The sequence below is a fragment of the Enterobacter sp. P82 genome, assembly GCF_037053385.1.
In the GTDB taxonomy this organism is placed as follows: domain Bacteria; phylum Pseudomonadota; class Gammaproteobacteria; order Enterobacterales; family Enterobacteriaceae; genus Enterobacter.
Window position 1 is genome coordinate 1 of the sequence record NZ_JBALHX010000003.1, and the last position, 115,343, is coordinate 115,343.

The 115,343-nt window shown below is 54.1% G+C and carries 107 protein-coding genes, 5 tRNA genes, 1 other RNA gene, 2 pseudogenes and 1 other annotated feature (1 of these 116 running past the window's edge); of the genes and pseudogenes, 60 read left to right on the forward strand and 55 right to left on the reverse strand.

The features are described 5' to 3' along the window. Positions 1–475 precede the first annotated feature (475 nt). The 3 genes from clpB to rluD all read right to left on the reverse strand — a co-directional run bounded on the left by clpB (position 476) and on the right by rluD (position 4,887). On the reverse strand, positions 476–3,049 hold the full coding sequence (clpB, locus tag WB237_RS15470) for an ATP-dependent chaperone ClpB (RefSeq protein WP_336214378.1): 2,574 nt from the start codon (positions 3,047–3,049) through the stop codon (positions 476–478). Between the two features lie 129 nt (positions 3,050–3,178). Further along, positions 3,179–3,910, reverse strand: coding sequence for a purine nucleoside phosphorylase YfiH (gene yfiH, locus WB237_RS15475; RefSeq protein ID WP_336214382.1), 732 nt, complete (start codon positions 3,908–3,910; stop codon positions 3,179–3,181). Further along, positions 3,907–4,887: a 23S rRNA pseudouridine(1911/1915/1917) synthase RluD gene (gene rluD / locus WB237_RS15480; protein ID WP_028016723.1), complete on the reverse strand. Its 981-nt coding sequence runs from the start codon at positions 4,885–4,887 to the stop codon at positions 3,907–3,909. Before rluD ends, yfiH begins: the two co-directional genes overlap by 4 nt. Before the next feature lie 131 nt (positions 4,888–5,018). On the opposite strand from rluD, the gene bamD reads away from it, so the two are divergent. The 4 genes from bamD (at position 5,019) to pheA (ending at position 7,786) form a co-directional block, all read left to right on the forward strand. Further along, on the forward strand, positions 5,019–5,756 hold the full coding sequence (gene bamD / locus WB237_RS15485) for an outer membrane protein assembly factor BamD (RefSeq protein WP_013098339.1): 738 nt from the start codon (positions 5,019–5,021) through the stop codon (positions 5,754–5,756). A 268-nt stretch (positions 5,757–6,024) separates the two neighbouring features. After that, positions 6,025–6,366 (forward strand): ribosome-associated translation inhibitor RaiA, encoded by a 342-nt coding sequence (gene raiA / locus WB237_RS15490; protein WP_008502470.1) that lies wholly within the window; start codon positions 6,025–6,027, stop codon positions 6,364–6,366. A 103-nt stretch (positions 6,367–6,469) separates the two neighbouring features. After that, positions 6,470–6,595: a sequence feature (Phe leader region), on the forward strand. Beyond that, entirely contained in the window at positions 6,471–6,518 is a 48-nt protein-coding gene (pheL, locus tag WB237_RS15495; RefSeq protein WP_100249759.1) for a pheA operon leader peptide PheL, read from the forward strand. Its footprint overlaps the feature before it by 48 nt. 30 nt (positions 6,596–6,625) lie before the next feature. Then, positions 6,626–7,786 (forward strand): bifunctional chorismate mutase/prephenate dehydratase, encoded by a 1,161-nt coding sequence (pheA, locus tag WB237_RS15500; protein ID WP_129995162.1) that lies wholly within the window; start codon positions 6,626–6,628, stop codon positions 7,784–7,786. On the opposite strand, the gene WB237_RS15505 is transcribed toward pheA, so the two are convergent. Genes WB237_RS15505 through aroF form a run of 3 tightly spaced genes read right to left on the reverse strand, consistent with a single transcriptional unit; the run spans position 7,783 to position 10,918 of the window. Beyond that, complete coding sequence (locus WB237_RS15505; protein WP_336214387.1) at positions 7,783–8,655, reverse strand: SMP-30/gluconolactonase/LRE family protein; 873 nt, start codon at positions 8,653–8,655, stop codon at positions 7,783–7,785. The genes pheA and WB237_RS15505 overlap by 4 nt on opposite strands. Positions 8,656–8,715: 60 nt before the next feature. Further along, entirely contained in the window at positions 8,716–9,837 is a 1,122-nt protein-coding gene (gene tyrA / locus WB237_RS15510) for a bifunctional chorismate mutase/prephenate dehydrogenase (protein WP_336214390.1), read from the reverse strand. Between the two features lie 10 nt (positions 9,838–9,847). After that, positions 9,848–10,918 (reverse strand): 3-deoxy-7-phosphoheptulonate synthase AroF, encoded by a 1,071-nt coding sequence (gene aroF, locus WB237_RS15515; protein ID WP_028016727.1) that lies wholly within the window; start codon positions 10,916–10,918, stop codon positions 9,848–9,850. 214 nt (positions 10,919–11,132) lie between these two features. Here aroF and WB237_RS15520 point away from each other — a divergent pair, with 214 nt between their 5' ends. From WB237_RS15520 to WB237_RS15535, 4 genes are all read left to right on the forward strand, one after another. After that, positions 11,133–11,507 carry a DUF2799 domain-containing protein gene (locus tag WB237_RS15520; RefSeq protein WP_028016728.1) on the forward strand — a complete coding sequence of 125 codons (375 nt, stop codon included), beginning with the start codon at positions 11,133–11,135 and terminating at the stop codon, positions 11,505–11,507. 153 nt (positions 11,508–11,660) lie between these two features. Then, positions 11,661–12,200, forward strand: a complete 540-nt coding sequence (locus tag WB237_RS15525) for a YfiR family protein (protein WP_336214393.1) — start codon at positions 11,661–11,663, stop codon at positions 12,198–12,200. Further along, positions 12,193–13,413 carry a diguanylate cyclase DgcN gene (gene dgcN / locus WB237_RS15530; protein ID WP_114978722.1) on the forward strand — a complete coding sequence of 407 codons (1,221 nt, stop codon included), beginning with the start codon at positions 12,193–12,195 and terminating at the stop codon, positions 13,411–13,413. Before WB237_RS15525 ends, dgcN begins: the two co-directional genes overlap by 8 nt. Before the next feature lie 12 nt (positions 13,414–13,425). Further along, positions 13,426–13,911, forward strand: coding sequence for an OmpA family protein (locus WB237_RS15535; RefSeq protein ID WP_336214396.1), 486 nt, complete (start codon positions 13,426–13,428; stop codon positions 13,909–13,911). A gap of 2 nt (positions 13,912–13,913) precedes the next feature. Here WB237_RS15535 and WB237_RS15540 read toward each other — a convergent pair whose 3' ends face one another. The 7 genes from WB237_RS15540 to ffh all read right to left on the reverse strand — a co-directional run bounded on the left by WB237_RS15540 (position 13,914) and on the right by ffh (position 19,331). Beyond that, positions 13,914–15,284 carry a PepSY-associated TM helix domain-containing protein gene (locus tag WB237_RS15540; protein ID WP_336214398.1) on the reverse strand — a complete coding sequence of 457 codons (1,371 nt, stop codon included), beginning with the start codon at positions 15,282–15,284 and terminating at the stop codon, positions 13,914–13,916. Positions 15,285–15,322: 38 nt separating this feature from the next. Beyond that, entirely contained in the window at positions 15,323–15,727 is a 405-nt protein-coding gene (locus WB237_RS15545) for a DUF2946 domain-containing protein (protein ID WP_336214400.1), read from the reverse strand. A 132-nt stretch (positions 15,728–15,859) separates the two neighbouring features. Beyond that, complete coding sequence (gene rplS / locus WB237_RS15550) at positions 15,860–16,207, reverse strand: 50S ribosomal protein L19 (protein ID WP_002914145.1); 348 nt, start codon at positions 16,205–16,207, stop codon at positions 15,860–15,862. Between the two features lie 43 nt (positions 16,208–16,250). Continuing rightward, entirely contained in the window at positions 16,251–17,018 is a 768-nt protein-coding gene (trmD, locus tag WB237_RS15555) for a tRNA (guanosine(37)-N1)-methyltransferase TrmD (protein ID WP_028016734.1), read from the reverse strand. 31 nt (positions 17,019–17,049) lie between these two features. Continuing rightward, positions 17,050–17,589, reverse strand: coding sequence for a ribosome maturation factor RimM (gene rimM / locus WB237_RS15560; protein ID WP_049007936.1), 540 nt, complete (start codon positions 17,587–17,589; stop codon positions 17,050–17,052). Positions 17,590–17,604: 15 nt separating this feature from the next. Then, complete coding sequence (gene rpsP / locus WB237_RS15565) at positions 17,605–17,853, reverse strand: 30S ribosomal protein S16 (protein WP_003863133.1); 249 nt, start codon at positions 17,851–17,853, stop codon at positions 17,605–17,607. Positions 17,854–17,969: 116 nt separating this feature from the next. After that, entirely contained in the window at positions 17,970–19,331 is a 1,362-nt protein-coding gene (ffh, locus tag WB237_RS15570; RefSeq protein WP_008502496.1) for a signal recognition particle protein, read from the reverse strand. 166 nt (positions 19,332–19,497) lie between these two features. Here ffh and WB237_RS15575 point away from each other — a divergent pair, with 166 nt between their 5' ends. Both WB237_RS15575 and WB237_RS15580 read left to right on the forward strand, forming a co-directional pair. Next, positions 19,498–20,289, forward strand: coding sequence for a cytochrome C assembly family protein (locus WB237_RS15575; RefSeq protein ID WP_032666789.1), 792 nt, complete (start codon positions 19,498–19,500; stop codon positions 20,287–20,289). Positions 20,290–20,307: 18 nt separating this feature from the next. Further along, a complete protein-coding gene (locus tag WB237_RS15580) occupies positions 20,308–21,594 on the forward strand; it encodes an HlyC/CorC family transporter (protein ID WP_336214807.1) in 1,287 nt (428 codons plus the stop codon). Positions 21,595–21,647: 53 nt separating this feature from the next. On the opposite strand, the gene grpE is transcribed toward WB237_RS15580, so the two are convergent. Then, the gene (grpE, locus tag WB237_RS15585) at positions 21,648–22,241 is read right to left on the reverse strand and encodes a nucleotide exchange factor GrpE (RefSeq protein ID WP_147279798.1); all 594 of its coding nucleotides are present in this window, start codon (positions 22,239–22,241) and stop codon (positions 21,648–21,650) included. Positions 22,242–22,363: 122 nt separating this feature from the next. Between grpE and nadK the strand changes: the two genes are divergently transcribed. From nadK to bamE, 3 genes are all read left to right on the forward strand, one after another. Beyond that, positions 22,364–23,242 (forward strand): NAD(+) kinase, encoded by an 879-nt coding sequence (gene nadK, locus WB237_RS15590; protein ID WP_013098356.1) that lies wholly within the window; start codon positions 22,364–22,366, stop codon positions 23,240–23,242. A gap of 85 nt (positions 23,243–23,327) precedes the next feature. After that, complete coding sequence (recN, locus tag WB237_RS15595) at positions 23,328–24,989, forward strand: DNA repair protein RecN (protein WP_114978716.1); 1,662 nt, start codon at positions 23,328–23,330, stop codon at positions 24,987–24,989. A gap of 138 nt (positions 24,990–25,127) precedes the next feature. Further along, the gene (bamE, locus tag WB237_RS15600) at positions 25,128–25,466 is read left to right on the forward strand and encodes an outer membrane protein assembly factor BamE (protein ID WP_014884883.1); all 339 of its coding nucleotides are present in this window, start codon (positions 25,128–25,130) and stop codon (positions 25,464–25,466) included. Positions 25,467–25,575: 109 nt separating this feature from the next. On the opposite strand, the gene WB237_RS15605 is transcribed toward bamE, so the two are convergent. After that, positions 25,576–25,863 (reverse strand): RnfH family protein, encoded by a 288-nt coding sequence (locus WB237_RS15605; protein ID WP_108090949.1) that lies wholly within the window; start codon positions 25,861–25,863, stop codon positions 25,576–25,578. Further along, on the reverse strand, positions 25,853–26,290 hold the full coding sequence (locus WB237_RS15610) for a type II toxin-antitoxin system RatA family toxin (RefSeq protein ID WP_195757727.1): 438 nt from the start codon (positions 26,288–26,290) through the stop codon (positions 25,853–25,855). Before WB237_RS15610 ends, WB237_RS15605 begins: the two co-directional genes overlap by 11 nt. A gap of 156 nt (positions 26,291–26,446) precedes the next feature. Here WB237_RS15610 and smpB point away from each other — a divergent pair, with 156 nt between their 5' ends. From smpB to WB237_RS15640, 6 genes and pseudogenes are all read left to right on the forward strand, one after another. Next, a complete protein-coding gene (gene smpB / locus WB237_RS15615) occupies positions 26,447–26,929 on the forward strand; it encodes an SsrA-binding protein SmpB (RefSeq protein ID WP_008502505.1) in 483 nt (160 codons plus the stop codon). Between the two features lie 89 nt (positions 26,930–27,018). After that, positions 27,019–27,382, forward strand: a transfer-messenger RNA (tmRNA) gene (gene ssrA / locus WB237_RS15620). A 193-nt stretch (positions 27,383–27,575) separates the two neighbouring features. Beyond that, positions 27,576–28,763 (forward strand): annotated as a pseudogene (locus WB237_RS15625) (integrase domain-containing protein). A 163-nt stretch (positions 28,764–28,926) separates the two neighbouring features. Then, positions 28,927–29,844 (forward strand): HamA C-terminal domain-containing protein, encoded by a 918-nt coding sequence (locus WB237_RS15630; RefSeq protein ID WP_336214407.1) that lies wholly within the window; start codon positions 28,927–28,929, stop codon positions 29,842–29,844. A 1-nt stretch (position 29,845) separates the two neighbouring features. Beyond that, a complete protein-coding gene (locus WB237_RS15635) occupies positions 29,846–31,990 on the forward strand; it encodes a DEAD/DEAH box helicase (protein WP_336214408.1) in 2,145 nt (714 codons plus the stop codon). 122 nt (positions 31,991–32,112) lie between these two features. Continuing rightward, positions 32,113–32,256 (forward strand): acetyl xylan esterase, encoded by a 144-nt coding sequence (locus WB237_RS15640; RefSeq protein WP_336214410.1) that lies wholly within the window; start codon positions 32,113–32,115, stop codon positions 32,254–32,256. 5 nt (positions 32,257–32,261) lie between these two features. Here WB237_RS15640 and WB237_RS15645 read toward each other — a convergent pair. Continuing rightward, positions 32,262–32,825 (reverse strand): annotated as a pseudogene (locus WB237_RS15645) (phage polarity suppression protein). Between the two features lie 543 nt (positions 32,826–33,368). On the opposite strand from WB237_RS15645, the gene WB237_RS15650 reads away from it, so the two are divergent. From WB237_RS15650 to WB237_RS15660, 3 genes are all read left to right on the forward strand, one after another. Further along, a complete protein-coding gene (locus tag WB237_RS15650; protein WP_336214412.1) occupies positions 33,369–33,725 on the forward strand; it encodes a hypothetical protein in 357 nt (118 codons plus the stop codon). 87 nt (positions 33,726–33,812) lie between these two features. Next, positions 33,813–34,163 carry a cupin domain-containing protein gene (locus WB237_RS15655; RefSeq protein ID WP_336214414.1) on the forward strand — a complete coding sequence of 117 codons (351 nt, stop codon included), beginning with the start codon at positions 33,813–33,815 and terminating at the stop codon, positions 34,161–34,163. A gap of 61 nt (positions 34,164–34,224) precedes the next feature. Beyond that, entirely contained in the window at positions 34,225–34,782 is a 558-nt protein-coding gene (locus WB237_RS15660; RefSeq protein ID WP_336214416.1) for a YceI family protein, read from the forward strand. Here WB237_RS15660 and WB237_RS15665 read toward each other — a convergent pair. Genes WB237_RS15665 through WB237_RS15675 form a run of 3 tightly spaced genes read right to left on the reverse strand, consistent with a single transcriptional unit; the run spans position 34,774 to position 36,627 of the window. Then, a complete protein-coding gene (locus WB237_RS15665) occupies positions 34,774–35,565 on the reverse strand; it encodes an anti-sigma factor family protein (protein ID WP_336214417.1) in 792 nt (263 codons plus the stop codon). The two genes, WB237_RS15660 and WB237_RS15665, sit on opposite strands and share 9 nt — an antisense overlap. Next, the gene (locus WB237_RS15670; protein ID WP_129995136.1) at positions 35,562–36,092 is read right to left on the reverse strand and encodes a sigma-70 family RNA polymerase sigma factor; all 531 of its coding nucleotides are present in this window, start codon (positions 36,090–36,092) and stop codon (positions 35,562–35,564) included. The genes WB237_RS15665 and WB237_RS15670 overlap by 4 nt, the downstream gene beginning before the upstream one ends. Positions 36,093–36,099: 7 nt before the next feature. Continuing rightward, complete coding sequence (locus WB237_RS15675; RefSeq protein WP_336214422.1) at positions 36,100–36,627, reverse strand: tetratricopeptide repeat protein; 528 nt, start codon at positions 36,625–36,627, stop codon at positions 36,100–36,102. A 760-nt stretch (positions 36,628–37,387) separates the two neighbouring features. Here WB237_RS15675 and WB237_RS15680 point away from each other — a divergent pair. From WB237_RS15680 to nudI, 7 genes are all read left to right on the forward strand, one after another. Next, positions 37,388–47,506: a BapA/Bap/LapF family large adhesin gene (locus WB237_RS15680; RefSeq protein WP_336214425.1), complete on the forward strand. Its 10,119-nt coding sequence runs from the start codon at positions 37,388–37,390 to the stop codon at positions 47,504–47,506. Positions 47,507–47,586: 80 nt separating this feature from the next. After that, positions 47,587–48,990, forward strand: a complete 1,404-nt coding sequence (locus WB237_RS15685) for a TolC family outer membrane protein (RefSeq protein ID WP_316942865.1) — start codon at positions 47,587–47,589, stop codon at positions 48,988–48,990. Continuing rightward, positions 48,987–51,185, forward strand: coding sequence for a type I secretion system permease/ATPase (locus WB237_RS15690; RefSeq protein ID WP_336214427.1), 2,199 nt, complete (start codon positions 48,987–48,989; stop codon positions 51,183–51,185). The genes WB237_RS15685 and WB237_RS15690 overlap by 4 nt, the downstream gene beginning before the upstream one ends. A 10-nt stretch (positions 51,186–51,195) precedes the next feature. Continuing rightward, a complete protein-coding gene (locus tag WB237_RS15695; protein WP_108091060.1) occupies positions 51,196–52,365 on the forward strand; it encodes an HlyD family efflux transporter periplasmic adaptor subunit in 1,170 nt (389 codons plus the stop codon). 239 nt (positions 52,366–52,604) lie between these two features. Continuing rightward, positions 52,605–52,904 carry a type II toxin-antitoxin system RelE/ParE family toxin gene (locus tag WB237_RS15700; RefSeq protein WP_108090994.1) on the forward strand — a complete coding sequence of 100 codons (300 nt, stop codon included), beginning with the start codon at positions 52,605–52,607 and terminating at the stop codon, positions 52,902–52,904. Between the two features lie 10 nt (positions 52,905–52,914). Continuing rightward, positions 52,915–53,262, forward strand: coding sequence for a HigA family addiction module antitoxin (locus WB237_RS15705; protein ID WP_336214431.1), 348 nt, complete (start codon positions 52,915–52,917; stop codon positions 53,260–53,262). 45 nt (positions 53,263–53,307) lie between these two features. After that, complete coding sequence (gene nudI, locus WB237_RS15710) at positions 53,308–53,733, forward strand: nucleoside triphosphatase NudI (protein ID WP_129995131.1); 426 nt, start codon at positions 53,308–53,310, stop codon at positions 53,731–53,733. Between the two features lie 2 nt (positions 53,734–53,735). Here nudI and WB237_RS15715 read toward each other — a convergent pair whose 3' ends face one another. From WB237_RS15715 to WB237_RS15725, 3 genes are all read right to left on the reverse strand, one after another. Continuing rightward, positions 53,736–54,245 carry a DUF6622 family protein gene (locus tag WB237_RS15715; protein WP_336214434.1) on the reverse strand — a complete coding sequence of 170 codons (510 nt, stop codon included), beginning with the start codon at positions 54,243–54,245 and terminating at the stop codon, positions 53,736–53,738. Between the two features lie 85 nt (positions 54,246–54,330). Further along, a complete protein-coding gene (locus tag WB237_RS15720; protein ID WP_336214437.1) occupies positions 54,331–55,512 on the reverse strand; it encodes an aminotransferase-like domain-containing protein in 1,182 nt (393 codons plus the stop codon). A 20-nt stretch (positions 55,513–55,532) separates the two neighbouring features. Further along, positions 55,533–56,420, reverse strand: coding sequence for a LysR family transcriptional regulator (locus WB237_RS15725; protein WP_028016777.1), 888 nt, complete (start codon positions 56,418–56,420; stop codon positions 55,533–55,535). A 98-nt stretch (positions 56,421–56,518) separates the two neighbouring features. Between WB237_RS15725 and WB237_RS15730 the strand changes: the two genes are divergently transcribed. Next, positions 56,519–57,121, forward strand: a complete 603-nt coding sequence (locus WB237_RS15730; protein WP_049008726.1) for a short chain dehydrogenase — start codon at positions 56,519–56,521, stop codon at positions 57,119–57,121. On the opposite strand, the gene WB237_RS15735 is transcribed toward WB237_RS15730, so the two are convergent. The 7 genes from WB237_RS15735 to WB237_RS15765 form a co-directional block, all read right to left on the reverse strand. Then, the gene (locus tag WB237_RS15735; RefSeq protein ID WP_336214441.1) at positions 57,115–57,849 is read right to left on the reverse strand and encodes a class I SAM-dependent methyltransferase; all 735 of its coding nucleotides are present in this window, start codon (positions 57,847–57,849) and stop codon (positions 57,115–57,117) included. The genes WB237_RS15730 and WB237_RS15735 overlap by 7 nt on opposite strands. Before the next feature lie 126 nt (positions 57,850–57,975). Next, on the reverse strand, positions 57,976–59,355 hold the full coding sequence (locus WB237_RS15740; RefSeq protein WP_336214443.1) for an amidohydrolase family protein: 1,380 nt from the start codon (positions 59,353–59,355) through the stop codon (positions 57,976–57,978). A 1-nt stretch (position 59,356) separates the two neighbouring features. Beyond that, a complete protein-coding gene (locus WB237_RS15745) occupies positions 59,357–60,313 on the reverse strand; it encodes a carbamate kinase family protein (protein WP_336214444.1) in 957 nt (318 codons plus the stop codon). Next, on the reverse strand, positions 60,310–61,860 hold the full coding sequence (locus WB237_RS15750) for a hypothetical protein (RefSeq protein WP_028016782.1): 1,551 nt from the start codon (positions 61,858–61,860) through the stop codon (positions 60,310–60,312). Before WB237_RS15750 ends, WB237_RS15745 begins: the two co-directional genes overlap by 4 nt. 11 nt (positions 61,861–61,871) lie before the next feature. Then, entirely contained in the window at positions 61,872–63,287 is a 1,416-nt protein-coding gene (locus tag WB237_RS15755; RefSeq protein WP_028016783.1) for a DUF1116 domain-containing protein, read from the reverse strand. Further along, positions 63,287–64,828 carry an acyl-CoA synthetase FdrA gene (gene fdrA / locus WB237_RS15760; RefSeq protein ID WP_336214448.1) on the reverse strand — a complete coding sequence of 514 codons (1,542 nt, stop codon included), beginning with the start codon at positions 64,826–64,828 and terminating at the stop codon, positions 63,287–63,289. The genes WB237_RS15755 and fdrA overlap by 1 nt, the downstream gene beginning before the upstream one ends. 106 nt (positions 64,829–64,934) lie before the next feature. Beyond that, positions 64,935–65,540 carry an ankyrin repeat domain-containing protein gene (locus tag WB237_RS15765; protein WP_028016785.1) on the reverse strand — a complete coding sequence of 202 codons (606 nt, stop codon included), beginning with the start codon at positions 65,538–65,540 and terminating at the stop codon, positions 64,935–64,937. 321 nt (positions 65,541–65,861) lie between these two features. Between WB237_RS15765 and WB237_RS15770 the strand changes: the two genes are divergently transcribed. The 4 genes from WB237_RS15770 (at position 65,862) to WB237_RS15785 (ending at position 67,927) form a co-directional block, all read left to right on the forward strand. Next, positions 65,862–66,800 (forward strand): LysR substrate-binding domain-containing protein, encoded by a 939-nt coding sequence (locus WB237_RS15770; protein ID WP_114978685.1) that lies wholly within the window; start codon positions 65,862–65,864, stop codon positions 66,798–66,800. 37 nt (positions 66,801–66,837) lie between these two features. Further along, positions 66,838–67,137, forward strand: a complete 300-nt coding sequence (locus tag WB237_RS15775) for an ArsR/SmtB family transcription factor (protein WP_336214451.1) — start codon at positions 66,838–66,840, stop codon at positions 67,135–67,137. A gap of 9 nt (positions 67,138–67,146) precedes the next feature. After that, positions 67,147–67,668 (forward strand): rhodanese family protein, encoded by a 522-nt coding sequence (locus WB237_RS15780; protein WP_336214453.1) that lies wholly within the window; start codon positions 67,147–67,149, stop codon positions 67,666–67,668. A 79-nt stretch (positions 67,669–67,747) separates the two neighbouring features. After that, on the forward strand, positions 67,748–67,927 hold the full coding sequence (locus tag WB237_RS15785) for a hypothetical protein (RefSeq protein ID WP_028016789.1): 180 nt from the start codon (positions 67,748–67,750) through the stop codon (positions 67,925–67,927). A gap of 38 nt (positions 67,928–67,965) precedes the next feature. Here WB237_RS15785 and stpA read toward each other — a convergent pair whose 3' ends face one another. Then, positions 67,966–68,370: a DNA-binding protein StpA gene (stpA, locus tag WB237_RS15790; RefSeq protein WP_336214455.1), complete on the reverse strand. Its 405-nt coding sequence runs from the start codon at positions 68,368–68,370 to the stop codon at positions 67,966–67,968. Positions 68,371–68,864: 494 nt separating this feature from the next. Here stpA and alaE point away from each other — a divergent pair, with 494 nt between their 5' ends. After that, the gene (gene alaE / locus WB237_RS15795; protein ID WP_336214457.1) at positions 68,865–69,314 is read left to right on the forward strand and encodes an L-alanine exporter AlaE; all 450 of its coding nucleotides are present in this window, start codon (positions 68,865–68,867) and stop codon (positions 69,312–69,314) included. 32 nt (positions 69,315–69,346) lie between these two features. On the opposite strand, the gene WB237_RS15800 is transcribed toward alaE, so the two are convergent. Beyond that, complete coding sequence (locus WB237_RS15800; protein ID WP_006811693.1) at positions 69,347–69,691, reverse strand: DUF2002 family protein; 345 nt, start codon at positions 69,689–69,691, stop codon at positions 69,347–69,349. A gap of 160 nt (positions 69,692–69,851) precedes the next feature. Here WB237_RS15800 and WB237_RS15805 point away from each other — a divergent pair, with 160 nt between their 5' ends. The 13 genes from WB237_RS15805 to leuA all read left to right on the forward strand — a co-directional run bounded on the left by WB237_RS15805 (position 69,852) and on the right by leuA (position 84,480). Beyond that, positions 69,852–70,178: a DUF883 domain-containing protein gene (locus WB237_RS15805; protein WP_028016792.1), complete on the forward strand. Its 327-nt coding sequence runs from the start codon at positions 69,852–69,854 to the stop codon at positions 70,176–70,178. A 191-nt stretch (positions 70,179–70,369) separates the two neighbouring features. Next, the gene (nrdH, locus tag WB237_RS15810) at positions 70,370–70,609 is read left to right on the forward strand and encodes a glutaredoxin-like protein NrdH (protein ID WP_028016793.1); all 240 of its coding nucleotides are present in this window, start codon (positions 70,370–70,372) and stop codon (positions 70,607–70,609) included. After that, positions 70,606–71,016 (forward strand): class Ib ribonucleoside-diphosphate reductase assembly flavoprotein NrdI, encoded by a 411-nt coding sequence (gene nrdI / locus WB237_RS15815; RefSeq protein ID WP_336214461.1) that lies wholly within the window; start codon positions 70,606–70,608, stop codon positions 71,014–71,016. The genes nrdH and nrdI overlap by 4 nt, the downstream gene beginning before the upstream one ends. Then, positions 70,989–73,133 carry a class 1b ribonucleoside-diphosphate reductase subunit alpha gene (gene nrdE, locus WB237_RS15820; protein ID WP_336214463.1) on the forward strand — a complete coding sequence of 715 codons (2,145 nt, stop codon included), beginning with the start codon at positions 70,989–70,991 and terminating at the stop codon, positions 73,131–73,133. The genes nrdI and nrdE overlap by 28 nt, the downstream gene beginning before the upstream one ends. Positions 73,134–73,142: 9 nt before the next feature. Beyond that, the gene (gene nrdF, locus WB237_RS15825; protein ID WP_336214465.1) at positions 73,143–74,102 is read left to right on the forward strand and encodes a class 1b ribonucleoside-diphosphate reductase subunit beta; all 960 of its coding nucleotides are present in this window, start codon (positions 73,143–73,145) and stop codon (positions 74,100–74,102) included. A 329-nt stretch (positions 74,103–74,431) separates the two neighbouring features. Beyond that, on the forward strand, positions 74,432–75,634 hold the full coding sequence (gene proV / locus WB237_RS15830; RefSeq protein ID WP_336214468.1) for a glycine betaine/L-proline ABC transporter ATP-binding protein ProV: 1,203 nt from the start codon (positions 74,432–74,434) through the stop codon (positions 75,632–75,634). Next, the gene (proW, locus tag WB237_RS15835) at positions 75,627–76,691 is read left to right on the forward strand and encodes a glycine betaine/L-proline ABC transporter permease ProW (protein WP_028016798.1); all 1,065 of its coding nucleotides are present in this window, start codon (positions 75,627–75,629) and stop codon (positions 76,689–76,691) included. The genes proV and proW overlap by 8 nt, the downstream gene beginning before the upstream one ends. 9 nt (positions 76,692–76,700) lie before the next feature. Continuing rightward, positions 76,701–77,696: a glycine betaine/L-proline ABC transporter substrate-binding protein ProX gene (gene proX / locus WB237_RS15840; RefSeq protein WP_114978673.1), complete on the forward strand. Its 996-nt coding sequence runs from the start codon at positions 76,701–76,703 to the stop codon at positions 77,694–77,696. 137 nt (positions 77,697–77,833) lie between these two features. Beyond that, on the forward strand, positions 77,834–79,018 hold the full coding sequence (locus WB237_RS15845) for an MFS transporter (protein WP_336214472.1): 1,185 nt from the start codon (positions 77,834–77,836) through the stop codon (positions 79,016–79,018). Positions 79,019–79,332: 314 nt separating this feature from the next. Continuing rightward, a complete protein-coding gene (mprA, locus tag WB237_RS15850; RefSeq protein WP_028016801.1) occupies positions 79,333–79,863 on the forward strand; it encodes a transcriptional repressor MprA in 531 nt (176 codons plus the stop codon). 128 nt (positions 79,864–79,991) lie between these two features. Continuing rightward, complete coding sequence (emrA, locus tag WB237_RS15855) at positions 79,992–81,164, forward strand: multidrug efflux MFS transporter periplasmic adaptor subunit EmrA (RefSeq protein ID WP_129995114.1); 1,173 nt, start codon at positions 79,992–79,994, stop codon at positions 81,162–81,164. A gap of 16 nt (positions 81,165–81,180) precedes the next feature. Next, complete coding sequence (gene emrB / locus WB237_RS15860) at positions 81,181–82,728, forward strand: multidrug efflux MFS transporter permease subunit EmrB (protein WP_336214476.1); 1,548 nt, start codon at positions 81,181–81,183, stop codon at positions 82,726–82,728. A gap of 96 nt (positions 82,729–82,824) precedes the next feature. Continuing rightward, positions 82,825–84,480 (forward strand): 2-isopropylmalate synthase, encoded by a 1,656-nt coding sequence (leuA, locus tag WB237_RS15865; RefSeq protein WP_336214478.1) that lies wholly within the window; start codon positions 82,825–82,827, stop codon positions 84,478–84,480. Here the strand turns inward: leuA and WB237_RS15870 are convergent. The 19 genes from WB237_RS15870 to mltB all read right to left on the reverse strand — a co-directional run bounded on the left by WB237_RS15870 (position 84,467) and on the right by mltB (position 98,974). Then, entirely contained in the window at positions 84,467–85,231 is a 765-nt protein-coding gene (locus tag WB237_RS15870; protein WP_336214480.1) for an AraC family transcriptional regulator, read from the reverse strand. The genes leuA and WB237_RS15870 overlap by 14 nt on opposite strands. 42 nt (positions 85,232–85,273) lie before the next feature. Next, complete coding sequence (gene luxS, locus WB237_RS15875; RefSeq protein WP_336214482.1) at positions 85,274–85,789, reverse strand: S-ribosylhomocysteine lyase; 516 nt, start codon at positions 85,787–85,789, stop codon at positions 85,274–85,276. Between the two features lie 153 nt (positions 85,790–85,942). Then, the gene (gshA, locus tag WB237_RS15880; RefSeq protein WP_336214484.1) at positions 85,943–87,487 is read right to left on the reverse strand and encodes a glutamate--cysteine ligase; all 1,545 of its coding nucleotides are present in this window, start codon (positions 87,485–87,487) and stop codon (positions 85,943–85,945) included. A gap of 83 nt (positions 87,488–87,570) precedes the next feature. Next, complete coding sequence (locus tag WB237_RS15885; protein WP_048975561.1) at positions 87,571–87,999, reverse strand: YqaA family protein; 429 nt, start codon at positions 87,997–87,999, stop codon at positions 87,571–87,573. Continuing rightward, positions 87,996–88,562 (reverse strand): fructose-1-phosphate/6-phosphogluconate phosphatase, encoded by a 567-nt coding sequence (gene yqaB / locus WB237_RS15890; protein WP_336214487.1) that lies wholly within the window; start codon positions 88,560–88,562, stop codon positions 87,996–87,998. The genes WB237_RS15885 and yqaB overlap by 4 nt, the downstream gene beginning before the upstream one ends. Positions 88,563–88,811: 249 nt before the next feature. Further along, positions 88,812–88,888: transfer RNA gene (locus WB237_RS15895), tRNA-Arg, on the reverse strand. A gap of 29 nt (positions 88,889–88,917) precedes the next feature. Further along, positions 88,918–88,994: transfer RNA gene (locus tag WB237_RS15900), tRNA-Arg, on the reverse strand. A 29-nt stretch (positions 88,995–89,023) separates the two neighbouring features. Beyond that, a tRNA-Arg gene (locus WB237_RS15905) sits at positions 89,024–89,100 on the reverse strand. A gap of 64 nt (positions 89,101–89,164) precedes the next feature. Then, positions 89,165–89,241, reverse strand: a tRNA-Arg gene (locus WB237_RS15910). Between the two features lie 4 nt (positions 89,242–89,245). Next, positions 89,246–89,338 (reverse strand) — tRNA-Ser (locus WB237_RS15915). Positions 89,339–89,680: 342 nt separating this feature from the next. Next, the gene (gene csrA, locus WB237_RS15920; RefSeq protein WP_000906486.1) at positions 89,681–89,866 is read right to left on the reverse strand and encodes a carbon storage regulator CsrA; all 186 of its coding nucleotides are present in this window, start codon (positions 89,864–89,866) and stop codon (positions 89,681–89,683) included. A gap of 241 nt (positions 89,867–90,107) precedes the next feature. Beyond that, positions 90,108–92,735 (reverse strand): alanine--tRNA ligase, encoded by a 2,628-nt coding sequence (gene alaS, locus WB237_RS15925; protein WP_336214489.1) that lies wholly within the window; start codon positions 92,733–92,735, stop codon positions 90,108–90,110. 131 nt (positions 92,736–92,866) lie between these two features. After that, positions 92,867–93,367 (reverse strand): recombination regulator RecX, encoded by a 501-nt coding sequence (gene recX / locus WB237_RS15930; RefSeq protein ID WP_028016809.1) that lies wholly within the window; start codon positions 93,365–93,367, stop codon positions 92,867–92,869. Positions 93,368–93,434: 67 nt separating this feature from the next. Continuing rightward, entirely contained in the window at positions 93,435–94,493 is a 1,059-nt protein-coding gene (recA, locus tag WB237_RS15935) for a recombinase RecA (protein ID WP_028016810.1), read from the reverse strand. A gap of 89 nt (positions 94,494–94,582) precedes the next feature. Further along, positions 94,583–95,080 carry a nicotinamide-nucleotide amidase gene (gene pncC, locus WB237_RS15940; RefSeq protein ID WP_336214492.1) on the reverse strand — a complete coding sequence of 166 codons (498 nt, stop codon included), beginning with the start codon at positions 95,078–95,080 and terminating at the stop codon, positions 94,583–94,585. A gap of 131 nt (positions 95,081–95,211) precedes the next feature. Further along, positions 95,212–96,090: a metal ABC transporter substrate-binding protein gene (locus tag WB237_RS15945; RefSeq protein ID WP_336214494.1), complete on the reverse strand. Its 879-nt coding sequence runs from the start codon at positions 96,088–96,090 to the stop codon at positions 95,212–95,214. Between the two features lie 14 nt (positions 96,091–96,104). Further along, entirely contained in the window at positions 96,105–96,965 is an 861-nt protein-coding gene (locus WB237_RS15950; protein ID WP_336214497.1) for a metal ABC transporter permease, read from the reverse strand. Next, positions 96,962–97,615, reverse strand: coding sequence for a metal ABC transporter ATP-binding protein (locus WB237_RS15955; RefSeq protein WP_114978660.1), 654 nt, complete (start codon positions 97,613–97,615; stop codon positions 96,962–96,964). The genes WB237_RS15950 and WB237_RS15955 overlap by 4 nt, the downstream gene beginning before the upstream one ends. Before the next feature lie 258 nt (positions 97,616–97,873). Further along, positions 97,874–98,974 (reverse strand): lytic murein transglycosylase B, encoded by a 1,101-nt coding sequence (gene mltB / locus WB237_RS15960; RefSeq protein ID WP_336214501.1) that lies wholly within the window; start codon positions 98,972–98,974, stop codon positions 97,874–97,876. Between the two features lie 252 nt (positions 98,975–99,226). Between mltB and srlA the strand changes: the two genes are divergently transcribed. From srlA to WB237_RS16010, 10 genes are all read left to right on the forward strand, one after another. Then, positions 99,227–99,790, forward strand: a complete 564-nt coding sequence (srlA, locus tag WB237_RS15965; RefSeq protein WP_028016816.1) for a PTS glucitol/sorbitol transporter subunit IIC — start codon at positions 99,227–99,229, stop codon at positions 99,788–99,790. Further along, positions 99,787–100,746 (forward strand): PTS glucitol/sorbitol transporter subunit IIB, encoded by a 960-nt coding sequence (srlE, locus tag WB237_RS15970; RefSeq protein ID WP_336214503.1) that lies wholly within the window; start codon positions 99,787–99,789, stop codon positions 100,744–100,746. The genes srlA and srlE overlap by 4 nt, the downstream gene beginning before the upstream one ends. 12 nt (positions 100,747–100,758) lie before the next feature. Continuing rightward, positions 100,759–101,121 (forward strand): PTS glucitol/sorbitol transporter subunit IIA, encoded by a 363-nt coding sequence (srlB, locus tag WB237_RS15975; RefSeq protein ID WP_336214504.1) that lies wholly within the window; start codon positions 100,759–100,761, stop codon positions 101,119–101,121. Positions 101,122–101,135: 14 nt separating this feature from the next. Continuing rightward, positions 101,136–101,915: a sorbitol-6-phosphate dehydrogenase gene (gene srlD / locus WB237_RS15980; protein ID WP_023294411.1), complete on the forward strand. Its 780-nt coding sequence runs from the start codon at positions 101,136–101,138 to the stop codon at positions 101,913–101,915. Positions 101,916–101,982: 67 nt separating this feature from the next. Beyond that, entirely contained in the window at positions 101,983–102,342 is a 360-nt protein-coding gene (gene gutM, locus WB237_RS15985) for a transcriptional regulator GutM (RefSeq protein WP_129324911.1), read from the forward strand. 63 nt (positions 102,343–102,405) lie between these two features. Further along, on the forward strand, positions 102,406–103,179 hold the full coding sequence (gene srlR / locus WB237_RS15990) for a glucitol operon DNA-binding transcriptional repressor SrlR (RefSeq protein WP_028016820.1): 774 nt from the start codon (positions 102,406–102,408) through the stop codon (positions 103,177–103,179). Continuing rightward, on the forward strand, positions 103,172–104,137 hold the full coding sequence (gene gutQ, locus WB237_RS15995; RefSeq protein WP_028016821.1) for an arabinose-5-phosphate isomerase GutQ: 966 nt from the start codon (positions 103,172–103,174) through the stop codon (positions 104,135–104,137). Before srlR ends, gutQ begins: the two co-directional genes overlap by 8 nt. 238 nt (positions 104,138–104,375) lie before the next feature. Further along, the gene (locus WB237_RS16000) at positions 104,376–104,534 is read left to right on the forward strand and encodes a hypothetical protein (RefSeq protein ID WP_164881322.1); all 159 of its coding nucleotides are present in this window, start codon (positions 104,376–104,378) and stop codon (positions 104,532–104,534) included. 222 nt (positions 104,535–104,756) lie between these two features. After that, positions 104,757–106,247 carry an N-acetylglucosamine-specific PTS transporter subunit IIBC gene (gene nagE / locus WB237_RS16005; RefSeq protein WP_336214511.1) on the forward strand — a complete coding sequence of 497 codons (1,491 nt, stop codon included), beginning with the start codon at positions 104,757–104,759 and terminating at the stop codon, positions 106,245–106,247. Between the two features lie 131 nt (positions 106,248–106,378). Beyond that, entirely contained in the window at positions 106,379–108,043 is a 1,665-nt protein-coding gene (locus tag WB237_RS16010) for an SgrR family transcriptional regulator (RefSeq protein ID WP_336214513.1), read from the forward strand. On the opposite strand, the gene WB237_RS16015 is transcribed toward WB237_RS16010, so the two are convergent. The 4 genes from WB237_RS16015 to WB237_RS16030 form a co-directional block, all read right to left on the reverse strand. Continuing rightward, positions 108,016–109,038 carry a HoxN/HupN/NixA family nickel/cobalt transporter gene (locus WB237_RS16015; protein ID WP_336214514.1) on the reverse strand — a complete coding sequence of 341 codons (1,023 nt, stop codon included), beginning with the start codon at positions 109,036–109,038 and terminating at the stop codon, positions 108,016–108,018. The genes WB237_RS16010 and WB237_RS16015 overlap by 28 nt on opposite strands. A gap of 1 nt (position 109,039) precedes the next feature. After that, on the reverse strand, positions 109,040–111,256 hold the full coding sequence (hypF, locus tag WB237_RS16020) for a carbamoyltransferase HypF (RefSeq protein ID WP_336214516.1): 2,217 nt from the start codon (positions 111,254–111,256) through the stop codon (positions 109,040–109,042). 6 nt (positions 111,257–111,262) lie between these two features. Continuing rightward, entirely contained in the window at positions 111,263–111,808 is a 546-nt protein-coding gene (gene hydN / locus WB237_RS16025) for an electron transport protein HydN (protein WP_049006101.1), read from the reverse strand. A 134-nt stretch (positions 111,809–111,942) separates the two neighbouring features. Then, a complete protein-coding gene (locus WB237_RS16030) occupies positions 111,943–112,956 on the reverse strand; it encodes a LacI family DNA-binding transcriptional regulator (protein WP_336214520.1) in 1,014 nt (337 codons plus the stop codon). A 214-nt stretch (positions 112,957–113,170) separates the two neighbouring features. Here WB237_RS16030 and ascF point away from each other — a divergent pair, with 214 nt between their 5' ends. Both ascF and WB237_RS16040 read left to right on the forward strand, forming a co-directional pair. Next, positions 113,171–114,622 carry a PTS cellobiose/arbutin/salicin transporter subunit IIBC gene (gene ascF / locus WB237_RS16035; RefSeq protein ID WP_049006104.1) on the forward strand — a complete coding sequence of 484 codons (1,452 nt, stop codon included), beginning with the start codon at positions 113,171–113,173 and terminating at the stop codon, positions 114,620–114,622. 18 nt (positions 114,623–114,640) lie between these two features. Next, positions 114,641–115,343, forward strand: the 5' portion of a protein-coding gene (locus tag WB237_RS16040; RefSeq protein WP_336214523.1) for a 6-phospho-beta-glucosidase. 722 nt of this gene lie beyond the right edge of the window; the window shows 703 of its 1,425 coding nt (coding positions 1–703); the start codon lies at positions 114,641–114,643; its stop codon lies off the right edge, out of view.

The following is a 115,343-nucleotide window of genomic DNA, read 5'->3' on the forward strand; positions in this document are numbered from 1 at the left end:
CTGCCGCCAGCGTTCAATCTGAGCCATGATCAAACTCTTCAATTTAAAAGTTTGATGCTCAATGAATTAAACTTCGTAATGAATTACGTGTTCACTCGTTGAGACTTGGTATTCATTTAGTGTCCGAAGACATTAAGAATCCATGTCACTTTGAGTGCCCACACAGATTGTCTGATAAATTGTTAAAGAGCAGTGCCGCTTCGTTTTCGCTGCGGCGCGGGGGTGTGCATATTACGCTTTCCCGCTACAGAGTCAAGCGTTTATTTTGCTTTTCTCTTCTGACCCGGCGGCGTGTGTGCCGTTGTTCCGTGTCAGTGGAGGCGCATTATAGGGAGTTATTCCGAAGCCGCAAGGATAAAGTGAAAATTATTTTCCAACTGCTCACTTTCCAGGCAAACCTCATTCCAGACCTCAATTTTCGCCTGGTTTTTAAACAAAAACGAGCCGCAAGCGGCTCGTTTTTTCGTTTTGTGACTTACTGCACTGCCACAATGCGATCCTCGTTGGCTTCCAGACGGATAACTTTGCCTGGAATCAACTCTCCGGAAAGAATCTGCTGCGCCAGCGGATTTTCGATCTGCTGTTGGATAGCACGTTTTAATGGACGCGCACCGTACACCGGATCGTAACCATTCTCGCTCAGCAGCTTCAGCGCCTCGTCAGAGATGTGAATTTCATATCCCCGCTCTTCCAGACGTTTGTACAGACGCTGCAACTGGATCTGCGCAATCGACGCAATGTGTTTCTCACCCAGAGGATGGAATACCACCACTTCATCAATACGGTTGATGAACTCAGGACGGAAGTTATGGCTCACGACACCGAGCACCAGATCCTTCATATGGCTATAGTCCAGCTCACCGAAACGTTCCTGAATCAAATCGGAACCCAGGTTCGAGGTCATGATGACAACCGTATTACGGAAGTCGACTGTTCTCCCCTGCCCATCGGTCAGACGACCATCATCCAGCACCTGAAGCAGAATGTTGAAGACATCCGGATGCGCTTTCTCTACCTCGTCCAGCAGAATGACGGAATAAGGACGACGGCGCACCGCTTCTGTCAGATAACCACCTTCTTCATAACCCACGTATCCCGGAGGTGCACCGACCAGACGCGAAACAGAGTGCTTCTCCATAAACTCGGACATGTCGATACGCACCATCGCATCATCGCTGTCGAACATAAAGTTAGCCAGCGCTTTACACAGCTCGGTTTTACCGACACCGGTTGGCCCCAGGAACAGGAACGAGCCAATTGGGCGATTCGGATCGGACAGCCCTGCACGGCTACGACGAATAGCGTTGGAAACCGCTTCAACCGCCTCATTCTGACCAATCACCCGGTTATGTAAATCCTGCTCCATACGCAGCAGTTTTTCACGCTCGCCTTCCAGCATGCGTGCCACAGGGATACCGGTCCAGCGAGCCAGCACTTCGGCAATTTCCGCATCCGTCACTTTATTACGCAACAGACGCATCGTTTTGCCTTCAGACTGCGTAGCAATCTCAAGCTGTTTTTCCAGCTCAGGAATTTTGCCATACTGCAGCTCTGACATCCGCGCCAGATCGCCCACACGGCGGGCCTGCTCAATGGCAATTTTTGCCTGTTCGAGTTCCGCCTTTATGGTCTGAGTGCCGGAAAGAGATGCTTTCTCGGCTTTCCACTCTTCTTCCAGCTCAGAATACTGGCGTTCTTTATCGTCCAGTTCTTCATTGAGCATATCCAGGCGTTTCTTACTGGCTTCATCAGACTCTTTCTTCAGCGCCTGCTGTTCCAGCTTGAGCTGGATGATACGGCGGTCGAGCCTGTCGAGCTCTTCCGGTTTCGAGTCAATCTGCATACGAATGCTCGAAGCCGCTTCATCGATCAGGTCGATTGCTTTATCCGGCAACTGACGATCGGCAATATAACGATGCGAAAGCGTCGCCGCCGCAACAATGGCCGGGTCAGTGATCTGCACATGGTGGTGCAGCTCATAACGCTCTTTCAGACCACGCAAAATCGCGATGGTATCTTCAACGCTTGGCTCAGCAACAAACACTTTCTGGAAACGACGTTCAAGAGCAGCATCTTTTTCAATGTACTGACGATACTCATCAAGCGTAGTGGCACCGACGCAGTGAAGTTCACCACGCGCCAGAGCAGGTTTCAGCATGTTCCCGGCATCCATCGCGCCGTCCGCTTTGCCCGCACCGACCATAGTGTGCAGTTCGTCGATAAACAGGATGACATTGCCTTCCTGTTTCGCCAGATCGTTAAGCACGCCTTTCAGACGCTCTTCGAACTCACCACGGTATTTCGCCCCGGCTACCAACGCGCCCATATCCAGCGCCAGTACGCGGCGGCCTTTCAGGCCTTCCGGCACTTCACCGTTGACGATACGCTGCGCCAGTCCTTCAACAATGGCGGTTTTACCAACACCCGGTTCACCAATCAGCACCGGGTTGTTCTTGGTACGACGCTGCAATACCTGGATAGTACGGCGGATCTCTTCGTCACGGCCGATAACCGGGTCAAGTTTGCCCTGTTCAGCACGCTCGGTCAGATCGACCGTAAATTTTTTCAAAGCCTGACGTTGGTCTTCGGCTCCCTGATCGTTCACGCTTTCACCTCCGCGCATTTTCTCAATCGCCTGAGTCACATTGGCGGTGGTCGCACCAGCAGATTTCAGCAGGTCGGTCAAGGTACCGCGTGATTCAAGCGCCGCCAGAACAAACAACTCTGACGAAATAAAGTTGTCCCCACGTTTTTGCGCCAGCTTGTCGCAAAGGTTCAGCACACGCACCAGATCCTGCGACGGTTGAACGTCGCCGCCGGTCCCTTCGACCTGCGGTAAACGGCTCAGCGCCTGATCAATGGCTGTGCGTAACTGGCCAGCATTAATGCCAGCGGACGTTAATAAAGGACGTACCGATCCCCCTTCCTGATTCAGCAAGGCGCTCATTAAATGAAGAGGTTCGATAAATTGGTTGTCGTGCCCCAGTGCGAGGGACTGGGCATCGGCGAGAGCAAGCTGGAATTTATTAGTAAGACGATCCAGACGCATAACTCCTCCCATAACAGGTCAAATTTGCTACTGGAGATTAAATGAGGTCATCCCTCAATTATTCAAGGTTAATGACCTGAATTATGTGAAAAGAAAACGGCACGTGCCGGATCGTCTTGATTCTTTAGGTTATATCAGCCAAATAAAACTTGCCATACGACCCGTCGTCTTGTCGCGGCGATAAGAGAAAAAATCACCCTTTTCGGTGAAGGTACAGCGATCGCCACCGAAGATCTGCGTCACACCGACATTATTCAGGCGCTGGCGAGCAAGCTGGTAAATATCGGCCAGATATTTATCCCCCGAAGGCAGGAAGGCGTCCACTGCTTGTAGATCTTTATCGATAAATGCTTCACGAACCTCTGGTCCCACCTCAAAAGCGCGAGGGCCAATGGCCGGACCAAGCCAGGCCATGATATTGGCAGGCTCATCTTTAAAGCAGGAGACGGTCTCCTCCAGCACGCCTTCACACAGGCCGCGCCATCCCGCATGTGCTGCTGCGACCTCAGTACCTGCACGGTTACAGAACAGCACAGGCAGACAATCAGCAGTCATTACGGCACAAACCGTTCCCGGAATATTACTATAAGAGGCATCAGCGCGTTTTGAAGCGTAGGGTTCTGCCGTCAGCTTCAGCACCGTTTTTCCATGAACCTGTTCCAGCCAAACCGGTTTTGACGGCAAGTTCCCCGTAGCAAACAGACGCTTGCGGTTTTCTTCAACGTGCTCCAGGTTGTCGCCACAGTGTGCACCGAGGTTCAGTGACTCCCACGCCCCCTGGCTCACACCGCCAATACGGGTTGAACTGCAGGCGGCCACACCTGCAGGCAATGGCCATTCCGGGACAATCAGTTTGGTCATAACCAGTCCACTTGATCCTTATGTTCTTCAAAATCGGCACGCATGGCGTCAATAAGTTCCACCATATCCTGCGGGATAGGTGCATGCCACTCCATCTGAATACCAGTGATAGGATGGTAAAGACGCAGCATGGTCGCGTGTAGCGCCTGACGATCGAATTTACGCAGTACGCTGATGAACTCATCCGATGCGCCTTTTGGCGGACGTGGACGGCCACCGTATACCTGATCCCCCACCAGCGGATGGGTAATGTGGGCCATATGCACGCGGATCTGGTGAGTACGCCCGGTTTCCAGACGCAGACGCAGACGCGTATGGATACGGAAGTGCTCCATGATGCGATAGTGCGTCACCGCCGGTTTACCCATCGGATGCACCGACATATGAGTACGTTTGGTTGGGTGACGGCTGATTGGCTCTTCCACTGTTCCACCAGAGGTCATATGCCCAATGGCTACCGCTTCATACTCTCGAGTGATTTCGCGCAGCTGCAGCGATTCCACCAGACGGGTCTGAGCTGGAACGGTCTTCGCCACCACCATCAAACCGGTGGTGTCTTTATCCAGACGGTGAACGATTCCCGCGCGCGGGACATCTGCGATAGGCGGATAATAATGGAGAAGCGCGTTAAGTACTGTACCGTCAGGATTCCCCGCCCCCGGATGAACAACCAGGTCACGTGGTTTGTTGATCACCAGAATGTCATCATCTTCATAGACGATGTCCAGTGGGATATCCTGCGGCTCGAAGCGGATTTCCTCTTCGATTTCAGCATTGATGGCGACAGCTTCCCCACCTAACACTTTCTCTTTTGGCTTGTCCCAGATCTTGCCGTTTACCAGCACGCGCTGGTCAAGGATCCATTCTTTTATGCGTGAACGCGAATAATCAGGGAACAATTCGGCCAAAGCCTGATCTAAGCGTTGACCGAGCTGATTTTCGGAGACTGTTGCGGTGAGTTCTACTCGTTGTGCCATAAACTGCTTCTTCGTTTAACGTTGGGTTTTACGGCTTTGCCGTTTAATATAGTGTGCTATTGTAGCTGGTCTTAATCGGGAGCAGGAACAGAGTTTCTCCCGGACAAACATTTGAGGAAAGTCAAAACGTCATGACGCGCATGAAATATCTGGTGGCAGCGGCCACGTTGAGCCTGGCTTTGGTGGGCTGCTCCGGTTCAAATGAACAGGTCCCTGACAATCCGCCGAATGAAATCTATGCGACTGCACAACAAAAGTTGCAGGACGGTAACTGGAAACAGGCGATAACGCAACTGGAAGCGTTGGATAATCGCTATCCATTTGGTCCGTATTCGCAGCAGGTACAGTTAGATCTCATCTACGCATACTACAAAAATGCCGATCTGCCGCTGGCTCAGGCAACCATCGATCGTTTCATGCGTCTGAACCCGACTCATCCTAACATCGACTATGTGATGTACATGCGCGGCCTCACCAACATGGCGCTGGACGACAGTGCGCTGCAGGGCTTCTTCGGCGTGGATCGTTCCGACCGCGACCCACAGCATGCACGTGATGCCTTCAATGACTTCTCCAAATTGGTGCGCGGCTACCCGAACAGTCAGTACGTGACTGACGCGACCAAACGTCTGGTGTTCCTGAAAGATCGTCTGGCGAAATATGAATACTCCGTGGCGGAATACTATACCCGCCGTGGCGCATGGGTTGCCGTGGTTAACCGCGTAGAAGGTATGTTGCGTGATTATCCGGATACTCAGGCAACGCGTGATGGTCTGAAGCTGATGGAAAATGCTTACCGTCAGATGCAGATGACCGCTCAGGCTGACAAAGTAGCGAAAATCATCGCAGCAAACAGTAGCAACACCTGATATTGCCTCAATGTAAAACGGCAGCCCGAAGGCTGCCGTTTTTTTATTCATTCTGGATATAAGCTGAAGCGGTTTAGCCTCAACACATCCTATCAACTATGACCGCAATTTTTACCTTCCACAAGGTAAATCTCACCTCTTCCTGCCCTGCCTCACAAAAAAGATTCCCTGACAAAAACCGACAAAATAACGTGATCTAAATCACACATTTTGACATTGGGTCGGGTATGCTGGAATCACCAAGACGGAAAGACAAGAGGTAAAATTTATGACAATGAACATTACCAGTAAACAAATGGAAATTACTCCGGCAATTCGCCAACACGTCGCAGACCGTCTCGCCAAACTGGATAAATGGCAAACTCATTTGATTAACCCACATATCATCCTGTCCAAGGAGCCGCAGGGTTTCATCGCTGACGCAACTATCAATACTCCAAACGGCCATCTGGTCGCCAGCGCAAAACATGAAGATATGTACACCGCAATTAACGATTTGATCAACAAGCTGGAACGGCAGCTCAATAAAGTGCAACACAAAGGTGAAGCCCGTCGCGCCACAACATCGGTGAAAGACGCCAGCTTCGCGGAAGAAGTTGAAGAAGAGTAATCCTTTAAATTGAGTGTACCGCCAACGCGCCTTCGGGCGCGTTTTTTATTGACAGGGTGAAAACAGTGCGGGTACTTTAACGGTATCAAGCACAGGATGATTTCATGAAACTAACGCCGTTTTTCTTCGCATTCTTTTTTACCTTCCCCTGAATGGGAGGCGTTTCGTCGTGTGATAAAGAATGCGAAGACGAACAACAAGGCCTCCCACCCCGGGAGGCCTTTTTTATTGATAACGATAAAACGAGACAGGCAACACTATGACACCGGAAAACCCGTTACTGGATCTACGCGTTAAAATCAGCGCGCTGGATGAGAAATTACTGGCGCTGCTGGCAGAACGCCGCTTACTCGCTGTCGAAGTGGGTAAAGCTAAACTGGATTCCCATCGTCCGGTGCGTGATATCGACCGCGAGCGTGACCTGCTGGAGCGCCTGATTCAGCTCGGCAAAGCGCATCACCTGGATGCGCATTACATCACCCGCCTGTTCCAGCTCATCATCGAAGACTCTGTTCTGACCCAACAAGCACTGTTGCAGCAGCATCTGAACAAAACCAATCCGCACTCTGCGCGTATCGCTTTCCTCGGGCCAAAGGGCTCTTATTCACACCTGGCGGCACGTCAGTATGCAGCCCGCCATTTCGAAGAGTTTATTGAAAGTGGATGCGCGAAGTTTGCCGATATTTTCAATCAGGTTGAAACCGGCCAGGCTGATTACGCCGTGGTCCCGATTGAAAATACCAGCTCCGGTGCCATCAATGATGTCTACGACCTGCTGCAACACACCAGTCTGTCGCTGGTTGGTGAGCTGACCATTCCAATTGACCATTGTGTCCTGGTCTCTGGCTCCACTGACCTGAGCAAAATCGAAACGGTGTACAGCCATCCGCAGCCGTTCCAGCAATGTAGTCAGTTCCTGAACCGCTATCCGAACTGGAAAATTGAGTACACTGAAAGCACCTCTGCGGCGATGGAAAAAGTGGCGCAGGCAAATTCCCCAACCGTTGCTGCACTGGGTAGCGAGGCCGGTGGCGCGCTGTATGGCCTTCAGGTACTGGAACGAAACCTGGCAAACCAGACGCAAAATATCACCCGCTTTGTGGTACTGGCCCGCAAGGCTATTAACGTCTCTGACCAGGTACCGGCGAAAACCACGCTGCTGATGGCCACCGGCCAACAGGCCGGTGCGCTGGTTGAAGCACTGCTGGTACTGCGTAACCACAACCTGATCATGACGAAACTGGAATCACGCCCGATTCATGGAAATCCGTGGGAAGAGATGTTTTATCTTGATATCCAGGCCAACCTGGAATCGTCCTCAATGCAAAAAGCCCTGCGTGAACTGGGCGAAATCACCCGTTCAATGAAAGTGCTGGGCTGTTACCCGAGTGAAAACGTCGTTCCGGTCGACCCGACCTAACGTTCGATAAAGCGGCTTTTCTTCATCCCTGCCACACTGACGGGCAGGGTGAAGATGGCTCCGGAAAGTGGGTACTTCGCCACCTCCTCCACATCCATGTTTTCCCGCGTGGTGGTAATAAACAGCGTTTTCATATCATCACCACCAAAACAGACCATTGTCGGGCATCGTACCGGCATTCGATACACTTCAAGTTGCTCTCCTTGCGGTGAAAAACGCGCGATACGCCAGCCATCAAACAGTGCACTCCAGTAACAACCTTCCACATCCATCGCTGCACCGTCAGGTATCCCTTCGCCGTCGTTGAACCGGCGGAATACCTCCCTTTTACCGGGTTCCCCCTGCTCATCCAGCGGGGTACGGTAGATAACGCCGTTTGGCGTATCAGAAGTAAACATCCACCGTTTGTCAGGGCTAAATGCCAGACCATTGTGGCCGTGAATGTCGCACTGGATAACTTTCGGTGTCAGGTCGTTGTCGATACGCATCAACAGTGCACCGTTGTAATCACCCGGCCCCCAGAACGTCCCCGCATAGAACCGCCCATGATGATCCGTTCCCCCATCATTAAAGCGCGCCAGTTGCGGGTTAGACGGGTTATCACACACTTTACGCTGGAGTAGCCCGTGTTTGTCGGCAAGCCAGATACCATTGCGCATGGCGACGATAAACCCGCCACGCTCACGCAGAGCGAAACAGCCCACCTCTTCATGGAATGAAAGCACGGTGTGTTCCGCCGTCGGCAGATGATATCGGTGGATCTCCCCTTCCAGAATATCTGCCCAGTAGAGCGCACTCTCTTCTGCACTCCACGTTGGGCACTCAGGCAGATGCCCGGTGTAATTCAACAGCAGCTGCGGTTCAGCCATGACAGTTCCCCAAAATGAAAAAAGCCAGCAATGCTGGCTTTCAGTATATACATCATCGCATTACTGGCGACTGTCATTTGCCTGACGCAACAACGTACGACTCTCACTCTGGAAACGCTGCGCGTAATCGCCAAACCAATGCTCGACTTTGCGGAAGCTGTCGATAAATGCCTGCTTGTCTCCGTGCTCCAGCAACGTAATGGCTTCGCCGAAACGCTGATAATAGCGCTTAATCAGTGCCAGGTTGTTCTCAGACGACATAATAATGTCGGCGTAAAGCTGGGGATCCTGCGCAAACAGACGCCCGACCATAGCCAGTTCCAGACGATAGATGGGTGAAGAGAGCGCCAGTAGCTGTTCAAGCTGCACATTCTCTTCCGCCAGATGCAGCCCATAAGCAAAGGTCGCAAAGTGGCGAAGCGCCTGAATAAACGCCATGTTCTGATCGTGCTCAACCGCGCTGATGCGGTGCAACCGTGCGCCCCATACCTGAATCTGTTCCAGGAACCATTGATAGGCTTCCGGCTGACGACCATCACAGTAAACAACTACCTGCTTCGCCAGGCTGCCGCTGTCCGGGCCAAACATCGGGTGCAGACCCAGCACCGGGCCGGTATGCGCAGCCAGCATGGCCTGCAGCGGACCATTTTTAACAGATGCCAGATCCACCAGGATGCAATCATCCGGTAAAGGAGGAAGCTTCCCGATGATCTGCTCCGTCACATGGATCGGTACGCTGACGATCACCATTCCGGCATCTTTCATGAGTTCAGGAGCCTTTGCCCAGTCCTCTTTTTCCAGAATGCGCACCTGGTAGCCAGAAAGCGCCAGCATTTTTTCAAACAGACGTCCCATCTGGCCGGCACCGCCAACAATGACCACCGGACGCAGGGACGGACAAAGGGTTTTGAAGCCCTTGTCATTTTCACTCGAATAAGATTCCCGCATCACACGACGCAAGACATCTTCAATCAAATCCGGAGAGACACCCAGCGCCTGAGCCTCTTTGCGACGAGAGGCCAACATTGAGGCTTCACGCTCCGGCACATAAATCGGCAGGCCGTATTTGCTTTTAACCTCACCGACTTCAGCAACCAACGCCATGCGGCGCGCCAGCAAGTCCAGCAGCGCCTTATCCACTTCATCTATTTGATCGCGTAATGCGGTCAATTCAGCAACCATACCTAACCTCTTAAGCCAGACGCGTCGCCAGCTGGCCGTTTAAATCTTTATGGATCTCACGCAGCAGCGCATCGGTGGTCTCCCAGCTGATGCAGGCATCCGTCACGGATACACCATGCTTCATTGCGCTACGCGGTTGTTCAGATGATTGATTGCCTTCATGAATATTGCTCTCAATCATCAGACCGATAATAGAACGGTTGCCATCTTTGATCTGCGCGACCACCGATTCCGCAACCGCAGGCTGACGACGGTAATCTTTGTTCGAATTACCATGACTGCAATCTACCATCAGTGCAGGACGCAGTCCCGCCTGCTCCATCTCTTTTTCGCACTGCGCCACATCCGCTGGGCTGTAATTCGGTGCTTTACCCCCGCGCAGGATCACATGACCATCCGGGTTACCCTGCGTTTGCAGAAGGCAAACCTGTCCTGCCTGATTAATACCGACAAAACGGTGCGGCATTGCGGCGGCGCGCATGGCGTTAATCGCGGTAGCCAGGCTGCCATCAGTACCATTTTTAAAACCAACCGGCATCGACAGGCCTGACGCCATCTCGCGGTGAGTTTGTGATTCCGTGGTGCGCGCACCAATTGCGGACCAGCTGAACAGATCGCCGAGGTATTGCGGGCTATTCGGATCCAGCGCTTCCGTCGCCAGCGGCAGCCCCATGCTGACCAGTTCCACCAGCAGGCGACGCGCAATCTTCAGCCCGGCTTCCACATCAAACGAGCCATCCATGTGCGGATCGTTAATCAACCCTTTCCAGCCAACGGTAGTACGTGGCTTTTCAAAATAGACGCGCATCACCAGATAGAGGCTATCGCTGACCTCCTCCGCTAATGCTTTAAATCGATGAGCGTACTCAATGGCGGTTTCAGGATCGTGAATGGAGCAAGGACCACATACCACCAGCAGGCGCGGATCGCGGCCAGCGATGATGTCAGAAATGGTCTGGCGAGAATGCTCAATCTGAGCCTCCTGCGCAACGCTCAGCGGGAACTCCGCTTTCAGTTGATCCGGCGTAATTAAAACCTGTTCGTCAGTGATATGTACGTTGTTCAGCGCGTCTTTTTGCATGATGGCGATCCTGTAAAACTCGTTTGCGATAGTTGTTGTCCTCAAAGAGGTGAAACCACCATACCATAAAAAGTAAACATTTCAATCCAAAATACGTACACTTTAATTTACACAAGCCAATTTATTGCAAAAATCATGGTATAAAAACGTAAACTTTAAATTACACAGCAACTTTCTTTAGCCAGGCTATGCTGAAGAAAAAAGGAGAATGGCTATGCGTTCAATTGCTCTCGCGCTGTTGTCGCTGTTTTTATCGGGCTGCCAGATCAATCCTTACACCTTCCAGCCCGACTGGACCAGTCCATCCTGGTTTGATGCAGGTAAAGAAGACGCCATGAACGGCCTGCCAGTTAAAGATAACCAGACCCTGGCCGATAGTTTTAACGACCCACACGTTGATCGTAGTGAATATCTTCGTGGCTATGCCGATGGTCAGAAGAAAGTCTGTGAAGAGGGGTTTATTCACGCCTGGGGATTAGCAGGCAAATCTTTTCCAGCCAGTTGCGATACTGCCGAAAACGCAGCAAAACTGCATGAGTCATGGCAAAAAGGGATGGATGAAAGTATGCGTTCCAGCAGACTAAATTAAGTCTGTTTTTATCCATCGGAAAATAAACAACAGTAGGATTTAGCTTAGGTCGGCCTCAGGTTATTTCTGACATAATGACGGCTTTGATAAACAATGGTATTCTGCCCGCAACTCTCAAGGACATCTATTTCCGGAGCGATGTGGCGGATTCTGGTGAGAAATTCATTCTTGATCTCTTTTTTCCGACTCACTCTGGCACTAATGCTGTTCCTTATGGTGGGCCCAGCGACGGCAGGCGCGCTTACGGAAACGGATAAATCGGTACGCTCGATTGTCTCAGGTATTGTGAGCTATACGCGATGGCCATCACTATCCGGGCAGCCTAAACTCTGCGTTTATGCCTCTTCTCACTACACTCGTGCACTCAGCGACGAAGAGGGGCAAATCAGCGGGTTACCTTATACCCCTGTCATTGTACGTAACGATCAGGAAGCTCTGGCCGAAACGTGCGATGCTATTTATTTCGGGTCTGAATCGCCTGCAAAACAACTTGAATTAATAAGTCAATATCAGGGCAGAGCATTGCTATTAATCTCAGAGCAAAATCCGGAATGTGCTATTGGCAGTGCCTTTTGCCTGATAATCGATCGCGGTCAGGTACGGTTTGCTGTCAATCTTGATGCGTTGGCTCGAAGTGGCGTGAGAGTCAATCCGGATGTATTAATGCTTGCACGGAATAAGCAGCATGGATAAAGATTTCACATCAACGCCACGCCCAACGTTTAAAAGAACATTGAGGCGAATCAACATGATAAGCGTCATCATAACGATGACGTTAATATGGCTTTTGCTCTGTTTTGCATCCGTCGTGACATTAAAGCAATACGCACAAAAAAATCTCGAATTAACCGGCGCAACGATGAGCCATAGCCTTGAAGCCTCCCTGGTTTTCAACGATTCTCTGGCAGCCAACGAAACACTTGCTACCCTGGGTAAACAGGGGCAGTTTGCCGTGGCAGAAGTCGTCAACGCGCATAAAAAGCGGTTTGCTTACTGGTCATGGAACCCGGAAGATAACAACGACACACTGGGTGCGCTGGTCAGCCGCTGGCTTTTCCCCGAACCGATTTCACAGCCCATCATGCATAATGGTGTGATGATCGGCGAAATTCGCCTTACCGCACGTGACAACCTCATTAGCCATTTCATCTGGATGTCATTTGCCGTTCTCACCGGCTGCATTCTTTTTGCTACCGTCGTCGCGCTCACCATTACACGATCATTGCATCATGGTATGGTAACGGCCCTGCAAAACATTACCGACGTCGTTCATGACGTACGGACGAATCGCAACTTCTCTCGCCGGGTAAGAGATGGTCGTATCGAAGAATTTCACCAGTTTGGTGAAGACTTCAACAGCCTTCTGGATGAGATGGAGGAATGGCAACTGAAGCTGCAGGCGAAAAACGCCCAGTTGCTGCGTACCGCCATGCACGATCCATTGACCGGTCTTGCCAATCGGGCGGCTTTTCGTAACAGCATCGCGGCATTAATGAACGACATCTCCGCGAAAACAAACTCTGCTCTGCTGTTCCTCGATGGCGATAATTTCAAATTTATTAATGACACCTGGGGGCATGCTGCAGGCGATTGCGTGCTAATTGAAGTCGCTAGCAGGATGGTTGAATTTGGCGATAAACGTTATCAATCATACCGCCTCGGCGGTGACGAATTCGCCATGGTGCTATACGGCGTGCATTCTGAACTCGAGGTCCAACACATTTCTGCTGCACTATCGCAGCAGTTTATCCGTCCGTTTGATCTGCATAATGGGCACACTGCATCAATGTCACTCAGCATTGGTTATGCTCTGGCGTGGGAAAATACCTCAGTAGAGGCATTACTGGAGCATGCCGACCGCAATATGTATCTGGTGAAAAACCAGCGTTCGAAAACAATATCCTAAAAGGAATACGATATGTTAAAGCGATACTTCGCGCCGTTGTTACTGGCATCACTCGTCCTGGCTGGCTGTCAGACTCCGCCAAAAGGGAAATTCACTCCAGAGCAAATCGCGGCAATGAAGTCATACGGCTTTAACGAATTAAATGGCGACTGGTCTCTGGGGCTGTCGGACAAAATCCTGTTTGATAAAAATGACGCCACACTGCGCCCGGAAAGTGAAACCCAGATCCAGACAATGGCCTCACGCCTGGCAGCGACCGGCATAAACCATGCCCGCATGGATGGTCACACAGATAACTATGGCGAGGAGGGCTATAACGAGGCGCTTTCATTAAAACGCGCGAACGTCGTAGCAGACGCGTGGGCAAAAGGGGCAAATATCCCGCGCAGTAATCTCACCACGCAGGGATTAGGTAAAAAATATCCGGTTGCGAGCAACAGTACCCCGCAAGGGCGTGCTGAAAACCGTCGGGTGGCAGTCGTTATCAGCACACCATAAGGTTATTTAGCGGATGATTCGGCGAGCGACACGCCAGTTGCCGCTCGCCAGCGTAGCCAGTCAACCAGAACAAACAGAGCCAGACTCACGCCCATTACTGGCAAAGCCAGGCCGAGCAGTACACTGATTATCGCCGTGACGACCTTGCCCCATCCCGTGAGCGCCAGCCAACTCTGACAAAGCGTCTGGACCGGATTTGCCGCCGATTGCGCCGGACGACGCATCCACCACATCCGGTATCCCCAGATGATTAGCACACACAACGCCAGGCCAAACGCCACAAGCAGTAACTGATTAACCAGCCCGAATAAGATCCCCATATGGAAATCTACCCCCCAGCGGGTGAGCTTCGCCATCAATGGGAAATCCTCGAAGCGGGTTCTGTCCAGAATCTGCATCGTATTGGGATCAACTGCTACGGCGTCGACCTGCGTCGGCCAGCTACGATCGATTTCCGTCACAGTCCAGGCTTGATTCTCTGTTTTCGCCGGGCGGATCTCCAGCTTGTTGGCCTCAATTCCTGCATTACGTGCAGCGCTTAGCACACCATCAAAATGGGTGAGATCCATCGCCATCTCATGCATCATCATTCCGCTGTGATGACCACGGTGTTCGGCGTGTTCATCCACGATCTCCTGCTGACCGGAAAGTGTTGTGTTCACCTGCGGGGTTAGCCAGTTCATCTCAGCACGCAGCTTATCAACGTTTCCCCCCGCCCATTGAGACCAGGTCAGGCCTGTCACTGAGAACAGCAGCATTCCACCCAGCAACGTCCAGCCTAACGTCACATGCACGCGACGCCGATTCTGGAAACGATTGTTAATTCGGCGTTTTGGTCGGGTATAAAACCACAGGGCAATCCCTCCCAGCGCGGCAACCCACATCCACGAGGCCGCCAGCTCGCTATAGAGTCGACCGACATCACCCAGCATCAGCGAGGTATGCAGATAATCAATGGTCTGGCGGAGCGGTAAAATTCCGCTGGTGCCATACACCGTAATATCGCCACGCACCGCAAGGCTGACTGGATCAATAAAAATAGCGCGGGTCTCCGATGGGCCAAGCGCAGGGTCAGCAAACATCACACGGGTGGTTTCACCCGCAACCAGGCTAGGACGAACGGCATGTAAACGCAGATCGGTGCCAATGGTTTTTTCAGCCACGGCAATTTGTTCCGCCAGAGGTTTCGCCTCCCCCACTGAATCCGTGTAGAGCGCGTGCCGATACAGGGCATTTTCCAGTTGCGGCGTTGCTACATACAGCGTACCGGTCAGTGCAGCGAAGAAGATAAATGGGCCGACAAACAGCCCGATATAGAAATGCAGGCGACGCAGCAGGTTTCCCCATGCCGCGCGCGGAGTGCAGGTAGTCATACTTTTCCTTTTTAAGGCAAAAAGTTATCGATATTTTTTTAAAGGGAAAAAGCAGACTGATGCGGTGGCGCGCGGGTATCAGGATAGAGCCAGGGGAAAAAATGCCAATGACAAACCACCTGGCGCGTTGGTTTAACACGAAGCCTTTGCAGCACCACACTGAGCAGGACGATCAGAGCCAGCATCACGCCCGGAACATGGGCTAATAGTACGCAGTAGCCACACGCTTCCGCATGGTCGACAGGCATGGTGTGCTGCATATCACCATGATGTTCATCCATCGACATCATACTCATGTCATGATGCATGCCCGGCATGGCACTCATGGGATCTTTTTGCAGCGAGACGGAGATAAGCGGCGCCACCACGATCAGCAGGATCGCGAACAGTGCGGTCAATGCCGCAGCGCGTGTCCAGTTGTGCTGATGCAGTACGTTATCCACTTACCCTCCACGGAAGAGGCAAGCATTGTAAATGATTTATGACAAAAGGGTTAACGCGAGAGATGCGATGAGATAAAAAAAGGGCCAGCCTTTCGGCCAGCCCTTTTTAACAGGATGTCGCTTAAGCGAATCTTAGTTCAGACGCTCTTTAATACGAGCAGACTTACCAGTACGCTCACGCAGGTAGTACAGTTTAGCTTTACGTACAGCACCACGACGTTTAACAGCAATGCTGTCAACTACCGGAGAGTGAGTCTGGAAGACACGCTCAACGCCTTCGCCGTTGGAAATTTTACGAACAGTGAATGCAGAGTGCAGACCGCGGTTACGAATAGCGATAACCACGCCCTCGAATGCCTGCAGACGTTTTTTGGAACCTTCAACAACCCATACTTTCACTTCCACGGTGTCACCTGGACGGAAGGAAGGTACGTCCTGCTTCATCTGCTCTTGTTCAAGTTGCTTAATAATGTTGCTCATAATTTAATCTCTTATCCTGGGTAAACTGATATTCGGGAGCGTATTACGCATTCCCATCATGTTCATGCTGCTGTTGCGCGTGTTCAGTTTTGAACTCGGCCAGCAACTTTGCTTGCTCTTCAGTCAGAGCCAGGTTTTCCAGAAGTTCAGGTCTTCTAAGCCAGGTTCGGCCCAGCGACTGCTTCAAACGCCAGCGACGTATCCCGGCATGGTTTCCAGACAGTAACACTGCCGGTACTTCCATCCCTTCTAACACTTCAGGACGAGTATAGTGTGGGCAGTCCAGCAACCCATCAGCAAAGGAATCTTCCGTTGCTGAAGCTTCGTGACCCAGAACCCCCGGAATGAACCGGGCGACGGAGTCAATCAGCGTCATTGCTGGTAACTCACCACCGCTGAGAACGTAATCGCCGATAGACCATTCTTCGTCAATCTCGGTTTGAATTACGCGCTCATCTATCCCTTCGTAGCGACCACAGACCAGAATCAGCTTTTGATTCGTCGCCAGTTCGCTCACGCCAGCTTGATCAAGCTTGCGTCCCTGAGGTGACAGATAAATCACCTTTGCGCCTTCACCTGCCGCGGCTTTTGCTGTGTGAATGGCGTCCCGTAAGGGTTGCACCATCATTAGCATCCCCGGTCCGCCGCCGTAAGGACGATCGTCCACGGTACGGTGCCGGTCATGAGTAAAGTCACGAGGACTCCAGCTCTGGATGCTCAGCAGGCCATTCTTTACTGCCCGGCCAGTTACCCCGTAATCGGTAATCGCGCGGAACATTTCAGGAAACAGGCTAATTATGCCAATCCACATAGCGCCGTCTTTTACCGTTTATCCGGAGAATTTAAAAACCAGGATCCCAATCTACTTCAATCGTTTGAGTAGTGAGATCGACTTTCTTGATAACCTGTCCATCGAGGAACGGGACTAACCGCTCCTTGATGCCAAATGCATCTTTCAGGTTTGCCTTGATGACGAGAACGTCATTTGACCCGGTTTCCATCATATCGATGACTTTTCCCAGGCTGTAGCCTTCGGTGGTAACGACCTGGCAACCCATAAGGTCTTTCCAGTAGTAGTCACCCTCTTCCAGCGCCGGCAACTGCGACGAATCCACGACAATTTCACAATTAGTCAGCGCATTCGCGGCATCACGATCATCAACGCCTTTCAGCTTGATGATGATGTCCTGATTGTGGTGACGCCAGCTTTCCAGCTCGACCTCTTCCCACTTACCGCCTTTCTGGATAAACCAGGGCTGGTAATTAAAAATGCTATCAGCGTCTTCAGTGGAGGAAAACACTCTGAGCCAACCACGGATACCGTAGCAAGAACCCATTTTTCCCAATACGATCGGTTCAACAGGTGCTTTATTGCTCATCATGACCACCGTGACAGATTAAGCTGCTTTGTTTGCTGCTTTGATCAGCGTAGCAACGCGATCGGAAACAGTAGCGCCCTGGCCAACCCAGTGAGCGATACGATCCAGATCCAGACGAGTTTCTTCTTCTGCGCCAGCGGCCAGTGGGTTGAAGAAACCAACGCGCTCGATGAAGCGACCGTTGCGTGCATTACGGCTGTCAGTCACAACAACCTGGTAGAACGGACGCTTTTTAGCGCCGTGACGTGCTAAACGAATAGTTACCATAACATCCTCTTGTGTGAATAAAACAACCGGGCCCCATCGAGGAACGGAGCCCGGGTGTCATATTAAAAGCCCGAAAATTTTACTCATTTTCGGGCAAAAAGCAATCTCAAAAGCGATTAACGTCCTGGAAAGCCTGGGGGCATCATCCCTTTCATCCCACGCATCATCTTCGCCATGCCGCCTTTCTTCATTTTCTTCATCATGCGCTGCATGTCGTCGAACTGTTTCAGAAGACGGTTAACATCCTGTACCTGCATGCCACAACCGGCGGCAATACGGCGTTTACGGGAACCTTTGATGATATCCGGGTTAGCACGTTCTTTAAGGGTCATCGAGTTGATGATCGCCTCCATACGCACCAGCACCTTGTCATCCATCTGCGCTTTCACATTGTCAGGGATCTGGCCCATGCCCGGCAGTTTGCCCATCAGGCTGGCCATGCCGCCCATGTTTTTCATCTGACGCAGTTGCTCAAGGAAGTCGGTCAGATCGAAACCGTCGCCTTTTTTCAGCTTGCTCGCCAGCTTTTCAGCCTGCGCGCGGTCAACCTTGCTCTCGATATCTTCGATCAGCGACAGCACGTCGCCCATGCCGAGAATACGGGAGGCAATACGATCCGGATGGAACGGCTCCAGCGCTTCAGTTTTTTCGCCCACGCCGAGGAATTTAATCGGCTTACCGGTGATATGACGAATCGAGAGAGCTGCACCGCCACGGGCGTCACCGTCCACTTTGGTCAGGACTACACCGGTTAACGGCAGCGCTTCATTAAACGCTTTCGCGGTATTTGCCGCATCCTGACCGGTCATGGCGTCGACAACAAACAGGGTTTCTACCGGATTGATAGAGGCATGCACCTGCTTGATTTCGTCCATCATCGCTTCGTCAACGTGCAGACGACCGGCGGTATCCACCAGCAGCACGTCGTAGAATTTCAGCTTCGCTTCTTTCAGCGCGGCATTAACGATGTCGACAGGTTTCTGAGCCACGTCTGACGGGAAGAAATCCACACCAACCTGCTCTGCCAGCGTTTCCAGCTGTTTGATCGCCGCCGGGCGATAGACGTCCGCAGACACCACCAGCACTTTCTTCTTGTGCTTCTCGCGCAGGAATTTACCCAGCTTACCGACGCTGGTCGTTTTACCCGCACCCTGCAGACCCGCCATCAGCACCACGGCCGGTGGCTGAGCCGCCAGGTTAAGCACCTGGTTCTCTTCACCCATCGCCGAAACCAGTTCGTTACGAACGATTTTGACGAACTCCTGACCCGGGGTCAGGCTCTTGTTAACTTCATGACCAACCGCTTTCTCTTTAACGCGGTTGATAAAATCACGCACAACCGGCAACGCCACGTCTGCTTCCAGCAGCGCCATGCGCACTTCGCGCAGCGTTTCCTTGATGTTGTCTTCGGTAAGGCGTCCTCGGCCGCTGATGTTGCGCAGCGTGCGCGACAAACGATCGGTTAAATTATCAAACATTGTCTCTCGCCTGAGTAGAAACGTTGGGCCGCCATGAGCGACACATACACAGAATTTTGCCGGAGTATAACATGAAGGCGCCTTTGTTGTTATGCAACGGTTGGAGCAGGCGTCACGTAACGTTATACTGCTTCTCTTTCTTATTAAGACAACTGTCGATGCCTATATGCCTGTTTTCGCACTGATCGCCCTTGTTGCCTACTCCGTCAGTCTCGCGCTGATCATTCCCGGACTGCTGCAAAAAAACAGCGGCTGGCGGCGCATGGCTATTCTTTCCGCGGTGATCGCACTGATAAGCCACGCTTTTGCGCTGGAATCACGCATCATCCCCGGCGACGGCAGCGTGCAAAACCTGAGCGTCCTCAACGTCGGCTCGCTGGTCAGCCTGATGATCTGCACGGTGATGACCATTGTGGCCTCTAAGAATCGCGGCTGGTTACTGCTGCCGATTGTGTATACCTTTGCGCTGATCAATCTGGCTTTAGCCACCTTTATGCCCAATGAGTTCATTACGCATCTGGAGGCGACGCCAGGTATGCTGGTGCATATCGGCCTGTCGCTTTTTGCCTACGCGACGCTGATTATCGCCGCGCTCTACGCCATGCAGCTCGCCTGGATTGACTACCAGCTCAAAAACAAAAAGCTGGCATTTAACCACGAGATGCCACCGCTGATGGTCATTGAACGTAAAATGTTCCACATCACCCAGGTGGGCGTTGTTCTGCTGACACTCACGCTCTGCACGGGCCTGTTCTACATGAAAAACCTGTTCAGCGTGGAGAATATCGATAAAGCGGTACTCTCTATCGTTGCGTGGTTTGTCTATATTGTCCTGCTATGGGGCCATTACCATGAAGGCTGGCGCGGTCGCCGCGTGGTCTGGTTCAACGTCGCGGGTGCGGGCATTCTCACCCTTGCCTATTTTGGCAGCCGCTTCATACAGCAATTTGCTGGCTAAGAAACAAAGGAGTTCCCCCTGGAACACATCTCTACCACCACGCTGATCGTTACGCTGATCGTCATGGTGGTCATCTCCGCCTATTTCTCTGGCTCGGAAACCGGCATGATGACCTTAAACCGCTACCGGTTACGTCATCGTGCTAAGCAGGGTAACCGTGCCGCCCGTCGCGTCGAGAAACTGCTCCGCAAGCCGGATCGCCTGATAAGCCTGGTGCTCATTGGCAACAACCTTGTCAACATTCTTGCCTCTGCGCTGGGCACCATCGTCGGGATGCGCCTGTACGGCAATGCCGGGGTCGCTATTGCTACAGGTGTGCTGACGTTTGTGGTGCTGGTATTTGCGGAAGTGTTACCCAAAACCATCGCCGCGCTTTACCCGGAAAAAGTGGCTTACCCGAGCAGCTTCTTGCTCGCACCGCTACTGGTCCTGATGATGCCGCTGGTCTGGCTGTTGAATATGGTCACCCGTGTCCTGATGCGGATGGTGGGTATTAAAGCCGACGTCGCCATCAGCAGTGCGCTCAGCAAAGACGAGCTGCGCACCATCGTGAATGAATCCCGCTCGCAGATTTCCCGACGTAATCAGGACATGCTCCTGTCGGTGCTTGATCTGGAGAAGGTGAGCGTGAATGACATCATGGTGCCGCGTAACGAAATCGTAGGTATTGATATCAACGATGACTGGAAAGCCATCGTCCGCCAGCTGACGCACTCCCCGCACGGACGTATTGTGCTCTATCGCGACTCTCTCGATGACACCATCAGCATGCTGCGCGTGCGCGAAGCTTACCGCCTGATGACCGAGAAAAAGGAGTTCACCAAAGAGGTGATGCTGCGTGCCGCCGACGAGATTTACTACGTACCGGAAGGAACACCGCTCAGTACGCAACTGGTGAAATTCCAGCGTAACAAGAAGAAAGTCGGCCTGGTGGTTGATGAGTACGGCGATATTCAGGGGCTGGTGACGGTCGAAGATATTCTGGAAGAGATTGTCGGGGACTTTACCACCTCAATGTCCCCTTCCCTTGCGGAAGAAGTGACCCCACAAAACGACGGCTCGGTGCTGATTGACGGAAGCGCCAACATTCGCGAACTCAACAAAGCCTTTAACTGGCATTTACCGGAAGATGAAGCGCGAACCATGAACGGCATGATCCTCGAAGCGCTTGAAGAGATCCCGGCTGCGGGCACGCGGGTACGAATTGAACAGTACGATATTGATATCCTGGACGTGCAGGACAATATGATTAAGCAGGTGAAGGTCCTGCCTGTTAAACCACTGCGCGAAAGTATCGCGGAATAATATTGTAGTGCCGGGTAAGGCGAAGCCACCACCCGGCACTACAGGGTGGCAAATTATGCTTTCGCTTTCGCCACGGTCACCATTGCAGCACGAATGGTACGGCCGTTCAGGGTATAACCTTTCTGCATCACACCCAGTACTTTACCGGCTTCGACGTCTTCAGATTCCACCATCGCGATCGCCTGGTGCACGTTAGGATCCAGTGGGACGTCGGTATCCGCAATCACTTCTACGCCGAACTTACGCACCACATCGAGCATGGATTTCAGCGTCAGTTCGATACCTTCGATCATCGCTGCGTTGTCCGGATTCGCTTTATCAGCCACTTCCAGCGCGCGATCGAGGCTATCAATCACCGGCAGCAGTTCGTTGACGAATTTCTCCAGCGCAAATTTATGCGCTTTTTCAACGTCCAGTTCGGTACGACGACGCAGGTTTTCCATTTCCGCTTTGATACGCAGCACGCCGTCGCGTTCACGATTCAGTGCTTCTGCTAACTGAGCTTCCAGATTCGCAATTTTCTCATCGCGCGGGTCCACCTGCTCAGCAGATGCGTCTGGCTCTACAGCCTCAACTTCATCATGCTGTTCCGTGATAATTTCTTCAGGGGCTTGCCCCTCAGGCGTTTTCTGTTCTTTACTACTCATGAATTTCTCCGCGTTTTTCTGCATTCATCTCGCTAACTTCGCTTATTATGGGGATCAGTTTCCGGGATTCAAGGGAACAAGACAGATTGTCATCATTCATCAGGCACAAGGACCTCCAGAAAATGAATAATCATTTCAGGTGTATTGGGATCGTCGGGCATCCGCGTCACCCTACTGCATTGACGACACATGAAATGTTGTATCGCTGGCTGTGTAGCAAAGGCTATGAAGTGATGGTTGAGCAACAGATTGCTCAGGAGCTACAGCTGAAGAGCGTCAAAACTGGCACGCTGGCGGAAATTGGCCAACAGGCGGATCTCGCCGTGGTGGTCGGCGGTGACGGCAACATGCTCGGCGCGGCCCGTACGCTGGCGCGTTATGACATCAAGGTCATCGGTATCAACCGTGGCAATCTCGGTTTTTTAACTGACCTCGACCCGGATAATGCCCAGCAACAACTGGCCGACGTACTGGAAGGTCACTATATCAGCGAAAAACGCTTTTTACTGGAAGCGCAGGTATGCCAGCAGGACTGCCAGAAGCGGATCAGCACCGCAATAAACGAAGTGGTTCTGCATCCTGGTAAAGTGGCACACATGATTGAGTTCGAAGTCTATATCGACGAAATCTTCGCGTTCTCTCAGCGCTCTGACGGGCTGATTATCTCCACCCCGACAGGTTCGACCGCTTACTCCCTTTCTGCAGGTGGCCCGATCCTGACCCCTTCGCTTGACGCCATTACGCTGGTCCCCATGTTCCCGCATACGCTTTCCGCACGTCCGCTGGTCATCAACGGTAGCAGTACCATTCGTCTGCGCTTCTCCCACCGCCGAAATGACCTGGAGATCAGCTGCGACAGCCAGATAGCGCTGCCGATCCAGGAAGGGGAAGACGTACTTATTCGACGGTGTGATTACCACCTGAATCTCATTCACCCGAAAGATTACAGCTATTTCAACACATTAAGCTCGAAGCTTGGCTGGTCAAAAAAATTGTTCTGATTTTGCATCCAGCGCTTTACTGTATATAAAACCAGTTTATACTGTATGAAAACACAGTTATGGTTTTTCATACAGGAAAACAATTATGCTGGCACAACTGACCATCAGCAACTTTGCCATTGTTCGTGAGCTTGAGATCGATTTCCACAGCGGCATGACGGCGATCACCGGGGAAACCGGTGCAGGTAAATCCATTGCCATTGATGCCCTCGGCTTGTGCCTTGGCGGCCGTGCCGAGGGAGACATGGTGCGCATGGGCGCAAACCGTGCCGATCTCTGTGCCCGCTTCTCCCTGAAAGATACCCCTGCGGCCCAGCGCTGGCTGGAACAAAACCAACTGGAAGACGGACGTGAGTGTTTACTTCGCCGCGTGATCAGCAGCGACGGTCGTTCCCGTGGCTTTATCAACGGTACAGCGGTTCCGCTCTCCCAGCTCCGCGAACTTGGCCAGTTGCTTATCCAGATCCACGGCCAGCACGCACATCAGCAACTCGTCAAACCAGAACAGCAGAAAGCCCTGCTTGATGGCTATGCGGGTGAGTACGCACTTACTCAGCTTATGGCAGAACACTATCGACAGTGGCATCAAAGCTGCCGTGAGCTTGCCCAGCACCAGCAGCAAAGCCAGGAGCGCGCCGCACGCGCCGAGCTTTTGGAATACCAGTTAAAAGAGTTGAACGAATTCAACCCGCAGGCGGGTGAGTTTGAGCAAATCGACGAAGAGTACAAGCGTCTGGCCAACAGCGGTCACCTGCTCTCAACCAGTCAGAACGCCCTCAACATGCTTGCGGATGGCGAAGACGTGAACCTGCAAAGCCAGCTGTATAACGTTCGTCAACTGGTCACCGAACTGGCTGGTATGGACAGCAAACTTTCTGGCGTACTGGATATGCTGGAAGAGGCCGCGATTCAGATCTCAGAAGCCGGTGATGAATTGCGCCACTACTGTGAACGTCTGGATCTCGACCCGAACCGTCTGTTTGAGCTGGAACAACGCATCTCCCGTCAGATCTCACTGGCCCGTAAGCACCACGTTACGCCGGAAGAACTGCCAAATTACTACCAGTCTCTGCTGGAAGAACAGCAGCAGCTTGACGATCAGGCTGACTCGCAGGAAACCCTCTCTCTGGCGGTGAGCCTGCATCATGAACAGGCGCTGGCAACGGCGAAACAACTGCATGAGATTCGAGTGCATTATGCCCAGGAGTTAAGTCAGCATATCACCGACAGTATGCACACGCTGGCGATGCCGCACGGTGTGTTTACGATCGATGTCCGCTTTGAAGAGAATGTGCTGACGGCAGAAGGGGCGGATCGTATTGAATTCCGCGTCACCACTAACCCCGGTCAGCCGCTGCAGGCCATCTCCAAAGTGGCGTCCGGCGGTGAGTTGTCGCGTATCGCACTGGCGATTCAGGTGATTACCGCTCGTAAAATGGAAACCCCGGCGCTGATTTTCGATGAAGTGGATGTTGGGATCAGCGGTCCAACGGCGGCGGTAGTCGGTAAGCTGCTGCGTCAGTTAGGTGAATCAACACAAGTCATGTGTGTTACCCACCTTCCGCAGGTGGCTGGCTGTGGTCACCATCACTTTATCGTCAGCAAAGAAACCGACGGTGAAATGACGGAAACGCACATGAAACCGTTGGATAAACGCGCGCGTCTGCAGGAACTGGCTCGTCTGCTTGGCGGCAGTGAAGTCACACGAAATACACTCGCAAACGCGAAAGAACTGCTGGCGGCATAAACTTTTTCGGGATCTCAGGGTCATAGAGAACAACAAAAACGCCGCCAGACCGGTTTCAAAGTGGGGCAAGGTCTATTATCATCGGCATATTACATATGAGCCGCGTTCTGCTCGGGCCCGAAAAGGAATCAAATCACTATGCGTTGTAAAATGCTGACCGCTGCCGCAGCGGTTCTTCTGATGTTGACCGCAGGCTGTTCCACTCTGGAGAAAGTGGTTTACCGTCCTGACATCAACCAGGGGAACTACCTTACCCCTAACGATGTGTCCAAAATCCGTGTGGGGATGACACAACAGCAGGTCGCTTATGCACTGGGAACCCCGATGATGTCCGATCCATTCGGCACAAACACCTGGTTCTATGTATTCCGTCAGCAACCGGGCCACGAAGATGTGACCCAGCAAACCCTGACGCTGACCTTCAGCAGCGCCGGTGTGTTGACCAACATCGACAACAAGCCTGCCCTGACCAAATAATCAGGTGTCAGAAATGCAAAAAGGTGCTCAATGAGCACCTTTTTTGTTTCTGAATTCTTGCACAGAAACGTAGCCCCGGTAAGCGTCAGCGCCACCGGGGAAGAAAGCGCTACTTAGCCGCTTTCTCCGCACGCTGACGACGCAACTCTTTCGGGTCGGCAATCAACGGACGATAAATCTCCACCCGGTCACCTTCTTTCAGCACATCACCCAGCTTAACCGGACGGCTGTAAATCCCGACTTTATTCTTCGCCAGGTCAATATCACTGCGAAGCTCAAGGATGCCGGAAGCTCGGATAGCCATCTCAACAGTCGCGCCCTCTTCCAGCGTTACACGTTGCAGATACTGCTTCTCCGGCAGCGCGTACACCACTTCCACAGCAATCTTATGCGACACTGTAAACCTCTTTGGCGCGGGTGGTGAACGCCTGAACCATATTTGAAGCCAGCTCTTTAAAGATGCGACCAAACGCCAGCTCAATCAGTTTATTCGTAAACTCAAAGTCCAGATGGAACTCGATACGACAGGCGTCAGCGCTCAGGGGCGTAAACTTCCAGCCACCCATCAGCGTTTTAAACGGACCATCCACCAGATGCATCAAAATACTCTGATTACTCGTCAGCGTATTACGCGTGGTGAACGTCTTGCTGATCCCCGCTTTGGAGACATCCACCGCTGCAGTCATCTGCGTTGGACCAGACTCCAGAACACGGCTCCCGGTACATCCAGGAATAAACGCTGGATAAGACTGAACATCGTTCACTAACTGATACATTTGTTCCGCGCTGTAAGGCACAAGCGCAGTACGGCTAATCTGAGGCATAGCATTTCCCATGGTCACACAACGGACAAATAATAACATTTATCACCTGTTAAAAAAACGCTAAGCCTCATCTCGTGCTAAGATAGCGCGTTAGACCTCACAGGACGCAATGAGGTGACTTTTTGAAATCAGATTACCGACGGCTTTACGACACTTATGACGAAGAAAAAAGCACATAAACCAGGCTCGGCGACCATTGCGCTCAACAAGCGTGCTCGCCATGAGTATTTCATTGAAGAAGAATTCGAAGCTGGCCTTGCGTTGCAGGGCTGGGAAGTAAAATCGCTGCGCGCCGGGAAAGCCAACATCGGCGATAGTTACGTGATTCTGAAAGATGGTGAAGCCTTCCTGTTCGGGGCGAACTTTACGCCGCTGACCGTCGCCTCTTCGCACTATGTTTGTGACCCAACACGCACACGTAAACTGCTGCTGAACAAGCGCGAGCTGGAATCCCTCTACGGTCGCATCAACCGTGAAGGCTTCACCGTGGTTGCTCTGTCGCTGTACTGGAAAAATGCCTGGTGCAAAGTGAAAGTTGGCGTTGCGAAGGGTAAAAAACAGCACGATAAACGTACGGACCTGAAAGAGCGCGAGTGGCAGCTCGACAAAGCGCGCATCATGAAGAATGCAGGGCGTTGATTCTGAACACTTATTGTACTATTCAATAAGTTAGCGTTCTGGGCTGGTATCCAGGAAGTGAAATCTGGTATACTGAGTTCAACACTATTGGGGCTGATTCTGGATTCGACGGGATTTGCGAAACCCAAGGTGCATGCCGAGGGGCGGTTTGCCTCGTTAAAAGCCGCAAAAAAATAGTCGCAAACGACGAAAACTACGCTTTAGCAGCTTAATAACCTGCTCTGAGCCCTCTCTCCCTAGCTTCCGCTCTTAAGACGGGGATCAAAGAGAGGTCAAACCCAAAAGAGATCGCGTGGAAGCCCTGCCTGGGGTTGAAGCGTTAAAACTAATCAGGCTAGTTCGTTAGTGGCGTGTCTGTCCGCAGCTGGCGTGCGAATGTAAAGACAAACTAAGCATGTAGTACCGAGGATGTAGAAATTTCGGACGCGGGTTCAACTCCCGCCAGCTCCACCAAAATTCTTCGAAGATGATTCCAGAGTCATCCGTAGAAGTCCTGAAAGCCCGCATGGTACAAGCCCTGCGGGCTTTTTTGTGTCTGTCGTTGTCCGAGGCGATCCGCCTGAATCCAGTAAAAATTGGTACACGTTTAGGTACACGCTATACTGCGGTCCATTAAACGTGTACCAATTATGGAAGGGATCCATATATGGCGCGCATCACACGCCCCCTCACTAACAACGAAATCCTTAAAGCTAAACCTAGTGGAAAAGACTTCACCCTTCATGATGGTGACGGCCTGTTCCTGCTCGTAAAAACATCTGGCAAAAAGCTCTGGCGCTTCCGGTACCAACATCCGGTAAGCAATAGTCGAACGAATCTGAGTTTCGGCTCATACCCTGCCCTTACACTGGCAGCAGCTCGTCAGATACGCGATCAGCACTTAACCTCGCTCGCGCAAGGTATGGATCCACAACAGCAACAGGAGCAAGCGTCAGAACAACGCCAGATTGAGTTAGACAGCATTTTTTCAACAGTGGCTGCTAACTGGTTCCAGATAAAAAGCAGAAGTGTCACAGAGGATTATGCAAAGGATATTTGGCGTTCTTTGGATAAAGACGTGCTCCCGGCAATCGGTGCGATACCCGTACAGGAGATAAAGGCCAGAACGATTGTTGAAGCACTTGAGCCAATCAATGCACGAGGGGCACTGGAGACAGTTCGCCGCCTAGTACAGCGTATTAACGAAATAATGATTTATGCGGTTAACACTGGTCTGATTGATGCAAACCCAGCATCAGGTGTTGGAATGGCATTTGAGAAACCCAAAAAGCAGAATATGCCCACGCTACGACCAGAAGAATTACCTAAGCTGATGCGTTCTCTGGTCATGTCAAATCTGTCTGTTACGACTAGTTGTCTTATTGAGTGGCAGCTTCTGACCCTAGTGCGCCCTTCTGAGGCTTCTGGTGCTCGGTGGGTCGAGATCGATCTCGATGCCAAACTCTGAACGATTCCCGCCGAACGAATGAAGGCTAAGCGTGAACACATTGTTCCTTTATCACCGCAGGCGCTAGGAATCTTAGAGATCATGAAACCTATAAGTGAGCATCGCGAATACGTTTTTCCAAGTCGCAACAATCCTAAGCGTCCAATGAATAGCCAAACTGCCAATGCAGCACTTAAGAGAATTGGATATGGTGGAAAGTTGGTGGCTCATGGTTTACGCTCAATTGCCAGTACAGCACTCAATGAGCATGGATTTAATGCTGATGTAATTGAGTCAGCATTAGCGCATTGCGATAAAAATGAAATTAGGAGGGCTTATAACCGCTCTACCTATCTAGAAAAACGTATTGCTTTAATGAATTGGTGGGGAGAACTAGTTCAACGATAAAATTTAAGCCTTCAGAAAAACATGTATAAATACACATGTTTTTATTTACAGTTTTTTTTATCATAAAGAAATACTATCTTTGCTTACATATCGAATAAGTCGCTAGGATGAGGGGGTTGCTCATAAGCCCACGCCTAGTAGTAACGGAATAATGAGGAATATAATGGATTTTGATATTCTTATAGACCAAAGCCTATCGACACTCTTTAATGATAGCATTAATACAATCAATAAAAATAGCAAACTTATTTCTATGATAAATGATTTTGAAGACGGCAAGTGGCGCCATCAAAAATTCCACCGATTTATATGGGATAATATATTAGAAACCGCTCTATCGAATCAGGAAAGGGAAGCATATATAGGTGGTCCTAGCACATCTCTAGCTAAAGCAGCACAGAACCTTAGACTTACAGATAGTGAAAAAGATATTAGCAAAGGAAGCGAGCTCGCTGAGATTTTTTTATATGGCATTATGAAACACCACTTTAAAGCGCTACCTGTTGTACCTAAAATATTTTATAAACAGAACACTCAAGATAATGCCAAGGGTGCAGACAGCGTACATATTGTTATAGAAGATGACAAAAATTTTACGTTATGGTTCGGTGAAGCAAAGTTTTACAAAAGTATTGAAGATGACCGATTCGATTCAATAATCACATCAGTTAACAATTCCATTTCAACAGATAAAATAAAGAAAGAGAACAGTATAATAACAAACACTAAAGATCTAGTTACTTTGGTAAAAAATGATGAACTAAGATCTAAAATAATGTATTCATTGTCATCTAAAAACTCAATTGATAATATTAAGCCAATACTCAATATCCCTATTTTCATTTTGCATGAATGTCCTATAACAGAAAACGCATCGTCTCTTTCCCCTGAATATAAGTCATCAATTATAGAACTCCATAAAGAAAGAGCTCAGTCTTTTTTTAAAAAACACCAAATAAAAATAAAAAACATCCATGATTATGATAAGATAAAGTTTCACCTAATCCTTTTCCCTATTCCAAAGAAAGAACAAATAATTAATAAGTTTGTTGAAACAGTTCGTTTTCACAAGGAACAGTAATATGAACAATGAGATTACCAGTGCTACTGAAAATGATGGCGAACATGTGGTGCATGTATTTTCAAAATGCAAGGAAATAAACGACCTTATCAACTCAGATAAGGAGGATGAAGCCAGGAATAGTTTAATCCTTCTTTTAGATTATCATAAAAAACATAAAATCCATTATACGCCTTTAGTTAATCATCTCATTAGATGCACAGGATTGTATCCTTACATTCAGGCTGAAACAGCAGATTGGAATGAACGATTAATCTATGATTTATTCAAAGTTGACGTTGGTTTAAACACTCCAATCACTTTACACAGAGAGCAATCCTTAATATTAAAAAGATTATTAAATGGTGAAAGCTTAGCTGTAAGCGCACCAACAAGTTTTGGGAAAAGCTTTATTATTGATGCTTTTATATCATTAAACAAACCGACTAATGTTCTGATTATTGTCCCTACAATATCTCTTACAGACGAGACCCGAAGAAGGTTGCATAAAAAATATGCTGCTGAATATAAAATAATTACAACTGCTGACGTTAGCATTTCTCAAAAGAATATATTTATATTTCCACAAGAAAGAGCAATTAGCTACTTAGATAAAATTAATGAATTAGACTTATTAATCATTGATGAATTTTACAAAGCAAGTGAGAATCATGACAAGGAAAGAGCACCTGCTTTATTGAAAGCAATAATGAAGTTCACAAAAATAGCAAAACAACGATATTTTTTAGCTCCAAACATTAGCACATTGAAAAGCAATCCTTTCACAAAAGGAATGGAATTTTTGAAATTGGATTTCAGCACAGTATTTTTAGAAAAACATGACCTATCAAAACAAATAAATGAGGATCCTCAAAAAAAATCCTCATTTCTTTTAGATATCCTTGAAAACACAGCGGGAAAATCTTTAATTTACGCTGGAACTTACTCTAACATCAATAAAATATCAGCAGCAATTCTCAATAATCATAAAAAAAGCGAGATTACGTTATTGAAAGAGTTCTCTGATTGGTTGAGATTGAATTATTCTCAAAAATGGATGCTTGCAGATATTATTGAAAAGGGAACGGGCATTCATAATGGACAACTACATCGTTCAATCAGTCAAATTCAAATAAAACTATTTGAAGAAAATAACGGATTAAAAAACTTAATATCAACTTCTTCAATTGTCGAGGGAGTTAATACAGCAGCAGAAAACGTAATCATATGGCAATCAAAAAATGGAAACCGCAATCTGAAAGACTTCATGTATAAAAATATCATTGGCAGAAGCGGAAGAATGTTCAAACACTTCGTAGGCAAGATATATTTACTGTCTCCGCCACCAAAAGAAGAGGATAACGAATTAGATCTTACAATACCCAATGCACTTGTCGGCGATATAGATGAGACGGAATTTAAAAACGACCTAACTCCAGAACAAATTTCTGCCATCATAGCTTATAAAGAAGAAATGCAATCATTATTAGGCTTTGAAACATTCAATAAATTACAATCAGAAGGTGCATTCAAATCTAATGATCCATTTCTAATCAGAGATATTGCTGTGGATATATCAATGAATCCTAGCGATTGGTTAAGCATTTCTTACCTTAATTCTGAAAACCCTGAAAGCTGGGATTATTTTTTATATAAAATAATCAAATTAAAACCGGCCGGATGGGGAGTTGAGTATAATAAATTTGTTTCTTATGTTAAAATTGCAAGTTATAACTGGAAATTAACCATCCCTGAAATATTAAGAAAACTCTCAAAACACAACATTACGATAAATGAACTCTTTGAATTAGAAAGAAACCTTACATTCAAATTATCTTCATTACTGAATGATGTAAATGTATTGCTTAACGAGCTAATCCCAAATAGAAACACAGACATATCTCCATTTATCTATAAAACTTCAAACGCATTTCTCCCTCCAATTGTTTATCAATTAGAAGAATATGGGCTACCGCGCATGATTACAAAAAAGATTGATGATGCTTTAAATCTTGACTTAGACAATGAAGAACTAACTTTACATACTATTCTGGACCACCTAAAAACTTTAAACTATGTTTTCGGATTATCCGGGTTAATCGGTGCAAGCATGATTGAAGAATATATAATGAACAACTTCTTTGATGGTGTAACGTATAGTCAATAAGTTCAAAGGTAACTATGGCGGGTATTTAGAGTATATGAATTCTATTCTCAATGGCGCAAGGTATAGCCAATTGCGCGCAATGCTCTCCCCGCCCCGCCTGCCCGCTTAAGGGGGCGCTTTTAATGCAGGTGCATGATTGGTCTCAGGGCGCGCCAGTGCTGGCGCTGGCGGGGGATTCAGTGTCGGTAAAACACATGCAAAACCATGCACCTTATGCATGCATGGCTTTTATACGTAAAAATGGCGGGATTTTCGGGGATTTTTAAGCGAACTACTGCACAGCCAGTTCTGCACGGCGGCGGGTGTAATTCAGGTTCTGTGCAGGCGTGAATTTTTCACGATTATCATCGCGCGAAGCCGCGTCAGGCCTGAATCCGATGGCCGTTAAAATGTCATTATCCTGCACCGAATAATTAATTTTTTCACCGGCTGACAGCCAGAGCTGTAGCGCCTCGCGCAGATAATCGAGTGAGTGCTGTATGGCGCAGCGCTGAACGGCGGAGTGTTGCCCGGAATAATTCATCAGTTCAGGGGCAAGGGCGGCGGCCAGCTCCGTGCCGTGCGCCTGCATAAAATCATTTAAACGGTCGCGGATGCTGATGCGCTGCACCTCCTCATGCGAACGAATATAGCGACCGGCAGCCTGATTAATTTCTCATTTTTTCACGTCGATAATCTCGCGCAGCGTTTGCAGGCTCCGGCCGCTGTGGCCGCTGCCGGCAAGCTGTTCGCGGTATGCCTTTTCGGCCTGCGTCAGTTCTTCCCTGCATTGCAGCCAGGCGGATTTGTTTGCCTGACAGACCTCAAGGGCTTTCTGTAGCGTCAGTGTGGTCACGTATGTTTCTCCTGATGACTGGCCGTGCTTACGCACCGGCACGGTTAACGGTGGCCGCCGGTGCGAGTGTAAGTATCCCTGCAAAACGTACCATTCACTTTTAGAGATCTTCCGACATACTGATTATGTCCCCAGAGGAGATCGCCTTTTGATTCAGTGCCGAAAGACGTCAAACGAAACATCGGGCTGAAAAAATACATGACGCTATCCACCTCGCCGGCCAATTAGCCACTCATATTGACAAACATCAACGACACCGCCCTTCCCCTATGAAAAATTAAAAAGCACACCCAGCGCTACGGAATAGCCACCCCAACCCGGAAGGAACCACACCATGTACAGACCCATAACCGTCATAATATTCATTCTCCTGACCCTCGCCGCCCTCGCGGAAATAGGTGTTTTATCCTTTGGATAATCCTCAGGCGAAATACTCCACGTCAGGGCACGTTGATCTCATTACAGTTTTTTCCTAAAGCCACCCCGCTTCGTCTGTGCCATGCTGAATCACGCTCATAACCGATAACGTTAAATGAGGATATTATGAAAAAAACAATTATCGCATTATCTGCCGTTCTGCTGGCTTCCCCAGTATTTGCTGCGACCACACATGCAACTGACGATACCGTCGCTGCGGCGAACGCAAACGCCAACGAGGCGAAGCAAAAACTGCACGAAGAGCAGAACAAAGGTGAAGAGCTGAAGCTGAAACAGAAACATGCTGCAGAAGGTAAAAGCGAAAGCTTTGGCAGTAAGGTCAGCGAAGATTCCCAGAAAGCCTGGCATAAAGCCAAAGAAGGTACCGAGAAAGGGTGGAATGCCACCAAAGAAGGTGCTGAGAAAGGCTGGAACAAAACCAAAGAAGGTGCCAGCGAGCTGGAAAAGAAAGTCACTGAATAACCCCTTCGAAAGGCCGCAAACGCGGCCTTTTTTATTCCCACCTACTTTGCTTCCTGAAGACTAAACTTGTCACAGGGGGGCACCATCATGAGCCACAAAGAAATCGCACCAGAAACCCAGGGCGTCACCGTTGAACTACTCTCCATCGTCGATCTGGGCCCGGAGATCGCAGGCATGGACGGTCGACAGCTTCGCATGCGCAGGGTGACACTCGCTCCCGGCGCGGTCTTTGGTCCGGTGCATAATCATATCGATCGCCCCGGTACCGTGTTTATCCTGGAGGGAACGATCACCGACCATCGTAACGGGATCACCACCGATTACGGTCCCGGTGTCGGCTGGCCGGAGGATCACAATACGGTTCACTGGCTGGAAAACCGTGGCCAGATTACCGCCGTCGAAATCTCGGTTGATATCATTAAAAATCCCGACGCCTAAAAGCCGAATAGATCCCTGGTGTGACGCGTTTACTCCCAGCGCCCCCTAAAGAGATCCTGAGATGCTACGACGCCTGCTTATATTGCTTATTTTGGTCTGCCCGTGGGCGTTAGCCGTCCCGCAGAGCTACATCATCGACACCAACAACACCGCCATTCGGCTATCCTGGCATGCTTTCGGCGGTATCCTCTCCTGGGCGACATTCAGTGGCGTGACGGGTGCCGTGACGCTTAATCCGAATAACGATGTCGATGACCATATTCACGTCACTATTCCCGTGGCAACCCTGGTGGCCTCAAACAAGCTGCTCACCTGGCAGCTGAAAAGCGATATGTTTTTTGAATCTGAGCGCTACCCGACGATTGAGTTTGTCAGCTCTCGCGTGGTCGCCCAGGGTGCCGGACGATTCAGAGTGTTCGGCACGCTGACCGTGCGAAACATTGCCCGCCCGGTGATTCTGGAAGCCGTTGTGGAAGACCCGCATGCGCAAGCCCTCACGCTGAATGCCACCACAGCGATTTCGCGCGCGTCCTACGGGATGGATAAATTTGCCCTTGTCGTCGACGATCGTATTGCCATCGCTATTGCGATTCAGACAAACACTATCCCCTCATTCTGAGATCAGGCGTTGCAGCTGTTCTGCGTTACTCTGCAAGTGAGACGGCGGGTTTCGGCCTATCAGGACAAACTGATAGCCCGCATCCTGCCACCACACCAGGTTCATACTGTGCCGCTGCTCCTGTTGAAGAGAAGCCGTCGTCTTCTCATCGACAGGAGAGATACAGAGCGCCATCGGGCCGTAGTCGGCGTTGATCCAGGCAATCTGCGCGATAGAAGTGGTTTCATAGCGCAGCATGCGTACCATTTTGAGTTCTGCCCCCTGCAGAGTAAGCTGCGACATCTGCAATTTCATGCCGATATCCTGTGCGGCCCGTTCCAGCCCGCGTTGCAGAACAGGCAGTGCGCTGTCCATATCCAGCAGTGTTTCAACGCTGTACAAAGACATGTATTGCGCTTCGAGGTCACGAATATGGGCGTTGTCATCATCAGGGGCGGAGGCTGGCCGCAACAGATACCCCAGCCCGGAACCGACCATCAAAAAACTGACCGACGCAGCAATCAGTGCGCGTCTGCTTACGCCCGCCGGAGAGGAAGAGTGTGGTTCGGGAAGTGCCGCCAGACGCGCCTGCATCTTCTCAAGGGGTGCGTCATCCAGCAGGGAAGCAAACGCCCCGGGGTAGTCCTGATTGCTTTTCATTAGCTCAGCGGTTCGCCCGGAGAGGCGTTCATCACTTCTCATCTGTTCTTCAAATTGTTGTGCGTCTGCACGGCACATCTCGCCATCTATCCATGCCACGATAGCATCGTCATTATAGGGCGGCGTAAAACGGTGCGAATTCAAGAGCGTTTCTCCTTTACCGGAGGCATTGCATCAGCGGACCTCGCAAGTGTTGCCCGCGCTGTCGCCAGTCGGCTCATTACAGTACCAATCGGCACCGCCAGGGTGTCCGCTGCCTCCTGATAGGTAAAACCTTCGACATAAACCAAAAAAACCGTATTGCGCTGGGCTTCCGGTAGTGCATTGACGCGCTGCATCACCTTCAGATAATGCAGGCGCGTTTCATCCTGCTCGCGGGTGTCTGGTGCCAGAAGTTCGTCGCTGGTGACAAACCCCTGCCCCTGGCGGACATGTCGTGCCCGAAGCTCAGAGATCCAGATAGAGTGCAATATCGCAAACAGCCACCTGTCGATGCGCGTGCCCGGCGTATACTGGCTGCTCCTTTCGAGCGCTCGCACGCAGGTGGACTGAACCAGCTCTTCGGCGATATCCCTGTTTCGCGACAACACCAGCCCATAGCGCCATAGGCGCGACAAGTGTGCCGCTAACTGTTGACGAACCTCACTGGTAGCGATGTGTTTTCCCTCCACGAGAAACTCAGGATTCCGGCTGTCCGTTGATGGCAGCCTGCAGATCGCGGTACTCCTCGCAGGACTGGCCACATATGCCTGCTATTACCTTCAACTGTTCTTTCGCGAGGTCAGGCCGTCCTTTGACCATCCATGCCTCACCCAGGTATTCACGGGCTTTGGCATAATCAGGGGCAATCGCCAGCGCGCGCTGGTAATAGCCGATACCCTCATCGGTACGTCCCAGTTTGCGTGTGGCATACCCGCGATAGTTCCACGCTTCAGCCGTATTGCCATTTTTCAGTGAATCAAGGAGATTCAGCGCCGCCTGATACTCCCCTTTCTTAGCAAGATGGTATGCATAGTTGGTTTTGTCCTGATCGCTCAGGCTGCTGCTCTTGTCCGGCACGCATTTCTGAGTTGCACTGTCATACACCTGCCCTGATGGGCAGTCAGGCGTTTTGCTCTCGGTACTATTATTACCCATTGCCAGCGCCAGTGGAGACAGCAGCGAAAAAATCAGTACCGGGATCAAACGAAGAGAGGTCGTGTTCATAAAAAACTCCTGGATCAGAGAGGATGACGTCAGTAAACGCATGAGTGGCGCTTTTTATTCACACTCTGAAAGATTTTTTTGCTGTAACAAAATCATGCATATAACGTACCCCGTATCAATACGGCCCTGATCATTTAATGATCACCTCATTCTATTATTCTCTTTCGCTAGCAGAAATTTAATTTTATAAAAGAATATTTATTAAATATCATCAAATATAATATATCCTACATCAAAAATGTTACCATAACTTAAACCGCTATTAAGAAACCATAAACAACAACCTTTTAAATACGATTTTAAAAGTCACCTACCAATTATTGATCAACACCATACATACTTTTTAAACACCATTTAAAAACAAAGAAAAACAAACTAAAAACAACATGTTACGAATTTAAATTTATAGTTCGAATTAACAAAACAATATCCCGACAACTTCTCCCCTTCATGTTTAAAGAATCTTAATTTGCATATCCATATTTTTCTGACTATATCATTTTTATACTATTCCGGATTAATTCCTCTATTAATTACAAGGTTATATAAAAGACAAAATCGCGTTGTTGATAATTTTCTTAAATAAATAGATTCGTTCTGATGTTGCCACTCTGTATTCTGGCGGGCATCGTTCGCGCTGAAAAAAATACGGTGAGCGCTGTTTAAATAACAGTAACTCCGCCGGGGGCGCGCTTTACCCTTCACAGAGATGGCTCGTCTTGCTCGCCATTAACGACAACTCAGCTGGAGTCATCACTAAATGAGCCAAATCTCTGTTATATCGAAACTTACGGGCGTTGAAACCACAACGGAAGGCACCCAGGTTACGCTGAACCACACCTCGATTGTTGAGCTTCAGGTTGAGCGAGCCAATGTCGCCGATTTCGCCCGCAGCGGTAACGATCTGGTGATCACGCTACACTCCGGCGAGGTGATTACCGTTAAAAATTTCTACGTCACCGATGAGCAAGGGGCGAGCCAGCTGGTCCTTCAGGACAGTGAGGGTGCACTATGGTGGATTGAAGACCCTACCGGAGCCGCCACGTACGAATCGATTGCCTCTACGGACGTGTTGCTTGCCGCATCAGGAAATGATGCTGGTGGTGCCGCCATCTGGCCATGGGCACTGGGTGGCATTGTCGCAGCGGGCGGTATCGCGGCGGCGGCAAGCACCGGCGGCGGCGGCGGTAGTGATAATAACAGCAGTACTAACCCCACCACGCCCACAGACCCTGCCGATCCTGCAGATCCAGCCGACCCGGATACGACGCCGCCGAATGCGCCTTCCAGTCTCCAGTTCTCATCAGACGGTAAAACCGTCACCGGTACCGCAGAACCCGGCAGTACAATCACCCTGAAAGATACTAATGGCAATGTGGTTGGCACAGGTAAAACCGGCAGTGACGGCTCGTTTACCGTCACCCTCGGAACACCGCTGACCAACGGCGAGCAGGTAACAGCCACCGCAACGGACAGCGCCGGGAATACCAGTCAGGGCACAAATGTGACCGCACCGGATCTCACCGCACCTGATGCGCCAACGATCGGCAGCGTGATCGACGATATCGCTCCTCAGACGGGGGCGGTAACCAACGGCGGCAGCACTAACGATCAGCGGCCACAGCTCACCGGCACCGCCGAACCCGGCTCCACCGTGACGATTTATGACGGCGGTATCGCCATTGGCACGACGGTCGTCGCCAGCAACGGTACATGGACATTCACCCCGTCAGTCGACCTGAGCGAAAGCACCCACCAGATTACCGTCCGGGCAACCGACGCCGCGGGCAATACCGGACCCGCCTCACCGGTTTTCACCCTCACAGTCGATCTGACGCCTCCGACTACACCGACCGCGATTCTGCTGACTGACGACACGGGGTCTGTCAGAGGAGCTATCACTTCGGGCACGCTGACCGATGCGACGCAACCGCTCCTGGCAGGAACAGGGGAGCCCGGTGGAACCATCACTATTTACGATAACGGCGTGATCATTGGCGCCACGACGGTGCTCCCCAACGGTACCTGGAGCATCACACCCAATGGACCGCTCCCGGAAGGAACGCACTCCATCACCGTCACTGAAACCGATGCCGCCGGAAACCAGAGCACGGCATCCGCGCCTATCACCTTCACCGTAGATACCACCCCGCCGTCTGCTCCTGGAAATCTCGTGGTATCAAATGATGGCGGCACCATCAGCGGCACCGCGGAGCCGGGCAGCACGGTGACCATTCGTGAAGGCGACGCTATAGTTGGTACTCCAGTGGTGGCCGATAGCCAGGGCAACTTTAGCGTGACGCTGAACCCACCGAAGCTCAACGGCGAAATCCTGACCGCTGACGCCACCGACACGGCAGGCAACACCAGTCCAACCACCTCCGCAGCTGCACCGGACATTACCCCGCCGCAGACCCCGGTCATCGTATCGGTGATTGACGACGTACAGGCCACTACCGGCCCCGTGGGCCCGAATGGGCTCACCAATGACCGGGCCCCAACCATTAACGGTACGGGCGAGGCTGGCTCGACCATTACGATTTCTAACGGCAGCGATGTCCTCGGCACGGTGGTTGTTCCGCAATCTGGCCTCTGGAGCTTTACGCCGCCCTCACCGCTGGTCGATGGCACTTACGTGCTCACGGCAACGGCGACGGATCCCGCCGGTAACCAGAGTGGAATATCTGCCTCGTGGACAATTAACGTCGACGGGACGGCACCTGCAGCCCCGGTGATTTCCCAGGTCGTGGACGATGTGCCCGGGGGAATTGTTGGCTCGCTCGGCCAAAATGCCACCACCAATGACACGACCCCAACGCTCAGCGGTACCGCTGAAGCAAACGCAACGGTCACCCTCCGCGTGGACGGTGTGGCTATCGGTACAACCGTTGCCAATGGCCTCGGCGTATGGGTCTTTACGCCGTCCTCGCCAATCGGTGAGGGGCCTCACGCCCTGACCGCTGTTGCAACCGACGCGGCAGGTAACTCAAGCGGCGTCTCCAACACCTGGACTTTGACGATTGACAGCGTCGTACCTGCGGCTCCGGTTATTACCCAGGTGATAGATGATGTGCCCGAGCGCCTCGGTGCGCTCAACGCTAACGACAGCACCAACGACACCACGCCGACGCTCAACGGTACCGCAGAGCCGGGCTCAACCGTCACCATCCGTCTGGATGGTACAGATGTTGACACGATAGTGGCGGACAGTAACGGTGCGTGGACCTTTACCCCAACCACACCGCTCGGTAACGGCGCGCATACCTTTACCGTCATCGCAACCGACGCGGCGGGAAACACCAGTCTCGCCTCAGACAGCTTCACCTTTACTGTCGATACCACGCCGCCAGGGGCGGTGACCATCGCCAGCGTGCTCGATGATGTCGGCGGCGTTCAGGGCCCGCTCAGCAGCGGCGATACCACAGATGACACCCAACCGCTGCTTCAGGGCTCCGCCCCGGCTGATGCAGTGATCACCGTCTATGACGGCACAACCCTGCTTGGCACCGCCACCCTCGATGGCAGTGGCGGCTGGAGTTTTACGCCAGTCACCCCACTCACAGACGGCCTGCATTCACTGACCGTTCACGCCACGGATGCCGCAGGCAATACCACCGTCTCCAGCCCGTTTGTACTGACGGTAGATACCGTGGCACCTGCCACGCCAGATACCCCGGCAATCACCGTCAACCCTGACGGTGGCGCAGTACAAACGCCGCTGAACCCGGGCGAAATCACTCGCGACACCACGCCAACCCTGAGCGGTACCGGCACGGCGGGCGATACCGTGACCATCTACGATAGCGGCGTCAAAATTGGTGATACCGTGGTAGACAGCAACGGCAACTGGAGCTGGACACCAGCCAACCCGCTGCCTAACGGCACCTATGACATTACCCTGACCGTCACCAACATGGACGGTACAGGTAATGAAAGCGCTCCATCCCAACCGGTCACCATCACCATTGACACCGTCGCGCCGGCTACGCCTGTTGCACCGGTCATTACCGACAGCGTCACCCAGATAACCGGACCGGTTGCCGATGGCGGAACGACCAACGATCCCCGTCCGGTTCTGAGCGGTACCGGAACGGCAAACGACGTTATCACCATTTATGACAGCGTAAATGGCGGTGCGGCGTCGGTCGTCGGCACCGCCACGGTAGACAGCAACGGCAAATGGAGCTGGCGCCCTGGCAGTAATATTGCTGAGGGGAACCACGAATATACCGCTACCGCTACCGACGAAGCGGGCAACGTCTCTGGCTCCTCACCGGGGATAACGATCACGGTGGATACCGTAGCACCAGCTACGCCGGTGATAGGTGCCGTGGGCGGCGCGCTGGATGATGGTTATACCGCGGATTCGACGCCGACGGTCGGTGGTACTGGCGAAATCGGCGAGACGGTGATCGTCTACAACAACGGCGTCGAGTTGGGACGAGTGACGGTGAGTGGTACTGGCGAATGGTCCTTCACTCTGCCAGCACAAACCGACGGTCCACTGCATATCACCGTTGCGGGTGTTGACGCGGCAGGTAACGTTAGCGCCCTTAGCCCGGTCTTTGACGTCACGGTAGATACCACTGCACCTGAAATACCGCTGATAGATGCCATCACTCCCAGCTCTCTTTCAGGCAGCGTGCTCTACACCAATGACGGTACGCCGACCCTCACCGGGACCAGCGAACCGGGAACCTCCGTTATTGTCTCCGTCGACGGTACTCCGTCGGGGGTGCCAGTAACCATACAGCCGGATGGCAGCTGGAGCTGGACCGCCGGGAGCACGCTGTCCGACGGCCAGCACACCTTCACCGTTTCTTCCAGCGATCCGGCAGGTAATCTCTCAGGAAGTTCAGCACCACTCAGCGTCACCGTGGATACTGCCGCGCCGCCAGACCCGACTAATATGAACCTGGCAACGGAAGGGACACCGCTGACCGGTACCGGTGAGGCAGGAAGCATCATTACCGTGAAAGACGGTAGTGTGGTCATTGGTACCGGCGTTGTTGCAGGCGATGGCAGCTTCTCTATTGCGCTGAGCCCCGCGCAACTGGATCCTGCCACGCTGACCGTAACCGCCACCGATGCCGCAGGTAACAGCAGCCCTGGCGCGACGTTTATCGTCACCGATTCACCGCTCGATCTGCCTCAGGTACCGGTTATTACGGCGATCAACGATGACCTTGCCCCTGTCACCGGCGACGTGAAAGACAAAACTACCAACGACACCACGCCAACGCTTACCGGCACGGCCGAAGCCGGCAGCCTGATTACCATCTACCTGGACGGTAGCGTGACGCCCGTGTCGACGGTCACCGCCGACGGCAGCGGAAACTGGAGCTATACGCCGCCCGCGCTGGGCGAAGGGCTGCATACCTTTGAGGTAACCGCGACCCTCAATGGCCTGACCAGCGGTCGCTCTCCGGCCGCAGCCGTTACCGTCGATCTCACTGCGCCGGGTACACCCACCATTGGCTCAGTACTTGACGATGTGGGTCCCGGCACGGGCCCGCTGACCAGCGGCCAGACCACCAACGATAACCAACCCACCCTCACCGGTACGGGTACAGCAGGCGACACCATCTCTGTCTACAGCAACGGAACGCTGCTGGGCAGCGTGGTGGTTGGCAATACGGGAACCTGGAGCTATACAACGTCGCCCCTGGCGGAGGGGAATAACGTCCTGACCATCCGCGAGACCGATCCGGCCGGGAATCAGAGCGCGCCTTCGGCGGGCTTCACCGTTGTGGTGGATACGGTTTCCACCACACCGGTCATCACTAACGTCACGGATAATGTCGGTAACGCCACCACGGTGATCAGCGGCGATCCGACCAACGATGCCACGCCAACCCTTTCAGGAACCGCAGAAGCAAACAGCGTGGTGACGATTTTTGACGGTGGCACGCAGATTGGCGTGGTAACGGCTGACGGCACCGGTGCATGGACGTTTACCCCTGACACCGCGCTTACCGAAGGCTCGCACAGCTTCACCGTCCAGGCGACAGATCCGCTGGGCAATGTCAGCGCGGTCTCTGCTCCCTGGAGCGTAGTGGTTGACCTGACAGCACCGACGGTTCCGACACTGGATAATGTGAATGACAACGTCCCGGGCGGTGCCACGGGCAACCTTACCAGTGGGCAGGTCACCAACGACAACACGCCGACGATTAGCGGTACCGGACAGGCGGGCAGCACCATCCACATTATGAATAACGGTACGCAGATTGGCCTGGCTACCGTTGATCAGAGCGGGAACTGGTCCTTTACCCCGAGTACGCCGCTGGGCGATGGCAGCTACTCCCTTCGTGCTTATGCAACGGATGTGGCAGGTAACGCCTCGGCTAACTCGTCGGTCTTCGCCTTTACTGTGGATACTTCAGGCCCCGGTATACCAGTGGTCACCAGCGTCATCGACGATGTCGCTCCGGCCACCGGTACGCTCACGACGGGCAACAGCACCAACGACGCACGTCCGACCTTCAATGGCACAGGCGAAGTGGGTTCCACCATCCATGTGATTGTCGATGGCAACGAAGTTGGTACCGCGGTGGTGAATGCCCAGGGCAACTGGACCTTTACCCCGGGTACCGATTTGAGCGATGGGCCACATGCTATCACCTTCAACGCGACCGACACGGCAGGCAACACTGGCAGCACAACGACACCGTTTAACCTGACCGTGGATACGGCCGTGCCATCGGCTCCGGTTATTTCGACCGCAGGCGACAATGTCGGCAGTATACAAACTCCGCTCTCTTCCGGGCAGAGTACTGACGACACCACGCCGACGCTGAACGGCACCGCGACCGCCAACGCGACGGTGACCATTTATGAAAACGGGCAGCCAGTCGGCACCGCACTGGCGGACGGTACCGGCGCATGGAGCTTTACGCCGTCAACGCCACTGGTCAACGGAAGTCATACCTGGACCGCCACCGTCACCGATGCGGCGGGCAACATCAGCCCAACCTCGCCGGGCTTTACCCTGATCGTTGATACCTCGGCACCAAACGCGCCGGTTATCAGCCAGGCGATAGACGACGTGGGCACTATCACCGGCCCGCTTACGTCCGGGCAAAGCACCGACGACACCGTACCGCGGCTTGTCGGAACCAGCGAACCGTTTGCCACCGTGAAGATCTATGAAGGCACAACACTTGTCGGAACAGGCACCGCGGATGCCAGCGGCAGCTGGAGCATCCTGCTCACCACCACATTGACAGCAGGTCCGCACAGCTTCACCGCCCAGGCCACGGATGCGGCTGGCAACACCAGCGTATCCTCAACAAGCTTCAGCCTGACAATTGACACCACGCCGCCTGCTCTGCCGGTGCTGACCAGTATCCTGGATGACGTGGGCAATGCGGCGACGCCGGTTGCTAACGGTGGGTTCACCAACGATGCCCAGCCAACTATCACCGGCACGGCGGAAGCCGGATCGACGGTGAAAATCTTTGATAACGGCGTACAGATCGGCAGCGTGACGGCGACCGGCGGGGCGTGGAGCTATACGCCATCTCCGGCGCTGAGCAACGGTGCACACACGCTGACCTTTACCGCCACGGATGCGGTGGGCAACGCCAGCGCACCAACCGCCGGGTATGTGATTAACGTCGATACCGCTGCGCCAGGTGCGCCGGTCATCAGTTCAGTGATTGATGATGTCGGCAGCGTTACCGGTCCGGTGACCGGTACGAATCCGACCAACGACACGCGTCCAACGCTGACCGGGACTGCCGAAGCGAATGCCACGGTCCGGATCTACGATGGCATCACGCTGGTGGGCACGGTGACCGCCGATGGCAGCGGCAACTGGACCCTGCCGCAAACCACCACCACGCTGACGGAGGGTACGCATAACTTCACCGCCACGGCTACCGATGCGGCGGGCAACACCAGCGTGGCGTCAGCCGTGACGACGATAATCGTCGATACGACCGCCCCCACGGCACCGACCGGAACCTTTAACGTCGACGGTAGTGTCCTGACCGGGAATGCCGAAGCCGGCAGCACCGTCAGTATCCGCCTTGCGGATGGCTCGACGGTGACCACCATTGCGGGCAGCAACGGTACATACAGCTATACCTTTGTTAACAAACAGATCGAAGGCCAGACGCTGCAGATCACCGCCACCGATGCGGCAGGCAACACCTCGCTGTCTGGTTCGGCTCTTGCGCCGGTGCTGCCGCTCTCCGCCAGCAACAACGTCGAAGAGCTGAACCTCAGTACCACGGCAACCGTCACCAATACTCAGTACAGCGATTACGGCTTCCTGCTGGTTGGCGCCGTGGGCAACGTCCTGACGCTGCTGGGGAATGACACCGCCCAGGTGAACTTCACCGTAGTCAGCGGCGGCAGCGCAGATATCGTGGTGAATGCCAACGCTACGGGCGCGGTACTCTCTCTGCTCAACACTCTTGAGCTGGTGGTGCAACACTGGAACGGCAGCACCTGGACCACCGTCGTCGACACCGGACAACCGCAGTTTGCCGATCTGTTGACCCTCGGGGCTACAGGCGTATCACTGAACCTGACCGGGCTGGCTGACGGTGACTATCGTGTCCTGAGCTATAACACCAACCTGCTGGCAACCGGCTCTTACACCAGTCTGGATGTGGCGGTGAAAGAGACAGGCCCGGGTACAGTGACGGGCGACACCAGCCTGAACGGGAACGTGATCACCGACGTTGACCCAACCGCAGGCAGCGACAATGCTCCGGCAGGGGCGACGATCACGGCCGTCACTAACGCGCAGGGAACCACAACCAACGTTACGGCTGACGGCACGGTGATTCAGGGCCAGTACGGTACGCTGACCATCAACCGCGACGGCAGCTACACCTACAACCTGACCGACACCAGCGCAGCGGTCATTGGCCGGACGGAGAGCTTCAGCTACACCATCACCTATAACGGCGTCAGCGCGTCGGCGAACCTGGTGCTGTCCCTGGGAGCCGGTACCGTCGTCAACGGTATTGTGGCAGTGGACGACACGGCCTCGCTGACCTTTGACACCACCGTGAGTGAAATCAATAACGGGACTTCGTCTCAGGGTGGTTTTACCGTGGTGGGGGTAAATCTTGGCAGTACGCTGGGGCTTAATCTGCTGGACGATATGACCAACCCGATTATCTATAACGTCGAGGAAGGTACCACCCGCACCATGACCATCCAGGCCTCCGTGGGTGGCGTGGCCCTCGCATCGGTGTTTGATCTGTACGTCTATAAGTTCAACAACGCGACCCAGACCTTCGAGCAAGTCCGCGTTGAACCCGGCTGGCTTCGCGCCCCGCTGCTGGGGGGAACGTCATCCCAGTTAACGCTGAACCTGCCCGCCGGGGAGTATCTGTTCCTGCTGAATACCGCATCCGGGATCGCGGTCCTGACAGGCTACACGCTGAGCGTCCTGCAGGATCATGTCTACAGCGTGGCGAGCATCAGTGAAACAACCACGGGCGACGTACTGGCGAATGACCCTGTGCCGGCAGGCACGGTGGTCACGGAAGTGAACGGCGTGGCGGTCAACAGCAGTGGCACAACCGACATTCAGGGAGAATACGGCACGCTGACCATTAATTCGTCCGGCCAGTACACCTATACCCTGAGAGCCGGCGTGGGTGCAGACCATATCAGCACGCCAGATACCTTCGTCTACACCGTCACCGCCCCTGACGGCTCAAAGGATACGGCATCGCTTAACATCACCCCAACTGCGCAGGCGATGGATGCGGTCAACGATGTAAGCACCGTGATGGATCTCACCTCGGTGCACCATACGTCGACCTACTCCGATACCACAGTCGGCAGCGCCAGCTGGACGACAGCGTTGTTCTCGTCAACCCAGGGCACGGGTAGCGGGACCTTTGTGGTAGACCCGAACACCGCGCTGCACAACGCGTCACTGCACTTCCATGTCGATTCGGGGCTGGCGCTGGGTGGGCTGACGGTAAACTGGACGCTCAGTGACAGCTCGGGCGCTATTCGTACCGGCTCCTTCAGCGGCGGCTCTTTGCTGGGCGGCAATATTGACGTCCCACTGACCGGGCTGGATCTCAACGCCGGAACCTATACGCTGAGCTATACCGGCAGCGTGCCTGGGCTCAGCGTCGGGACTATCACCATTACCCCAAGCGTGAATGGCACCACCTACTCGCTGAGTGATTTCGACGTCACCGGCACCCACACCGTCAACGGTAATATCTTCGACGGCACCGACTCTGGCGGCGTGCTGGATCAGCTCCACTCGGTAGATACCCGTCTGAGCGTGACCGGTTACAACGGCGTGACCACCACGCTGGATCCGTATACCGGCAGCGCAACGGTGAACATCACCGGTCATTACGGCACCCTGGCGATCGGCGCAGACGGCCATTACACCTATACCCTCAACAGCGGGATCTCACTCTCAACCATGACCTCGAAGGAGACCTTCAACTACACCCTGACCGATGCCAACGGCAACACGGACAGCGCCACACTGACCATCAATATGGCACCACAGTTCATCAGCTCGGAACATAACGACGCCATCACCGGTACGGCCTACGGCGATACGCTGATTTACCAGGTGCTGAATAATACGGCAGGCAATGCCACGGCAGGCAACGTCAGCAGCACCGCGGGCGATCACTGGACCGGCTTCTCGCTGGCGCAGGGAGACAAGATCGACATTGGCGATCTGCTCGTGGGCTGGGACGGCAATACCGCCTCGTTGGGGAATTATCTGCATGTCACTAATAGTAATGGCAATACCGTGATCTCCATCGACCGTGATGGTGCAGGGTCCACCTACACTAATACTGCACTCGTTACGCTTGATAACGTGCAGACCACCTACGACGAGCTTGTTAACCAGCAACACATCATTACCTGATAGCACCTGCAAGAGATGACCCGGGCGCACAGCGCCCGGGCATAAATAATAAAGCTGTACATATTTATTAGGGACATGACATGGGAATGAAGATGCCTTACTGGTGGCTCTCGTGCTGCCTGATATCTGTGCCCGCTCTCAGCGCGAACCCGGCGGCGACCATCAATACCGGACAACTCCGCGAAACGCAGGAACTCCCCTCACTCAATGGTCGCGTGGCCCCTGTGGCCGGTAAAGCCGCGCCCGGTTCATTGCAGCTTGGCGAAGCCGTCAACCGTGCCGTCACCTGGCACCCGGCCATCAGCGAAGCCGTGGGGAAACTCTATGAACAGAGCGAAGAGGTGGACGTCGCTAAATCAAAATACTATCCACAGATTAATGCCGGTGTGGACAACGGTTATTCCCATGACGGCGACCAGAACGGCTTTACGCCGTCAATGGTGCTCTCCCTCTCACAAATGCTTTACGATTTTGGCAAGGTGGCAAGTCAGGTACGAGCCGAGAATGCCGGAGTTGCCCAGCAGCAAGCCAACGTGCTGGTCAGCATCGACACCATCGCCCACGATACCGCTGTCGCCATGGTGCAGGTACAAACCTGGCAGCAGATGGTCGACACCGCGAAAGAGCAGCTTGAGGCTCTCTCCTCCATTGGCACACTGACCCGCCAGCGTAACGACGAAGGGGCCACGTCGCTCTCTGACGTCGTACAGACCGATGCGCGTATTGAAGGTGCGCGCGCGCAGTTGATGCAGTATCAGGCCAGTCTCGACAGCGCCCGCGCCACACTGATGAGTTTTCTCGGCTGGAACAGCCTGAACGATATCAGCAATGATTTTCCGCAAAAGCTGGGGCGGAGCTGCGATATCGCCGAGCCGGACGACCGTCTGGTTCCCGCTGTACTTGCCGCATGGGCACAGGCTAACGTTGCCCAGGCAAACCTTGACTACGCCGAAGCACAAATGACGCCGACTGTCTCGCTGGAGCCAGAAGTGCGCCATTACATGAACGATCGCTATGCGGGGAGCGAAACGCGGGATCGCACCCAGTATTCCGCGTGGGTGAAAGTGCAGATGCCGCTCTATCAGGGCGGTGGCCTTACCGCCCGGCGTAATGCCGCCGGACACGCAGTAGACGCGGCGCAGTCCACCATTCAGCGCACGCGTCTTGACGTCCGCCAGAAACTGCTCGAAGCCCGCAGCCAGGTGATGAGCCTGCAAAGCACGCTGCAAATCCAGGGTCGTCAGGAAGCTCTCAGCGCCCGCACCCGCGAGCTGTACCAGCAGCAATATCTCGATCTCGGCTCACGCCCGCTGCTTGATGTGCTCAACGCCGAGCAGGAGGTCTATCAGGCGCGGTTCACCCAGCAGCAGACTCTTGGCCAGTTGCACCAGCTGCAGCTCAACTGCCTCTATAACACCGGGCAATTGCGTCACGCGTTCGATCTTGATAACCGCACCATCCAGACCGTGGAGATCCAGCCATGAAGCAACGCGAAATCCCGCAGGGTGAAACGATGACAGATGAGGCGCTGGCGCAGTGGGCTCAGGCCTTTGGTTTTGTCGCCACGCGCTACCGTGTCGCCTGCTCTCCCGGCGCGCTGATCGCAGGCGCTCCGTGGCTGAAAGGCAAACCGATGGTGCCCGCCCTCACCCAGTTGGCCCGTGAAGCGGGGCTGTCGTTTCAGTTGCTTACCGGCGGCCAGGAGGCTATCAACAGCTGGCGTCTGCCGGTAGTGGTGGCGATGAATGACGGCAGGATCGGCGTGATCGAGCATTTCGACGGGGACGATACGCTGGAGGTCAGCTTTTTCGACGATGAGACTTACACCAACCGGCTGTCGATGACGGCGATGCTGCCCGCTATCCGCCACGTCATTGCCCTGCGTCCACTCGCCGCGCTGAAGGACAGCCGCGTGGACGCGTATATATCAAAATACCGTCCGGACTGGCTCTACCGGCTGGTGATGCGCGATTTACGACCCTACAGCTGGGTGATGCTGGCCGCGCTGTTTATCAACGTGCTGTCGCTCTCCGGGATCGTCTTTTCCATGCAGGTCTACGACCGGGTGATCCCCGCCCAGTCCTACCCGACGCTTTACGTCCTGACGATTGGGGTGTTGATCGCCACCCTGTTTGGCTTTGTACTGCGCGTGGCGCGCGGACACATTATGGATCTGCTGGGCAAGCGCTCGGATATGCGCGTTTCGGATCGCGTCTTCGGCCACGCCCTGCGCCTGCGCAACAGCGCGATCCCCCGCTCCACCGGCAGTTTTATCTCTCAACTGCGCGAGCTGGAGCAGATCCGTGAGATGGTAACCTCCTCCACCATTTCCACGATTGTCGACCTGCCGTTCTTCTTACTGTTTGTGGTGGTGCTGGCGATCATCGCCCCGCAACTGGCGTGGATCGCGCCGGTGGCGGCGGTGATCATGGTTCTGCCCGGCCTGCTGCTGCAGAAGAAGCTGGCAGAGCTGGCGAAACAGTCGGCCCATGAATCGACCCTGCGCAATGCGGTGCTGGTGGAGAGCGTGCAAGGGCTGGAGGACATCAAGCTGATGCAGGCGGAAAACCGCTTTTTGCAGCAGTGGAACAGTTATATCCAGATCACCGCGGAATCCGGCCTGCGCACCCGGGAACTGACGCAGAACCTGATCAGCTGGGGGATGACCATTCAGAGCCTGGTCTACGCTGGCGTGATTGTGGTCGGTGCGCCGATGGTGATCGACGGCACTCTGACCACCGGTTCCGTGGTTGCGGCGTCTATGCTGGCCTCCCGCATGATTGCCCCCATGGCGACGCTGTGCGGCGTGTTGGCCCGCTGGCAGCAGGTCAAAGCGGCCAAAGAGGGGCTGGACAGCATTATGCAGTTGCCTACCGAGAACCAGCGCGAAGAGACGCCGATCCGCCAGGACGTGCTGCGCGGTCACTACTTGTTCGAGCAGGCGCAGTTCCGCTATCAGCCGGACGATCCGCGCATGGCGCTGCGCATTAACCGACTGGAGATCAGTCCGGGTGAGAAAGTGGCGATCCTCGGGCGCAATGGCGCGGGTAAATCGACCCTGCTACAGGCCATGGCGGGCGGAATGGACCTGGCGGCTGGCGAGCTGCGGCTTGATAACTTCAGCCTGCCGCATCTCGATGTCGCCGACGTTCGTCGCAACGTCGGTTTTATGACCCAGAACGCGCGGCTGTTTTACGGCACCCTGCGCGAAAACATCACCCTCGGCATGCCGCGCGCCACCGACGACGAGATTTTCGAGGCGCTGGAACTGACCGGCGCGGCCGGCTTCGTGCAGAAGCTGCCCAAGGGGCTGGATTACCCGATCATGGAAAACGGCGTGGGATTATCCGGCGGACAACGCCAGTCGATTTTGCTGGCGCGGATGCTCCTGCGCGATCCGAATATTGTGCTGATGGATGAACCCACCGCGTCGCTGGACGAGCACACCGAGCGGGAATTTATCCAGCGTCTGGGAGACTGGCTCGGGCACCGCACCCTGATTGTCGCCACGCACCGCGTACCGGTGCTGGAACTGGTGGAGCGGGTGGTGGTGCTCAAAGAGGGAATGCTGGTGATGGACGCGCCAAAAGCGCAGGCGCTGAGCAACAGCCGCATGCAGCAACAGCAGCAGCAGGCAGCAACCGGACGGGAGTGGAAAAATGAAAATCAGTCAGCGTGACGTGGCGGCAATGGACGATCTGGATAACGCCCTCGACTCCGAAAGCGGCTACACCGGTGCGCGACGGATCGTGATCTTTTCACTGCTGATGTTTGTGGTGCTGGGCGTCTGGGCGTGGTTTGGCGTGCTGGATGAGGTTTCAACCGGCTCGGGTAAAGTGATCCCCAGCTCGCGCGAGCAGGTATTGCAGTCGCTTGACGGCGGGATCCTCACCGAACTGAACGTCCACGAAGGGGATCAGGTACAGGCCGGGCAGGTGCTTGCGCGGCTTGATCCGACGCGTTCCGAATCGAACGTCGGCGAAAGCGCTGCGCGTTACCGCGCGTCACTGGCCTCCAGCGCCCGCCTGTACGCCGAAGTGAACGATCTCCCGCTGAAGTTTCCCCCTTCGCTGGCAAAATGGCCGGATCTGATTGCCGATGAAACACGACTCTACAACTCCCGCCGCGCACAACTGGATGACACCCAGCGAGAGCTGCGCGCCGCGTTAGACCTGGCGAATAAAGAGCTGGCGATCACCCAACGTCTGGTGAAAACCGGTGCTGCCAGCCACGTAGAGGTGCTACGGTTGCAGCGGCAAAAAAGTGACCTGGAGCTGAAGCTCACCGACGTGCGCTCACAGTATTACGTTCAGGCCCGCGAGGCGTTATCCAAGGCCAACGCGGAGGTGGATATGGTTTCGGCCATTCTTAAAGGCCGTCAGGATTCCGTCACCCGTCTGACCGTCAAATCCCCGGTGCGCGGGATCGTCAAAAACATCAAGGTCACCACCATCGGCGGCGTGATCCCGCCCAACGGCGAGCTGATGGAGATTGTCCCGGTGGACGATCACCTGCTGATTGAAACCCGCCTGTCGCCCCGCGATATCGCCTTTATCCACCCGAACCAGGAGGCGCTGGTCAAAATCACTGCCTATGATTACGCCATTTACGGCGGGCTGCACGGGGTCGTGGAGACCATTTCCCCGGACACCATCCAGGACGAAGCCAAGCCGGAGGTGTTCTATTACCGGGTGTTTATCCGCACCAGCCAGGACTACCTGGTGAATAAAGCAGGCAGGCACTTCTCGATTGTACCGGGGATGATTGCGACGGTGGACATTAAGACCGGAGAGAAAACGGTGCTGGATTATCTGATTAAGCCGTTTAACCGGGCGAAGGAGGCGCTGAGGGAGCGTTAAGCCTGGAGTGCCGGGTGGCGGCTTCGCCTTACCCGGCCTACGTTCCCGCGCAGCGCCGCCGGGCATTAAACCGCACGCCAGAAGCGGAATCCACCTCGAAGAATTTACCTTTAGTCATGCATCCCACTTCCCTTCAGCCATCACCAGGGTAATATTACCCGCAGACAAAATGCACTTGCGCACAGTGCAAGAGTGCACTACTATTCACTCAGCTTCATGGACTGGAGCTCACCAGCATTATGATTAATCATTTTCGGGATCAATGGCTTGAGGATTTTTTTCTTTACGGTAGATCGAGCAATGTTATTCCTTCAAATCTGGAGACAGCGCTTGCGAGAAAGCTCGACATCATCAACGCAGCTACTTCTCACCGGGATTTGCGATCGCCACCGGGCAATATGTATGAAGCATTGAATCCTCCTCTGAAGGGATATTCCTCAATCCGGGTAAACAGGCAATACAGGCTTGTATTTCTCTGGACAGAGGGTAAAGCAGACGATCTCTACCTCTCTCCACACAGGTACACGCAACACAAGTGAGGCATCACCTATGACACTTCAACAGGCACACCGCAAACCTACCACGCCGGGCGACGTGTTGCAGTACGAGTATCTTGAACCGCTCAATCTGAAAATCAGCGATCTGGCGGAGATGCTTAATGTACACCGCAATACCATCAGTGCGCTGGTCAATAACAATCGCAAACTTACTGCCGATATGGCGATAAAACTGGCAAAAGCCTTTGATACCACTATTGAATTTTGGCTGAACCTACAGCTGAACGTCGATATCTGGGAAGCACAATCTAACTCCCGGACGCAGGAGGAGTTAAGCCGTATAAAGACCGTTGCGGACGTCATGGCTAAGCGAAAATCTGGCCAGCCGGATGTTGCCTGATTCGGCACAAAATTTACCTACTCAATACTTTTTCAGGAAGAAATCATGCGCCAACGAACGATTGTCTGCCCCATCATCCAGAACGACGGGGCCTACCTGCTGTGCAAAATGGCCGACGATCGCGGCGTGTTCCCCGGCCAGTGGGCTCTCTCCGGTGGCGGAATGGAGCCGGGCGAAACCATGGAACAGGCATTACGCCGTGAGATCCGCGAAGAGCTGGGCAACGCACTGGAGATCGTCTCGGTCACACCATGGGCTTTTCGCGATGACATCAGGGTGAAAACCTACGCCGATGGCACCACTGAGGAGATTTACATGATTTATCTGATCTTCGACTGCATCAGCGCCAACCGGGAAGTCACGTTTAATGAAGAGTTTCAGGAGATCGCCTGGGTAAGTCCAGAATCGTTAAAAGAGCTTGATCTCAACGAAGCCACGCGCATTACCTTCGCGCAAAAAGGCCTGCTGTAAATTCAGACCGGAACACGGGCGACATACACGCCAACATAGCGCGCAAATTTCCCGAGAAACACACCAGCAAACACACCGCCAGAGACGATCGCCAGCGCGCTCATGGCGGGCTGCTGCATTGTCTGCGGAGAGACCGCACTCATTACACCCAGCACATACTTCACCCCAAACGCCAGCATCATAAACGGCAGTGCGGTGTAGTCTGCCTGGCGGTAAAGGCTGCGCGGCGCCTCTGCGCGGGTGATAACTGTCTGCCTGATCAGGACATATCCCAGCGCAGATCCGGCAAGGATCCCGGCAATCCACAAGGCAACGGTTCCAGGGCTCAGCGTGCGGTAGACCACCAGATCGTAGATATCCCAGATAAGAAAGATCGCCGGAATGACAGCAAGCCTCTCCAGCGTGACGGTAGTCGGCTTGCGGGCTTTGATACCGCGAGAGATGAGAAAGACAAAAAGCACCCACACCCAGACGGGCGTGTGCGTAATGACACCGATCAGAAATTCAAACATGGAGATCACCATGGAAGATAGCGGCTTTGGCCGCGCTGCAAGAATATTGCGCATAACGGCAGGAACGCCATTATGCGCGGGTCTTTTACAGCGATTTTTTCAGGCGTTGAACCGCCTCTTTCAGCTCTTCATCCGTTGGCGTGACAAACGACATACGCAGCGTCGAATGGTCTGGCTCATTGCAGTAGAAAAATTCGCCCGGCACAAATACTACGCCGTTACTTAACGTTTTTTCCAGCCAGCGAGTGGTATTACTCCCATTTTTCATAGTCGCCCACAGGAACATGCCGCCCTTCGGCTTGTGGAATGACATCACATCACCCAGCTCGGCTTCCAGTTCTGTTGCGAACGTCTGGTATTTCTGGCGATAGGCTTCGCGGATCATTTTAATCTGATCGGCCAGACGACCGGTTTTCAGGTATTCGTACGTCATCAGCTGTGACAGCGTGCTGGTGTGCAGATCGGTGGTTTGCTTGAGATTCACCACCGCGCGCTTCAGCCACTCCGGTACCAGCACCCAGCCCACGCGGGTGCCTGGCGCAAGAATTTTAGAGAAGGTTGAGGTATACACCACGTTCTCTTCGTTACCGATATCTTTGGCGTGGGCAATTAACGGGCGGAAAACTTCATCGGTGTAATTAATTTCGCTGTACGGATCGTCTTCAATAATCACGAAGTCATAACGCTTCGATAATTCCACCAGCTGTTTACGACGCGGTTCTGAAAGGGTTACCCCACCCGGGTTACCAAATGTCGGCACAATATAAACCGCTTTAATGGGTTTATTGGCCACCAGCGCTTCGAGCTCATCCACTTTCATTCCGTCAGCATCGGTACCCACGGATTCAAAATTCGCCTGCGCCAGGCCAAATACCTGCAGCGCGGCAAGATAGGTTGGACGCTCGACGACGACGGTATCGCCAGGGTTAATTAATGCACGCGCCAGCACGTCAAGTGATTGCTGTGAACCAGAGGTCACGACCACCTCATCCGCCTTACAGCGGATCCCACGCCCTTCACAGATGCGCTGAATTTCTTCCCGTAGCCCAGGAACACCTTCGGTCAGACCGTACTGGAAAGCTTCGCCAAAATGCTGGGATAATACGGCATCAGCGGCCATTTTCAGGCCTTCATGATCGAACAATGCAGGGTTAGGAATACCCCCGCCCAGCGAAATGACCCCTGCCATTTTGCTATGTTTTAATAATTCACGGATGGCAGATGATTGCAGGCCCTGCGCGCTGCTGGCGAGTTTATTCACAGACATTCTTTGCTTACCTTCTTTTATTATATTGTGCCCAATCTTAGCAGAATATGGGCGATAAATTCTGTTAGCTTAGGGAGCGGTCGTAAATCCTGACGCCACAACAAATGCACCGGTCTTGGCTCTGGAATGTAATCCTCCAGCACCCGCACCAGCCGACCACTTTCCAGCTCTTCCGCGACCAGCACTTCCGGTTGTAATAACAGCCCCGCCCCGGCTCTTGCGGCCATCCGCAGCCCGTAGCCGTCGTTGCATCTTAGGATGGCATCACGCTTCCAGCGCACCTCCCCTTCGACACCCGGCAGCCGCCATTCATTGCGTGCAGTCCACACGCTGTGGGACAGACAAAGATGATCCACCAGATCGGCGGGCGTTTGTGGCGTGCCGTAGTGCGCCAGATAATCAGGCGCGGCGCAGATCACCATTCGGTAAGGACAGAGGTATTTCGCGACCAGGTCGTCGTTGCGAATGTCGCCAATGCGGATGGCCAGATCGACGCCCTCCTCCACCAGATCCACCATCCGGTTGGTCAGATCCAGCTCCACGCGCACTTCCGGGTAGCGTTGCAAAAAGGTGGCGGTGAGCGGTGCAATCACGCAGCCGCCAAAGGACGTGGGGGCCGTTACCCGCAGCGTGCCAGCAGGTGTTGCGCGCAGGCGCTCAACCGCGCTTTCGGCGATGGCAACCTGCTCCAGTACCCGCTTCGCCTCGTCGAAATAGACCCGTCCGGCGTCGGTCAGGCTCTGGCGTCGCGTATTACGCTCCAGAAGACGCGTACCAAGTTGAGACTCCAGCAACGCAATATACTTGCCCACCATCACCGCCGACATCTCCAGCCGCGCCGCCGCACCGGTGAAACTGCCGCTTTCAACCACGGCAATAAAGGTCTCCATGCTGCGAAGCTTATCCATATTCCAAACCTCTGGTTAGTAATCTTCTAACTTTAGCCCAGTTTATCTGCATTTTTATTTATTAAAGAATGAAGGCTCACAACATTAAGGAGTCAGCGATGAAAATTGTCATTATTGGTGCCAGCGGTACAGTCGGTCGGGCAGTGACGGAAGAGTTGAGTCGTCGTCACGAGGTTATCCGCGTAGGTCGCACGCAGGGTGACTATCAGGTGGATATCACTTCCCAGGCGAGCGTGCAGGCGCTGTTTGAGAAAATCGGCCCGGTGGATGCCATTGTCTCCGCCAGCGGGGGTTTGTACTTCGGTCCGCTCGCCACGATGAAAGACAGTGACTTCAACCAGGGCCTGCAGGATAAACTGCTTGGGCAGGTGCGCCTGGCGCTGACCGGCCAGCATTATCTGAACGAAGGCGGCTCAATCACGTTGATAAGCGGAATTGTGGCGCACGAGCCGATTGCGCAGGGGGTGAATGCCACCACGGTAAATGCCGCGCTGGAAGGGTTTGTTCGCGCCGCAGCCTGCGAACTGCCGCGCGGGATCCGCATCAACCTGATTAGCCCAACGGTTCTCACCGAATCTGCTGAAGCCTACGACGGTTTCTTCCCGGGCTTTGAAAGCGTGCCCGCCGCGACCGTCGCCCAGGTCTATCGTCGCAGCGTAGAAGGCGTGCAGAGCGGGCGGGTGTATAAGGTGGGTTATTGACCCTTTCGGGCGGAAATGAGTACCAGCATCGGACGTTCCGCCTCTTCGGCCAGTGCAGGCCAGGCGTCAATCTGTGCCTGCGTTGGCCCCCATTCGTTGATTTCGCTCAGAGTTAATCCGGCCTCGATCAACGCGTTAAGCGTGGTGCCCAGCGTGCGGTGGTATTTGATCACCCCGTCTGCCAGCCAGTTGCTGACGCGCTGGCCTTCGTCCTGATAATGGTTCACACCCCAGAACCGCTCTCCGTTATCGTCGGTCAGCCAGCCCTGACGCGTAGCGCAGGTGTAAATCGGGTGTTCCATCGAGAAGACCAGGCTGCCGCCGGGTTTGAGCGCGCGTTGAACGTTGGCGAATAACGTGTCCAGTTCCGGCAGGTAGTGCAGCGCCAGCGAGCTGTAGACCAGATCGAGGCTGTTCTCGTTGAGCTTGAGAGATTCCAGATCGCTGCGTTGATAGCGAATCCCGTCATCGTGGGTCAATTCTGCCGCGCGGGCGAGCATCTTTTCTGAGATATCAACGCCCATTACGTCAGACGCGCCCAGCTCACGCGCCGCGCGGCAGAACCAGCCGTATCCACAGCCGAGATCAATAACCGATTTGCCGGTTAACTCTGGCAGCATACTTTTTAACGCAGGCCACTCCGGCGCGCCGTCCAGCCCCTGCACCGAGCGCGGAAGCTGGGCGTAGCCTTCGAAAAACGCCGGGTTGTCGTAGATGTTTTGTGCCATGGCAGATCCCTCTTTAAGAATGTGCCTCCCAGTATAAAACATTGCCGGGTGGCGCTGCGCTTACCCGGCCTACGATTTGAGGGTTTCAGTAGGCCGGGTAAGGCGAAGCCGCCACCCGGCACCACATTAGCCCATCGAGCCCCAAACGAGGTTGCCATTATGGAACGTCGCGGTGCGCGGGGAAATACGCGCCACGGCTTCGGCGGAGCAGGAAGCGTCTACCAGCACAAAGCTGGCGTCGTCCTGCGCTTTCGGCCACACGCGCTCACCTTTGTCGTTCAGCGGCAGCACGTCGCCGGTGGCGATACCGAGTGCGCGGGAGAGCGTCTGCTCGTTCGGACGGATGTAGAGCTGAGCGTAAAGATTCGCTTTTTCCAGCATGTCCCCCAGGCCATACGGCGACCAGTGGTCGATTACGCTGTCGGTACCCGTCATCACAAACACGCCTTTATCCCGCAACTGCTTTAGCGGCATATGTAGAGTGCCAATCGGCACGGTAGAGGCGATGGTTACCTGCTGTGCTGCCATGCGGGTGGCGATCTCATCCACCTGCTGTTCGTTGAGCGTAGCCAGCGCGAAAGCATGGCTGATGGTGAGTTTCCCCTTCAGCTCTGGCGTTTTCTCCACGGTTTCCACCATGTAATTTACCGCTGCCACACCCGCCGGGCTGGTTTCGTGCAAGTGAATGTCCACCCCTTTGTCGTAATCCAGCGCAATCTGAAACATAGTGTCGAGGGATTTCTCCATTGCGCCATCCACGTTGGTGGGATCGAGTCCACCTACGTAGTGCGCCCCCGCCTGCATCGCCTCGCGCATCAGTTTTTCAGAGTTCGATAGCAGCAGGCCGTGTTGCGGGAAGGCGACGATTTCGCAGTCGAAACCGGGTTTACGGCGCGCCAGTACGGCCTGTAAATTTTCCAGGTTTTTCAGGCCGGAAACCGGCTCAATGTTGCAGTGGCTACGGGCGATGGTGGACCCTTTGGACTGGATCAGGTCGATCAGCTTTTCCGCGCGCTCCTGGGTGTAGGGCTGCAGCTCCGGCAGCAGCTTCTGCTCAAGGCGGATCATATCCTGAATGGTCGTGCCCGCCGGGCGGTTAAGGGAGCGCCACGGACCGCCGTAAAAGGTTTTATCCAGATGGATGTGCATGTCGCGCATCGCCGGCAGCATCAGTTTGCTGCCCGCATCGTAGTGCGGCAGCGTGGCATCAGCGTGGCTTTTGTTATCCCGCAGGGCGACGATCTTCCCGTCTTTAATCTCCAGCGTTTTCAGCTCGGTGCGGGTGCTGGTCGCCACGCCGCCGTCGAAATTGAACCCGGCTTCCAGCAGGACGTTATCCAGATAATAGTGTTTTGCGGTGATGCTCATCGGTTTGCCCGTCTCGCAGGTTGGCTTCGCAGTATCCGCAGCATACGCGACAGATCCGGTCGCACCAAACAGTGCGCAGGCGGTGACCATTTTGCCGCTCTGGCTGATAAACTCACGTCGGCTTTTGTTTTCACTCATCTTATCTTCCTTCATTAACAATATGGGTGCCGGTTTCACCGCGCAGCGCCGCAGGCAGTCTGTCCGGCGAGGTGATGATTACCCGCTTGCCGCCGTGGTTTAAAAATTCCAGCGAGGCGATGATTTTGGGGAGCATGCTGCCCGCCGGGAAATGCCCTTCATCCATGTACCGCGACATCTGCGCTACGTTGACGGTGTCCAGCGCCTGCTGATTTGGCTTGCCGAAGTTGATACACACTTTTTCCACGCCGGTGGTGATCACCAGCACATCAGCGTGGATCTCGCGTGCCAGCAATGCGGTGGAGAGATCCTTATCAATCACCGCATCGACGCTCTGGTAATCACCTTCAGGTGTGCGAACCACCGGAATACCGCCGCCGCCCGCGCCAATCACCACAAAACCTTTCTGCGTGAGCGTCTTGATGGCATCGGCTTCGACAATCCTCAACGGCTGTGGAGACGCCACTACGCGGCGATAACCCCGGCCAGAGTCCTCAACAAAATGCCAGTCCGGGTGGGCGAGTTGCAGCTCATCGCGCTGCACTTCACTAAAGAACGCGCCGATGGGTTTAGTGGGATGGGTGAAGCCCGGATCATTTTTATCCACCTCCACCTGAGTAACGACCGTGACCGCTTTTTGCTCCCCGCGTGCGGCAAGGCGGTTATTTAACGCCTGCTGGATCAGGTAGCCAATACCACCCTGCGTATCTGCCACACAGTTCGCCAGCGGAGTCAGCGGCAGCCCTTCCCGCTCGTGGGCGATTTCGGCGCGGCGCAGATCCAGCCCCACCTGGGGGCCGTTTCCGTGCGTGAGCACAATGTCGTAGTCGGATGCCAGCATCTCCAGCACCGACTCAGCCACCGCTTTGACCGCCAGCGCCTGATGTTCAATCGACTGGCTGGCGTTATCTTTGATAATGCTGTTGCCGCCGATGGCGACGACCATAAGCTCTTTCATACGTGTTCCTTCGCAACAGTAATTTCAGCGCTCGCCGCTTCCCGGCTATCAAGGAAATGTTTCACCACAAACATGCCGCCCATCATCAGATACGCCGTGACGAACATCAGCGAACTGCCTTCGGCAAAGCCCACCACCGGGGCGTGGATCACCCCAAACAGCGCCAGCAACGCACCGACAGCCGCCGCAACGGCACCGCGCAGCGGTTTATTGATGATGGCGAAGATGGCGATACAACCCCACAGCATGCTGGCAAGCGGTGCGCCATTCCCCAGATGCACCAGCCCTTCGTAGTAGATGCCTTTGCTGTGCAGCACATCGGTACCGATTTTTGCCGCGCTGGTGCCCGCCGCCCCCATCACGCTGTTCATCATGGTCAGCGCCCAGTTGGCGATCCACGGGAACAGACAGATGAAGATCACGGGCACTTCCACTTTGGGGGTTTCTCTCACCACCTGGTTGGCGGTCACCACACCAATAAACACCAGAATCGGCACGATGGCGGTCATCGGAATGATGGCGAGCATAAACGCCCCCAGCCCGAACAGCGGCACGATGAACATGGTCACACCCGACGCCAGCGTATAGCCAATGCTCGCCCCCATCGCTTTCCAGCCCGCATGGCCAACATAGACCGTCACCGGGAACGGATTACCCATCAGGCAGCCAAGCATTGATGCCAGACCGTTTGCCAGCATCACTTTGCGGGTCGGGTATTCATCCCCTGCCGCGTGAGCACTTTCAATGTTCTCCAGGTCAAAGATGTAGTTTGCCAGCCCCAGAGGAACCGCCGAGGCAAGGTACGGCAGCGCGTGTGGCAGGCCCTGCATAAAGCCTTCAATATGGACGGACGGCGGGTTAAAGCCGAACGATGACATTGACGCCTTGATCGCTTCCGGGCTTTGCAGGCCAGAGATCCATGCCAGCGCCGTACCGGCAACCAACAGCAACAGGCCTGTCGGGATGCGGGCGAAGATCGGCTTTTTACCAAACCAGTTGATGAAGATCAGCAGCAGCACGATGAATGACACCGTTGGCGCCTCAAACGCCTGCAGCATCGGGTTCATCGCCAGCAGCAGCAACCCTAAACCAGACAGGCACGACAGCAGCACGGTACGCGGGATCATCTTACGGATGGTTTCCCCTAAAAATGAACCGCCCGCCAGGATCATTGCTTCCACGAAACACCACACCAGACCGATCTGGATGGCAAATTCCGCATCACCGGTCTGCTGATAAACCGGCATTAATACCAGGAAGGTCACGGTAAAAATCGACGGAGCGCTCGGGCCGGACGGCAGCGCAGTGACGTCAGTACGCCCGGTCTGGCGGGCCATCTGCAGGCCAAACCACGCATAGCAGACGCTCGCCACCAGTACCGCCAGCCCGAAGGCTGGCGCGATGCGTCCATAAACAATCTCCTTCGGGATGCCGACGACAAAAATGAGCAACCCCATCATGGTCAGCAAATTGGTCAGGTTGTTGGTCATGAGCCCGAAATAGGCTGCCCAGTCACCTCTTTTCCACTCCAGTTTCATGTTTTTCATGGATGCATGCCTTATAAAAAGTAGCGATCGCGGAAGGTCAACAGCGCCTTTTCAAAACAGCTAAACGGCGGGTGAACAATGCCCGCCCCAATCATGCCGATACCGGCGTCCTTGTGGGCAATCGCGGTGTTGATCACCGGCAGAATGCCGCTGCCCGCCACTCTGGTGATGTCGATGGCAGTTGGAATGCCCATAAACGACAGCAGCGGAATGGTGACATTCGGGTTTTCACCAAGGGTGATTTCACGCATCTGGCGAGAGAAGTCGATGGCTTCCTCCACCGTACCGCCCACCAGCGCCACAATCGCCGGGGCGGTTGCCATCGCAAAGCCGCCAATGCCGTAGGTTTCGGTGATGGCGCTGTCGCCGATATCCAGCCCGGAGTCTTCCGGTTTGTAGCCCGCGAACATCGGGCCAATGACCTGCTGCGCCGGGCCGGTAAACCATTGTCCGGGCAGGCCGGAAATACGCAGGCCGAATTCATAGCCGTTACGCGCCATGGTGGTCACTACGGTGCTGTATTCAATGCCGTGAGCGGCGTCCAGCGCGGCTTTACACATCGCCATCCACGTCGGGCCGGAGAAGTAGTCGCTGCTGGCAACAAACTCAAAGACCTCGCGCTGCTGCTCTACCGGGTAGCCCGCCTGAATCAGCCCCGGCGTCAGCGCCTGGATCAACAGCGTGGTGCCTGCGTTGTTGCGGTTGTGGCACTCGTCACCCATGTGCAGTGCCTGCGCCAGCATTAAGCGCAGGTCGATTTCACCGATGATGTTCATGGCGTCGCGCAGCATCGGCCCGAGCACGTCGCGCATCCAGTTCAGGCGGTCAATCACGCTCTGATCATTCGCGCCCATACGCAGAATTTTCGCCATCTGCTCGCTTAAGTTGGTGAACGCGCGGTTGCCGTAGGTTTTGTTTTCGACGATGTGCATGAACATTGAGGCAGAAGTGACGCCCGCCATGGATCCTACACAGTCGTGTTCGTGGCACGGCGAGAAGGTGATTTCTCCGGAAGCCGCCACGCGTTCGGCGTCGCGGATATCTTTTGCCAACCCTTCAAACACCAGTGCGCCGGTAACAGCGCCTTTCATCGCGCCACACATGTTTTCCCACGTCACCGGTGGACCAGCATGCAAAATAGTGGTGCGGGTCATGCCTGGCACGACGTTGATCGCCTGGTCGTAACCCACCAGCACCGGATGAGACTGAATAATGCGCTCGAGGGCGAGGGTGTTGGCCGCGGCAATTTTTTCCGCCAGTGGTTTACTCGCCAGCTGGTCCAGCGCTTCCACCACCTGCATATTGCCCTGCCCCGGCGGTGTCCAGTCGAGTTGGGTGACGGGCACGTGCTGTTTTTTGAGGTCGTCACTGAACATCGCAATACCAACGTTAATCACGTTCAGCGGCTGGTTAAATAAAGTCGTCATTATGCTTTCTCCCCTTTGCAGACAAATTCACGCGCCAGTAATCCGGTATTGGTGCTGCTGCTGGCCCAAATCACACCTGCATCGGTCAAAAGCTGGCACTGCTGCACCAGCGACTGCGGATCCTGGTCAGTGCCCAGCACGTAGCCCAGAATTTCCAGCGGTCGGTTGCCAGCTTTCGCAATTGCCTGCGCCTCGTTAATGGCGTCGAGCATCACCCCTACCGGATCGTCGTGTGCGCCAAAGCCCAGCACGAAGTCCATAACGATCACCCCCACCTCCGGATCGCGCGCTTCCTGCAACAGGCGGCTGATGCGGTTAGTCGGGTCGATCATCGGGTGCGGTTTGCCGTTGGTGAAGTCGTCGTCACCAAAGTCAAGGAAGGTATGGGCTTTACTGACGTTGATGTCGCTCAGGCGTTTTGTTGGATCCGGCTGAATGTTGCTGTAGACGTTGTCGAATTTCTCCAGCGCGGCAAACATGGCTTCATCGCACAGCGTGCCGCCGCAGAACAACCCGCGAATGTACTTCTGCTGTGGAGTCAGACGGGCACGCACCTCTTCGATCAGCGGCCAGTTGAGCGGGTGCAGATCAAGCGACTCTTTTTTGATGCCGGTGAGCAGGACAGCTTTCAGGGCGGCTTCTTTAGTGCCACGGGCAAACTGCAGCCCGTCTTCATCGGCAGGTGGTTCATTGCGGCCCAGGAAACAGACAACCACAGGCTTACGGCAGGCTCGCGCGCGGGCCAACACCTTTTCAGCGACCGCGGGTGCAGGCGGTTTGGAGATAAGTGCAATCACCTGCGTGGCGTCGTCCGCCTCCAGCATCTCGATGGCGTCGAGCATCATCAGGCCGCCGATTTTCTCGCTGAGATCGCGCCCTCCGGTGCCAATCAACTGTGACACGCCGCCGCCGAATTCGTGAATGCGCACGCTCAGCTCCTGGCTGCCGGTACCGGATGCACCAACAATACCGATCGGTCCGCGGCGCACCGCGTTGGCGAAGCACAACCCCGCGCCGTTGATAATGGCGGTGCCGCAGTCCGGTCCCATCATCAGCAGCCCTTTCTGGTGCGCCAGTTGCTTCAACGCCAGCTCGTCGTCGAGTGACACGTTATCGGAAAACAACATCACGTTGAGATCGTTCTCCAGCGCCTGGCGCGCTTCGCGAGCGGCGAAGGTGCCGTTGACGGAAATCACCGCCAGATTGCTATCCGGACGGTGCGTGCTGGCGCTGGCAATCGTGGCGTAACGTGCTTCATGGCTACCACTTCTCTCTTTGCGCGTGAATAACGCTTCAATGGCCGCCAGCGTTTCTTCATTTGCCGCATCGCCTTTAATCACGATCATCAGGTCGCCGTTTTTGGCCTCATTTAATTCCGGCGTTAATAATCCGAGATTTTTTAAGACGCCTTTGTTCATCTCCGTCGCCATGGCCACAAAAGCCTGCTCAACGCCCGGCAATTTATTGGCTTTGGTGGAAACGGACATTAATGAAACCGAATCGAAGTAGGTATTCTTTTTTATGACGATTTTCGTTGGCATTATTTTCTCCTGAAAGAGGATAAAAGGGGGCCGCCGTCGTGCAAAATGCACGCCGGTAAAATGCTTAATGTCAGGGTTGCCAGCCGGTTAAGGCTGGCCGGATAGGTTACGCGCCCGCCGCCAGCAGCAGGTCAGCGATTGCGGTGAAGCCTTTTTCTCGCGCCAGTTCGAGCGGCGTTTTTCCGTATTTATCGGTCATGTGCGGGTTCGCACCGTGATTCAGCAGCAGCTTCACAATTTCCTGCTGCTTTGCGCCGCCGTCATTTAACACGATGGCTTCCAGCAGCGGTGTCCAGCCAACAAAGTTGGTGTGGTTAACGTTAATATCGGTTTTCTCCAGTAATTCGCGCACAATTTCCACGTGCCCTTTTTCACTGGCGGGTGTAATACCTACGCCACCGAAACGCGTCAGACGGTCGAGATCCGGATTTGCCGGAAGGACGATGCGCAGCAGGGTTAAATCGTTCGTCAGGCAGCTAATCAGGAAGGGGTTAAAACAGGTCTGGTCTTGTTTATCAATATCCGCGCCGGCGGCAATTAATAACTCCACACAAGAATAATGCTTTTTCAGGCTGGCAATAATAACCGCAGTTCTTTTCTGGCGGTTGGTGGCGTTAATATCCACGCCTTTTTCCAGGCAGGCTTTTAGCGCATCGCTATTGCCCTCTTCTGCCGCCAGCAGAAATTCAGTAACGAGTTCAGTTCCAGACATATTCAGACTCCCGATGTTTTTATTTCTGTTGACCTGAGAATAGCAACAGCCTGGTCATAAAAGAATCCGCTTAAAAATGATTCATCGACAGTCAATTCATTATTGAGTTAAATTCAACAATTCAGCCAAAACGTGCGGACGTGCAATCTTTTCCTTATGTTTTCGCGCTTTTTAACGCGTAAGGCTGCATTCTGCTTATGCCTGACAAAGCCTTGCTATGCGCGACTTGCAGTAAAAATTCAGAACTGTGATCGGCTTCAAATGCGTTGTAACAACGCTGTTAAAATATGTTCAAAACTGATGGCTCACAGGAGCAGTGATATGAATTCTATCTTTACCGAAGAGAACCTGCTGGCCTTTACCACCGCCGCACGCTTCGGCAGTTTCAGCAAGGCCGCTACCGAGCTGGGTGTCACCACCTCGGCCATCAGTTACACCATCAAGCGGATGGAGACCGGCTTAGACGTTGTGCTGTTTGTGCGCAACACGCGCAGCATTGAGCTGACCGAGTCCGGCTTTTACTTTTATCGCAAAGCCACCGATCTGTTGAATGATTTTTATGCCATCAAACGCGGGATAGACACCATTTCTCAGGGCATTGAAGCGCGAGTACGCATCTGTATTAATCAGCTTTTATACACCCCACGCCATACCGCGCGGCTGCTGCAGGTGCTGAAAAAGCAGTTTCCCACCTGCCAGATAACCGTGACGACCGAGGTGTATAACGGCGTCTGGGACTCCATCATCAACAACCAGGCCAATATTGCCATTGGCGCGCCGGACACGCTGCTCGACGGCGGTGGCATTGATTACACCGAGATTGGCGCTATCCGCTGGGTATTCGCCATCGCGCCGGAACATCCGCTGGCCTTCGTCCCGGAACCAATAGCAGAGAGCCAGCTACGCCTGTATCCCAACATCATGGTGGAAGATACCGCCCATACCATTAACAAGAAGGTCGGCTGGTTGCTGCACGGGCAGGAGGCGATTCTGGTGCCGGATTTCAACACCAAATGTCAGTGTCAGATCCTGGGGGAAGGGATCGGGTTCTTGCCCGAATATATGGCCCGTGAGGCGGTGGAAGAAGGGTTGTTGGTCACCCGACGCATTAATAATCCACGTCAGGACTCACGCATGCTGCTCGCCACGCAGCATGCGGCGACCGGCCAGGTCACACGCTGGATCAAACAACAATTTGGCCCTGCGGGGGTGCTGACCCACATCTATAGCGATCTCTTGTGGCGCGAAGCGATAAATTAGTTTAGCATTTACTTAATTAAGTAAACACTAAACTATCATGACTGAACTCGAACAACTTCAGGCCAGCGCTGAGCAGGCCGCAGGACTCTTAAAAGCGATGAGCAACCCGCGTCGGTTGCTGATCCTCTGCACGCTGTGCGGTGCCCCCGGCACCAGCGCGGGGGAGCTGGCTCGCGCAACGGGACTTAGCCCCTCCGCCACGTCGCAGCATCTGGCGCGTATGCGTGAAGAAGGGCTTATCGACAGCAGCCGCGAGTCGCAGCGCATTCTCTATTTCATTAAAAACGATGCCGTGCATCAGCTTATCAGTACCCTGAAAACCCTTTATTGCCCGTAAGGAGCCGCCATGTCACTTCCTCTTCTATCACCGCAGCAGGCCAATGCGCGCGTTGCCGAAGGCGCAAAACTGATTGATATTCGTGATGCCGATGAGTATGCCCGCGAACATATTCCGGCTGCACAGTGCGTACCGCTGGATACCTTACCCGGCGGGCTGACTACACGGGCGGGTGAAACCGTGATTTTTCACTGTCAGTCCGGCGCCCGGACGTCCGGAAATGCTGACCGCCTTGCACAGGCTGCTGCCCCCGCTCAGGCATTTGTCGTCGAAGGTGGCATTCAGGGCTGGAAGCAGGCCGGACTGCTGACTGTCGAGGACAAATCGCAGCCGCTCCCGCTGATGCGTCAGGTGCAAATTGCCGCCGGGCTGTTGATTCTCTGTGGCGTGGTGCTGGGCTATAGCGTCTCAAGCAGCTTTTTCCTGCTCAGCGGTTTTGTGGGGGCCGGGCTGCTCTTCGCAGGTCTGACAGGTTTTTGCGGTATGGCACGACTGCTGAAAGTGATGCCATGGAACCGGCGTACCTCATAAGCAGTAATCCGTAAATGACACTGTACCCGGCAGCGCGCGTGGGCTAAGGTGAAGTTCGCTAAAACGATGAGGAGGTAATATGTTTTCTGTCGGTGATTATGTGCAACCGCGTAAAGGCGGTCCGAAACTGAAAGTCATTGAAGTTGAGGGTGATAGCGTTGTGGCGGTACAGGCCAGCAATGAACAAGGCGAGAAATATACCCTGAAAGCCAGCGATCTGGCTCTGTATACCGAAGACGGTGATTTCGGCGTCTGCTGAACAGACAACCGGACGGAGTGATCCGTCCGGCTCACGGATTAGATCAGAAAATCATCCAGTGATTTACCGTTTGCCAGCGCACTGGCAATTGGCTTCGGCGTACGTCCCTGACCAGTCCACGTTTTTTCTTCACCGTTCTGGTCAATAAAACGATATTTTGCTTCACGCGCTTTACGTTTTTTCACCGTCTTTCCTGCCTGCGCCAGATCTGAACCCAACAGGTCAGTCGGTGAAATACCATCGGCTTTCATCAGTTCCAGCAGAGCGTTAATTTTTTCCTGCTGCTCAGTACGCTGCAACTCTAATTCCGCCAGCTCACTACGTTTCTCTTCAGCAACGACCCTGACCTTTTCCAGCATTTCCTCAAGAACGTCCAGGGATAATTCACGCGCCATGGCGCGCAGAGTTCGGATATTATTAAGATTCTGTAACGTCAAAGACATATTATTTGGAAACCTTTTCTTTGGGGTAAATAGAGAAATCACAGTCAGAATAATTCATTTCTGTCTAAATATCTACCCACAGGACTTTCCTGACAATAATGTAAATATTTTTAGATATCGTCATTAATAATATCCCATACCGTGTACGGGATACGCCCGCCTGCATTCACAGAATCAATACAAATGGTCAACTTTAAAACAAATCACAGCATATAACTCGACACAAGAAGTAACTAACTCCCCCATCAGAGATGACAAAATTAACTATTTGATTTTTATATAAAAACAACCCACAGAGACAGAAAATAACGAACCGAACAAAAAACAATCAATTTTAGAGAATTTTGTGGACAAAACGCGATTAAATAAAAATTAATCACTAGTTGTTAGTTCAAACACAGAGATATACGCTATACACGTCAAACAAACCAACCTAAAGCACTAATGGCTGCGGGAAAATCGTTTTTATTGTGTTCTTCTCAAGGAGTTCAGACATGTTCTCACCGCAATCACGCCTTCGCCATGCGGTAGCGGATACTTTCGCGATGGTTGTCTACTGTTCTGTCGTGAACATGCTGATTGAAATATTCCTCTCCGGAATGACCTTCGAGCAGTCACTTTCATCTCGTCTGGTGGCAATTCCGGTTAACATTATTATTGCCTGGCCTTATGGATTATACCGCGATGCGGTCATGCGCCTTGCACGCCGTATCAGCCCCGCTGGCTGGGTCAAAAACCTGGCTGACGTTCTGGCGTATGTGACGTTCCAGTCCCCGGTTTACGTGGCTATTCTGCTGACAGTCGGCGCAGACTGGCACCAGATCGTCGCGGCGGTCAGTTCGAATATTGTGATTTCAATGCTGATGGGTGCGGTGTACGGCTATTTTCTCGACTTCTGTCGCCGCCTGTTCAAGGTCAGCCAGTACAGTCAGGCTAAAGCGTAATGTGAGGCGACTGGCGCACGCCAGTCGCTGATTTACTGTACGTCGCCAAACAGTCCCTTCAAAAACCGCTCCAGTGCCATACGTGAACTGAAGCCATGCGGAATACCATAATGTTCATGCGTCTCGCCGCCTAAATAGAGCGGAAATTGCTGATAATGATCGCAGGTTTTAATATCCGAGGCTGGCTCAGCAAATGACAAACTTCTGTCTTTCAGTGTCGGGTGAATAATGAGCGCGGTACGTCCCATTCTGGCTTCACGATTAACGTAAACATAATTCTCACCACGGCGATATCCATACGCTTTTGATGTCACCTCATCCATGGTGAATCCCTCTTTTTCAAGAACGCGCGCCACCTCATCAGGTCGTAAATACATATCTTTTCCTCGTTATCTTTTCCTGCCCGGCAACCTTACAGTATTCAGCATTAGCAGGGCTTTCAGAATATTCCATAAACTGCCTGATAACGCGTGATGCACTTCAGATATTACATTTCTGAACTAAACTAAACGGGAACACAAAATTACGGAGGATCGTATGTTTAACAGAACGAACCGAAACGATATTAACGACGACGCTCAGGATATTCGTAATGATGTCAGCCAATTAGCCGACTCACTGGAAGAGGTACTGAAATCCTGGGGAACTGACGCGAAGGACGAAGCGGATGCCGCAAAACGTAAGGCTCAGTCTCTGCTCCGTGAAACCCGTGCGCGGATGAACGGCCGTTCACGTACGACTCAGGCGGCCTGTGATGCAGTCAGCTGTGCAAGCACCTTTGTTCGTGAAAGACCGCTCTGTACGCTGGGTACAGTAGCCGCCGTCGGTATCTTTGTGGGTGCCTTGCTTAACCTGCGTAAGTAACCCCGCCTGAAAAACCCGCACAGCCTGCCCTGCCCCGTTGTGCTCATCATCGGGGCAAAACCAATCTAAATTTCCCATATCTTGTATGGTTGAAACTTAAGACAACTACATCTAGTATTCCTTTTAGCAAGCCACACAGTCCTGACGCGTACATTCGCGCCGTGCCCTCATTTTAAATGGAAATACGAATCATGAGCATTATTATTTACACTCGTAACGATTGCGTTCAGTGCCATGCTACTAAACGTGCGATGGAAAGCCGCGGGGTGGCATTTGAGATGGTGAATATCGACCAGCAGCCAGAAGCAGCCGATATCCTGCGCGCGCAGGGTTTTCGCCAGCTTCCGGTAGTGGTTGCCGGGGAAACCAGTTGGTCAGGTTTCCGTCCGGATATGATCAATCGCCTCGCCGCTCAGGCCGCCAGGGCATGAGCGGACTGGTTTTCTTCTCCAGCAGCTCGGAAAACACGCTCCGCTTTATCGAGCGCCTCGGGCTGCCTGCGACCCGCATTCCGCTGAACGAGCGAGAGCGGATCCAGGTAGAGGAACCTTACATACTGGTGGTGCCCAGCTATGGCGGCGGCGGTACGGCGGGGGCAGTTCCCCGCCAGGTGATCCGCTTTCTTAACGATCCCTATAACCGACAGCGTATTCGCGGCGTGATCGCGGCGGGTAATCGCAATTTCGGCGATGCCTTTGGTCGCGCCGGGGATGTTATCTCTCAAAAATGCGGCGTGCCGTATCTCTATCGTTTCGAACTGATGGGGACACAGCAGGACGTAGAGAACGTGCGTAAAGGAGTGAAGGAATTTTGGCAACGACAACCGCAGAACGGGTAATTCAGGCGACACCGGATTACCACGCATTAAACGCGATGCTTAACCTCTATGACCGCGAGGGGGTCATCCAGTTCGGCAAAGACCACGAGGCAGTGGAGGCCTTTTTCGCCGCCCACGTCCGCCCCAATAGCGTAACGTTTGAAAGCCAGAATGCGCGGCTCGACTATCTGGTCAATGAAGGCTATTACGAAGAACGCATCCTCACCCGTTATGATCGCGCCTTCGTGGTGAGGTTGTTCGAACGCGCGCACGCCAGCGGTTTTCGTTTCCAGACCTTCCTCGGCGCATGGAAGTATTACACCAGCTACACGCTGAAAACGTTCGACGGTAAACGCTACCTCGAAAGTTTTGAAGATCGTGTGGTGATGGTGGCGCTGACGCTGGCCCAGGGTGATGAAGCACTGGCTGAACGGCTGATGGCAGAGATCCTCTCCGGTCGCTTCCAGCCCGCCACACCGACCTTCCTTAACTGTGGCAAAGCCCAGCGCGGCGAGCTGGTTTCCTGCTTCCTGCTGCGTATCGAAGACAATATGGAGTCGATTGGTCGCGCGGTGAATTCAGCGCTGCAACTTTCCAAACGCGGTGGCGGCGTGGCGTTTTTACTCTCTAACCTGCGTGAAGCGGGCGCGCCAATTAAGCGCATTGAAAACCAGTCCTCCGGCGTGATCCCGGTGATGAAAATGCTGGAAGATGCCTTCTCCTATGCCAATCAGCTTGGCGCACGCCAGGGCGCAGGTGCGGTGTATCTGCACGCGCACCATCCGGATATTCTGCGTTTTCTCGACACCAAACGCGAAAACGCCGATGAAAAAATCCGCATCAAAACCCTGTCGCTCGGCGTGGTGATCCCGGATATCACCTTTGCCCTCGCCAAAGAGAATGCCGACATGGCGCTGTTCTCGCCTTACGATATCGAACGTATCTACGGGAAAGCGTTCGGGGATGTCGCTATCAGTGCGCTGTACGACGACCTGGTAGCCGACGAGCGCATTCGTAAAACCTACATCAACGCCCGCGATTTCTTCCAGACGCTGGCGGAGATCCAGTTTGAGTCCGGCTATCCGTACATCATGTATGAAGACACGGTGAACCGCGCCAACCCGATTGCCGGCCGCATTAACATGAGCAACCTGTGCTCGGAGATTTTGCAGGTCAACAGCGCGTCGACCTATGATGAAAACCTGGACTACGCGGATATCGGCAAAGATATCTCCTGCAATCTCGGATCGCTGAATATTGCCCACACCATGGATTCCCCGGATTTTGGCCGCACGGTTGAAACCGCCATTCGCGGGCTGACGGCGGTGTCAGACATGAGCCACATCCGCAGCGTGCCTTCTGTTGAAGCGGGAAATACCGCGTCGCACGCCATCGGTCTTGGGCAGATGAACCTGCACGGTTATCTGGCGCGGGAAAGCATCGCCTACGGCAGCCCGGAAGGGCTGGATTTCACCAACCTCTATTTTTACACCGTCACCTGGCATGCGCTGCATACCTCAATGATGCTGGCACGCGAGCGCAACCAGCGCTTCGCTGGTTTTGAACAGTCGCGCTACGCCAGTGGCGAATATTTTAGCCAGTATCTGGAAGGAGACTGGCAGCCAAAAACCGGGAAAGTACGCCAGCTGTTTGATCGTTCCGGTATCACCCTGCCCACGCGCGCGATGTGGCAACAACTGCGTGATGACGTAATGCGGTACGGCATTTACAACCAGAACCTGCAGGCGGTGCCACCGACCGGCTCGATCTCTTACATCAACCATGCCACGTCGAGTATTCATCCAATTGTGTCGAAAATAGAGATCCGCAAGGAAGGCAAAACCGGGCGCGTTTATTACCCTGCTCCGTTTATGACCAACGACAACCTGGCGCTGTATCAGGATGCCTATGAAATCGGGCCGGAAAAGATTATCGACACCTACGCCGAGGCAACAAAACACGTGGACCAGGGGCTGTCGCTGACACTCTTCTTCCCGGATACCGCCACCACCCGCGATATCAACAGGGCACAGATTTATGCCTGGAAGAAAGGCATCAAGACGCTGTACTACATTCGCCTGCGTCAGCTTGCGCTGGAAGGCACCGAAATCGAAGGCTGCGTATCCTGCGCGCTGTAAGGAGAAAGGATGAAACTATCACGCGTGAGTGCCGTTAACTGGAATAAAATTCAGGACGATAAAGATCTGGAGGTGTGGAACCGGCTCACCAGCAACTTCTGGCTGCCGGAAAAGGTGCCGCTCTCCAACGATATCCCGGCCTGGCAAACACTGAACCACGCCGAACAGCAGCTGACAATCCGCGTCTTTACCGGACTCACGTTGCTGGACACCATCCAGAACACCGTGGGCGCGCCTGCGCTGATGCCCGACGCGCTGACGCCACATGAAGAGGCGGTGATGTCAAACATCAGCTTTATGGAGGCGGTGCATGCTCGCTCCTACAGCTCGATATTCTCCACGCTGTGCCAGACCAAAGATGTGGATGCGGCATACACCTGGAGCGAAGAGAGCGAGTCATTACAACGCAAGGCGAATCTGGTGCTGGCGCATTATCAGGCTGATGAGCCACTGAAGAAGAAGATCGCCAGTGTGTTTCTGGAATCTTTTCTTTTCTATTCCGGCTTCTGGCTGCCGATGTACTGGTCCAGCAGGGGCAAGCTGACCAATACCGCTGATTTGATTCGTCTGATCATTCGCGATGAAGCGGTGCATGGGTATTATATTGGCTATAAGTACCAGAAAGGACTGGAGAAAGTCAGCGAGCAAAAGCGCGATGAACTCAAAGGCTTTGCTCTCGATTTACTGATGGATTTGTACGATAACGAGCTGAGCTATACCGAGGAACTGTATGCCGGAACCGGCTGGGAGGAAGATGTGAAAGCATTCCTCTGCTACAACGCCAACAAAGCGATGATGAATCTTGGTTACGACGCGTTATTCCCGCCAGAGATGGCGGAAGTGAACCCGGCGATCCTGGCGGCGCTGTCACCCAATGCTGACGAAAACCACGATTTCTTTTCCGGATCGGGCTCCTCGTATGTAATGGGGAAAGCAGTAGAGACCGAAGATGAGGACTGGGATTTTTAATCACCACTAACGTTCGTTAATTTAATATAAACAGATATTTTTTCCCCTGTATTTGCATAGCAACTACACTGTAATGTCCATGTCATATTCGCCTGAATAGATCCAGTTCAGGCGAAATTTCCCGATGCTGCAACAAAAATTTAAGAAAAACTCAAATCACGCTCAGCCCTTTGCTCATGGGAAATTCAGCCATTTCGCTTACGGCAAAATTCATGCCATAAGCAAACCCAGGGTTGTCTCAGATTCTCAGTATGTTAGGGTTATGCCAGTTAACTATTTACCATGGTAATCATATCGACATAAACAAATAACAGGACACTCTCTATTGCATGGCAATTAAATTAGAAGTGAAAAATCTTTATAAAGTATTTGGCGAGCATCCGCAGCGTGCTTTCAAATATATCGAAAAAGGACTTTCGAAAGAGCAAATTCTGGAAAAAACAGGGCTATCGCTTGGCGTTAAAGACGCCAGTCTGGCCATTGAAGAAGGCGAGATTTTCGTCATCATGGGATTATCCGGCTCGGGTAAATCCACTATGGTTCGCCTTCTCAATCGCCTGATTGAACCCACCCGCGGACAGGTGCTGATTGACGGCGTGGATATCGCCAGAATATCAGACGCCGAGCTTCGCGAGGTGCGCAGAAAGAAGATCGCAATGGTGTTCCAGTCATTCGCGCTGATGCCGCACATGACGGTGCTGGATAATACCGCTTTCGGCATGGAATTAGCCGGCACACCGGCTCAGGAACGCCAGGAAAAAGCCCTTGATGCACTGCGTCAGGTAGGGCTGGAAAATTATGCTCATGCCTACCCGGATGAACTCTCCGGCGGTATGCGTCAGCGCGTGGGATTAGCCCGCGCATTAGCCATTAATCCAGACATATTATTAATGGACGAAGCCTTCTCAGCGCTCGATCCATTAATTCGCACCGAGATGCAGGATGAGCTGGTAAAATTACAGGCCAAACATCAACGTACGATTGTCTTTATTTCCCACGATCTCGATGAAGCGATGCGTATTGGCGATCGTATTGCCATTATGCAAAATGGCGAAGTCGTACAGGTCGGCACGCCGGATGAAATTCTCAATAATCCGGCGAATGATTATGTGCGAACCTTCTTCCGCGGCGTGGATATTAGCCAGGTCTTTAGCGCCAAAGATATTGCCCGTCGTACACCGAACGGCATTATCCGTAAAACGCCTGGATTCGGCCCACGCTCCGCACTGAAGCTGTTGCAGGATGAAGACCGGGAATACGGTTATCTGGTTGAACGCGGCAATAAATTTGTCGGCGTGGTTTCCATCGACTCCCTGAAAACCGCCCTGAGCGAAAATCAGGGAATTGATGCGGCGGTAATCGATACTCCGCTTGCCGTCGATGCCGAAACACCACTCAGCGAGTTGCTCTCTCACGTCGGCCAGGCACCGTGTGCCGTGCCGGTTATTGGTGAAGAACAACAGTACGTCGGCATCATCTCAAAACGCATGTTGCTACAGGCTTTAGATCGCGAGGGGGCAAACAATGGCTGATCAATCAAACCCATGGGGCACCACTGAGGCCGCAGACAGCGCGGCACAATCTGCCGATGCGTGGGGTTCCACGCCAGCACCTGCCGATGGCGGCGGCGCGGCAGACTGGCTCAATAGCGCACCGGCACCGGCGCCAGAACACTTCAACATCATGGACCCGTTCCACAAGACGCTGATCCCGCTGGACAGCTGGGTGACGGAAGGGATCGACTGGGTAGTCACCCATTTCCGTCCGGTCTTCCAGGGGATCCGCGTCCCGGTAGATTACATTCTCAACGGCTTCCAGCAGTTGATGCTGGGCATGCCCGCGCCGGTGGCGATTGTGCTGTTTTCCCTGATCGCCTGGCAGTTTGGTAGTGCTGGTATGGGGATCGCCACGCTGATCTCGTTGATTGCGATTGGCGCCATCGGTGCGTGGTCGCAGGCGATGATCACCCTGGCACTGGTGCTGACCGCCCTGCTCTTCTGTATTGTCATCGGTTTGCCAATGGGGATCTGGCTGGCGCGCAGTCCACGGGCGGCAAAGATCATTCGTCCACTGCTGGATGCGATGCAGACGACACCTGCGTTCGTCTACCTGGTGCCTATCGTAATGCTGTTCGGCATCGGTAACGTACCGGGCGTGGTGGTGACGATTATCTTCGCCCTGCCGCCGATTATTCGTCTGACCATTCTGGGGATTAATCAGGTCCCTGCCGACCTTATCGAAGCGTCACGCTCTTTCGGCGCCAGCCCGCGCCAGATGCTGTTTAAAGTACAGCTCCCGCTGGCGATGCCGACCATCATGGCGGGGGTAAACCAGACGCTGATGCTGGCCCTGTCGATGGTAGTGATCGCCTCGATGATCGCCGTTGGTGGTCTGGGGCAGATGGTCCTGCGCGGTATTGGCCGTCTCGATATGGGGCTGGCGACCGTCGGTGGTGTCGGGATTGTGATCCTCGCCATTATTCTTGACCGCCTGACTCAGGCTGTCGGTCGTGATTCACGCAGTCGCGGCAACCGTCGCTGGTATACCACCGGCCCTGTCGGGTTACTCACCCGCCCATTCATAAAATAAGGAACAACGATGCGACATAGCGTACTTTTTGCCACAGCGTTTGCCACCCTTGTCTCCACCGGCACCTATGCGGCCGACCTGCCGGGCAAAGGCATTACCGTGCAACCGGTTCAGAGCACCATTTCGGAAGAGTCCTTCCAGACCCAGATTGTCAGCCGTGCGCTGGAGAAACTGGGCTATACGGTGAATACCGCCAGCGAAGTGGATTACAACGTTGGCTACACCTCGATCGCCTCCGGCGATGCCACCTTTACCGCCGTCAACTGGCAGCCACTGCATGATGATATGTATGCCGCCGCTGGGGGTGACAAGAAATTTTACCGCGAGGGCACCTTCGTGACCGGTGCGGCACAGGGTTATCTGATCGACAAGAAAACCGCCGATAAGTATCACATCACCAACATTGAACAGCTGAAAGATCCGAAGATCGCCAAACTGTTCGACACCAACGGTGACGGCAAAGCCGACATGATGGGCTGCTCACCGGGCTGGGGTTGTGAAGCGGTCATTAACCACCAGAACAAAGCCTATGATCTGGCAAAAACGGTCGATGTGAGCCACGGTAACTACTCGGCGATGATGGCCGACACCATTGCCCGTTTTAAAGAGGGTAAGCCAGTTATCTACTACACCTGGACCCCGTACTGGGTCAGTGACGTGCTGAAACCGGGTAAAGACGTGGTGTGGCTGCAGGTACCGTTCTCCTCCCTGCCGGGTGAGCAGAAAGATATCGACACTAAACTGCCGAACGGTATGAACTACGGCTTCCCGGTAAACACCATGCATATCGTCGCCAACAAAGCCTGGGCGGAGAAAAATCCGGCGGCAGCGAAGCTGTTCGCAGTGATGAAACTGCCGCTGGCTGACATCAACGCCCAGAATGCCATGATGCATGCAGGTAAATCGTCAGAGGCTGATATCAAAGGTCATGTGGACGGCTGGATCAAAGCCCACCAGCAGCAGTTCGACGGCTGGGTGAAAGAGGCGCTTGAGGCGCAGAAGTAATATGCCGAATTCCCTCTCCACCCGGAGAGGGAACCTAAACCGCACAATACAACACCCAACACTCCCCCAACTTTCACAATCATTCGGTATGATGGTTTCCGGAAAAATAATCACTCAACTAATGATTCCTGAAACCAATGACCAAAACAACTCAAGGGCTTAGCCCCGCACTCATCCTTTTAATGTCCGTGGCAACGGGACTGGCTGTCGCCAGCAACTATTACGCACAACCTCTGCTTGATACCATCGCCCGCGCGTTCAATCTCTCCGCCAGTTCCGCAGGCTTTATCGTCACCGCTGCACAGCTCGGCTATGCCGCCGGGCTGCTGTTCCTGGTGCCGCTGGGGGATATGTTTGAGCGCCGAATGTTAATTGTCTCCATGACCCTGCTGGCCGCCGGCGGGATGCTGATCACCGCCAGCAGCCAGTCATTAACAATGATGATTATCGGCACCGCGCTCACAGGGCTGTTCTCTGTCGTAGCGCAAATTCTGGTCCCGCTCGCCGCCACTCTCGCCTCCCCCGAAAAGCGCGGCAAAGTGGTGGGCACCATCATGAGTGGCTTGCTGCTGGGGATTTTACTGGCTCGTACCGTTGCAGGGTTGCTGGCAAGCCTCGGTGGCTGGCGCACCGTTTACTGGGTGGCGAGCGTATTGATGGTCGTGATGGCGCTGGCCCTGTGGCGCGGACTGCCGAAGGTGAAGCAGGAGAATCACCTGAACTATCCGCAGCTTCTGGCCTCCGTTTTCAGTCTGTTTACGCAGGATAAACTCCTGCGCACTCGTGCCCTGCTGGGGTGTTTCACCTTCGCCAATTTCAGTATTTTGTGGACGTCGATGGCTTTTCTGCTGGCCGCGCCACCGTTTAACTATTCTGAAGCGACGATTGGTCTGTTCGGTCTGGCTGGCGCCGCTGGTGCTCTGGGTGCGCGTCCCGCTGGCGGGCTTGCCGATAAGGGCAAATCCCATCTGACCACCTCCGCAGGGCTGATTTTACTTCTGCTCTCCTGGGCGGCGATTTGGTATGGGCACGTCTCGGTACTGGCGCTGATCGTCGGTATTCTGGTGCTCGACCTCACCGTGCAGGGCGTTCACATCACCAATCAGACCGTGATCTATCGCGTGAAGCCAGAGGCACGTAACCGCCTGACGGCCGGATACATGACCAGCTACTTTATTGGCGGCGCAGCGGGTTCATTAATTTCCGCCTCGGCGTGGCAGCATGCGGGTTGGTCAGGCGTATGTGGAATTGGGGCTATCGTCGCCGCACTGAACCTGGTTGTATGGTGGCGCGGTTACCATCGTCAGGATGCGATTAACTAAGTTTTACATTGCGTTGGGCCTCTTAGGGTATAAAGAGGCCCTTCAGTCTGTTAATGTAAACGTAATCATTTATCCCAGAAATTTTAATGTGGGTGACATATTTACAATCGGCATGAATAGTTCAGACCCCCGTCCTCACATCCTCTCTTCAGCGGGTTCACACCCTACGCTTTCTGTGCTCACCGGGTCACGGACTTACCCGGCGCTTTCTGATGGTGACATAAGTTTGGCGGATATAACCGCACAAATAATTCATTTACATTATTTGTCACTATCGTTACTATATCGGCTGTAATTAATGAGGTTATGCCCAAATGGATAGTTCGTTTACGCCCATTGAACAAATGCTTAAATTCCGCGCCAGTCGCCATGAGGACTTCCCGTATCAGGAAATCCTGCTGACTCGCCTGTGCATGCACATGCAGGGTAAGCTACTGGAAAACCGTAATAAAATGCTGAAAGCTCAAGGGATTAACGAGACGTTGTTTATGGCGTTGATTACGCTGGAGTCTCAGGAAAACCACAGTATTCAGCCTTCCGAGCTGAGCTGTGCACTGGGTTCCTCCCGTACCAATGCAACCCGTATTGCTGATGAGCTGGAAAAACGCGGCTGGATTGAGCGCCGTGAAAGCGACAACGATCGCCGCTGCCTGCATCTGCAACTGACCGATAAAGGTCACCAGTTCCTGCAAGAGGTGCTGCCACCTCAGCACAATTGCCTGCATAAACTCTGGTCTGCCCTCAGCACCACCGAGCGTGACCAGCTTGAGCACATCACTCGCAAGCTGCTTACCCGTCTGGACCAGATGGATGAAGACGGCGCTATTCTTGAGGCGCTGCGCTAACGCGACGACACGCTCGAACATCCAGATTTAAAAAAGAAAACTGACAGGCCAGCACGTCACACTGCTGGCCTTTCTGACAACAGGTCGGCTCAGCCGATGTGAAAATAAGAAGATCGTGGAGAACAACAATGAGCGCAAATGCGGAGAGCACTACCCCGCAGCAACCGGCCAATAAGAAAGGCAAACGTAAGAGCGCCCTTCTTCTGTTGACCTTGCTCTTTATCATTATTGCCGTGGCATATGGGATCTATTGGTTTTTAGTATTGCGTCATGCTGAAGAGACAGACGACGCCTACGTGGCAGGGAACCAGGTACAGATTATGGCGCAGGTGTCGGGCAGCGTGACGAAAGTCTGGGCTGATAACACCGACTTTGTGCAAAAAGGCGATGTGTTGGTCACGCTGGATCCAACCGACGCTCAGCAGGCGTTTGAAAAAGCACAGACGGCACTGGCCTCCAGTGTCCGTCAGACTCGCCAGCTGATGATCAACAGCAAACAGCTTCAGGCCAACATTGACGTGCAGAAAACGGCACTGGCCCAGGCGCAGAGCGACCTGAACCGCCGTGTTCCGCTCGGTACTGCCAACCTGATTGGCCGTGAAGAACTGCAACACGCACGCGATGCCGTTGCCAGTGCTCAGGCACAGCTGGATGTGGCTATTCAACAGTACAACGCCAACCAGGCGATGGTGTTGGGTACCAGCCTGGAAAACCAGCCTGCCGTGCAACAGGCAGCGACCGAAGTGCGTAACACTTGGCTTGCCCTGCAGCGTACTAAAATCGTCAGCCCGATGACCGGCTATGTCTCCCGCCGTTCCGTACAGCCTGGGGCGCAGATTAGCCCGACCACGCCGCTGATGGCCGTTGTTCCGGCAGATAATCTGTGGGTCGATGCCAACTTTAAAGAGACGCAGCTTGCCCATATGCGTATCGGCCAGGCGGCGACAGTTATCAGCGATATTTACGGCGATGACGTCAAGTACACCGGGAAAGTGGTGGGTCTGGATATGGGGACCGGCAGTGCCTTCTCCCTGCTGCCAGCACAGAACGCCACCGGTAACTGGATCAAAGTGGTTCAGCGCTTGCCTGTACGTATTGAGCTGGATCCAAAACAGCTCGCAGATCACCCGCTGCGTATCGGCCTCTCAACGCTGGTTACGGTGGATACCGCTAACCGCGAAGGTCAAATCCTGGCAAGCCAGGTGCGTAGCAGCCCGGCTTATGAAAGTAACGCCCGTGAAATTAGCCTCGATCCGGTCAACAAGCTGATCGATGACATCGTGAAGGCAAACGCTGGTTAATCCGAAGGTGAGCGTTATGCAACAGCAAAAGCCGCAAAAACCGTTGGAAGGCGCGCAGCTGGTCATTATGACCATCGCGCTGTCGCTGGCGACATTCATGCAGGTGCTGGACTCCACCATCGCAAACGTGGCGATCCCGACCATCGCCGGTAACCTTGGCTCGTCACTGAGCCAGGGGACCTGGGTAATTACCTCGTTTGGGGTGGCAAACGCCATCTCAATCCCCATTACCGGCTGGCTGGCGAAGCGCGTCGGTGAAGTGAAGCTGTTCCTGTGGTCGACAATTGCCTTTGTTCTCGCCTCCTGGGCGTGCGGCATGTCCACCAGCCTGACGATGCTGATTTTCTTCCGCGTCATTCAGGGGATTGTGGCCGGGCCGTTGATTCCCCTGTCACAGAGTTTACTGCTGAACAACTACCCACCCGCCAAACGCTCTATCGCGCTGGCGCTGTGGTCGATGACGGTGATCGTCGCGCCGATTTGTGGGCCTATCTTAGGCGGCTATATCAGCGATAACTATCACTGGGGCTGGATCTTCTTTATCAACGTACCGATTGGCGCCGTGGTGGTCATGATGACGTTGCAGTCGCTACGCGGCAGAGAAACCCGAACGGAACAGCGTCGTATCGACGCCATTGGTCTGGCATTGCTGGTTGTCGGCATCGGTAGCCTGCAGGTCATGCTCGACCAGGGCAAAGAGCTGGACTGGTTCAACTCCCGGGAGATCATCATCCTGACGATTGTCGCGGTGGTATCGCTGAGCTTCCTGATTGCCTGGGAGTTAACCGACGATAACCCGATAGTCGACTTGTCGCTGTTTAAGTCGCGAAACTTCACCATAGGCTGTCTGTGTATTAGCCTCGCCTACATGCTCTACTTCGGCGCTATTGTTCTGCTGCCGCAATTATTGCAGGAGGTATATGGCTATACCGCAACCTGGGCGGGTCTTGCCTCTGCGCCAGTTGGATTGATTCCGGTACTGTTGTCGCCGATCATCGGCCGTTTCGCCCACAAGCTCGACATGCGCAGGCTGGTGACATTCAGCTTCATCATGTATGCCGTGTGCTTCTACTGGCGCGCGTATACGTTCGAACCGGGAATGGACTTTGGCGCCTCCGCGTGGCCGCAGTTTATCCAGGGCTTTGCCGTGGCCTGTTTCTTTATGCCGCTGACCACCATCACGCTTTCCGGTTTACCGCCTGAGCGCATGGCGGCAGCATCGAGCTTGTCGAACTTTACGCGTACGCTGGCAGGCTCCATCGGGACCTCGATCACCACGACGCTGTGGACCAACCGTGAGTCGATGCACCATGCTCAGCTCACTGAAGCGGTGAACCCGTTCAACCCTAATTCTCAGCAGATGTATGCCCAGCTTCAGGGAATGGGAATGACGGAACAGCAGGCATCCGGCTGGATCGCCCAGCAGATCACCAGCCAGGGGCTGATTATCTCCGCAAACGAGATTTTCTGGGTGTCGGCCGGGATCTTCCTCGTCCTGCTGGGTCTGGTGTGGTTTGCCCGTCCACCGTTTGGTGCCGGTGGTGGAGGCGGTGGCGCGCACTAAAGCGCGTTGTCCAAAACGCGACAGTTATTGTCAGTTTCGATAAAGCAGCGCTCCTGAAATCCATTCACGATAGTGAAAAGACAACAGGAGCGCATCATGCTGAACACACCCGCCGACAAATACCATCCTTACCCAACCCTTTCACTGCCCGATCGTCGCTGGCCTGAGCAACGTATTACTCGTGCGCCACGCTGGCTTTCCACCGATTTACGTGACGGTAACCAGGCCCTGGCCGAGCCCATGGACAGCACGCGCAAGCTGCAGTTCTGGGAATTGCTGCTGAACTGCGGGTTTAAAGAGATTGAAGTCGCCTTCCCTTCCGCCTCGCAGACGGATTTCAACTTTGTTCGCCAGTTGATTGAAGAGAACCGCATCCCGGATGACGTCACCATTCAGGTGTTAACCCAGGCACGGGAAGACCTGATCATCCGCACCTTTGAATCGTTACGCGGCGCGAAACGGGCCACCGTCCATCTGTATAACGCGACCGCCCCGCTGTTCCGCCGCCTGGTGTTTGGCATGGAGAAAGCGCAAATCGTGGAGCTGGCAACACGCTCCACGCGGCTTATCCGCAAGCTCTGCGAAGAGAACCCGGAAACCCGCTGGCAGTACGAATACTCCCCGGAAACCTTCTGCTTTACCGAGCCGGAGTTTGCGCTGGAGATTTGTGAAGCCGTGGCAGAGATCTGGCAGCCCTGCAATGAGCGACCAATGGTGATCAACTTACCCGCGACTGTCGAAGTCAGCACGCCGAACGTCTATGCCGATCAGATTGAGTATTTCTGTCGCCACTTCAGCCGCCGCAACGATGTCTGCATCAGCGTCCATCCGCATAACGACCGCGGTACGGGTGTCGCCAGCGCCGAGCTGGCCGTGATGGCCGGTGCAGACCGGGTAGAAGGGTGTCTGTTTGGCAACGGGGAACGTACGGGGAACGTCTGTCTGGTGACGCTGGCGATGAATCTCTACAGTCAGGGCGTTAGCCCGAATCTCGACTTTAGCGAGATGAATCGGGTGGTGGAAGTGGTCGAAACCTGCAACCAGCTTCCCGTGCATCCGCGCCATCCATGGGCAGGACGGCTGGCTTATACCGCCTTCTCTGGCTCACATCAGGACGCGATCAAAAAAGGCTTTGATGCCCGCAAGCCTGGCGAACGCTGGGAGATGCCTTACCTGCCTGTGGACCCGCAGGATATTGGCTGCACCTACGAAGCGGTGATCCGTGTGAACAGCCAGTCCGGGAAAAGCGGCAGCGCGTGGCTTATTGAACAAAACCATGGCCTGAAATTACCCCGCGCGCTGCAGCAGGATTTCAGCCAGCACGTACAGCAGGAAACGGATCGCCACGGAAAAGAGATGACGCAAAATGCACTGTGGCAACTGTTCCGTATCCGTTATGGCCTGGTGGCAACGCCACAATTTGCCCTGCAATCGTACCGCAGTGACAGCCAGCAGGACGGTCAGTTGCGCTTAACGGCAAGCATCGCCACGCAGGGGGGAACACGCCAGCTGGAGGGCCAGGGCAACGGTCTGCTCTCCGCCGCCGCTCAGGGCTTAAGCCGCTGGGTCAACGCCCCGTTTGTAATTAAGGATTATCACGAGCATACGTTAGGTGAACGCAGCGACAGCCGCTCGGTGGCCTATATCCGCTGCCTGTTCCAGGACGGCACCAGCCGCTGGGGCGTGGGCATTGACAGCGACGTGGCGCGTGCGTCGCTTCAGGCGCTCTTTAACGCCGTCAGTCGTTTTTAAAGTAATCGCTGGGAGAGACACCCATCACCCGACGAAACATCGCCGTAAAGGCACTGTGACTGCCGTAACCCAGTTCCAGTGCCACGCGTAGCACCGGCTGACCCTGTGCCAGCCGCACTAACGCCTCCAGCAAGCGAGCCCTTCTCAGCCACTCAACGTAGCGTAATCCTGTCTGCTGCTGAAAATGCCGGTTCATCGTGCGCTCGCTCATTCCAAGCGAACTCGCGGCCTGAAGGCTGTTCCAGCAATCTCCTGGCGACTGACGGATCTGCTGGCACAGGTGGCGTAACGGGGCGCTCTCCGGCTCAGGCAGATGAAATGGCAGCACAGGCATGATGCGAATTTCATCCAGAATGAGTTCATACACGCGCTCATCACGACTCCCCGGTGAGTAAGATTCAGGCAGTGCGAGAGAGGCGAGGATCAGTTCGCGCAACAGTGGGGAGATCTGCACAATCTGGCACGCTGCGGGGAGATCGGCACGCGCCAGCGGATCGATAAACAGCGTGCGCGCCGCTACGTTACCGGTGATACGAAGCGAGTGCTGTGTCCCCGCCGGTAGCCAGACGCCGCGCCCGGGCGGCACTACCCAGCAGCCGGATGTGGTATCGACCCGCACGACGCCCGTCAGGCTGTGCAGCAGCTGCGCGCAGTCGTGCTCATGCCAGGGTTCGCTGTCGCCATGAACATAATCATGGGCAAAAGGAACGAGTGGACGATGAGTAAAGGTGAATATTGAGGTTGTGGTCATGGGGTTCTCTCCCCTCTCCCAACGGGAGAGGGAAAAGGCGCACTAGATGTGCAGTTCCTGCAGTTTTTCTTTCGGCAGAGCCAGCTCTTCGTTGCTGTTCACACGAACATCACGCTCGATGATGTGACGCGCAATTTCCTGTGCTTCTTCCAGAGAGTGCATCTGGTAAGTACCACACTGGTAAATATTCAGCTCAGGGATTTGATTCTGCTCTTTTACCTTCAGCACATCTTCCATGGCTGCTTTCCAGGCTTCTGCGACGCGTTTCTCTTCAGGCTGACCAATCAGGCTCATGTAAAAACCAGTACGGCAGCCCATCGGAGAGATATCAATGATCTCAACGCCGTTGCCGTTCAGGTGGTCACGCATAAAACCAGCGAACAGATGCTCCAGAGTGTGAATACCTTTCTCTGGCATCACTTCTTTATTTGGCACGCAGAAACGCAGATCGAAGACGGTGATCGTGTCGCCGTGCGGGGTGTGCATGGTCTTCGCCACGCGAACTGCAGGTGCTTCCATACGGGTATGGTCGACAGTAAAGCTATCTAATAACGGCATACGTCACCTCCGATAGTGATTTTTTTTAAAATAAACTGAACTCTTCTACAGAATGCACGTCTGAGTATATGAAAGACGCGCATTTGTTATCATCATCCCTGAATTCAGAGATGTATATTTTGGCCACAGCGATGTGGCCTTTTTCTTTTCTGCTTAAGCCTGCTTCGCCAGAAACGCCTCAAACGATACGGTATCCGCCGCTTCAACCTCTTTCTGACGCACAACAGACGCATCGCGCTCCGCAACAAAATCCGCTTCGCTCAACACTTCTAACGGCTCCTGCATCAACATCTCACGGTATTCTGCTCCGAGTGAACGCCCCGTGCCACCAATGCCCTGATCAATCATAGAACGCAGAATGCGTGCTGAGAACGTCAGTTCTGGGTTATCAAAACATTCCACCAGTTGGTCACAGATCTGTTGGTATGCGTCGCCACCGTCGATGCTGTCCATCGTCCGGGCAACACGTTTAAGGTCACGGAACAGATCTTTACCGACTTTCGTCAGCGGGAACTGTGCTGTTTCGCAGCCAATGCCCAGCGTCAGACCCGGTTTACGGCCTTCCAGAATTACGCGGTTCCAGTTTGTACGGGTACAAAGCAGCTCGTCTGAACTCATTTCTGGCGCATCCGCCAGAACGCACCAGACCATAAACAGATCCAGGAAGCGAATCTGCTGCTCATCAACACCAATCGGTGAGAACGGGTTGATATCCAGCGAGCGCACTTCAATGTATTCGATCCCGCCTCGCTGCAGCGCATCCGACGGTGTTTCACCGCTGCGCGTCACGCGCTTAGGACGAATTGGCGCATACAGTTCATTCTCAATCTGTAGCACATTGCTGTTGATTTGCAGACGCTTGCCGTCTTTCTCGAGGCCGATTTTCTCGTACTCTTCCGACGGGGTTTTGATCGCCCGCTTCAATCCTGCCACATATTCGTGCAATTCGTTAAACGTAATACCGAGATTGCTTTGCGATTTATTGGTATAGCCCAGATCGCTCAGGCGCAGGGAAGTCGCGTACGGCAGATAGTACATCCCGCACTCGGTTTTCTCGAACGGCAGCGTAGTCGGTTTCCCCTGCAGGAACGATGAGCAAATGGCAGGTGACGCACCAAACAGGTACGGAATCACCCAGCCGAAGCGATAATAGTTGCGGATCAGGCGGAAGTAGCCCGCAGAGATCGCGTCCTTATCCGTTTCATCACATTTCGCCTGCCAGAACGCCATGGGCAAAGAGAAGTTGTAATGCACACCAGAGATGGTCTGCATTAACGCGCCATAGCGGTTTTTCAGTCCCTCACGATAGAGCGTCTTGAGCCGCCCAATATTAGATGTGCCATATTGAGCCAGCTCGATCTCCTGACCTTGCTCGATATAACACGGCATGCTGAGGGGCCACATACGCTCATCGCCCAGGTTACGCGCGGTATAGCGGTGAATGTCGCGCAAGATCGCCAGCATATGATCAATATCACCCTCTACCGGAGTGATGAACTCCAGCAGCGCTTCAGCGAAATCGGTTGTGATCCATTTATGTGTCAGCGCCGAGCCTAACGCCTTCGGGTGACCCGTCGTCGCTAAACTGCCGTCCGCGTTAACGCGCAGCGTTTCACGCTCAAGACCACGCTGAATACCCTTCAATGCCTGAGGGTGGTTTTCCAGCCAGGCCAGCGCCTGAGATACGTCCGGGATCAAATTGACCTCCCGCCTGTCAAAGTAATGTTACTCAGCATAATTGTAATGGTTGACGATTGAAGGTCGCGTATTCATTCCACCAATTAGTGCCACCACGTCATACCCTGCAGAGTTGCCCATGCCACGAGGACATATCGCAACGCCTTGCCAAGGCACAAAAAAAAGAGCACCGGTCCCCAGGAGATGCGCATCCATCCCGCCAGCAGACACAGTAAATCACCTATTACAGGCATCCAGCTTAATAACAGCGTGGCAGCGCCATAGCGTTTTAGCCAGCCGACTGCCTTTTCCTGCCAGCGCGATTTTTCGCGCAGCGGAAAGAAACGCCCAAGAATAACGTTAGTCAGCCCTCCAAGGCTATTACCCATTGTTGCTATTAACACGAGCAACCAGGGCTGACTCACGCCGGACAACAGCATCGCCACCAGCACCACTTCCGAATTTCCCGGTAAGAGCGTAGCGCTTAAAAAACTGCTGGCGAATAATGAAGCAAGTGACAGTACATCACTCACAGTAAGCGCACATCCACCGCGGCCATTCCAGCATCACGAGCGGCTTGAATACCGAAATCAGCATCTTCAAACACGACGCATTTTGTCGCCGGAACGCCCATTAATTCTGCGCAAAGCAGGAAGGTGTCCGGTGCGGGCTTGTGATTTTTAACATGATCGGCGGCAACCACGGCAGAAAAATAGTGGCGCAGACCAAGATGATTGAGCAAAGCCTCTGCAATCGCGCTTTCGCTGCCCGTCCCCACCGACATCGGGCGACGTCCGTGCCACGCTTTCACGACATCAATCAGCGGTAGCGGGCGTACAGTATCTAAAAGCATGGCTTTAACTGCATCGGTTTTTTCACGGGCTAGCACGTGAGGGTCGAGATCGGCCAGATTCATTTCAATCACGGCCTGTGCAATACGCCAGGTTGGGGATCCGTTAAGGGCAATCATCGCCTGAAGGTCGAAACGCATACCGTAGCGGCCCAGGACGTCAGTCCAGGCTTGACGATGCGTAGGCTCGGTATCAAGGATGGTGCCATCCATATCGAAGATCAGACCGTCATACTGTGCGTACATCGTGCTCTCGCTAAACGATTAACAAAGCATTACTTTATCGTAAAAGGTGATTTTTGTCGCTGACTGAGAGTGTGATTGCTGACGGAACGTCGAAGGAATAAACAAAGAAGGAGAAGATGGTGCATCCGGGAGGATTACTCGGCTGCGCCTCGCCCTGCGGGCCCTTGCTGAAGCAACGTTATCCTCCCTGGTGCTCGCGATTAACTCGCAAACCTTGAAACAACAGCGTAGCTATTATCTCGGAGAATATGGTGCATCCGGGAGGATTCGAACCTCCGACCGCTCGGTTCGTAGCCGAGTACTCTATCCAGCTGAGCTACGGATGCATCGGGAAATGCTTTCAGAAACAGTAAAATGGTGCATCCGGGAGGATTCGAACCTCCGACCGCTCGGTTCGTAGCCGAGTACTCTATCCAGCTGAGCTACGGATGCATCAGGGTACTGCTTTCAGAAATAGTAAATGGTGCATCCGGGAGGATTCGAACCTCCGACCGCTCGGTTCGTAGCCGAGTACTCTATCCAGCTGAGCTACGGATGCATCGGGATTTACTATTGTACTACTCGATATTCATATCACTTCGAAAGCAATATGAAGTAATAGATGGTGCATCCGGGAGGATTCGAACCTCCGACCGCTCGGTTCGTAGCCGAGTACTCTATCCAGCTGAGCTACGGATGCAAAATGGCGGTGAGGCGGGGATTCGAACCCCGGATGCAGCTTTTGACCGCATACTCCCTTAGCAGGGGAGCGCCTTCAGCCTCTCGGCCACCTCACCACACAACGCCTCTTTCGAGTGCTTCGAGTAACTCGTTAAGAGCTTCTCGTCGCTGCGTGGCGCATATATTACTTTCTGGGACTTATAAGTCAAACAATTTTCCAAAAGCTTTTATCGTTTGCACAAATCACACGCAATTCGCATGTAAAAGCCGCAAAGAGGGTGTTTTATAAGCGGATTTTGCAGGCACCTTCACAGAAAACCTATGCAGAAATGGTGGCGTCAGGACGAGTTAAGAGTAACGGAGTGGTTAAAAAGAGAGCAACTGAAATTAAACGGTAACTTTGGGCAGGAAAAATGACGGGAGGGTTGCGTCTCGCCCGACAGCGAGACGCGACAATATCAGTAACTGGACTGCTGGGATTTTTCAGCCTGGATACGCTGGTAGATCTCTTCACGGTGGACAGATACTTCTTTAGGAGCGTTAACACCAATACGTACCTGGTTACCCTTTACCCCTAAAACTGTCACGGTGACCTCATCCCCAATCATGAGGGTCTCACCAACTCGACGAGTCAGAATCAGCATTCTTTGCTCCTTGAAAGATTAAAAGAGTCGGGTCTCTTGTATCCCGGCATTATCCATCATATAACGCCAAAAAGTAAGCGATGACAAACACGTAAAGTGTAAGCAGTCACGGCATCACATTCTGTTAAACGTAAGTTTAGCCGATATACACAAACTCAACCTGACTTTATCGTTATCGATAGCACAGTGAACAAGACGCCATAACGTTACCGCTATGGCGTCTGCTTGTGCTTTGTAATTATTACAGTTTCGCGCTTACCCAGCTTTCAACGCTGGCCAAAGCTTGCGGAAGTGCCGCCGCATCCGTACCACCGGCTTGCGCCATGTCTGGACGACCACCACCCTTGCCGCCCACCTGCTGGGCAACCATACCAATCAGTTCCCCTGCTTTTACGCGGTCAGTCACATCCTTAGAGACCCCCGCAATCAGAGAAACCTTACCTTCTGCCACTGTCGCCAGCACGATAACGGTAGAACCAAGCTGGTTCTTGAGATCGTCGACCATAGTACGCAGCATCTTAGGCTCAACGCCCGCCAGATCGCTGACCAGCAGTTTGACGCCCTTAATCTCTACCGCTTTGCTGGAGAGGTTTGCACTCTCCTGCGCCGCAGCCTGCTCTTTCAGCTGCTGCAGCTCTTTTTCCAGCTGACGCGTGCGATCAAGTGCAACACGCACTTTCTCGCCCAGGTTCTGGCTATCGCCTTTCAGCAGCTGCGCGATGTCATGCAGCTGATCGCTCTGCGCATGCAGGCTGGCAATCGCCCCTTCACCGGTCACCGCTTCGATACGACGCACGCCTGCCGCCGTTCCTGATTCGGAGACAATGCGGAACAGACCGATATCACCAGTGCGCGAAGCGTGAGTACCACCACACAGTTCAGTTGAGAAGTCGCCCATGCTCAGCACGCGAACACGGTCGTCATATTTCTCACCAAACAGCGCCATCGCACCTTTTTTCTTCGCGTCCTCGAGCTCCATGATGTGGGTCTCGATTGGCAGGTTACGACGGATCTGCGCGTTCACCAGATCTTCCACCGCGCGGATTTCAGACGGTTTCATCGCTTCAAAATGCGAGAAGTCGAAACGCAGCACTTTGTCGTTAACCAGAGAACCTTTCTGTGCAACGTGGGTACCGAGTACGTCGCGCAGGGCAGCATGCATCAGGTGAGTTGCAGAGTGGTTCAGACGAATGCGCGCGCGGCGAGCTTCATCCACGTTAGCCTGTACGCCCTCACCCACTTTCAGAGAACCGGAAACCAGTTTGCCCTGATGACCAATCGCCTGGCCGTATTTCTGGGTGTCGCTTACGCTGAAGCTGAAACCATTGCCTTTCAGTTCGCCTTTATCGCCAACCTGACCACCAGATTCCGCATAGAACGGTGTTTTGTCCAGAATGACAACCGCATCCTGACCGGCACTGATGCTGTCTACGGCTTTACCGTCAACAAACAGGGCGGTCACTTTGCCGGTCAGTTCCAGCGCTTCATAACCTTTGAATTCAGACGCGCTATCAACGCGGATCATCGCATTGTAGTCTGCACCGAAACCACTGGACTCACGCGCACGACGACGCTGCTCTTCCATCGCGGCTTCGAAGCCCGCTTCGTCAACTTTGATGTTGCGCTCGCGACAAACGTCCGCCGTCAGGTCAACCGGGAAACCGTAGGTGTCGTACAGGCGGAAAGCGGTTTCGCCATCCAGCGTGTCGCCCTTAAGTTTTGCCAGCTCTTCGTCCAGCAGCGCCAGACCGCGCTCCAGTGTACGCGCAAACTGCTCTTCTTCGGTTTTCAGAACCTGTTCTACCTGCGCCTGCTGGCGTTTCAGCTCATCACCGGCAGCACCCATCACGCCAATCAGTGGCCCAACGAGTTTATAGAAGAAGGTGTCCTTCGCGCCCAGCATGTTGCCGTGACGGATAGCACGACGAATGATACGACGCAGCACGTAGCCACGGTTTTCATTCGACGGGATAACGCCGTCGGCAATCAGGAACGCACAGGAACGAATGTGGTCCGCGATAACGCGCAGGGATTTGTTGTTCAGGTCGGTCGCGCCGGTCACTTCCGCAACGGCTTTGATCAGGGTACTGAACAGATCAATCTCGTAGTTGGAGTTAACGTGCTGCAGAACCGCAGCAATACGCTCCAGACCCATACCGGTATCAACGGAAGGCTTCGGCAGCGGCTCCATCGTACCGTCAGCCTGACGGTTGAACTGCATAAAGACGATGTTCCAGATCTCAATGTAGCGATCGCCATCTTCTTCCGGGCTGCCTGGAGGGCCACCCCAGATGTGGTCGCCATGATCGTAGAAGATCTCGGTGCACGGACCGCAAGGACCGGTGTCACCCATCTGCCAGAAGTTGTCAGACGCGTAAGGCGCGCCTTTGTTATCACCGATGCGAATAATACGTTCGCGCGGGATACCGACTTCTTTTTCCCAGATTTCGTAGGCTTCGTCATCGGTTTCATAGACGGTAACCCACAGACGCTCTTTCGGCAGGTTGAACCAGTTTTCACCGGTCAGCAGTTCCCACGCATATTGAATGGCATCGTGTTTGAAGTAGTCGCCGAAGCTGAAGTTACCCAGCATTTCGAAGAACGTATGGTGACGCGCGGTGTAACCGACGTTTTCCAGGTCGTTGTGTTTACCGCCCGCACGCACGCAACGCTGTGACGTTGTGGCGCGGGAATAATTACGCTTGTCGAGACCAAGGAACACATCCTTGAACTGGTTCATCCCGGCGTTGGTAAACAGTAAAGTCGGGTCGTTATTTGGTACCAGGGAGCTGCTGGCAACAACCTGGTGTCCCTTACTATGGAAAAAATCGAGAAACGCCTGACGGATCTCAGCGGTGCTCTTGCTCATAATTATCCTGAAATCAAGCTAACGAAATGTCGTAGCAAGCCTGTACCTGTAAACAGTTGGACAGACCAGCTACTGGAAAAAGTGGGAATAAGATAAGTTTTCTTTAGTGGGAAGTAAAATCCCGCATGCGTTCAATCGGCAAAATTACGCCAGATATCCTGAATATCTTCCATAAGGAAGCCACGGTAGAGCAAAAAGCGTTGGATTTTCACTTTTTCTGAAAAATCACGCGGCAGGGGTTCACCGTATTTCCGAATCGCCTGTTCTTTTGCCAGCTCGCACCAGTCGGTATCGCATTCTCGCATGGCTTTTTCAATGGATTCGCGGGCAACCCCTTTCTGGTTCAGCTCCTGGCGGATGCGCGCGGGGCCGTATCCTTTGCGGCCACGGCTGGCGAGAAACCGGGAAGCGAAGCGCTCATCATCCAGATAGTGATGCTCGTAGCACCAGGCAATCACGCGTTCGTAATCTTCCGCCGTGGCATCAATCTCTTCCGGGCCATTTTTGCTCATTACGGGAGCCGACAGTTTTCGCCGCAACTCTTGCTCACTATGATCACGAACAGCAAGGATACGTACTGCCCGGTCCAGTAAGCGCGCGTACGCGGGTCGACGTGGGGTAGGTTCACTCATAAAAAACCTGCTGGTTCAGAAATGCAAAAAGGGCCGCATCAGCAGCCCTTCGTCTTTATACGAAGCATTAAAAATCTTCGTTGGTTTCTTCAGCATCCACGCTATCAACTGCGAAGTCGGGTGTGGAGTCCTGGTTGTTCAGCAGAAGCTCACGCACTTTCTTCTCAATTTCTTTCGCCGCAGCCGGGTTCTCTTTCAGCCAGGAGATCGCATTTGCTTTGCCCTGACCAATCTTGTCACCGTTGTAGCTGTACCAGGCACCCGCTTTTTCAATCAGCTTCTCTTTCACGCCCAGGTCAACCAGCTCACCGAAGAAGTTAATCCCTTCGCCGTAGAGGATCTGGAATTCAGCCTGTTTAAACGGCGCGGCAATTTTGTTCTTCACAACCTTCACGCGGGTTTCGCTTCCGACGACGTTCTCACCCTCTTTTACCGCACCGATTCGGCGGATATCAAGACGGACAGACGCGTAGAATTTCAGCGCGTTACCACCGGTGGTGGTTTCCGGGTTACCGAACATTACACCAATTTTCATACGGATTTGGTTAATGAAGATCAGCAGCGTATTGGATTGTTTCAGGTTACCGGCCAGCTTACGCATTGCCTGGCTCATCATACGTGCCGCGAGGCCCATGTGAGAGTCACCGATTTCGCCTTCGATTTCAGCTTTTGGCGTCAGTGCGGCAACGGAGTCAACCACAATAACGTCAACAGCACCCGAACGCGCCAGCGCGTCACAAATTTCCAGCGCCTGTTCACCGGTGTCCGGCTGAGAACAGAGCAGGTTGTCGATATCAACGCCCAGTTTGCGAGCATAAACAGGGTCCAGCGCGTGCTCGGCATCGATAAATGCACAGGTTTTACCTTCACGCTGTGCCGCAGCGATAACCTGCAGCGTCAGCGTCGTTTTACCTGAGGACTCTGGTCCGTAGATTTCTACGATACGGCCCATCGGCAGACCGCCAGCGCCCAGCGCGATATCCAGAGAAAGCGAACCGGTGGAGATGGTTTCCACGTCCATGGAACGGTCTTCACCCAGGCGCATGATGGAGCCTTTACCGAATTGCTTTTCGATCTGGCCCAGTGCTGCCGCCAACGCTTTCTGTTTGTTTTCGTCGATAGCCATTATTACTCCTGTCATGCCGGGAGAAGCAACTCTGCTTCACCGTAGATTTCTGTTCTGTTGGTGCAATTATACTGTATAGTCATACAGTATCAAGTGTTTTGTAGAAATTGTTGCCAGAGCGTTTTTAACGCGTATTCCGTTGCCTGACGGCGCACGCTTTCGCGATCGCCGCTAAAACACTCCCGGCGGGTGATCCCTTCACCTTTGGACGTGGCAAAACCAAACCAGACTGTGCCAACAGGCTTCACGTCGCTGCCGCCATCCGGGCCTGCGATACCGCTGATTGAAATGGCGTAATCCGCACGCGCCTCTTTGAGCGCACCAATTGCCATCTCAATCACCACCGGTTCGCTGACCGCGCCATACTGTTCCAGCGTGGATTCACGCACGCCAATCATTTGCGCTTTAGCCTCGTTACTGTAGGTCACAAAGCCACGTTCAAACCAGGCGGAACTACCGGCGATATCAGTAATCACTTTCGCAACCCAGCCGCCAGTACAGGACTCTGCAGTGGTGATTGTCGCACCACGTTGCTTAAGCGCCAGCCCAACTATCTCGCTAAGCTGCATCAATTCATGGTCAGTCATTCTCGCTCCAGGCATCAGAAAAACGTGCAGCACAAGATAGCACTTTCTCGTCAGATATGGGGATACGCTTCAGGTTTTACGAGGGGTCTTCAGAAAAAAGCCGATGCGGACGCACCGGCCATTGGAGAATGTTATTTCATGCTGTCGGCAAGGGTATTCACATTATGACGAAACGCCTTCACGTAGGTGTCTGCCACTCCGCCTTTTGCCGACAGAGCTTCCGGATAAAGTTCACCACCCGGCTGAGCGCCCGTGGCTGACGCAATCTGTTTAACCAGACGCGGGTCGAGCTGGTTTTCCATAAACCAGGTTTTCACGCCATCCGCTTTAATCTGATTGATAATCTCAGCAACCTGCGCCGCACTGGCTTCGCTCTCTGACGACAGCCCCTGTGGCGCCATAAACGTGACGCCATAGGCCCGGCTGAAATAACCGAAAGCGTCATGACTGGTCAGTACGTTACGCTTCGCCTGTGGGATCTGGCTAAAGCGGGTCTTGGCCCAGTTATCCAGTTGGGTCAGTTGCACGATATACGGCTTCCCTGAGGCCTCCAGTGCTGCTTTGTCTTCTGGATCGGCTTTTATCAGCCCGTTCAGAATATTTTGTGCATACAGCGCCCCGTTCGCCGCGCTATTCCACGCGTGCGGATCGGTCACGGTCTTTCCATCTTCCTCAAGCGTGTGGGTTTTCACCCCGGTTGAAGCGACGACCAGTTGGCCTTTAAATCCGGAGGCTTTCACCAGACGGTCAAGCCAGCCCTCCAGCCCCAGGCCGTTCACCACCACCACATCGGCCTTGCTGAGCGCCGCGCTGTCTTTCGGCGACGGCTCGAATGTATGCGGATCGCCGTCCGGCCCCACCAGCGTCGTCACCTTCACATGATCGCCGCCGACCTCCTGGGTGATATCCCCCAATATTGAAAAACTCGTGACCACATTAAGTGTTTTCGCCATCACGCCGTGTGACAACATCCCCAGCGCGAGCGCCACTGCTAATCCTGTACGTTTCATCGTTTCCCCTTGCGTTAAAAAAACGCACGCAGGCTGCCAGCGAGCTGGCTTCGCGTGCCAAATAAAATAGAAATAAAGAAAAGTGCGCTGGCGGTGAGCACAATAGACGGCCCCGCAGGCAGGCTCACAGCCCAGGAAAGGCTTAACCCGAACCATGCACAGAAAATACCGCTCATCCCTGCCATGAGAAGTAATCCAGGTAGGGTACGTACCCAGCATCGCGCGGCCACTGCGGGTAACATCATCAACCCGACGGCCATCAGCGTGCCAAGCACCTGAAAGCCCGCCACCAGGTTAAGCACCAGCAGCGCCAAAAACAGGCCATGCAACAGACCGGGTAACCAACGGGCATTCACCTGCAGCCACGCCGTATCAAACGCCTCTGTCACCAGCCCGCGATAAAAAATAGCCAGTACGATTAACGTGAAGATACAAATCCCAGCCACAAACAGCGCGGCATCGTTGTCCACGGCGAGAATAGAGCCAAACAGCAGGTGCAGCAGATCAACACTCGACCCACGCAGCGACACCAGCGTGACGCCTAATGCCAGCGATCCCAGATAGAATCCGGCAAAACTGGCATCTTCTTTGAGAGGCGTGCGGCGACTGACCAGCCCGGCCACCAGCGCAACAGCAATCCCAGCGATAAAACCGCCGATGCTCATCGCCAGCAACGACATGCCGCTGAGCAAATATCCCACGGCAACACCCGGCAAAATGGCGTGAGAAAGGGCATCCCCCATCAGGCTCATCCTGCGTAGCTGAAGAAAAACCCCGAGCGCCGTGGTGCTGACCGACAGCGCCAGGCAAACCACCAGTGCGCGCCGCATAAAGCCGTACTCGATAAACGGCTGGAAAAAGAGTTGCCAGATCATGCCACCCTCACCCGCTCGGTTTTCCATTGGGGAATATCGGCATCAAGCCGTAATGTCTGCGGGAAGTGGCGCGAGACGCGTTCACTGTCGTGGAGTACCGCTAACAAGGTTTGTCCCTGCATATACATCTCCAGCATCAAATCCATCAGCACGTTGCAGGTGGCTTCATCGACGCCGGTAAAGGGCTCGTCAAGCATCACCAGCGGCGCCTGCTGTACCAGTACACGGGCAAAAAGCATGCGCTGAAACTGACCGCCGGAGAGCTCATCGATGGTGGATAGCGCCATGGATTCCAGCCCTACACGCTCAATCGCACCGGCAATCCGCAAGCGTGTTTCACGACGAAAGCCGGATAAAAGCGAAATGCCCGGCCAGCACCCCATACTGACGACGTCCTGCACGGTCAACGGAAATTGCGCCTCCAGCGCGTGGCGTTGTGCCAGCCAGCCAATTACCGGACGCTTTCCCTGCCAGCGCAAACTGCCACCCACGGGAGCGATAAACCCTGCGAGCGTTTTCAGGAGCGTCGATTTCCCGCAGCCGTTGGCACCCACGATTGCGGTCATACTCCCGCGTTCAATGACGCCGGATAACGGCCGCGTGACGGGCTGACGTTCATAACCTGCGGTCAGTTCATTCATTACGATCATGGCAGCGCTACCGCCCAGCTCACCGCCAGGCTGAGAAACACAATAATGGCCAGCGCCAGCAGAAGGCGAACTGGCGCAGAGAGCGAAAAAAGGGAAATTGACATCTCGACACCCAAAGTAATGTTATAACATAACAATAATGAAAGGTATTGACGTTGTAAATGGTGTGTTTGAAAAGGGAGTGTGGCGAAATGTTTCAGCGAGAAATAGGAACCATCTTCAGCCCTCTCCACCAGGGAGAGGGCTGAATAAAGCGACTTACTGACTAAACGACGACGCAGCAGGCACACGCGCCTGCGATACCGCCAGCCCCAGTTGCCACACAGCCATCGCATAGTGGGTGCTGTGGTTATAGCGGGTGATGGTGTAGAAGTTCGGCAGACCGTACCAGTACTGATAACCGGTACCGATATCCAGACGCAGCAGGCTTGCCTGTTGCGCATTGCCCAGCGGTTGCGTTGGCGTCAGTCCTGCGGCTGCCAGCTGCGAAATGCTGTAATTGGTTTTAAAACCGTTTTCCAGCCCAGGTGCCTGGCCGTTGGCCTGCACCGCCACCTGGCCGCCTGCCGTCCAGCCATGCGCTTTGAAGTAGTTCGCCACGCTGCCAATGGCATCCACCGGATCCCACAGGTTGATGTGACCATCGCCGTTAAAGTCGACGGCGTATTGTTTATAGGAGGACGGCATAAACTGGCCATAACCCATCGCACCGGCAAACGAACCTTTCAGATCGAGCGGATCATCTTGCTCATTACGCGCCATCAGCAGGAAGGTTTCCAGCTCGGAAGAGAAATATTCGGCACGGCGCGGGTAGTTAAAGGACAGTGTCGCCAGCGCATCCAGGATGCGGGTTTTGCCCATCACGCGACCCCAGCGGGTTTCCACGCCGATAATCCCGACGATAATTTCCGGCGGCACGCCGTAGACCTGCCACGCACGGTTCAGCGCATCCTCATACTGATTCCAGAAAACGACGCCATTCTGCACGTTGTCCGGAGTAATAAACTGTTTGCGATAGCGCAACCATGCGCCATTTGGCCCGCTCGGCGCCTGGGCCGTCGGTGCCTGTCTGTCCATCAGGCGCAACACGTAATCAAGACGCTTCGCCTGAGATAAAATTTCGTGCAGTTGTTGCCTGTCAAAGCCGTGTTTGCTCACCATTTTATCAATGAACTGCTCGGCCGCCGGATTATTCGCGAAGTCGCCGCCCATCTGCATCATATTGTGCTGCGGCTCCAGCAGAAATCCTCCGGAAGGCGCGCCTGCCGTTTGCTGAACGGTTTCGGTCTTAGGTTTGCTACTACAGGCAGACAGCAGAATAAGCGCAGGTAACAACGCTGCATAACGACGCTTGAACATGAGACATCCATTTAACGGGTTCGATAAGAGCTCAGTATGGTAAAGCATCCGCAACACCTCAAGGAAGCGGTACGCACCTCCCTCACGCAAATCCGCGCTTTTTTCCACCGAAAATCATTGACCCCATCAATAAACTTTCAAAATAATCCATTTTTCTTTCATTGTGAGATCTAACTAACACTTTAAAACCTTTCAAAGTGATTATTATTAGCCCAGTCAGACAAAAACAAAAAAGCCCCACAGGAGAGAAGAATGATAGAAACCATCACCCACGGCGCCGAGTGGTTCATCGGGCTGTTTCAGAAAGGCGGAGAAGTGTTCACCGGCATGGTGACCGGGATCCTGCCCCTGCTGATCAGCCTGCTGGTGATCATGAACGCGCTGATCAACTTTATCGGCCAGCAGCGCATTGAACGCTTCGCTCAGCGTTGCGCGGGTAACCCACTGTCCCGCTACCTGGTATTACCCTGTATCGGTACCTTCGTTTTCTGCAACCCGATGACCTTAAGCCTCGGGCGTTTTATGCCAGAAAAGTACAAACCAAGTTACTACGCAGCGGCCTCCTACAGCTGCCATTCGATGAACGGTCTGTTCCCGCACATCAACCCCGGCGAGCTGTTTGTCTATCTCGGGATCGCCAGCGGCCTTACCACCCTTGGTCTGCCACTCGGACCACTGGCAGTAAGCTATCTGCTGGTCGGCCTCGTCACCAACTTCTTCCGCGGCTGGGTGACGGACCTCACCACCGCCATTTTCGAGAAAAAAATGGGCATCCAGCTTGAACAGAAAGTCCATCTTTCAGGAGCCACAGCATGAACCGGATCCGCATTGAGAAAGGCACAGGCGGCTGGGGCGGCCCGCTGGAATTCGACGCCACAGAAGGCAAAAAGATCGTCTACATCACCGCAGGCACACGCCCGGCGATCATTGACAAACTACGCGAGCTGACCGGCTGGGAAGCGGTTGACGGCTTTAAAGAGGGTGAACCACCGGAAGCGGAAATCGGCGTGGCGGTGATCGACTGCGGCGGCACGCTGCGCTGCGGCATCTATCCGAAGCGTCGCATTCCAACGGTGAATATTCACTCCACAGGCAAGTCAGGCCCGCTGGCACAGTACATCCTGGAAGACATTTATGTGTCGGGCGTGAAAGAGGACAACATCACTCTGGTGAATGGCTCCCCGGCCCCGCAAAAAGCCGCTCCACGTGATTACGACACCAGCAAAAAAATCACCGAACAGAGCGATGGTCTGCTGGCAAAAGTCGGCATGGGCATGGGGTCCGCCGTGGCGGTGCTGTTCCAGTCCGGGCGCGACACTATTGATACCGTGCTGAAAACCATTCTGCCATTTATGGCATTCGTCTCGGCGCTGATCGGCATCATCATGGCCTCCGGTCTGGGTGACTGGATTGCCCACGGACTCGCCCCTCTGGCCAGCCATCCGCTTGGGCTGGTTACGCTGGCGCTGATCTGCTCCTTCCCACTGCTGTCGCCGTTTCTCGGCCCGGGGGCGGTCATTGCACAGGTCATCGGCGTGCTGATTGGTGTGCAAATTGGTCTGGGCAATATTCCCCCGCACCTTGCCCTGCCCGCCCTGTTTGCCATTAATGCTCAGGCGGCGTGCGACTTCATTCCCGTTGGGTTGTCGCTGGCCGAAGCGCGCCAGGACACTGTACGCGTAGGCGTGCCATCTGTTCTGGTGGGGCGCTTCCTGACAGGTGCCCCGACGGTACTGATTGCCTGGTTTGTCTCTGGCTTTATTTATCAATAAGAGGTTCCTGTCATGACCGTGATTTACCAAACCACCATTACCCGCATCGGCCAGAGCGCGGCGGAGGCACTGAGCGACCAGATGTTGATTACCTTCCGCGAAGGTGCCCCGGCGGATATCGAAGAGTTTTGTTTTATCCACTGCCACGGCGAGCTTAACGGTGAGCTGAAGGCAGGAAGCCAGCTTGAACTGGGAGAGGCGCGCTATGCCGTGACCGCCGTCGGCGACGTGGCCGAGCAAAACCTGCGTGAGCTGGGCCACATCACCCTGCGTTTTGACGGACAGCCGCAGGCGGAGTACCCCGGTACGGTTCACGTAGCGGGCCCGGTTCCACAGGCTGTTACCCCAGGCTGTACATTAAAATTTGTTGCGTAATTAAGGAGAATCACATGAGTCAGGTTGCCGTTGTCATTGGTGGGGGACAAACGTTAGGTGAGTTCCTCTGCCGTGGGCTTGCCGCAGAGGGTTACCGCGTGGCGGTAGTGGATATTCAGAGTGAAAAAGCCGCCCGCGTGGCGGATACCATCAACACCGAGTTTGGCGAAGGGATGGCATACGGGTTTGGCGCCGATGCCACCAGCGAACAGAGCGTAATGGCGCTTGCCCGCGGTGTGGACGAGATTTTTGGCCGTACCGACCTGCTGGTTTACAGCGCCGGGATTGCAAAAGCGGCCTTTATCAGCGATTTCGAACTGGGGGATTTTGACCGCTCACTGCAGGTGAACCTGGTGGGTTATTTCCTCTGCGCCCGCGAGTTTTCCCGCCTGATGATCCGCGACGGCATCCAGGGGCGCATTATTCAGATCAACTCGAAATCCGGCAAAGTGGGCAGCAAGCACAACTCCGGCTACAGCGCGGCGAAGTTTGGCGGCGTCGGGCTGACGCAGTCTCTGGCGCTGGATCTGGCCGAATACGGCATTACCGTTCACTCGCTGATGCTGGGCAACCTGCTGAAATCGCCGATGTTCCAGTCTCTGCTGCCGCAGTACGCCACCAAGCTCGGCATCAAAGCTGAAGAAGTGGAACAATATTACATTGATAAAGTGCCGCTCAAGCGCGGATGCGACTATCAGGACGTGCTGAATATGCTGCTGTTTTACGCCAGTCCAAAAGCTTCGTACTGCACCGGGCAGTCAATTAACGTCACCGGTGGGCAGGTGATGTTCTGAGCGAGCAGGCTGATGCCCTCACCCTACCCCTCTCCCACCGGGAGAGGGAACACAACAAGGAGCCGATATGGTCACAGCACTCATCACCGTCGCCGCCCTCGCCTGGCTCTGCCAGATGGCTTTTGGCGGCTGGCAGATCCATCAGTTTAACCGCGCATTTGATGCGCTGTGTCAGAAAGGCCGCGTGGGCGTCGGGCGTTCTGGTGGACGTTTCAAACCACGCGTGGTGGTTGCCGTTGCGCTGGACGAGGATGACAAGGTCTGCGATTCCCTCATCATGCGCGGCATGACCGTTTTCGCCCGCCCGGCGAAAATCCAGGCGATTAACGGACTGTCGTTGCAGGAATTGCAGCCTGATGTGATCTTTCCCCATGATCCACTCTGTCAGAATGCACTATCATTAGCGCTTAATCTGAAACATGGATAATTTCGTTGTGAAAGCTATAGACTTGCGAAATTATCATTTCGCAACCTAAGGAACGAAGCGCCTATGAAACCTCGTCAGCGGCAGGCGGCCATTCTCGAGCATCTGCAAAAGCAGGGAAAATGCTCGGTCGACGATCTGGCCCACTACTTTGACACCACCGGCACAACAATACGCAAAGACCTGGTATTGCTCGAAAACTCTGGCGCCGTCATTCGGACTTACGGCGGTGTGGTGCTCAATAAGGATGAAGCCGACCCGCCTATCGATCACAAAACGCTGATCAACACCCACCAGAAGGCGCTGATTGCCGAAGCGGCGGTGAAATTTATCCACGATGGCGATTCCATCATTCTTGACGCAGGCAGTACCGTGTTGCAAATGATCCCGCTGCTCAGTCGCTTTAACAACATCACGGTGATGACCAACAGCCTGCATATCGTCAACGCCCTCTCTGAATTCGATAGCGAGCAAACCATTCTGATGCCGGGTGGCACCTTCCGTAAGAAATCAGCGTCATTCCACGGCCAGCTGGCAGAGAACGCCTTCGACCACTTCAGCTTTGATAAACTCTTTATGGGCACCGACGGCATCGACCTGAACGCGGGCGTGACCACCTTCAACGAGGTGTTCAGCGTCAGCAAAGCCATGTGCAATGCCGCACGGGAAGTGATTCTGATGGCAGATTCATCGAAGTTTGGCCGTAAAAGCCCCAATATCGTTTGCAGCCTGGAAAGCGTCGACAAACTGATTACCGACGCAGGTATCGACCCGGCGTTCAAAAAAGCGCTGGAAGAGAAAGGCATCGACGTGATCGTAACCGGAGAGAAAGATGAGTGATTTTCTGTTAAACGCTGGCCGCCAGACCCTGATGCTTGAGCTACAGGAAGCCAGCCGCCTGCCCGAACGGTTGGGCGAGGATTTTGTTCGCGCGGCCAACACCATTATTCAGTGCGAAGGTAAGGTGATTGTCTCCGGGATCGGCAAGTCGGGTCACATCGGTAAGAAAATTGCGGCGACGCTTGCCAGCACCGGTACCCCGGCCTTTTTTGTTCATCCGGCAGAAGCACTGCACGGCGATCTGGGAATGATCGAAAGCCGCGATGTGATGCTGTTTATCTCCTATTCCGGTTCGGCCAAAGAGCTGGATCTCATCATTCCGCGCCTGCAGGAAAAAACGGTCGCTCTGCTGGCGATGACCGGCAAATCCCGTTCGCCGCTGGCGCTGGCAGCCAAGGCCACGCTGGATATTTCCGTTGAGCGTGAAGCCTGTCCGATGCACCTCGCCCCCACATCCAGCACCGTTAATACGCTGATGATGGGCGACGCGCTGGCGATGGCAGTGATGCAGGCGCGCGGCTTTAACGAAGAAGATTTCGCCCGTTCACATCCGGCGGGTGCGCTCGGCGCACGCCTGCTCAATAAGGTTCACCACCTGATGCGAACTGACGATGCCATTCCGCAGGTCAAACTCGATACCAGCGTGATGGACGCGATGCTGGAACTGAGCCGTACCGGGCTGGGACTGGTCGCGGTGTGTGACAGCGACAGCTTTGTTAAAGGTGTGTTTACCGACGGCGATCTGCGTCGCTGGCTGGTCGGAGGCGGCAAGCTGGAATCGCCGGTTTCTGAAGCGATGACGCAAGGCGGGCTGACGTTGAACGCCGACAGCCGCGCCATTGAGGCCAAAGAGGTTCTGATGAAACGTAAAATCACCGCCGCACCGGTGGTGGATGACAGCGGCAAGCTGTGCGGCGCCATCAACCTGCAGGATTTCTATCAGGCTGGAATTATCTAATCTTTGAGCCCTGGGCGCTTCGCCAGCCGGTGCAGGTTGGCGAAGTTCAAAAGTCTAAACGCTTTTTTTTACGCAATTTATTCATAAAATAAATGCAAATAAGATAAATCATCGCTATCAATCCTTTATTTATTATTCCCATCAATACTTAAAACCGGAACATCTGAAAAACATTGCCCTGTTTTATTCCCTAATAACAATCTACCCTGATCATACATTAACGCGAAAGGGGTATTTCATGGCACATTTCACCGAAGAACTTAACTATCTCGCTCACTATTTTAAGCAGGTCAGAAAAGCAGAGCACATTTTATTTCGCTGGCTATGGTTGAGTCCTGAAGCTCGTATCGAGCGCCTGCGGGAGCTGATGATTCCGGTAAGCAAACGTGATAACTGAAGGTCTGGCGGCGCTTCCCCTTCATCAAATGTATGAAGCGCCACCAGAAAAAACCGGAACAAATAATAGAATGCATCATTGTTTATTTCAGGAATGACTTACCTGAGGAATATAATAAAAATTAATCTATATCGCATCACATTTTTATCTCTCCTGCTTCCACATTAAAATAAAAGCTGTTATTTTCCGACGTGAATTAAGTCTTTTTTGGAATCTTCTCTCATGAATGCATTTAGTTATCTTCAACGTCTGGGTAAAGCCCTGATGTTGCCTATCGCCACCTTACCGGTTGCAGCCATATTATTACGGCTCGGCCAGCCTGACGTATTTAATATTCCGTTTATTGCCAGTGCCGGTGGCGGGATCTTCGACAGCCTGCCGCTGTTGTTTGCTCTGGGTATCGCCATTGGTCTGGCAAAAGACAATGCAGGTGCTGCAGCCCTCGCGGGTGCTGTCGGCTTTCTGGTCCTCACCAAAGCCACAGCGGTGATTAACGCCTCCATTAACATGTCCTTCTTTGCCGGGATTATTGCGGGTGTGGTGGCCGGTCACTGCTATAACCGCTTCTCCAATACTAAACTGCCGGATTTCCTTGCATTCTTTGCTGGTAAACGTCTGGTGCCCATCATGACCGGGTTAATTTGTCTGTTCATCGCATGGATTTGCGGCTACGTCTGGCCTTCCGTACAGCACGGTATTGATACCTTCAGTTTGCTGGTGTCCCGTAGCGGTGAGCCCGGCTGGTTTATTTACGGTGTCCTTAACCGCGCGTTAATTCCTTTCGGCCTGCACTACATACTGCATTCCGTCTTCTGGTTCAGCCTCGGTGACTGTCTGAAAGTGACTTACGATGCTGCCAGCGCGGTACATAACATCTGTCTCGCGCCGGACGTGGTGAAAGGTCTGGTCGTTGGCAGCGCGGTGCCAGGTATTGACGGATCCAGCATCACGCAGATTGCCACCGACTTAACCCGGGGCGATCTTAACCGCTTCTTTGCCGGTGACCCGCATGCGGGGGTCTACATGGCCTGGGCATATCCGATCTTTATGGGCGGTCTTCCGGGTGCGGCACTGGCGATGTATTTCGCCGCGCCAAAAGCACGTCGCTCAGCCGTCGGCGGGATGCTGCTCTCTGTCGCCCTGACCGCCTTCCTGACGGGCATTACCGAGCCAATTGAGTTCTCCTTCCTGTTCCTCGCTCCAGCCCTGTATGCCCTGCATGCGGTACTTGCTGGTGTGAGTATGGTGATCGCCAACAGCCTCGGCGTGCTGCATGGCTTTGGTTTTTCCGCCGGGCTTATCGACTTCGTCCTGAACTGGGGTCTTGCAACGAAGCCGTGGCTCCTGATCCCTCTGATTGCTCTGTTCTTCGCGATCTACTTTGTGGTATTCACGTTCGCGATTCGCTTCTTCAAGCTGAAAACGCCGGGTCGCGAAGACGACGACACGGTAACGGGTGATTCTGACGATCAAAGCGAGGCGATTGCCCAATACATCGCAGCATTGGGTGGCAAAGATAACCTGAAGATTGTCGATGCCTGTATAACTCGCCTGCGCTTAACGCTTACAGATAACAGCGTGCTGGATGAACAGGCGCTGAAATCACTGGGGGCGAAAGGCATTCTGAAAATGGGTACGCAGAACGCGCAGGTGATTCTGGGCCCACAGGCCGAAAGCATCGCGCTGAAGATCCGGACACAGATCGAAGCCTGACGCTGCACAATCCTGTTCCCTCTCTCACCGGAGAGGGAATAAAACCGGAACACTTTATATATCCCACCCTTATTTATTCCGCAAAACACCCTACACTCTCACGATCCTCCTTTTGTTATCGGTATGCAGTCATGCGCCAGCTTCAGAAAATCCGACAGTATCGACGGCTTTATCAGCACTACGGCACAGAGCCAAAGCCCACGACCATCGCGGAAGTGGCCAGTGTCGCGTTATGCAGTGAGCGCCATGCACGCACATTGCTGCGCCAGCTTACGCAAAGCGAATGGTTAAGCTGGCAGGCGCAACCAGGACGCGGGCATCGTGCCATCCTGCATTGCCTGACGACCACCAGCGAACTGAGCGCACCGCTGATGCATGCCTGCCTGGAAAAAGGGGACTACCAGAGCGCGTTGCAGTTGGCCGATGGCGACCCGGCTAGCCTGCATCACATCATCACGCCGTTTTTAGGGGGGAAATGGCTTAAACACCTGCCGACGCTCCGTATTCCGTGGTATCGCCCGCTCACCTCGCTTCATCCCGCTCTCCAGCGTCGCCGTGCCGAACAGCATATTATCTGCGCGGTTCATGCTGGGTTGACGCGTTACCTCCCCGGCAACCCGCAACCGGTGGCCGATTTAGCACATCACTGGGAGAGCAGTGACGACAAGCTTCACTGGCGCTTTTACCTGCGTAGCGGTGCGCACTGGCATAACGGACAAGCGATCAGCGATGAAGATATTCTCGGCGCGCTGCACCAGTTGTTGGCCGATCCCGCACGTAATACAGGGTTAACTCACGTGAGCAAAGTGATGCTTATCGCACCGTGGTGTCTGGAAATCACGCTTAACGCGCCAGATGCCATGCTGGCGCATCGTCTCGCGCATCATGTTTGCCGTTTGCCCCATCCGCAACAACCGAATGTGGGTGCTGGCCCCTTTGCAATTGCTCATCATCACTCGCACTATCTGCGCCTTGAGCGTCAGCCGTGGTACTTTGCGACACATCCCCTGCTGCATGCGATTGAGTTCTGGCGAACCCGCGCCGGAACAGAAAAACCGGCATGGATAACCGTTGGTAAAGGAGAAAATGCCCAGGAGTCCATTACCACCACCAGCGGTGGGTTTTCCTGGCTGATGGTGAATGCCCGGTTACCAAAACAGCTGACCGCCTGGTTACGCCAGGAAATCCAGCATCTTAACCAGCATTTCATCCGCCGGGATGATGTTGATACCCGCACGGAAATACTGCCCGGGATCATGACACCCGCGTATCCTGAAGCGCCTGACGTGACGCTTCCACCTGCCCTTTCACTGGTCTGCTATCACACGCCGGTACTGTGCGATCTTGCCAGCATGCTGCAAACGCGCCTGAAAAAGCGTGGCTGCGACGTCACGATTCACTGGAAAGATCGCGAAGAGTGGCATGCGCCTGACGCGCTGGCGCAAGCGGATATCTTACTGGGGGATTATCTTGCCGGTGAAGTACCGGTCTTTGCGCTGGCAGAGTGGTTTACTGAAGAACCCGCGTGGATCACCGCGCTGGGTGAGAGCGCATGGCAAAACGCAAAGCAGACGCTGATGGCGTATTGTGAAAGTGAGGAAACGCTGAGAGCACACTTGCCCACCTTCTTTTATCGCCTGCTTGAAAGCGGCGCCTGTACGCCGCTGTTCCACTACCGCTATCGCCTCAACACCCTGGAAAACGTGCAGGGCATAGCGCTGACCGCCAGCGGTTGGCTTGATTTCACCCGCGCCTGGCTGCCGCCGGCTCAGGAGCGCACCACCAGCGCGTCGTAGCCGCGCCAGCGGTAGTTGACCATGGAGATCAGCCAGCAGGCAACAAACAGCCCGACCACCACAAATCCGGCGTTGCCCAGATTGTCGTTTACCGCGCCAACCACATCCCAGACGCCGCCACTGAGGGCGAATTTATCCATCAGCAGACCCAGCGCTTCCAGTCCACCAATAAACAGCGCCACCACCACAGATGTCCCGGTAATGGTCATGTTGTAGTAGAGCTTACGTTGCGGTTTGTTAAACGCCCATCCGTAAGCACCGACCATCAACAAATTGTCGAGGGTATCGACCAGCGCCATGCCGCTGGCGAACAGCGCCGGGAAGATCATGATTGACCACACGGACATGCCGTTTGACGCGCTGGCGGCAGAGATCCCCAGCACACCAATCTCGGTGGCAGTATCAAATCCCAGACCAAACAGGAAACCGACCAGGTACATCTGCCAGCTTTTGCTGACGAGACGGAAGGTTGCGCCAAATAACCAGTTCATGACGCCGCCCTGTGCAGGTAGCTCTACTTCACTGCTTGTCGCGCAACCCTTTTTCAGCGCCTGAAAACTGCGCCAGACGCCGCGTAAAATCACCATATTGACCAGCGCCATCGCCAGCAGGAAAGTCGCGGAAACGGCTGTTCCAATCAGACTCCCTGTCTCGTGAAACCATGCCATATTCTTCTGAAACGCCGTAGCGGTGGCAGCAATGGCAATGGAGGCCAGCACCACGATGGTGGAATGACCCAGCGAGAACCAGGCCCCTACGCCGGATGGGCGTTTGCCCTGCTGCATCATCTTACGCGTGACGGTATCAATAGCCGCAATGTGGTCGGCATCCACCGCATGGCGAAGTCCGTAACACCAGGCAAGCAGGCTTGCCGCCATCAACGCCGTGCTGCCGCTGAAGGTTTGCCATGCCCATCCCCAGGCCAGCAGGTTTGCCATTACCAGAGCCAGCAGCAGAAGCGCGGCGCGAGGTTCATTGCGTAAGAGTCGTAACATTTTAAGTCCTTTGTGAACATGACCGGGCGGCGGCGACTACCGCCTGCCCGAAGGAGATCGCTCCGTCACCTGCGGGCAGGCGCGAAGGAAAAAGAAGCGTAAAGTCAGAAAGATAATGACGCAGACGCGCACGCAGCAGGCGGTTGTGTAACACCCCACCGCTGAAGCACACCGTGGAAAGTGATAAACGCATGGCATGCAATTTGACTAATTGCGCCAACCCTTTTGCCAGCGCATCGTGAAACGCCCATGCGCGTTCACAGGGCTCCGCCTGCCAGTTCAGCCATTGCTGCCAGAAGAGGGAGAGATTATCCACCGAAAGCGTGACCGGGTGAGCGACACCGGCGCACTGTGAAGCCAGTGCTTCGAGCCGGCAAGCCGCTTCACTTTCATAGCGTTGCGTTTCTATGCCCAGCGCACAGGCGATTGCATCGAAAAGCCTTCCGCATGACGAGGCCAGCGGCGCATTGACGCCACGCCCGATTGCTGTCGCCAGTAACGGCCAGTTTTGGCGCTGTACCGCCCGCGTTTCCGGGTAGTGCTGCCAGTCAGGTACAAACGCCAGACAGTGGGCCAGCAGATTTCGCCAAGGTTGCAGGGCTGCGAGATCGCCTCCCGGTAGCGCAACGGCAGGCAACCCACCGAGATGCTCGCAGTCGCAGTAGTTCACCCGCAGACATTCCCCACCCCACAGCGCACCGTTCTCGCCCATGCCGATCCCGTCCAGCGTCAACGCGATAACATCGCCACCGTCGAGCGGCCAGCCGTTTTCAGCCAGGCACGCCGCCGCGTGTGCGTGATGGTGCAACACGGTGTCGACCGGCAACGCCTGCTCGTGTGCCCATTGTCGGGTGTGGTAACCTGGATGGGTATCGCACACCACACGCTCCGGTTGAAAGGTGTAGATCTGCTGCATCACCGCCAGTGCCGAACGCCACTGGGCTTCGACACCCTCATCACTGAGATCGCCAAAATGCTGGCTTAGCACTGCCTGGTTCCCGCGCACCAGGCAGAACGTATTTTTCATCTCGCTACCTGTACATAACATGGCGGGGATATTGCGAAAACCTGCAGGCAACGTGATGGCATCCGGCACAAACCCGCGCGCACGGCGCAGCATTGTTCCGTCCTGAAGCAGGACCGAATCATCCATCCTCTGCACAATGTCGCGGTTGTGAAGCAGAAAACCGTCTGCAATCTCCCCAAGCTCGTCCAGCGCCTGCTGATTACTGATAGCGGGCGGTTTGCCGCTAAGATTGCCGGAAGTCATCACCAGCGGACGCTGGCAGTCGAGCATGAGCAAATGTTGCAGCGGGTTTGCGGGCAGCATGATGCCTACCAAGTCCAGGCCCGGAGCTATCTCGTCGGGTAATGCGGGCAGACACACCTTTGGCGTAAGCACAATGGGGGCTGCAGGTGAGCATAACAGCGTCTGAATCGCCGTCGGCAGCGCTTCAGCCTGCGGGATCATCACGGCCAGCGGCTTCGAGGGACGCTGTTTGCGTGATCGAAGTAACGCGACCGCCTGCGGATTGAGCGCATCACAGGCGAGGTGAAAACCCCCTAACCCTTTGATGGCAACAATGCCACCGTTTTTCAGCATCTCTACCGCTGCGCTTAACGCAGACTCGCGGGTAGTAATGATGTCTCCCGCACGCCATTCCAGCTCCGGCCCGCAGTCCGGGCAGGCGACGGGTTGCGCATGAAAACGGCGGTCTGCGGGGTTGCGATACTCCGTTTCACACGGCTCGCACAGCGGGAATGTCGCCATCGACGTGGACGGGCGGTCATAAGGCATGGCGCGAATGATGGTAAAACGCGGACCACAGTGGGTGCAGTTGATAAACGGATAGCGATAACGACGTTCACGGGGATCGCGCATCTCAGCCAGGCATGCCGGACAGGTAGCGGCATCCGGTACAATCTGGGTGTCCATCGCCCCGCCCGCGCTGTGACGGATGGTAAAATCCTCCGGCACACGCCTCCAGGTGAAGGGCTGCAAGTCGATCGCGTCAATACGCGCCAGCGGTGGGCAGTCCTGGCGCAGCCTCGCGGTAAAGGCCCCCCCATTACCCGCGAGGCGCACCAGCACGCCCTCTCCATCATTGCAGACGTCACCGGTCAACTGAAGCGCCTGCGCCAGCTGCCAGACGAAGGGACGAAACCCGACGCCCTGCACTTTGCCGCGCACGCGCAGCTGTACGCCGTTACTGCACATGGCGGATCAGAACAGCAGAGATGAAGAGGTATCGAACACCGCACGACGGCGTTTTTCCGCACTCATCTGTTCGAGCTTATCGCGATCAACACACACCAGGGCGTGCGTCGGGCAGGCTTCCATGCAGGCCGGGCCCGCTTCACGGTGGTAGCAGAGGTCACACTTGTTGGCTTCGGCTTTGTCCGTGCGCACATTCAGTCCCATGCCGCTGTTACGCACAACCGGACGGACAACCACTTCCATCGCGCCATACGGGCAGGCAACCACGCAGGTTTTACAGCCGATGCAGCGCTCCTGCATCACGTGCACAAACCCTTTTTCGCGTTTAATCGCCCCGTTCGGGCAGACATTCGCACACGGTGCGTCTTCGCACTGACGACAAATGGCGGCGGTGGAAATATTCACGCCTTTAATGACATGGATGCGCGGCAAAAAAGTATCAGGGGTAAGCGACGCGCAATCCTGCTCCGCCTGATGGGAAACCACGCACGCCACTTCACAGGTACGGCAACCAATGCACTTACTGGCATCGGCCATAATAAAACGGTTCATCTGCTTCTCCAGCATTACTGTTATGCGCGGAGATATTCATAAACCGTGCCAATTATTAAGGCATTGATTTTAAATGAATTTAAAAATGACGCTGGCACTGTCATCGTCACTTCTGACGATGACAGCTGTCGACATCAACGGTGAGGGCCGTCAATGACGGAATCGCGCAGGACAAGCACGCCGGAGAACGTTTGCTGATATTTAAACTCCCCGCCGTCGAGCATAAAGATCAGTCGGCTGATGGTTTCTTTGATCATCTCCGTCACCGGAATGCGAACGCTGGAAAGCGACGGCACGATATAAGGCGCGATGGCCACGTCGTCAAAACCGATCACCGATACCGCGTCCGGGGTGGTCACGCCGCTGTCGTGCAGCTGCTTCATAGCACCAATTGCCATATCGTCGTTACTCGCCACCAGCGCCGTAAAACGTTCGCCGCGAGCAAGCAGTTCGGACACCGCCGCCGCGCCGCTTGCGGGGTTCCACTTACCCTGCGCAATCAGCCCTTCGTGTAGCGGAATACCGTGCTGAACCAGTGCGTCCTTGTAGCCGGAGAGACGTTCAACCCCGGTGGGTGAATCCAGCGAACCCGTGATAAATGCGATCTCTCTGTGCCCTTTCTCAATTAACTGCGACACCGCCTCCTGACAGGAAGCTTTATGATCGGACCAGACGCTGTGGCTGCTGTTTTTCCGCAAGCGACGGTTGAGCACCATAATCGGTTGCTCACACTTCTCGACGATCTCATCCATCTCATCCACGCTCAGGAAACGCGGGTAGATAATCACCGCATCGCAACGCATATCGAGTAAATACTGGATCGCCTCACGCTCTTCATCGGCGCTGTGCTTGCCGTCAGCAAGGATCAGCTGCCGCCCTTTTTCTTCTGTCATCCGCGCGGCGTTAAACAGCAGCTCGCTAAAGTAGACGCCGTGATACAGGGTGTTTGTCACTACCAGCCCCAGCGTCTGGGTGCGTTTAGTCGCCAGGTTGCGCGCCAGTAAATTCGGGCGATAGCCGCTCTCTTCAATGGCCTGAAACACCCGGTCTTTGGTCTCCTGGCTGACATAGCCATTTCCCGACAGCACCCGGGATACCGTCGCCTTCGAAACGCCTGCCCGCTTCGCCACTTCAAGCATCGTGGTCATCTTGTTATTCCATCTGAAACTGATGGAGCGCAGTGTACTGCACTGCAGAAAAATTGTCGCAGCGATGAAATCACGCTTTTCGCACCGCCCGGTGATCATCATCACGAAATGAAAAAATGGTCAGAATGTGATCTTGTTTCATTCAAAGAAACTCATGATGATTATGTGGAACCGGTTTCCTACATTTCTCACAACGATAACAGGATCTCATCCGATGGCCAAAAATTACGCTGCGCTGGCGAATGATGTCGTCAGCGCGCTGGGCGGCAAAGAGAACATCGTCGCCGTCACTCACTGCATGACGCGTCTGCGCTTCGTCCTGAAAGACGAAAGCCTCACCGACGCTGCGCGTCTGAAAAGCATTAGCGGCGTGCTCGGCGTAGTGCGCAACGACAACCAGTGCCAGGTGATCATTGGCAACACCGTTTCTCAGGCCTACCGCGAGGTAGTCAGCCTGCTGCCAGCCGACCTGCAGCCTGCATCACCGGAAGGTCCACAGAAATTGACATTGCGCCGCATTGGCGCCGGGATCCTGGATGCGCTCATCGGCACCATGTCCCCGCTGATCCCGGCGATCATCGGTGGCTCGATGGTTAAACTGCTGGCGATGATCCTTGAGATGACCGGCGTGCTGCCTAAAGGCGCGCCGACGCTCACCATTCTCACCGTGATTGGCGACGGTGCCTTCTTCTTCCTGCCGCTGATGGTGGCGGCCTCGGCAGCGGTGAAATTCAAAACCAACATGTCGCTGGCGATCGCCATTGCAGGGGTTTTGGTTCATCCGAGCTTTATCGAGTTGATGGCGAAAGCCGCGCAGGGCGAGCATGTTGAGTTCGCCTTCATTCCAGTAACGGCGGTGAAATACACCTACACTGTGATCCCGGCGCTGGTGATGACCTGGTGCCTGTCGTACATCGAACGCTGGGTCGATCGCATTACCCCGGCAGTGACCAAAAACTTCCTCAAACCGATGCTGATCGTACTGATTGCCGCCCCGCTCGCCATTGTGCTGATTGGACCGCTGGGGATCTGGATCGGTAGCGCCATCTCCGCGCTGGTTTACACCATTCACGGTTATCTGGGCTGGCTCTCCGTGGCGATCATGGGAGCACTCTGGCCGCTGCTGGTGATGACCGGGATGCACCGCGTCTTTACGCCAACCATCATCCAGACCATTGCCGAAACGGGCAAAGAAGGGATGGTCATGCCGTCGGAAATCGGTGCCAACCTCTCCCTTGGCGGTTCGTCTCTGGCGGTAGCCTGGAAAACCAAAAACCCGGAGCTGCGCCAGACGGCGTTAGCGGCGGCAGCCTCTGCCATCATGGCGGGGATCTCTGAACCCGCGCTGTACGGTGTAGCGGTACGGCTGAAACGTCCACTGATTGCGAGCCTGATCAGTGGTTTTATCTGCGGTGCGGTGGCCGGCATTGCCGGACTTGCCAGCCATTCGATGGCAGCACCAGGGCTGTTTACCAGCGTGCAGTTCTTCGACCCGGCGAACCCGATGACCATCGTCTGGGTGTTCGGTGTCATGGCGCTGGCGGTGGTGCTGTCGTTCGTTCTGACCCTGATATTAGGTTTTGAAGATATCCCGGTCGAAGACGATGCTGAAAAAGCGCGCGCCCTTCAGAGTGCCCCGGTACAGAGCAAAGCAGCAAAAGCATAAATTGAAAGTGAGGTAAGAATGTCTGTTTTTCCAAAAGGATTTTTATGGGGCGGCGCGCTTGCCGCCAACCAGAGTGAAGGCGCTTATCGCGAAGGCGGCAAAGGGCTCACAACGGTCGATATGATCCCCCACGGCGCGAATCGTCTGGCGGTAAAGGTCGGTAAGGAAAAGCGGTTTTCGTTGCGTGACGACGAGTTTTACCCAAGCCATGAAGCGATTGATTTTTATCATCGCTACAAAGAAGACATCGCCCTGATGGCGGAGATGGGGTTTACGGTGTTCCGCACCTCAATTGCCTGGAGCCGCCTCTATCCAAATGGCGATGAGCCGCTGCCCAATAAAGAAGGTATTGCCTTCTACCGCGCGGTGTTTGAAGAGTGCAAAAAGTACAACATCGAGCCGCTGGTGACCCTCTGCCACTTCGACGTACCGATGCACCTGGTGACGGAGTACGGTTCCTGGCGCAACCGCAAGATGGTCGATTTCTTCGCCCATTACGCCCGCACCTGTTTCGAGGAATTTAATGGTCTGGTGAAATACTGGCTGACCTTCAATGAAATCAACATCATGTTGCACAGCCCGTTCTCTGGCGCGGGCCTGGTATTTGAAGAAGGCGAAAACGAAGATCAGGTGAAATATCAGGCCGCACACCACGAGCTGGTGGCGAGCGCGCTGGCGACCAAAATCGCCCACGAGGTAAACCCGGAAAACCAGGTCGGCT

Bases quoted from the DNA above. Each gene is read 5' to 3' on its own strand.
- clpB (WP_336214378.1), bottom strand. From the start codon at position 3,049: ATGCGTCTGGATCGTCTTACTAATAAATTCCAGCTTGCTCTCGCCGAT.
- yfiH (WP_336214382.1), bottom strand. From the start codon at position 3,910: ATGACCAAACTGATTGTCCCGGAATGGCCATTGCCTGCAGGTGTGGCC.
- rluD (WP_028016723.1), bottom strand. From the start codon at position 4,887: ATGGCACAACGAGTAGAACTCACCGCAACAGTCTCCGAAAATCAGCTC.
- bamD (WP_013098339.1), top strand. From the start codon at position 5,019: ATGACGCGCATGAAATATCTGGTGGCAGCGGCCACGTTGAGCCTGGCT.
- raiA (WP_008502470.1), top strand. From the start codon at position 6,025: ATGACAATGAACATTACCAGTAAACAAATGGAAATTACTCCGGCAATT.
- pheA (WP_129995162.1), top strand. From the start codon at position 6,626: ATGACACCGGAAAACCCGTTACTGGATCTACGCGTTAAAATCAGCGCG.
- WB237_RS15505 (WP_336214387.1), bottom strand. From the start codon at position 8,655: ATGGCTGAACCGCAGCTGCTGTTGAATTACACCGGGCATCTGCCTGAG.
- tyrA (WP_336214390.1), bottom strand. From the start codon at position 9,837: ATGGTTGCTGAATTGACCGCATTACGCGATCAAATAGATGAAGTGGAT.
- aroF (WP_028016727.1), bottom strand. From the start codon at position 10,918: ATGCAAAAAGACGCGCTGAACAACGTACATATCACTGACGAACAGGTT.
- WB237_RS15520 (WP_028016728.1), top strand. From the start codon at position 11,133: ATGCGTTCAATTGCTCTCGCGCTGTTGTCGCTGTTTTTATCGGGCTGC.
- dgcN (WP_114978722.1), top strand. From the start codon at position 12,193: ATGGATAAAGATTTCACATCAACGCCACGCCCAACGTTTAAAAGAACA.
- WB237_RS15535 (WP_336214396.1), top strand. From the start codon at position 13,426: ATGTTAAAGCGATACTTCGCGCCGTTGTTACTGGCATCACTCGTCCTG.
- WB237_RS15540 (WP_336214398.1), bottom strand. From the start codon at position 15,284: ATGACTACCTGCACTCCGCGCGCGGCATGGGGAAACCTGCTGCGTCGC.
- rplS (WP_002914145.1), bottom strand. From the start codon at position 16,207: ATGAGCAACATTATTAAGCAACTTGAACAAGAGCAGATGAAGCAGGAC.
- trmD (WP_028016734.1), bottom strand. From the start codon at position 17,018: ATGTGGATTGGCATAATTAGCCTGTTTCCTGAAATGTTCCGCGCGATT.
- rimM (WP_049007936.1), bottom strand. From the start codon at position 17,589: ATGATGAGCAATAAAGCACCTGTTGAACCGATCGTATTGGGAAAAATG.
- rpsP (WP_003863133.1), bottom strand. From the start codon at position 17,853: ATGGTAACTATTCGTTTAGCACGTCACGGCGCTAAAAAGCGTCCGTTC.
- ffh (WP_008502496.1), bottom strand. From the start codon at position 19,331: ATGTTTGATAATTTAACCGATCGTTTGTCGCGCACGCTGCGCAACATC.
- WB237_RS15575 (WP_032666789.1), top strand. From the start codon at position 19,498: ATGCCTGTTTTCGCACTGATCGCCCTTGTTGCCTACTCCGTCAGTCTC.
- grpE (WP_147279798.1), bottom strand. From the start codon at position 22,241: ATGAGTAGTAAAGAACAGAAAACGCCTGAGGGGCAAGCCCCTGAAGAA.
- nadK (WP_013098356.1), top strand. From the start codon at position 22,364: ATGAATAATCATTTCAGGTGTATTGGGATCGTCGGGCATCCGCGTCAC.
- recN (WP_114978716.1), top strand. From the start codon at position 23,328: ATGCTGGCACAACTGACCATCAGCAACTTTGCCATTGTTCGTGAGCTT.
- bamE (WP_014884883.1), top strand. From the start codon at position 25,128: ATGCGTTGTAAAATGCTGACCGCTGCCGCAGCGGTTCTTCTGATGTTG.
- WB237_RS15610 (WP_195757727.1), bottom strand. From the start codon at position 26,290: ATGCCTCAGATTAGCCGTACTGCGCTTGTGCCTTACAGCGCGGAACAA.
- smpB (WP_008502505.1), top strand. From the start codon at position 26,447: ATGACGAAGAAAAAAGCACATAAACCAGGCTCGGCGACCATTGCGCTC.
- WB237_RS15630 (WP_336214407.1), top strand. From the start codon at position 28,927: ATGGATTTTGATATTCTTATAGACCAAAGCCTATCGACACTCTTTAAT.
- WB237_RS15635 (WP_336214408.1), top strand. From the start codon at position 29,846: ATGAACAATGAGATTACCAGTGCTACTGAAAATGATGGCGAACATGTG.
- WB237_RS15640 (WP_336214410.1), top strand. From the start codon at position 32,113: ATGCAGGTGCATGATTGGTCTCAGGGCGCGCCAGTGCTGGCGCTGGCG.
- WB237_RS15650 (WP_336214412.1), top strand. From the start codon at position 33,369: ATGAAAAAAACAATTATCGCATTATCTGCCGTTCTGCTGGCTTCCCCA.
- WB237_RS15655 (WP_336214414.1), top strand. From the start codon at position 33,813: ATGAGCCACAAAGAAATCGCACCAGAAACCCAGGGCGTCACCGTTGAA.
- WB237_RS15660 (WP_336214416.1), top strand. From the start codon at position 34,225: ATGCTACGACGCCTGCTTATATTGCTTATTTTGGTCTGCCCGTGGGCG.
- WB237_RS15675 (WP_336214422.1), bottom strand. From the start codon at position 36,627: ATGAACACGACCTCTCTTCGTTTGATCCCGGTACTGATTTTTTCGCTG.
- WB237_RS15680 (WP_336214425.1), top strand. From the start codon at position 37,388: ATGAGCCAAATCTCTGTTATATCGAAACTTACGGGCGTTGAAACCACA.
- WB237_RS15685 (WP_316942865.1), top strand. From the start codon at position 47,587: ATGGGAATGAAGATGCCTTACTGGTGGCTCTCGTGCTGCCTGATATCT.
- WB237_RS15690 (WP_336214427.1), top strand. From the start codon at position 48,987: ATGAAGCAACGCGAAATCCCGCAGGGTGAAACGATGACAGATGAGGCG.
- WB237_RS15695 (WP_108091060.1), top strand. From the start codon at position 51,196: ATGGACGATCTGGATAACGCCCTCGACTCCGAAAGCGGCTACACCGGT.
- WB237_RS15700 (WP_108090994.1), top strand. From the start codon at position 52,605: ATGATTAATCATTTTCGGGATCAATGGCTTGAGGATTTTTTTCTTTAC.
- WB237_RS15705 (WP_336214431.1), top strand. From the start codon at position 52,915: ATGACACTTCAACAGGCACACCGCAAACCTACCACGCCGGGCGACGTG.
- nudI (WP_129995131.1), top strand. From the start codon at position 53,308: ATGCGCCAACGAACGATTGTCTGCCCCATCATCCAGAACGACGGGGCC.
- WB237_RS15715 (WP_336214434.1), bottom strand. From the start codon at position 54,245: ATGTTTGAATTTCTGATCGGTGTCATTACGCACACGCCCGTCTGGGTG.
- WB237_RS15720 (WP_336214437.1), bottom strand. From the start codon at position 55,512: ATGTCTGTGAATAAACTCGCCAGCAGCGCGCAGGGCCTGCAATCATCT.
- WB237_RS15725 (WP_028016777.1), bottom strand. From the start codon at position 56,420: ATGGATAAGCTTCGCAGCATGGAGACCTTTATTGCCGTGGTTGAAAGC.
- WB237_RS15730 (WP_049008726.1), top strand. From the start codon at position 56,519: ATGAAAATTGTCATTATTGGTGCCAGCGGTACAGTCGGTCGGGCAGTG.
- WB237_RS15735 (WP_336214441.1), bottom strand. From the start codon at position 57,849: ATGGCACAAAACATCTACGACAACCCGGCGTTTTTCGAAGGCTACGCC.
- WB237_RS15740 (WP_336214443.1), bottom strand. From the start codon at position 59,355: ATGAGTGAAAACAAAAGCCGACGTGAGTTTATCAGCCAGAGCGGCAAA.
- WB237_RS15745 (WP_336214444.1), bottom strand. From the start codon at position 60,313: ATGAAAGAGCTTATGGTCGTCGCCATCGGCGGCAACAGCATTATCAAA.
- WB237_RS15750 (WP_028016782.1), bottom strand. From the start codon at position 61,860: ATGAAAAACATGAAACTGGAGTGGAAAAGAGGTGACTGGGCAGCCTAT.
- WB237_RS15755 (WP_028016783.1), bottom strand. From the start codon at position 63,287: ATGACGACTTTATTTAACCAGCCGCTGAACGTGATTAACGTTGGTATT.
- fdrA (WP_336214448.1), bottom strand. From the start codon at position 64,828: ATGCCAACGAAAATCGTCATAAAAAAGAATACCTACTTCGATTCGGTT.
- WB237_RS15765 (WP_028016785.1), bottom strand. From the start codon at position 65,540: ATGTCTGGAACTGAACTCGTTACTGAATTTCTGCTGGCGGCAGAAGAG.
- WB237_RS15770 (WP_114978685.1), top strand. From the start codon at position 65,862: ATGAATTCTATCTTTACCGAAGAGAACCTGCTGGCCTTTACCACCGCC.
- WB237_RS15775 (WP_336214451.1), top strand. From the start codon at position 66,838: ATGACTGAACTCGAACAACTTCAGGCCAGCGCTGAGCAGGCCGCAGGA.
- WB237_RS15780 (WP_336214453.1), top strand. From the start codon at position 67,147: ATGTCACTTCCTCTTCTATCACCGCAGCAGGCCAATGCGCGCGTTGCC.
- WB237_RS15785 (WP_028016789.1), top strand. From the start codon at position 67,748: ATGTTTTCTGTCGGTGATTATGTGCAACCGCGTAAAGGCGGTCCGAAA.
- stpA (WP_336214455.1), bottom strand. From the start codon at position 68,370: ATGTCTTTGACGTTACAGAATCTTAATAATATCCGAACTCTGCGCGCC.
- alaE (WP_336214457.1), top strand. From the start codon at position 68,865: ATGTTCTCACCGCAATCACGCCTTCGCCATGCGGTAGCGGATACTTTC.
- WB237_RS15800 (WP_006811693.1), bottom strand. From the start codon at position 69,691: ATGTATTTACGACCTGATGAGGTGGCGCGCGTTCTTGAAAAAGAGGGA.
- WB237_RS15805 (WP_028016792.1), top strand. From the start codon at position 69,852: ATGTTTAACAGAACGAACCGAAACGATATTAACGACGACGCTCAGGAT.
- nrdH (WP_028016793.1), top strand. From the start codon at position 70,370: ATGAGCATTATTATTTACACTCGTAACGATTGCGTTCAGTGCCATGCT.
- nrdI (WP_336214461.1), top strand. From the start codon at position 70,606: ATGAGCGGACTGGTTTTCTTCTCCAGCAGCTCGGAAAACACGCTCCGC.
- nrdF (WP_336214465.1), top strand. From the start codon at position 73,143: ATGAAACTATCACGCGTGAGTGCCGTTAACTGGAATAAAATTCAGGAC.
- proV (WP_336214468.1), top strand. From the start codon at position 74,432: ATGGCAATTAAATTAGAAGTGAAAAATCTTTATAAAGTATTTGGCGAG.
- proW (WP_028016798.1), top strand. From the start codon at position 75,627: ATGGCTGATCAATCAAACCCATGGGGCACCACTGAGGCCGCAGACAGC.
- proX (WP_114978673.1), top strand. From the start codon at position 76,701: ATGCGACATAGCGTACTTTTTGCCACAGCGTTTGCCACCCTTGTCTCC.
- WB237_RS15845 (WP_336214472.1), top strand. From the start codon at position 77,834: ATGACCAAAACAACTCAAGGGCTTAGCCCCGCACTCATCCTTTTAATG.
- mprA (WP_028016801.1), top strand. From the start codon at position 79,333: ATGGATAGTTCGTTTACGCCCATTGAACAAATGCTTAAATTCCGCGCC.
- emrA (WP_129995114.1), top strand. From the start codon at position 79,992: ATGAGCGCAAATGCGGAGAGCACTACCCCGCAGCAACCGGCCAATAAG.
- emrB (WP_336214476.1), top strand. From the start codon at position 81,181: ATGCAACAGCAAAAGCCGCAAAAACCGTTGGAAGGCGCGCAGCTGGTC.
- leuA (WP_336214478.1), top strand. From the start codon at position 82,825: ATGCTGAACACACCCGCCGACAAATACCATCCTTACCCAACCCTTTCA.
- WB237_RS15870 (WP_336214480.1), bottom strand. From the start codon at position 85,231: ATGACCACAACCTCAATATTCACCTTTACTCATCGTCCACTCGTTCCT.
- luxS (WP_336214482.1), bottom strand. From the start codon at position 85,789: ATGCCGTTATTAGATAGCTTTACTGTCGACCATACCCGTATGGAAGCA.
- yqaB (WP_336214487.1), bottom strand. From the start codon at position 88,562: ATGTACGCACAGTATGACGGTCTGATCTTCGATATGGATGGCACCATC.
- csrA (WP_000906486.1), bottom strand. From the start codon at position 89,866: ATGCTGATTCTGACTCGTCGAGTTGGTGAGACCCTCATGATTGGGGAT.
- alaS (WP_336214489.1), bottom strand. From the start codon at position 92,735: ATGAGCAAGAGCACCGCTGAGATCCGTCAGGCGTTTCTCGATTTTTTC.
- recX (WP_028016809.1), bottom strand. From the start codon at position 93,367: ATGAGTGAACCTACCCCACGTCGACCCGCGTACGCGCGCTTACTGGAC.
- recA (WP_028016810.1), bottom strand. From the start codon at position 94,493: ATGGCTATCGACGAAAACAAACAGAAAGCGTTGGCGGCAGCACTGGGC.
- pncC (WP_336214492.1), bottom strand. From the start codon at position 95,080: ATGACTGACCATGAATTGATGCAGCTTAGCGAGATAGTTGGGCTGGCG.
- WB237_RS15945 (WP_336214494.1), bottom strand. From the start codon at position 96,090: ATGAAACGTACAGGATTAGCAGTGGCGCTCGCGCTGGGGATGTTGTCA.
- WB237_RS15950 (WP_336214497.1), bottom strand. From the start codon at position 96,965: ATGATCTGGCAACTCTTTTTCCAGCCGTTTATCGAGTACGGCTTTATG.
- WB237_RS15955 (WP_114978660.1), bottom strand. From the start codon at position 97,615: ATGATCGTAATGAATGAACTGACCGCAGGTTATGAACGTCAGCCCGTC.
- mltB (WP_336214501.1), bottom strand. From the start codon at position 98,974: ATGTTCAAGCGTCGTTATGCAGCGTTGTTACCTGCGCTTATTCTGCTG.
- srlA (WP_028016816.1), top strand. From the start codon at position 99,227: ATGATAGAAACCATCACCCACGGCGCCGAGTGGTTCATCGGGCTGTTT.
- srlE (WP_336214503.1), top strand. From the start codon at position 99,787: ATGAACCGGATCCGCATTGAGAAAGGCACAGGCGGCTGGGGCGGCCCG.
- srlB (WP_336214504.1), top strand. From the start codon at position 100,759: ATGACCGTGATTTACCAAACCACCATTACCCGCATCGGCCAGAGCGCG.
- srlD (WP_023294411.1), top strand. From the start codon at position 101,136: ATGAGTCAGGTTGCCGTTGTCATTGGTGGGGGACAAACGTTAGGTGAG.
- gutM (WP_129324911.1), top strand. From the start codon at position 101,983: ATGGTCACAGCACTCATCACCGTCGCCGCCCTCGCCTGGCTCTGCCAG.
- srlR (WP_028016820.1), top strand. From the start codon at position 102,406: ATGAAACCTCGTCAGCGGCAGGCGGCCATTCTCGAGCATCTGCAAAAG.
- gutQ (WP_028016821.1), top strand. From the start codon at position 103,172: ATGAGTGATTTTCTGTTAAACGCTGGCCGCCAGACCCTGATGCTTGAG.
- WB237_RS16000 (WP_164881322.1), top strand. From the start codon at position 104,376: ATGGCACATTTCACCGAAGAACTTAACTATCTCGCTCACTATTTTAAG.
- nagE (WP_336214511.1), top strand. From the start codon at position 104,757: ATGAATGCATTTAGTTATCTTCAACGTCTGGGTAAAGCCCTGATGTTG.
- WB237_RS16010 (WP_336214513.1), top strand. From the start codon at position 106,379: ATGCGCCAGCTTCAGAAAATCCGACAGTATCGACGGCTTTATCAGCAC.
- WB237_RS16015 (WP_336214514.1), bottom strand. From the start codon at position 109,038: ATGTTACGACTCTTACGCAATGAACCTCGCGCCGCGCTTCTGCTGCTG.
- hypF (WP_336214516.1), bottom strand. From the start codon at position 111,256: ATGTGCAGTAACGGCGTACAGCTGCGCGTGCGCGGCAAAGTGCAGGGC.
- hydN (WP_049006101.1), bottom strand. From the start codon at position 111,808: ATGAACCGTTTTATTATGGCCGATGCCAGTAAGTGCATTGGTTGCCGT.
- WB237_RS16030 (WP_336214520.1), bottom strand. From the start codon at position 112,956: ATGACCACGATGCTTGAAGTGGCGAAGCGGGCAGGCGTTTCGAAGGCG.
- ascF (WP_049006104.1), top strand. From the start codon at position 113,171: ATGGCCAAAAATTACGCTGCGCTGGCGAATGATGTCGTCAGCGCGCTG.